Origin of the sequence: Pseudomonas sp. W5-01 (genome assembly GCF_046540435.1) — a bacterium.
Taxonomy (GTDB): domain Bacteria; phylum Pseudomonadota; class Gammaproteobacteria; order Pseudomonadales; family Pseudomonadaceae; genus Aquipseudomonas; species Aquipseudomonas graminis_B.
The window spans coordinates 114,052-228,088 of record NZ_JAXCIP010000008.1; the positions used below are offsets into that span (position 1 = coordinate 114,052).

The following is a 114,037-nucleotide window of genomic DNA, read 5'->3' on the forward strand; positions in this document are numbered from 1 at the left end:
TGTACTTCGAGCCTGAACGTATTGCCCATCCCCGGCCAAGATGAAAAACCGCTCCCATACAGCCCGCCGACAGCTCTGATCGAACACTGACGGGCTGACATTCGCGACATGCTGCGTATGATGAGCCCGACGTTTTTCGCAAAAAAGGCTCACCCCCATGATGAAATTTTTCGCCGCGCTGCTGTGCATGTTCACTGGCATGGCCCACGCAGAACCTGCGCTGCTCACCGATCTGGCGCTGCCGTACGTGGCAGCGGCGCCCGCTGAATCCAAAGACAAACCCCTGATCATTTTCCTGCACGGCTACGGCAGCGACGAGCGCGACTTGCTCGATATCAAAAACGATCTCTCCCCGAGCTACACCTACCTCTCCGTGCGTGCGCCGCAGGAAGTCGACGGCGGCGGCTACAAGTGGTTCACCCAGGACACCGATCAGGCCGAATACGAAGGCGTGACCAGCGACGTCGACAAAAGCACCGATCTGCTGCGGACCTTTATCGAACAGGCCACCGAGAAATACCAGACCCAGCCCGATAAAGTGATCCTGGTCGGCTTCAGCCAGGGCGCGATGATGAGCTACCAGATCGGCCTGCAATACCCGGAACTGGTGCACGGCATCGCGCCCTTGAGCGGCAAGATTCTCGCGTCCCTCCATTCACGTTTGAAACCTGATGAGCGCCTGAAATCGCTGAAAGTGTTTATCGGCCACGGCTCGGCCGACACCCGAGTGGCTTACTCTGGCGCGACGGATGCCAAGGCCGTGCTGGAGAATCTGCTGATCGTTCCGGAATTTCATTCCTACGCCGGGGCGGGGCATACGATTACAACGGCTGAGGTGGCGGACTTGAAACGCTGGCTGGAACGCGAGTTGAGGGTCAAGGGGGCTGATTAGCCGGGGAGCCAAGCGTGCAGAGAGCCGCGTTGCGGTTGATGTGTGATGTGGTCGCGAAAAATGCATTCGCTATAGATAAATAGTTACCGCACAGAGGCGCGGCGCTACCGCCATAATCTGCGCTATGGATGTATGGCGAGAGGGCACGTTATGAACATCAAAAAACGCAAGGCCAAGATTCGGGAAATGACGGAATTCAGTGCCAAATCGCACAGGCGCGCTGCGGAATATGCTCAGGCTCAATTGCACTTTCTGCGCTTAGCGCTGGAGATCGGCAGAGACCTTGAACCCACTGGCCCCATGGCTGGGTTCAGGGGCTGAACCTTCACAAGAAAACCGCCGAATCGGCGGTTTTTTCTTGGGCGGCGAGCAGCGCCTCACTCCTTTGGTCTAAGCATCCTCCGCGTGCCGTGCTCCGTTCTTCATGGCCGTGAGTTCCTCAAAAAACCCAACAACGCCAACACCGGAAACACGCTCCCCACGATCACAATCCAGACCCAGCCACCATGGTCATACAGCGCGCTCGCCACCACCGAACCAATCGCGCCGCCGATAAAGATGCTGGTCATATACAGCGCGTTGAGCCGGCTGCGGCTTTTGGCGTCGAGGGCGTAGACCGCACGCTGGCCGAGGACCATGTTCATCTGCACGCAGAAATCGAGGATGACCCCGGTCACTGCCATGCCAATCACGGCGTATGCCGGTTCGATCAGGCTCGGCAGAAAGCTCAATGCGGCGAATAGCATCGCGCACAGGCTGGCGACCCGGGTGTGTCCGGCATCGGCCAGGCGGCCGGCGATGGGGGCGGCGATAGCGCCAATGGCGCCGACCAGGGCGAAGAGGGCGATCTGGCTTTGCGACAGGCCGTGGTTGCCTGCCAGTTCCAGCGGCGCGGCGGTCCAGAACAGGCTGAAGGTGGCAAACATGCAGGCCTGATAGAACGCGCGCTGGCGCAGGACCGGCTGTTTGCGCAGCAGGGTCCATAATGATTTGAGCAACTGGCCATAGGTGGCCGTGTGCGTCGGCTGATGTTTGGGAATGGTGGTCGCCAGCACCACGCTGATCAGCAGCATCACCGCGGCCGCCGTGCCAAACACCGCGCGCCAGCCGAAGTGGTCGGCGATCAGACTGGCAGCGGGCCTGGCCAGCAGAATCCCCAGCAGCAGGCCGCCCATGATGCTGCCGACCACGCGCCCGCGTGTTTCTTCCGGCGCCAGGTTGGCGGCCAGTGGCACCAGAATCTGCACCGCCACCGAGCTGAAACCCACCAGCAGCGAGGCGATCAGGAACAGATTGGGCGTTTGCGCGAACGCGGCGCTGAGCAGACTGAGAATGGCGACGCCGGTGGTGACGATCATCAGGCGACGGTTTTCCAGCAAGTCGCCCAGCGGCACGAGGAAGAACAGGCCGAGGGCGTAGCCGATCTGGGTGAGCGACACGATGAAGCTGGCCAGGGTGCCGGACAGCCCGATGTCCGGCGCAATCAGGCCAATGATGGGCTGGGCGTAATACAGGTTGGCAACGATCGCGCCGCAGCAGAAGGCGAACAGCATCGCCAGGCCCTTGGTCATCGTGGCGCCGTGGATTGCGGGGGAACTGGAGGTCATGGGGATACCGGTGAGGTCGCAGGCCTGACAGAGACGGCTCTGGTACGGCGTGCAGAATAGAGTGGCGCGAGGTTAACGCTTTTTCATTGCGTTAAGAAGGGGCCGCTGGGCAATCGCGCAGCGTTGGTCAGCGCGGCTTGCGGCCCGAGATCATGACTGCCCATAAGCCGGGCACCCCCCTGATAAGAGTGACGCTCCGGTCGTTCGGCCGAAACTTTTCCGCGTGCGCTTCGGTCACTGCTTAAACATACCCCCTCACACCCCATCGGAAACACAAACTATGCCTCGGGCAATCTGGAAAGGCGCGATCAGTTTTGGGCTGGTGCATATTCCTGTGGCGCTGGTGTCGGCGACGTCCCGGCAAGGTGTCGATTTCGACTGGCTGGACAAGCGCAGCATGGATCCTGTCGGTTACAAGCGCATCAACAAGGTCTCCGGCAAGGAGATCAATAAAGAAAACATCGTCAAGGGCGTGCAGTACGAGAAGGGGCGCTACGTCGTCATCAGCGAGGACGAGATTCGCTCGGCGCACCCGAAATCGACCCAGACCATCGACATTTTCGGTTTCGTCGACAGCGATCAGATTCCGCTCCAGCACATCGACACGCCTTATTTCCTGGCCCCCGACAAGCGCGGCGAAAAGGTTTACGCGCTGTTGCGCCAGTCGCTGGTCGACACCGGCAAGGTGGCGCTGGCCCATGTGGTGATTCGCACCAGTCAGCACCTGGCGGCGGTGATGCCGCTGGAATCGGCAATCGTGCTCGTGCTGCTGCGCTGGCCTTCGGAAGTGCGCGGGCTGGACAGCCTCGAACTCCCCAAGGAGGCCACCGACGTCAAGCTCAGCAAGAGCGAACTGGACATGGCCAAGCGCCTGATCAAAGACATGAGCACCGAGTGGACGCCGGACGCCGACGAGTACCGCGACACCTTCCAGGATCAGATCATGTCGCTGGTGGAAACCAAGGCCCGCGAAGGCAAGATCGAGAACGTCGAGACTGACGCCGGCGACACCGAGCGCAAGTCGGCTGATGTCATCGACCTGACCGAGCTGCTCAAGCGCAGTCTGGGCGGTCGCAGCGGCGCAGCCAAGGCACCTGCAAAAGCCAAACCGGCCAGCAAAAGTAAAGCCGAGTCCAAGGACGATGCGCCGGCAAAGCGCCGTGCACCGCCCCGGAAGAAGACCACCAAGGCCTCTTGAACGCGAGTCGTGTTGTAGCGTTAAAAGATGCAGCGTTCCAATGCGCAGAGGTTCATCGTCATGGCAAAACCTGTGAGTGAATACACCCGCAAGCGCAACTTCGATGTCACGTCCGAGCCGGCCGAAGGCGAGGGCAAGGCAAGAAGCAAGAAAGGCAAGGCGCTGAGTTTCGTCATTCACAAGCACGATGCGCGCAATCTGCATTACGACTTTCGCCTTGAGCTGGAGGGCACGCTGAAAAGCTGGGCGGTGCCGAAGGGGCCGAGTCTGGACCCGAAAAACAAGCGCCTGGCGGTGCACGTTGAAGACCACCCGCTGGACTACGGCAGCTTTGAGGGCAGCATTCCCGAGGGCGAATACGGCGCCGGCGACGTGATCGTCTGGGATCGCGGCATCTGGCAGCCCCACGGCGACCCGCAGGAAACCTACAAGGCGGGCAAGCTCAAATTCACCCTGATCGGCGAAAAACTCACCGGTGACTGGGCGCTGGTACGGACCCGTTTGCCGGGCAACAGCGACAAGGAGCAGTGGCTGTTGATCAAGGAAAAGGACGACGCCGTGCGCGCGGGCGAAGACTACGACATCGTTGTCGACAAACCTGAGAGCGTGGTCAGTGGCGCAACGGTGGGCGAGGGACGTAACCCGGCCAAGAACGCCAAACGTCAATCGGCGGCGTCTGAACCCGCCAGTAAAACTTCGGCCAGTAAGAAGGCCGCAAAAAAACCAGTGGAAAAGAAAGCCAGAGCACCGTCGCCCAAACAGAACGGCGTGCCTGCCAAACTCTCGCCGCAGTTGGCGACGCTGATGGACGCGCCCCCCGAAGGCAAATGGTTCTACGAGATCAAGTACGACGGCTACCGGATCCTGACCCGCATCATCGATGGCGAGGTGAAGTTCTTTACCCGCAACGGCAACGACTGGACCGAGCGCCTGCCGCTGCAGGCCAAGGCCATTGGCGGTCTGAAGCTGGACAACACCTGGCTGGACGGCGAAGTCGTGGTCCTCAATGACGCCGGGTTACCGGATTTTCAGGCGTTGCAGAATGCGTTCGACATCGACCGCAGCATGGACATCATTTATTACCTGTTTGACGTGCCTTTCCTGAACGGGGAAGACCTGCGCGAGACACCCGTCGAAGACCGTCGCGCGGCGCTGAAGAAAGTCCTTGGGCGACAGAAAAAAGGCCTGCTGCGGTTCTCCGAAGCCTTCTCGGCAGGCCATCGCGATATCATCGAGAGCGCCAGTCTGATGTCCCTCGAAGGCGTCATTGGCAAGCGTGCCGGTAGCGTGTATCAGTCCAGTCGCAATGCCGACTGGATCAAGCTCAAGTGCAAGTTACGGCAGGAGTTCGTCATTGTCGGCTTCACTAAACCCCAGGGCGCGCGCAACGGTTTTGGCGCGCTGCTGTTGGCGGTGAACGAGGAGGGCGCCGGCCTGGTGTATGCCGGCCGGGTCGGCACCGGGTTCAACCAGCAGATGCTCGGCGACTTGCTCGAGCAGATGAAGCCGCTGGAACAGGACACATCGCCCCTGGAGAAAAAAGTGACGAGCGCCCAGGCCCGGGGCGTGCACTGGATAAAGCCGACCTTGGTGGCGGAAGTCGAGTTCGGCGAATGGACCCGCGACGGCATCATTCGTCATTCGGCGTTTGTCTCGTTGCGCAGCGACAAGCCGGCCAGCGAAGTGGTCCACGAGCACCCGATACCGCAGAAGGACATTAAAGCGCCGTTCAAGCCCCGTGCCGCCAAGGCCAAAGCGCCAAGCAATAAATCCGCCGCCAGCGACAGTGCTGAAGCCGAGAAATCCAAACCGGCCAGTAAACGCGCTGGCAAAGACCGCATGGAGGTGGCCGGCGTGGTGGTCAGCCATCCCGAACGGGTGATCGATGCGCAGAGCGGCTTGCACAAGATCGAGCTGGCGCAGTATTACGAGTCGGTGGCCGACTGGATTCTGCCGCACCTCGACCACCGTCCCGTGGCGCTGCTGCGTTGCCCCGAGGGCGTGGAAGGCGAGCAGTTTTTCCAGAAGCATTCCGAGCGCATGGCGATCCCCAATATCAAGCAGCTAGACCCCAAGCTCGACCCCGGCCACGCGCGGTTGATGGAGATCGACAGCGTCAAAGCACTTGTCGGCGCGGCGCAGATGGGCACCATCGAGCTGCACACCTGGGGCGCGACCTATGATCAGATCGAGCTGCCGGACCACTTCGTTCTCGACCTCGACCCGGACGACCAGTTGCCTTGGCGCAGCATGATCGAAGCCACGCAACTGACGCTGTCGACCCTTGATGAGCTGGGCCTGGACGCGTACGTCAAGACCAGTGGCGGCAAGGGTATGCACATCGTCGTGCCACTGGCGCGTCGGGCCGATTGGGAGTCGGTAAAAGCCTTCGCCAAGGCGCTGGCGCAATTCATGTCGCGGGAGTTGCCGGACCGATTTACCGCCACGTCCGGGCCGAAGAACCGGGTCGGCAAGATTTTTATCGATTACCTGCGTAACAGCCGGGGCGCCAGCACCGTGGTGGCCTATTCAGCGAGGGCGCGCCCGGGGTTGCCGGTGTCGGTGCCGATTAGCCGTGACGAGCTGACTGAGGTGAAGTCCTCGGCGCAGTGGAACATCGCCAATCTGCAGCAGCGGTTGCGCAAGCTGAAGGCGGATCCGTGGGCCGGTTACAAGCACACCCAGCGCCTGACCAAACCGATGTGGAAACGCCTGGGCGCAACGCCGCCAGCTTGAGGCATCGGATCAGGCGTCGATATGGTTGGTCACGCTGCGGCGCAAGTCACCACCGCGCCGTTAAATCACTTGACCCCGTCGATCCTTTCGCCCACTTCCGCTGGATAAAACTCTCCCTCAAGCCCGGCAGTCAGCAGGCGTTCACGCACTTGGGTTTCGACCTCCAGGACTTGGTCGGGGTTATCAATGTTGTCGACGACGAGCCAGACGGGCATCACGTTCTGGCCATGGGTGCCTTCGCTGAGCATGTCGTGGGAGAAGACTTGATTGGCGCGCCACAGGCACAGTTCGTCATCGGTGTGGTGGGGTTCGCGCACGGCGGTTGGCGAGGTGAGCCAGATTTCGGTGTAGGGGCGAAGGTCGGCGTTGGCGAGTTCGTTCAGGGTGATGACGGTTTTCATTTCGTGTGCTCCAGTGTTCAAGATGCAGTTGTGACGCATCAGGCCGAGCAGCGTTCCCGCTATTTGCTTCGATGGTCGCGGTATTCGGCGAGATCGAGCGCGTCTGCCTGACGGCAGACTGTGAAGACCAAAAGCGCTGCGCAGATCAAGAGCTTCCCGGCTGAAGCCGGTCCTACGCCGCCGGGGTGCCTCTGGATGCACGCGCTGCTTTTTAGTGGGACCGGCTTTAGCCGGGAAGAGGCCAGTGCAGGCGCTGATGGTCCTGCGGATTTGAACCGAGGCCGGCCGCGTGGGGTCGATCAATCACTGTGCGTTCACGTCAGCCCGACCCGGAGAGATGCCCGTGACCGACCCACACCCGCTCACCCGCAGAAGACTGCTCACCCTGGCAGCCGGTGCCTCGGCGGCGCTGGTGTTTGACGCCGTCAGTCGCCATGCGCAGGCATCCGAAGCCCCGCAACCCGGTCCTTCGCCCGGCCAACCTGGAGAACGGAACATGCTCACGCGAGACATTCCATCCAGCGGCGAAGCATTGCCGATGATCGGCCTCGGCACGTATCGCGGGTTCGATGCCGAGCCCGGCAGCGACGCGTACAAACTGCTGCCCGCCGTGGTGGACCAGCTGTTCCACGCCGGCGGCACGGTGATCGACAGTTCGCCGATGTACGGCCGCGCCGAGGAAACCACCGGCGAGTTGCTGGCGATCCATCAGCCGTCGTCGCCGGCTTTTCTGGCGACCAAGGTCTGGACCCGGGGACGCGACCAAGGCATCGCCCAGATGGAAGCCTCGTTCCGGCTGCTGCGGACTGAGCGCATCGACCTCATGCAGATCCACAACCTGCTGGACTGGAAAACCCACTTGCCGACGTTGCGCCAGTGGAAAGAACAAGGGCGCATTCGCTACATCGGCCTGACGCACTACACCCCGTCGGCCTACGCCGAGGTGGAAGCTGCGCTGAAGGCCGAGGCATTCGATTTCCTGCAGATCAATTACGCCCTGGACGATCGCGCCGTCGAAGCGCGGTTGTTGCCGCTGTGTCGTGAGCGCGGGGTGGCGGTGATCTGCAATCGGCCTTTTGGTGGCGGCAGTCTGCTCGGCCGCTTGCGCAACAAAACCCTGCCGGGCTGGGCGGGGGAAGTGCAGGCCAGGAGCTGGGCGCAGCTGGCGCTGAAGTTTTTGATCTCTCACCCGGCGGTGACGTGCGCGATTCCGGGTACGGGCAATCCGAAATACATGAAGGAAAACGCCGAGGCAGCCAGAGGGCCTTTGCTCACCGATGCCCAGCGCCAGCAGCTGATTGCCCTGATCGGCTGATTTTACCTACCGCCGGTTGGGCCGTTTCATATCATCGGCGCGAAATGAGGCGATCAGCGTTTGACCGGCGCAGGCAAAGTGACCAGATCTACGTAGGCGTCCCAGAACTTTTTCTGGTCCACGGCGTACACCACTTTCGCCTTCTGCGTGCCGACGGGCGCGCCCTTCTTGTAGCCCATGGAGCGGCCGTAATCCGGTCCGAAGTGGGCGTCGACGTCGACCCACAGGTCTTTCGACTCAGTGACCAGTTCCGGATGCACCAGGTACAGCGCGGGCAGGCTGTCCCAGGTGAAGCTGTGATGGTTCGGGTCCTTGTCGAACTCAGGCCCAAGCACCGTTTTGTACAGGTCCGGAATCACGCCTTTGCTGGCGACGATGCGTGTGTAGACCGAGGCGTCGAAGATGACCTTTTCGCAGACATCATTGGGGAAAATCACGTGCTCGATGGGCGAGCGCAGGACGATTTTTGCCGCCTCGGGGTCGAACCACCAGTTGAATTCCGCTGCTGGCGTCGTGTTGCCGGGGATCTCGATGGCGCCGCCCATGTACACGATGCGTTTGATCAGCGGCACGATTTCCGGCGCGCTGCGAATCGCCAGCGCGATGTTGGTCAATGGGCCAACGGCCAGGAGGGTCACTTCGTGAGGGTTTTCCTTCACGCTGTCGACGATGAACTGCGCGGCGGATTTACTGCGCAATGCAGTGTGCGTAGCCAGCCCGTCCGGCGGCGAAACCAATTGTGAGGCCGAGGTCGGGCGCGGGGTCTTGAACGCCCCCGGCCAGCCTGCGCCGAACAGGGCTTTTTCCTGTTCATAGGTGGCGAAGTCGTGCAGCAGCGGGTAGGCCGCGCCGGAGTACACGCCGATGTCCTTTTCCAGGCCCATGCGCTCGACCGCCTTCAGCGCATCGACCTGCTCCTGATCGACCCACGCGTTGCCACTGACAAGGGTCATGCCCAGCAGATCGATGCGCTGTTGCGCGTGCAGTTGCGCCAGCATGATGAAGGCCTGGCCGTCGTCGTTGAGCACGTTGAAATCGGTGTCGAAGATGACCTTTTCCGCGGCCTGCAAGGAGGTCGCGGACAGTCCCAGCGTCAGGGCCAGGGCACAGCTTTTCACAAACGCCTGCATGAGCGGTTTCCACCGTTGTTATTGGATGAATGCGATTAGCAGTGTAGGAGCGTGGCTTGTCCCGCGATCGGCTGCGCAGCAGTCGTAAAGTCAGACGCCCTTTGCACCTGATACACCGCATCTACCGGATACACGACGACTGCGTCGCCGATCGCGGGACAAGCCACGCGCCTACAGGATTTAGATCTGATTATCTGTTCACCAGCTTCGCCGGCAACGCCACCACCAGAAAACTGCTCAGAATCAGGCACCCGGCAAAGAACCACAACGCCCCGGCGCTGCTGCCGGTGACATCGATGGCGATGCCCATCATCGAGTTGCTCACCAATCCCGCAACGTTCGCCAGCGAGCAGGCCAACGCAAACCCTGTCGCTGCCGCCCGGCCTTTGAGGAATGTGGCCGGCAGGCTGAAGAACACCGGCACGGCGCCAATGATCGCGGCCGACGCCACGGCGAACAGCGCGACGGTCGCGACCAGGTTATGGGTGAAGAACGGGCTGGCGGCCATGGCCACGGCGCCGATCCAGAACGGCACGATGATGTGCCAGCGACGTTCACGACGACGGTCGGAGCTGGCGCCGATCATCAGCATGCCGATCAGCGCCGCCACGCTGGGCAATGCCGTCAACACACCGATGTGGAAGGTGTCGGTGACCCCGGCGTTCTTGATGAACGTCGGCATCCAGAAGCCCATGGCGTAGGCGCTGAGCAAGATCGAGAAATCGATGCCGCCCAGCATCCACACTTTCAGATTGAAAAACCCGTCGCGAAAGCTGTGCTTACTGTCCTTGCCCTCGGCATCGTCCAGGCGCAGTTCGCCTTCCAGCAAGGTTCGCTCGGCGCCGTTCAGCCATTTGGCTTCTTTCGGGTTATTCGGCAGCGCCCAGAACGTCATCACCCCCAGCAGCACGCTGGGAATGCCCTCGATCAAGAACAGCCACTGCCAGCCGCGCAGCCCGGCCGTCTGGTCGAAATGGCCCATGATCCAGCCCGACAGCGGGCCGCCGATGACGCTGGAAAGCGGCAGGCCGATCATGAACAGCGCGATGATGCGACCCCGGCGATAGGTCGGGAACCAGGTGGTCAGGTAAAACAGCACCCCCGGCAGAAAGCCCGCTTCAGCGGCGCCGAGCAAAAAGCGCAGCACGTAGAACTGCGTCGGCGTGCTGACGAACAGCGTGCAGGACGACAGCAAGCCCCAGGTGATCATGATCCGCGCGATCCAGATTTTCGCGCCGACCTTTTCCAGCACCAGGTTGCTCGGCACTTCGAACAGGATATAACCGACGAAAAACAGCCCGGCGCCGAGCCCGAACGCGGTCTCGCTGAAGTGCAACTGGTCGAGCATCTGCAGCTTGGCGAAGCCGATGTTGATGCGGTCCAGGTACGCGGCCAGGTAGCAGAAACACAGGAAGGGGATGAGCTTCCAGGTGATCTTGGTGTACAGCGCTTTGATCGGGTCCGCGGTTAAGTTCGCGGAGGTTTCTACATTCGCAGAGGGCATGGGTGTCTCCTGGCGGTTCTTCGACCGGTGAGCGCGGCGGCGGCTGATTTTGCCTGTGTTTGCGGTGTTCTGATATGGGTGAGGCAGGCTGCGAACTTCAGCGGCAAGCCACAAGCTTCAAGCTGCAAGAGGGGAACGCGTGCGCTTCACTTGCAGCTTGCAGCTTGCGGCTTAACGCTTGGAGCTCACGGCCCGCAACTGCTCTATGGCTGCCTGCTTACCAACCACATCCCCGTACTTGCTGTCGATGTCGAACAGGTTCGCTTCGTGGGGATCGGGGTGACGGTCGCCCACGCATTCGCGCACGACGATGGTCCGGAAACCGTGCTGCACGGCATCCACCGCAGTCGCCCGGATACAGCCGCTGGTGGAGCAACCGGCCAGCACGACGGTATCGATGCCTTGGGCGTGCAGCATTGATGCCAGTGAGGTGCCGAAGAACGAACTGGCGTACTGCTTACTGATGACGACCTCTTCGGCCAATGGCTGCACGGCCTCGCAGAACGCGGCCAGCGGATTGCCTTCGACCATGTCCTTCATCACCGGCGCTTTTCTCACCCACATGCCGCCGTCCGCGAAATGCGTGGGGTGGTAGCGGATATTGGTGTGCACCACCGGGATGCCGTGTTCCCGCGCGCAGGCCAGCAGCTCGACGCTTTCGGCCACGGCGCTGACCACGCCCGGCGCATATAAAGGTGCACCGGGTTGGGTGTATCCCTGCATGAAGTCGATCATCAGCAAGGCCGGTTTCGCACCAAAACCGATGCGATTGCCCCAGACGCCCTGATAGTTGGCGTCCGCGCTTTGTGAATCGGTCATTGGGTTCTCCTGTTCATCGTTATAAGCCAGGACCGTTAGTTAAGCGGCGTGCCCAGGAAATCGCCGAACGCGGCGAAAAATCCCGGCAGGTTGTCCCACGGGATCATGTGCCCGGCGTTTTCCACTCGCGCGATCAGAATGTTCGGCTGCAACTGTCGGATTTCGGCTTCGTCTTCCGCCTGAATCACACCCCCACGCTCAGCGACGATGAGCAGGGCAGGGACCGGAAGATTCGGCAGGTCCTGATGGAAGTCCACGTCATGGAAGTCGTTGAAGGCGCGGACGATGGCCGGTTCGTAGCAGGTGTGCAGCCACTCGGCACGCAACTGCAACTGCTCCTCGGTCCAGGTCGGGCAGAACGTGCGGATGTCCTCGGCGCTCATGCCCTGTTGCGACTGGCGGATGGAGTCGACGTACCACGGCAACTTCGCCGGGTATTCACGACGCCCCGGACCGGACACCGGTGGATCGATCAGCACCAGGCTTTTCAGTCCTTGGGAACAACGAATCGACGCCCGTACGGCGAAACGTGCGCCCATCGAGTGACCGGCCAGGTGGTAGCTGTGGATGCCCATGGCCGCGGCGAACGCACCGATGTCATCGGCGCAGGTGTCGACGCTGTAATCCAGATCCGGCCCCGTGGAAGAAAGCCCGCGACCCCTGGCGTCCAGCACGTAGGTGTCGAAGAACTGGCCCAGGTGCTCGGCAACGAACCCCCAGGTGATCGCCGGGCTGGTGATGCCCGGAATCAGAATCAACGCCGGTTTGCCCGAATGTGTGTCGCCGCCGTAGCGCAGGTAATGCTGACGGATACCGTTGGCCTGGACGTTGCCGCCATGAATGAATGTGCTCACGCCGCCACCCCCGATTTCAGTGCCTGGCCGTACAAGTCATAGCCGTAGACCCAGGCCGGATCTTCCTGGGTGCGCAGCCAGGTGTTGGCGTTGGAAACCGCTTGCACGCGAGAGGCGCGTTCTTTGCGATTGGCTTCGTACAGCTGGAACGCGGTGCGGTAGTCGCTGAGGCCGGTTTCCTGCAGGCAGCGGGTGAGCATCGCGGCGTCTTCGATGGCCATGCCGGCGCCCTGGGCCATGTGCGGCTTCATCGGGTGGCAGGCATCGCCGAGCAAAACGAGGCGGCCGCGACTCCACAGGGGCAGCGGGTTCCGGTTGAGCAGCGGCCACTTGGTCACGCTGTCGGTGGACTCGATCAGGGCCTGCACGATGGGGTGGTAGCCGGCGAAGGCTTCGTACATTTCGTCCCGGCTGCTGTCGACCCAGTTGCCCTCGAAATCCCACGCCGCATGGGGCACGCCGGTGACGTAGTAGTACTCATCGCGCTTGCCGGTGGTGTGATAAACCATCATGTGACGGTCCTCGCTCCACCATTTCACGCAGTTCTCGAACTCCAGGTTGTACTTGGTGAGTACCTCGCTGGGGATCAGCGCACGGTGGGCGACCCAGCCGCTGTACAGCGGTTTCTCATGCCCCAGCAGCTCTTCGCGGATCTTCGAATTGATGCCGTCGGCGCCGATCACGATGTCCGCATCGGCGTGGGTGCCGTCGGCAAAGTTCAGGCGCACGCCGTTGTCGCGTTCCTCCAGCGTGGTCAGGCATTTGCTGAAGTGCACGCTGCCGGGCGCCAGCGTCGACATTTGCAGCGCATGCAAGTCCCCGCGGTGCACGGTGATGTAGGCCGCGCCGTACTCTTTGAGGGAGAACTCGCCCAGGGCGATGCGCGACAGGTAGTTGCCGGTCGCACCGTCGCGGCTGAACCAGAAATCCGGGTGCGAACCCATGTCGCTCAGCTGTTGCTCGATGCCCATGCGCCGGAAGATTTTCATGATGTTCGGGCCCATGTGGATCCCGGCACCGATGCGTGAAAACGCGGGGGCCTGCTCGTAGATGTCGACGTGGAAACCGGCTTTCTGCAACAGCGTTGCAGCCGCAGCGCCCCCCAGACCGGATCCGACGATGGCGATTTTTTGCGTGGTTGGCATGGCGCGCATTCCTTTGTGTTTCATGAGCTCTGAATGACAGGAGCTCTGGATGACGGCGAGGCGAAGAAGGGCTGTCGCGTCGCTGGGTTTTTAAAGTGTATACGCTGATATTTTTAAAAGTGAACCGATATTTCCAGAAACGGCCGGAGGTGTCGCAAACAGACATGTCACTCGCTGTAACCCGTATATGCGGGTATCTGTGTGGTTAGGTAACAGAGTGGCGTGCCTATTGCAGCGGCGTCCGGATTGATGTCTTATCTCTTTAAACAAGTGTGTACGCTTTAAAAAATGCACTGGTCTGATGCGCGACGCCTTGCAATGGTGCATCCGACCGGTCATCCCCCGAGAGGAGAGAAGAGATGCCGGTTAGCGATTGCGAATTGACCCAGATGTTCGAACACGTGCTGAAGCTGTCGAAAGTGGACGCGACCCAGAGCGTGGCGGTGCTCAAGAGCCACTACTCCGAAGGGCGCACGGTGCGCGCGGCCATGGACGCCGCCCAACGCCTTGGCGCGAAGGTGTATGCGGTCGAGCTGCCGTCGTTTAATCACCCCAAAGCCATGGGCAATGACATGACCGCCTACTGCGGCGACACCGCGCTGACCGGCAACATCGCGGCGCAACGTGCCCTGGAGGCGGCTGACCTGATCGTCGACACGATGATGCTGCTGCACTCGCCGGAGCAGGAGCAGATCCTCAAGACCGGCACGCGGATTCTGCTGGCGGTGGAGCCCCCGGAAGTGCTGGCGCGCATGCTGCCGACAGTGGCCGACAAGGAGCGGGTGCTGGCCGCCGAACAGGTGCTGAAGGCGGCGCGGTCGATTCAGGTGAAGTCCCGCGCCGGCAGCGATTTCCGTGCGCAACTGGGGCAATACCCGTCCGTCACCGAATACGGTTTCGCCGACGAGCCAGGCCGTTGGGATCACTGGCCCAGCGGTTTTCTGTTCTCCTGGCCCAATGAAGAGACCGCCGAGGGCACGCTGGTCATTGATGTGGGCGACATTGTGCTGCCGTTCAAAACCTATTCCCGCGAGCAGATCACCCTCGAGATCGACAAGGGTTTTATCACCGGGATTCACGGTGGATTCGAGGCGGAGTACCTGCGCGAATACCTGAAGTACTTCAATGATCCGGAGGTCTACGGCATTTCCCACATCGGCTGGGGCCTGCAACCCCGCGCCCAATGGACGGCCATGGGCCTGCACGACAAGAACGACGGCATGTGCATGGACGCCCGAGCGTTCTACGGCAATTTCCTGTTTTCCACGGGGCCGAATACCGAGGTCGGCGGCACCCGCAAAACCCCGTGTCACCTGGATATCCCGCTGCGCCGTTGTGACATATATCTGGACGACCAGGCCGTGGTGCTGGCGGGGGAAGTGGTGGCCCCCGAGGCTTCAAGGGCCTGAGGCAGATATACATCCCACCGCGGACCTGTAGGAGCGTGGCTTGTCCCGCGATCGGCTGCGCAGCAGCCGTAAACCCGACAATCGCGCTCTTACTGACGCACCGCGTTGGCAATATCACTGCCGCTGCGCGCCAGATCGCGGGACAAGCCACGCTCCTACAGTCGATATCGCCTTATCCATACGCGCATCTCTGGCGCGATAAAACACGCTCATCCCGAAGATTCCCCTCAACCCCCGCAAACGTTACTGTAGCCACCATTTCTCCGATCCTGCCGAACGAGCCATCCGTGTCCACTGACAACCCTTCCAACAATAACTCGTCCTACACCTTCTCCGAGCAAGTGGGCCATCTGCTGCGCAAGGCCTATCAGCGGCATCTGGCGATCTTCCAGCAGAACGTCGGTGATTCTCAGCTCACGGCGGTGCAATTCGTGACGTTGTGCGCGCTGCGCGATCACGGCCCCAGCTCCCAGACCGAGCTGGTCAAGGCCACCGCCGTGGACCAGGCCACCATTCGCGGCATCGTCGATCGCCTGAAAGCCCGGGACCTGATTAGCCTTGAGCCGGACCCGCAGGATCGCCGCAAAGTCATCTGCAGCCTGACCGACAGTGGCCTGCATCTAGTGCAGGAAACCGTGCCCCGCGCCGCGCAGATCAGTGAGCTGACCCTGAGCAAACTCAATCCTGCCGAGCGTGTGGCTGTGCTGTTTCTGCTGCGCAAACTGATCGACCAGGGCGATGAGTAACACCGCCTGACCCCCATCATCAGGCGATATATCTACGTCGGAAACTCCAACGTCCTACAGCCTTTTCTTCGCTGGCATGCTTCCTGCTCTCGTTTCATGAAGTAATCACTTCATCAAATGCAAGCTACAGCGGGTAACACATGAAGGCTGACACGAGCGAGCTGCAGCGGGCGGCGGAGAAGACCGTGACCCTGAACGTCAACGGTCAGGCCACACGCGTCACGGCAATGCCTGACACGCCGCTGTTACTGATCCTGCGCAATGACCTGCACCTCAATGGGCCCAAATACGGCTGCGGCCTGGGCGAGTGCGGCGCCTGCACGGTGATCATCGACGGCGTCGCCGCACGTTCCTGTGTGTTTCCGCTGGCGGGCGCACAAGGGCGTGAGATCACCACGCTGGAAGGCATCGGCTCGCGAAACCGCCCCCACCCGGTGCAGCAAGCCTTCATCGACGAACAGGCCGCGCAATGCGGCTACTGCATGAACGGCATGATCATGACCGCCAAAGCCTTGCTCGACCGCAACCCGCACCCCACCGAAGCGCAGATCCGCAACGAACTGTCGGCCAACCTGTGCCGCTGCGGCACGCACCTGGAAATCCTCCGCGCGGTCATGCGTGCCGCGCGTCATCAGCCCAGCCCGGATCCCGTCCAATGACCCAGAATTTGCCCACGCGCGATGAATTGCTCGCCCAAAACGGCGTGCTGTTGATCGTCGACGACATCCTGCCGCCGTCCGGTCCGGTGGCCAAAGGCGGCATGCCCACGGTCCGGCCCATGGAGCTGGGGCTGTTCATCGCCATCGATCAGAACAGCCGCGTCTACGCTTTCAACGGCCACGTCGACCTCGGCACCGGCATCCGCACCTCGCTGACACAGATCGTCGCCGAAGAGCTGGACCTGCAGATGGATCAGGTGACGATGATTCTGGGGGACACCGAGCGTGCGCCGAATCAGGGCGCGACCATCGCCAGCGCCACGCTGCAGATATCGGCCATCCCCCTGCGCAATGCCGCCGCTGAGGCGCGGCGCTATCTGCTGCAACAGGCCGCGCAGCGCTGGGCGGTCGCTGTGGATTCGTTGGTGATTGAAAGCGGGGCGATCAAGTCGCAGGACGGGCGCGAGCTGACCTTTGGCCAACTGCTGGTCGATCAGCGTGTCGAACTGCGCATCTCCGGCAATGCGCCACTCAAGCGGCTGGAGGACTACAAGCTGGTGGGGCAGGGCGCCGCCCGTGTGGACATTCCGGGCAAGGCCACTGGCGAATTGACCTACGTGCACGACATGCGTTTGCCGGACATGCTCCATGGCCGCGTCGTACGTCCGCCCTACGCCGGTTACGACACCGGCGAATTCGTCGGCACCAGCCTGCTGGACGTCGACGAATCTTCGATCGCGCACATTCCCGGCATCGTCCGCGTGGTGGTCATTCGCGACTTCGTCGGCATCGTGGCGATGCGTGAAGAGCAGGCGGCCAAGGCGGCGCGCGAGCTCAAGGTCACCTGGAAGCCGTGGCAGCATCAGTCGCCGGACATGAGCAACATCGAGCAAGCGATTCGCGACAACCCGAGCATTGAGCGGGTGGTGCTCGATCAGGGCAATGTCGAAGAGGCGTTGGCTCAGGCCAGCGAGCGGATGACGCGAACCTATCTGTGGCCCTATCAGATTCACGGCTCCATCGGACCTTCGTGCGGGCTGGCGGACTACAGCGAAGATGGCATTCGGGTCTGGTCCGGCACGCAGAACCCTCACATGCTGCGCGCCGATCTGGCCTGGCTGCTGGAATACCCGGAAGAGCGCATCGACATCATCCGCATGGAAGCGGCGGGCTGTTACGGGCGCAACTGCGCTGACGACGTTTGCGCCGACGCGGTGCTGCTGTCCCGCGCCGTGGGCCGGCCGGTGCGCGTGCAACTGACCCGTGAGCAGGAACATGCCTGGGAGCCGAAAGGCACCGCTCAATTGATGGAAGTCGACGGCGGGCTGAACGCCGACGGCGGCATCGCCGGTTACGACTTCAGCACCCGCTACCCGTCGAACAACTCGCCGACTCTGGCCCTGCTGCTGACCGGGCGCGTGGAACCGGTGGCGACGATGTTCGAAATGGGCGATCGCACCTCGATCCCGCCCTACGACATCGAGCACATGCGCGTCACCATTCACGACATGGCGCCGATTATGCGGGCCTCGTGGATGCGCGGCGTGTCGGCGCTTCCCAATACCTTTGCACACGAGTCCTACATCGACGAGTTGGCGTTCGCCGCCGGCGTGGACCCCATCGAGTACCGGCTTCGTTATCTGCACGACGAGCGTGCCGCCGAACTGGTTCGTGCCACCGCCGCCCGGGCCGACTGGGCGCCGCGCACCCAACCGATGCAGATCCCGGAAGAAGACGGCGTCTTGCGCGGGCGCGGTTTTGCCTACGCGCGCTACATCCACAGCAAGTTTCCCGGCTTCGGCGCGGCCTGGGCGGCATGGGTCGCGGACGTGGCGATCGACAAGCACACCGGCGATGTGTCGGTGACCCGCGTGGTGCTCGGCCACGACGCCGGCATGATGGTCAACCCCGCGGGCGTGCAGCACCAGATTCACGGCAACGTCATTCAGTCCACCAGCCGCGTGCTCAAGGAACGGGTGACGTTCGAGGAGTCCACGGTGGCGAGCAAGGAGTGGGGCGGCTACCCGATTCTGACGTTCCCGGAAGTGCCGAAGGTCGACGTCATGATGATGCCGCGCCAGGCCGAGCCGCCCATGGGCGCCGGGGAGTCAGCGTCGGTGCCGAGCGCGGCGGCCATTGCCAATGCCGTGTATGACGCGACCGGGATTCGCTTTCGCGAGCTGCCGATCACGGCGGAACGCATTCTTTCCGCGCTGAACAGCGCAGGCACGCAGGCCAATAGCCAACCCCCGCAATCGCCGAAAGCCAAACGTTCGAAATGGCTGTTCGGTTCGTTGTTCGCAGCGTTCGGTGCGCTGCTGGGCATGGCCGCGACCGCATTACCCTGGCGTGGGGAAATCGCGCCGATCACGCCGCCTTCATCGGGCACCTGGTCGTCGGCGACCCTGGAGCGCGGGCGTTTGCTGGCAGCGGTCGGCGATTGCGCGGTCTGCCACACCGCCCCGAATGGCGCCAGCAATGCCGGCGGGCTGGCGATGCAGACGCCTTTCGGCACTTTATACAGCAGCAACATCACCCCGGACCCGGAGACCGGCATCGGCAACTGGTCCTATCCGGCGTTCGAAAGGGCGATGCGTGACGGCATTAGTCGCGGTGGCAAACACCTTTATCCGGCGTTTCCCTACACGGCTTTCAGAAATATCGAAGACGCCGACATGCAGGCGCTGTACGCGTACCTGATGTCGCAGACACCGGTGAAACAGGTACAGCCCGCCAATGACATGCGCTTCCCCTTCAATGTGCGACCGTTGATGGCCGGTTGGAATGCCTTGTACCTGCGCAAAGGCGAGGTGCAGACGCAGCCCCAGCAAAGCGCGCAGTGGAATCGCGGTCAGTATCTGGTCAATGGATTGGGCCATTGCGCAGCGTGTCATTCACCCCGGGATCTGCTGGGAGCGGAGAAGGGCGGCACGTCGTTTCTTGCGGGCGGCACGGTGGACGGCTGGGAAGCGCCGGCGCTCAACAGCCTGTCGAAAGCGCCGACGCCGTGGACCGAGGATCAGTTGTTCAACTACCTGAGCAGCGGGTATTCCGATGCCCACGGTGTGGCCGCTGGGCCGATGGGGCCGGTGGTCTCGGAACTGGCGAAACTGCCGAAGAGCGATGTGCGGGCGATTGCGGTGTATCTGGCGGCGTTGAATGAGCTGGCGTCCGGCAGCGCTGATGCCCGTCCGGCGACGGCGACTCGTCTGGCAGAGATGCCCGCCGCTTCGCCCCAGTCGTTGAGCAATGGCCAGCGGGTGTTCGAAGGCTCGTGCCAGGGGTGTCATGCCGACGGTCTGGGGCCGAAGCTGTTTGGCGTGAGCCCTTCGCTGGCAACCAACACCAACGTTCACAGCGCGCTGCCGGACAATCTGATCAAGGTGATTCAGCAGGGAATAGACAAACCGGCGACGGCAGATCTGGGCTACATGCCGGGCTTCAAGGACAGCCTGTCCGACACCCAGATCAGCGACCTGGCGGCGTACCTGCGCAGCCGATTTGCGCCGAATGAGCCGCAGTGGACGGGGTTGTCAGAGAAGGTGGCGCATTTGAAAGCCAATCCCGGAACGCACTGATTGGGTAAGCCTGAGGGATTTACTTACTCTTCAGGGACTGCGCTGGACCTGTGCTGAATAAAGTCCGTGTGGGAGTGAGCTTGCTCACGAAGACTGCATTTCGACCGCTAAATATCTGGCGGATGTACTGGCTTTTGTGGGAGTGAGCTTGCTCACGAAGACTGCATTTCGACCGCTAAATATCTGGCGGATGTACTGACCCCTGTGGGAGTGAGCTTGCTCACGAAGACTGCATTTCAATCGCTAAATATCTGGCGGATGTACTGGCCCCTGTGGGAGTGAGCTTGCTCACGAAAGCGGTATCTCAGCCACAGAATATTCAGCGGATGTACCGGCGCCTTCGCGAGCAAGCTCGCTCCCACAGACTGCATTTCAACCGCTAAATATCTGGCGGATGTACTGGCCCCTGTGGGAGTGAGCTTGCTCACGAAGACTGCATTTCAACCGCTAAATATCTGGCGGATGTACTGGCCCCTGTGGGAGTGAGCTTGCTCACGAAGACTGCATTTCGACCGCTAAATATCTGGCGGATGTACTGGCCTCTTCGCGAGCAAGCTCGCTCCCACAATTCAGATGTGTGGCGTCTGAGCGGCCTTTGCCACCCCGCGCATCACCAGGTCCTGAATAAACGCCAACCAGTCCGTGCGCTCTCCTTCCGCGGCCATGTCCTGACCCAGGAACGAGCTGAGGGTGTGCAGGTTGGAGTTATAGAAGTAGCACAGCGACGCGATCATCAAATACACGTGCTTGATGTCGAGGTCCTGCCGAAACAGCCCCTGCGCCTGACCGGCATCAATGATCGGTCTGAGCACGCCGACGGCTTCGCCTGACAGGCGTCGCAGCTCGCCGGACTGGCGCGCGTGCTTGCCTTTGTGCAGGTTCTCGATGCTGAGGATGGCAACGAATTCCGGGTGGCTGACGTAATAGTCCCAGACGAAGGCCACCAACTGGCGCAGCGTCTCCACCGGCGTCGACGGGTCCAGTGACAGCAGGCTTTCGGCGCGGTTGAACTGCTCGTAGGTGTGCTCAAGCACCTTGACGAACAGCTTCTCCTTGCTGCCGAAATAGTAATAAATCATCCGGTCGTTGGACTCGGCTTCGGCGGAGATCTTCTCGATGCGCCCGCCGGAATAGCCGTCGCGGGTGAACACCGTGATCGCCGCCTGGAGAATGCGCGCCCGGGTCTGATCGGCCTGTTGCGCACGCACGCCGGCGCTTTTGCCCATGGGCTTACAGAATCCGGTAGAGCAGGCGCTCGACGCGGACCCGGCTGACACGGCGCAGGAAGGTGCGCACGCCGACCGGGTATTCGCTCAGCGTATCGAGCTCGTCGAACTTGCCGACCCGATGGGTATCGCGCATCAGCAGCGCGATCTCTTGCGCGCGTGGCTTCAGCCATTCGCCCTTGGGGTCATCGATCAGCACGGCGTTTTCCAGGTCCAGCTGAAAGGCCCGCGGGTTCAGGTTATTCCCGGTCAGCAGGGTATAACGGTCGTCCGACCACAGACCCTTGAGGTGATAGGTGTTGTCGCCGTCTTTCCACAAATGAATATTCAACTGGTGCTTGGCGATCGCCGTCTGATGCTTCTGCATGAAGCGACGCAGGCTGATCTCGTACAGATACGGCAGCGCGGAGATCACCTTGAACGGCTCCTCCGGCGAAATGAAAAAGTCGTTGGCGGTCTTGTCGCCGATGATGATGTCGACCTTCACGCCTCGCTTCAGCGCGCGGTTGATCTCGCGCTTCACCACCAGCGGCATGTTGAAGTACGGCGTGCACAGCGTCAGTTGCTCGTTCGTCGCGGCGATCAGGTCGCAGAGGGTTTTGCTCAGCGGGTTCTTGTTGCCGATGCCCAGCAGCGGAATGACCCGGAACCCACCGTTGTCTCGCACGCCGTCGTTGACGTCATAGCTGGCGCGCTTGAGGTGCTGACGGAACTGACGAATCTCCCCGCGCAGGCTGCGTGAGCTGGGCGGCGAGGGCAGGTCGAGGCGATGCACCGCGTCAGACGGCAGAATATACTGCTGCACCAAGCGCTGGAACGAGTCCGCCAGGCCTTTGCTGTCGATCAGGTGATAGCGATCGAGCCGGTATTTGCCGAGCTTGTGCAGATAGACGTTATTGATGCTGGCGCCGCTGTAAATCACACAGTCGTCGATGACGCAGCCCTTGAGGTGCAGCACGCCGAACAGCTCGCGGGTTTGCACCGGCACGCCATACACCGGCACTTCCTGGTCGTGTTCCAGGTTCTGCGCCTGATACCACGCCGAGTTCCCGGCCTGTTTGCCGGCGCCGATCAGGCCGCGTTGTGCGCGGAACCAGTCGACCAGCACCACGACGTCCAGCGCCGGCCGCGCAGCCTTGGCGGCATACAACGCATCGAGAATTTCCTGGCCGGCTTCATCTTGCTGCAAGTACAGGGCAACGATGTAAATCCGCCGGGTGGCGGCGGCAATCTTTGCCAGCAGCGTCTGCCGGTAATCGGCGGCACTCGGCAGAATCGTGATCGCCGTGCCGGAGGATTCAAAACCGCACAGCGCTGCAAGGGTAGAACGTCGGAAGGGAGCCCGCATAAGCCTCTCGATGGGTCGGATCAACAGCGCACGAGCTTACACCAGAGTGCGCCCTCTGGTGGTTTTGGCAGCGTTATCCGTGAGTTGTTCAGCGGATTATCAGTGACGGCTCACCCCTTGAGGTCTCGCCTTAACCTCATACCTTCAAAACCAGCTTGCCACTGTTTTCGCCCTTGAACAGCATCTGCAGGGTTTCGGGGAAAGTTTCCAGGCCTTCGACGATGTGCTCTTTGCTCTTCAGCTTGCCCTGGGCCAGCCAGCCGGCCATTTCCATCCCGGCTTTGGCGAAGTGTTCCGCATGGTCCATGACCACGAAACCTTCCATGCGTGCGCGGTTGACCAGCAGCGACAGGTAGTTGGCCGGGCCTTTGACGGCTTCTTTGTTGTTGTACTGGCTGATGGCGCCGCAGATCACCACCCGCGCCTTCAACGCCAGGCGCGTCAGGACCGCATCGAGGATGTCGCCGCCGACGTTGTCGAAATACACGTCCACGCCCTTGGGGCATTCGCGTTTCAGGGCGGCGTGGATGTCCTCGTTCTTATAATCGATGGCGCCGTCGAAGCCGAACTCATCCATCAGCGTTTGGCACTTTTCCTTGCCGCCGGCGATGCCGATGACCCGGCAGCCTTTGATTTTGGCGATCTGACCGGCAATGCTGCCCACCGCACCGGCCGCGCCGGAAATCACCACGGTGTCACCGGCCTTGGGCTGGCCGACTTCGAGCAGGGCGAAATACGCCGACATGCCGGTCATGCCCAGCGCCGCCAGGTACACCGGCAACGGCACGAGCTTGGGATCGACCTTGTTGAAGCCCTTGGGCTCGCCGACGAAATAATCCTGCACCCCCAGCACGCCCTGAACGTAATCGCCCACCGCGAATTTCGGGTGCTGCGACTCGATCACCTTGCCCGCACCCAACGCGCGCATCACCGCTCCCAGCTCGACCGGTGCGATGTACGACTTGCCCTCGTTCATCCAGCCGCGCATGGCCGGGTCCAGGGACAGGTATTCACTTTTCACCATGATCTGTCCCGGGGCGAGCTCCGCAACGGGCACGGTCTGGAAGGTGAAATCCTCCCGGCTGGCAGCACCCACCGGGCGGCGTGCGAGGAGGAATTGGCGGTTGTTCAAGGCAGTCATGACAGGCTCTCGTTTGCGGTGGCTGAAGGTTTACGGATCGCAGCATTGATAGACCGTAACGGTCCGGACAGCAAGGAATGCCACTGTACCGAATGCCCGCCGATCCATGCTGCTGATGGCGCACTTCGCGGATCATCATCGCCACCAATGGCCCGGCAACCGGCCTCCTGATAGTGCTGACGCCGATTGTGTCGCGACCGCTAAGCTGCGGCTCACCACGGCATGTGCCGAGCCTCCTATTAATACGTACAAAAAAAGGACGATCCCATGAGCATGACGTTTTCCGGCCAGGTTGCGTTGGTCACCGGCGCCGCTGCAGGCATTGGCCGAGCGACCGCGCTGGCGTTCGCCGAACACGGCCTGAAAGTGCTGGTGGTGGATCTGGACAGCGCGGGCGGCGAGGGCACGGCCCAGTTGATTCGGCAGGCGGGAGGCGAAGCGCTGTTTCTGCCGTGTGACGTGACCAAGGACGCCCAGGTGCAGCAGATGATGGCCCAGGCCGTGGACGCTTACGGCCGTGTCGATTACGCCTTCAACAACGCCGGCATCGAAATCGAGAAGGGCCGCCTCGCCGAAGGCAGTGAAGCCGAGTTCGACGCGATCATGGGCGTCAACGTCAAAGGCGTCTGGCTGTGCATGAAACACCAGTTGCCGCTGATGCTGGCCCAGGGCGGCGGGGCAATCGTCAACACCGCATCGGTCGCCGGACTGGGCGCGGCGCCCAAGATGAGCATCTACAGCGCGTCCAAGCACGCGGTAATCGGCCTGACCAAGTCGGCCGCCATCGAGTACGCCAAGAAACACATCCGGGTCAACGCCGTGTGCCCGGCGGTGATCGACACCGACATGTTCCGCCGCGCCCACGAAGCCGACCCGCGCAAGGCCGAATTCGCCGCGACCATGCACCCGGTCGGCCGCATCGGCAAAGTCGAAGAAATCGCCGCCGCCGTGCTCTACCTGTGCAGCGACGGCGCCGCGTTCACCACCGGTCACTCGCTGGCAGTGGACGGGGGCGTCACGGCGTTCTGATCGATCAGACCCTTTCAGCAAAAAAGCACACTGGCGCTCCCTGCGAGGTATTCAGCTAAGCTCCACGGGCTGTCCACCCTCAGGGAACGTCGATGGATCATTTGTGGTTCGCCTATCCGCTGATCAGCGCTGCCGTGCTGCTGGTCATCGACCTCACGCTCTGGCAGTGGCTGCACCCGCGCTGGCTGCGGCGCAAGCTTGTGTGCCGCCTTGTGCTGTTCGTGCTGTTCAGCATGGCGCTGCTCGATGGCGGGCTCAGTCCGCTGTATCCGGTGCCCGCCGACTGGTCCGTTCCCCGCCATGTGCTGGCCACCATTCTGACCATCGCCTGGTGGCTGTTTGGCGCGCGGACCCTGACGGTGCTCGCGGTCGTGGTCATGGAGCCACGGATCGGCGGCAAGGGTCATCTGCTGCAAGACGTCATGGGCGCGATCATCTTCCTCGTCGCATCAGTGGCGGCGGCCGGCTACGTGCTCGACCTGCCGGTCAAAGGCCTGCTGGCCACCTCCGGCGCCGTGGCGATCATCTTCGGCCTCGCTGTGCAAAGCACCCTGGGTGATGTGTTCTCCGGCATCGTCCTCAACGCGACCAAGCCGTTTCGGGTGGACGACTGGATTCGCGTCGATGACATCGAAGGCAAGGTCATCGAAATCGATTGGCGCTCCACCCACCTGCTGACCGCCGAAGGCAGCATGGCCGTGATCCCCAACGCCATGGCCGCCAAGACCCGCATCGTCAACTTCAGCCGACCGGACCATTTCCACTCCGTCACCCTGTCCATCGAGCAGTCCATCCGTCTCCGCCCCAGCCTGGTGCTGGACTCCCTGGAGAAAGCGCTGCTCGGTTGCCGTGAATTACTCGCCCAGCCCGCGCCATCGGCAGTGGTGGTCAAATCCGGCCTGCGCATCGTCGAGTATGAAGTCACCGGCTACGTGAAGTCCCGGGACCGGCGTTCAGCAGTGCGCAATCAACTGTTCGACCTCATTCACCGGCAGCTCGCGTCCACCGAAACCCGCCAGGACCAGCAACGCCCCGCAACGCGACAGTCTGCCGTGCTCAACACCGTCAATGCGCTGCGCATGCTCAGCGACGCCGACCGTGCGCAGCTGGAACAGCACATGCGCCTCGGCGCTTATCCGGCGAAAGACATCGTGCCGGCCGAGGGCGTGGTGCCTGATGCGCTGTTCATTATTGAGTCCGGGGTAGTGTCGGCTTCGCTGCAACGGCCGGATGGCTGGCTGGAGGTAGGGCGCATGGGGCCGGGTGAGCTGCTGGGTGAGACGGGTTTCCTGGACGCGACCCCGACGGTGGCGCGTTTTTGCGCGTACACCGACTGCATGATTTACCGGATTGACAGAGCGGATCTGGAGCCGTGGTTGGCGGAGCATCCGGAATTGATTGGGGCGTTGGCGGGGTTGGCGAAGTTTCGGGCGAAGGCGCGGGCGGCGATGTTGGAGGCTAAGCCTGTGGTGGCTGATGCCAATGGGTTTCTGGGTTGGTTGCGTAAGAATGTCAGGCGGTTTGAGGTGACGCGGGGGCAGGGGGCTGATGATAGAAAAGCAGGGAAGAATGGCTGATAAGCCTGCTGGTTGCTGAGAAGTAACACTGTCGCGGTCAATCGGCGTTTGGCGAAAGCCACTCGATGAAGTCGCCAAACGAGGCTGACGGTGGATCTGGAATCACAAGACCTGCTACACGTTATCGATGCCCAAGGTGATTTCACCGAGTATTCGCACAAGGGGATAAGGGCTCTGGGCAAGCTGGCGTTTGCGCTCAAGTACCTTCATTGTCCGTAGCTGACTCTGTTGAGGGAACTGATGGTATCTGGGGTGGCGCAGGCCGTTAAATGGGTAAAACGAGGCACCTATATTGGGACAGCGCTTGATGTAGGCGCCACCGCACTGGCAATTCGAAATGCTTGCGCGGTGGGACGCGAGGAGCAGTGTACAAGAGCAAAATATGTTGAAAGCAGCTCTCTCCTTGGAAGTTTAGCAGGAGCTGGTTTCATGGGATATGTGGGCGGTTTTGCTGCAGGAGCTGCTTGCGTAATCATTGGTGTTCCCACTGGCGGAATGGGTACACTCGCGTGCGGAGTTGTCGGAGGGGCATTAGGAGGAATGGGCGGTGGAGCCTTAGGTGGAGCGGGCGGCGAAGCATTTGGTGATGTTTTATACGGTAAATTCGGAAAATGAATAGCATTCAGATTGGCTTGGCTAACGGGATCGTATTGTTGCTTTTGTCGTTAGTGTGTTTTTCAATAGCGTCTATTGCCCATAAGTATATTGACGCTATCGAGAGTCGTCTGACCAACTGCTCTTATGTGAGTGATACGCGAAAAGTGTGGGGTAATGCTGGTTTGATTGGAAAAGTCATGAGGGGTGGAGTTATTGCTGCCGTAGTAATGATGCCAAAGATCCATGCTAAACGAGGTTTGGTCGATGCTGGAGAGGTTGGACGCCTCCCTAGTTACTATAAAAAACTTCTGGTTGTTCCCATCGCTTTGGGTTCTGTATTGATTCTTTGTCTCATCGCTCTTAATCTAGCGTCGCGTCTGATCAGTCAATAATTATGCCTCCCCACTAGCCACATTTGCGCGCGCCGGGAACTGTCGCAGCGTGGAACCCCGCGTTGCGACCATTGGCCATTCGCGATGTTGTAAAGGGGAACGGATTTATTTGCTGGGTGAAGTAAATCCGTCTCATATTGAGGGATCGAAAGCGATCTCTCACCAGCAGTTGCTTCGATCCGATCACTGAGGCGAAACAAAGACCAATTTTGAGTCTCGCCAACCTAATGATGTCTTCGTGTGGCAGCCAGATCACTTTCGGGAACCTTCGATCCACCAGCTTTCGTCCTGGCTACAGGCAGCTTCGGATCGAAATCTACCAGCGGCGAATGACGCCCGCCGCCGCAGCGCTTAGGCACTCTGCGTAGGACTCGCCCACTGCCCAATAAAGTCGCCAATTCTCCGCTCGATGTCACTCTCAACTGTCCGCAGCCGAAGAATCGGAATACCAATTCTGGCCAAAATCTCATTTTTCATGGCGTCCCGAGCTGCCTGGACGGGTTGGTCGTGGTAACCCCCATCAACCTCAATTACTCCTATCGGTTTCTTGCCTACTTTGAAATAGATCACGAAATCGCAACTGGCGCGCCTCATGAACGCCCGCTGGCGCTCCGTCCAGTCGAGGCTACCCGGCGATGCAAGCTGATCCAGCTGGATCTGGGTGTGATATTTCAGTGCCTGATAGGGCGGGGCTGACAGCGCCTCGCGCAGTAACTGAGCAATGATCTGCTCGGACTTGTAGCGCGAATCCTCAGCCCTAAGGCGGGCGTCCAGGCGGGCGAGCGACTGGTCGTACTCGCGGTACAGCAAGTCGAATGCCGATACCACGGGCGCGCGCACGATATGCTCGCCTTGCGCGTAATAGCTGATGTAGCGGATCAGCGCAGCGATGTGGCCATTGTTGTCAGTAAATACCTCATCGCCGGTCACCAGGGTGAAGCGATGTTTGGCCCGCGAAACTGCCACGTTGATCATGCGTGGATCGTCGACGAAATCCAGGCGTTTTTGCATTTGGTTGTAGCGCTTCTTGTCTAGGACGGTAGAGAAGACAATTTCGTCGCATTCGCGGCCCTGAAACTTGTGCACGGTGTCCTTCACGAAATCCGTCGGTAAGTGCGTGCCGGAAAGGCTGACCTGCGCCCGAAACGGAGCGATGTACCCGCGGCCTTCGCTGTCCACTCCGACGGGCTCCCCCTCGTCCTCAAGCACCTTCAGCAGAGAGTCCAATTCCCGAAGGTTGGTGTTAGTCCTGGCGTGGTTACCCTTGGCTGTAACTACCAGGCGCAGGGGATCTTCGCCCTTGTCTTGTGTCATTGGCACTAGCGCGTTGTCGTAGAACTGCTGGTTGCAGAACTGAATGATCCTGGGGTGGCAGCGGTAATGTTCTTTCAGCAGAGTTCTGGGCAGCGCGTCCTGGAACACGGCAATGCACGAATCCAGCAAGCTGTAGCGCTCGCAATCGTAGACATCGGCGGGCGCTTGAAGCCCGAGTGACACAGGTATATGCGGCAACTGTCGGTTGTCTCCAACAACGATCAGATTCTTTGCGCAGCCTAGCGGCAGGATGCCTGGCACGATGTCTTGCAAAGAAGCTTCGTCAATGATCACGTAGTCGAGAACTGCTCCCGGCGCGATGGAGTTCACGATCGAGTGCGTGCCGCTGCCAAGGATAGGGAAGCGCTTCACAAAGACGTCGAAATGCTTGCAGTAAGTTTTGGCATCAAAGCTATCCGACGGCGGCACCTGAAGTTGCAGATGCTGCTTCAGATGGTGCATGGACGCTGATGTAAGTTCGTTCAGCAAGGCTGTGAAGTTCGCACGTGCCAACGATTCACGGCACGCCCGGAGCTCCGCTTCCTTGTGCCGAAGCGACTCATCGTAGTAATGCATCTGCAATGCTTGGAAAACAGCCATGCGCGCTTCGCTATTGGCGAATGGCTTGGTGCGAAAGATTCTAAATTTGAACAGCAGCTCGACTCGGTCTTTGAGATGAATGCGCTGTTCGCCGAGGTAAGCCAGGTAGGCCATGAGGTCAGTAGTCTTGCGCGGTGTCAGGCCGTACTTGTCGAGAGAGCCTGTGAGCCGCACATCGCTTTCTGCTTGCCACTGCTGCAAGTGGCGTCGCTCAATGACCAGCTCGTCCAGCTCAATTTGCAGTTGTGCCGCCCTGTTGTGCTCTTGCAGGTGCTGCTTCAAGCGGGTCAGCAACGCTTGGATATCCTCCAGGGACGGCGCAGGCTCGTGCGCGCATGTTGGCCAAGCAGGCAGGTCAGCGAAGAAGGCCTCACGTTTTTTCTGGTTCCCGAGTTGGGCGACCAAGTGGCCCAGGCCGTACTTCTCCAGCTTTTCATAGACGTTTTCTACGGCAGCATTGTTGTTCGACAGCACTGCTACCGTCTGCCCACGTAACAAAATATTGGCCAGGATATTGAGGATTGTCTGGGTCTTGCCGGTCCCTGGCGGGCCCTCGATCACGCTCACTTGCGCGCTGAACGCTCGCTCGACCGCCTGAAGCTGACTCTCGTTAAGCCCGAACGGGTAAATAAGCCCTTGACCCGGCGTCAGCGTGCCGTTGCGGCCCGTACAATAGGCATCCAACGCCGTACCGGCGATGGCGGGAAGTTTGTTTAGCTGGCGCACCACATTGTCGGCAATGTCGCGATCAGTCTTGGACTCAGCCTGATCCCGCCGGGCATTCGCAACGACGGTGATATAGCGGAAGACCGGCGTTTCCTTCATCGCTGTCGGCGCGGTCAAACCGATGCTGTCCATCTTGTAGACATAAGGCTTTTTGACGCCCGGGTAGTGCACTACGGCGTATCGCTCGTCGTAAATCGTAGCCTTGGCAATGGGCGTAGCTATCATGCTGCCGGGCTTTTGCAGCAATACGTTGGTCAAGTCGCGGCTGGGCGAAACTTGGCAATTACTGAGCGGGCGGGTGTATTTTTTTTTGGAAGGAAAGTGACAGGTCAGTTCCAGGGCTTCGTACTGGTCGCTCCAGCGAATCGTCCAATCGCTGATCTTTCCGGTCTTGTCCTCACCATCCATCTTTATCGAAGCCATCTTCCCTGTCCCTATGCGCATGACGTCCGGCTTGCTTTGCGCCGAACGTTACCTTTCTCCTAAGGGGGTCATAGTGCCATCGTTGCATCCAAGGTCGATAGCCGGTTCATGCGTTTATTCATCTTGCGTATTCCGACCTGGCTAGAAACCTATTGCCTGCGACAGCTGTCGACCTACAGCTGCCTGTTGCGAAGTGCGGGAACCAGCCAGAAGCGATCTGTCGCGAATACTCGGTCTTTGGGATGGTGGGCGATGCGAGCAGCAGTTGCGGTTCGCCGCTGATACCAAACATTGTGGTGCTGGATGGCTGCGGTAGGCCGCCGTGAATTTGCCACAGCAACGGCGCGGCGACGGCGAGTCAGGACAAACCGAAATCAATGCTCACCGATAAGGTTAAGCGATATACCCGCTGAGGGACGGAACATGACCCTGATTACTAAACTTCAATCAATGTTGGCGAGTGCTGTAGGTCTCAGCACTTGGGTATCGTGGCCGGCTACAGCATTGTATGGGAGCTGTTTGCACTGCTGCGGCAGCTTCGAGGTTAATCATCGCCTGCCCATAGGCGTACTTGCCTTAGACTGAGTCCGCTGCTCCTTACACTGCCGTTTGCCCCAGATTCATTCGTTTACTGTTCTTCCTGTTTTCACAATCACGTGAAAAACTACGCGCTGTTTGCGCTCATTTTTGATTGAACCACGGATGGATATCATGGATACCCAGCAAGAAAACACCCTCGAACAATCACTCAGGATGGCGGCGGATGAACCGGCCCATCGACCTGACTTTTTCACGACGCTGTTGAATTCCACCGTCTACGTGCTTGGCACTGCCGGGACCGGCAAAGGTCATGTCACGCTCGAAGCGGGTAGCGACATCAGCATCGCGAATTGGCACAAAGCTGACGGCTCCCCGGTCATCCCGTTTTTCTCTTCATTGCAAACACTCCAGGCATCCATAGAGAGCGAAGAGTCCTACGTAGAGATCCCGGCAAGATCGCTGTTTGAAATCACACTGGGCGCGCCGCTTTTCCTCAATCCAAAGTCTCCTTACGGTAAAGAGTTCTTGCCGGAGGAAGTGCGCCATTTGCTCTCCGACGGGATCGGCCAGAAGCCGGCGCAGCGCACGGTCGAAAAAAACACGAACGTACTGCTCGGACAGCCGTCGCAATACCCGTCAAGGATGGTCAATTCGCTCACGCAGTTACTCGCCAAACATCGCAACGTAAAACGTGCATTTCTGGCGTTGATGCATGACGCATCGGTTGATCAAAAGCCTCATCTGATCATTGGTATTGAAGCGGACGGAGACATTGAACGAGTCATGCGCGAAGCCGGTAGTGTTGCCGGAGATACCGCTCCGGATGGCGAACCCGTTGACCTCTATCGCGTGACCAAGGGGGGGAAGGCCTTAGCGACTACTTCCTCAAGGAAACCACGCCTTTCTATGAAAGGAAGTCGGCAGGGTGGCTGCGATCATTGCTTGGCTTTGTTAAAGCGTGAAAGAGATCGAACCAAGACAATGTCACAGTCTTTCTACCAGATGTGAGATCCGAATCAGTTCGCCAAATCGAATGTAGCGGCCTGTCGTTTTCGACCACACAAATTTACCAGCGCGTTCTTGCTACAAAGCGCTCAACTTGAGGTTTAACCTTGGGACTGTTCTCCAAAATATTCGGAAAGCCATCCGGACCTGTTCTCTACACTCTGTTTTCGGTTCGCCCCTCAAGCGATCTGGGCGCGTGGGCCGCCAGCTTCCCGAACCACACAGAGGTTGTGGGTTACTCAAGCCTCGGCCATTTCTTTCTTCGCAACCCTCACGACTCAGAGTACCTCGTGCTGCACCCTTTCAAGTGCGCGGCAAAGTCGTACGGAAGCCACCCGTCAGTCGAAGACTTTGAAGCGGAGGTACTAAAAGAGCCGGGGTTCGAGCTGTATGTGTTGGATTCGGACCACGTTGCCGATCTATTCCGACATCTGGGCCCCCTTGCCGAAGATCAGGTCTACATCCCGCAGCCGTACCCGTTTCTCGGCGGTAGCGAAGCACTGGAGACGTACGACAAGGGGGATGCCTGGGTCTTTATGAACATAGTGGCCCAAATGCACGACCTCGACGGCGGCGCCTGAAAGGCCGCCCAATGACGCCGAACGACGGTGGAATCACGTACGGCAGGGCATCCCATCCTGTGTGACTGGTCGGACGACGCCTTGTGAGCTAGATAGGTCTGCACTCTATCAAGGAAGACACATGAGCCAAGTCGACATTCAACTGGTCACCCATCTGCCCACACAGATTCGGGCGCTGGAGAAAGAGGCGGTGCGCGAGGGCTTCAGGTTCCTTACCCGCCTGATTGACGAATGGAACTCAGGAGCAAACCGCTTCGATGCCCCCGGCGAGTGTCTGATGGCTGCGTATCGAAACCAGCAGCTGATAGGCATCGGAGGCCTTTCAGTTGATCCCTATGCCAAAGAGAACATGGCCAGGCTGAGACGGGTCTATGTCAGCGCTTCATCAAGAGGGCATCACGTTGGAAGAATGCTGGTAACGGAGCTTGTTGCACATGCCGCTCTGCGCTTTCAGAGCGTGTGCCTTTTCACGGATACCGCTGAAGGCGACGCGTTTTATCTGAAGTGTGGCTTCACGCGAACAGATCATGACCATGCGACCCACGTAATGTGCTTAAGCAACAGCTAACTCAGACCAGCAAAAAGGGGACGGGTTGATTTTCAAGCGAAATAAATCAGTCCCCTTATCTCCGATAATAGTTCGGCCTGAGCTGGCCTTTTCATGAAGTATTACGGCTTCGAGTCCCAGTTTTTCAATAAATCTTGCAGCCTTATTCTGGGCTGTTTCATCATGACCATGAACAATGAAAACCTTCGCGGACGCAGTGACGCTCTTCGCTGCTTTCTGGGTTTTTAGCGTTTGTTTAGATTTCTTATATCCGACTGGACCTTCAATGTAATCATCTGTCACGTCTTTTGCGCGACCTATTGCAAGGTAAGAGTAAGAGGGGCCGCCTATGAATGCTACAGATGATCGATCATGTTCGTATTTTATCTGCGCTACAAAGGATTCAATTGTCTTTTCACTTTCGGAGATTTTAATTCTGTCGAGATCCTCGGGTTGTACTGTCTTGCCATTAATTATAATTGGCAGACCTTGCTCGTATGGCTCCACGAATCTCGATATCAACTGCTCTCTAGTTAGATCGGTTTTATACTCGCCATAGCCTTTGTCGGATTTTGGCTGGATAATCACGTGATAATACATTCTATTGATTTCCTCATAATGGAACGCTGGCGAAAATTGTCGTGATTAAAGCTTGTTTAGGTCTACACCGAGCCCTGCGCCTTTAAGCTCTTTGGCAAGCGAATAGCGCCAGGCTCCGCCATTGTCTAGCTCAATGTAAGCGACCCCGTAGTAGTCCGAAGGTAACTCAACTCCTCTTTCGTAGATCACGCAGACGCGTCTGCGGTTGATTTTACCCATGAAGTATCCTAGTTCTAGGACAACATTCTGTCTCGCACGATCTCGAAGCGTTCGATCTGCTGCATTTTTTTGGCCCCCTACGTCATCAGCCGTCATGAGCACTACAGCAAAGTGAACATTGGCGTATCGCTCTAACTTTTCTATGAGAGTGTCGCTAGCGCCAGCTTGCTCATTCAAAATTATGACGGTCAGGCCGAGCTTTTCGAGCAACCTGGCCGACATCTCGCGGATAGCCTCGTTGTGTCCGTGAACCAAGAACACTGTGTTCGGACCGCCCACTTGCGTTGATGGCTGCCCTATGGACAGGTCGTCGCGAACGACATTTTTCAAAACCTCGATTTCTATAATTGGCGAGTTTTGTGTGACCTCGTCGCCAATTTTTGCGTACATCCGCACAACTCGGCCTGAGACAGGTGACGGCAAATCTATCGACGCCTTGTCGCACTCCAGTGTAATGTAAGTATCTCCGTGCACAAGAAAATCCCCATTAATGACGGGAGTTTCGATCACTATGAGATTACCTAGGCTAAAACTTTCTCCGGGCGCACAGTTTGGCTCAAAGTTAGGGCATAAAATGATCTGGGTGTTATTGTTCACCGCTAGCCCTCGTTGATTTAAAATATTTTGCGCATGAACCCAATGGTTTTAGCCGTTTTGAATAGGCCTAATAAGTTGGTATAAGGTGTCACCAGAATATTTGATCTTCATCATATGATTTAATAGTGTCTGGTGATTGAGGGAGCCAACCAAACTCTTCCAGCACCTCGGAGCGAAGACCTTTGTACCATTCAGTAGCAACTAGATGTGGAACTAGACCTTCATTCTCCTTTAGGACGCTGATCACGCTGCGGACGATAAAGATCGAGTTCATCTTGGTGCCTAAGACATGGGTCATGTCAAGCAGTTCTCCTACCCTCGGAACATAGTCGGTGTTGAATGAATATGGATCGCCAATATGTGAATAATTCTTAGTCTTAAGCTGGATTTTTATTGTTGGCATGAATAGCTCCTAATTGAATCCGTGATTAAAATACCAGTGAGGTGGAACTTACCTTATTAGTCTGGTGAATCTCGTTAATCTGCTGAGTACGGTATGCTAGAGACCATTTTGGGATTGCAATCAACGCCGTAGCTTCAGACGGCGTTGCGGGGTGCGAATCGGTCAGGTCGCTCATATCACTGACTCCGTTCAATGGTAATGAAGACTGCTCCATCACGACCACCGATGCTGGATGCAGGGCCGAGATAGCGGCATCTTGAAAGCATTTCGGGAAGTGGTTAAGACGCGTCACTTTATTCGGACTGAACGTTATCTCGAGTTCAACGGCACTGGGGCGTATTCGGCGTTTCACGGCAATAGCTCTTGGCTAGTAGTGGTCTGTCCAGTGGCAACTACAGGCAGGGAGCTGCCACTCACATGATCACGAAGCTGCCACGCCCATGCGTCAGCTAGCATTCATAAGGCACCGTTGTACGTTAGTCGTCTGACAGGCAGACGCGTTTGAAGAAATCCGTCACTCCACCGCATATCCCGCGATAGAGCGCTGCCGTGAATCTTCATTTCACGCTGCGAAGGCTTTGATTATCAAAATCCATCACAATTCACACGCCAATTTACGATTACTTCTTCCGCGGATCTCGCACAATACGCTCAATCCCCCACTGGATTCACTCCCCCCACTGCTCTACATTGCACCCATCACCAAACACCCGCCGAGCCTCCAAAAATGCCTGCCTCCCGCCCAACCCTCCACCCCCAAGTCCTTTGCGCTGGCGACGCCGTAGCGCTGGTATCCCCAGCCGGCCCGGTCGCCGAAGCCCGGGTGGAAGCAGCCGTGCGTGAACTCACGGCCTGGGGATTACGCCCCCGCGTCTACCCCCACGCTCTGGACAACATCGGGTTCCTGGCAGGCACCGACGCCAATCGCATTTCCGATCTAAACGACGCCCTGGCCGACCCTGAAATCCGCGCTGTCCTGTGCAACCGTGGCGGCTACGGCGTTCAACGCATCCTCGGGCAACTCGACTACGACGCCGTGCTCCGCGACCCGAAACTGGTAGTCGGTTTCTCGGACATCACCGCCTTGCACGCCGCACTCTGGACCCACACAGGCCTCGCCACAGTTCACGGCCCAATCGCCGCGCAGCTGGAAAAAGGCGGCATCTTTGCCAGCACGCTCAAGCACGCATTGATGAGCACCGAGCCTTCCATCATTCATGCCGACCCGGCCGAACCCACTTTCACCGTGCGTACGTCGGGGACGGTGGAGGGCGTCTTGCTTGGCGGTAACTTGAGCATGCTGAGCACCTGCATCGGCACGCCGTTCATGCCCGACTTGGAGGGCGCGATCCTGCTGCTCGAAGACGTTGGCGAGCTGGCGTATCGGGTTGACCGCAATATCACTCACCTGCTCAATTGCGGGATTCTGCAACGGCTCGGCGGTATCGCGTTGGGTCAGTTCAGCGAGCCGGGTCACGGCAATAACCCGATCCGGCCGCCCGATGTCTTGATCGAGCGTCTGGGTGATCTGGGCATTCCGGTGCTCGGCGGTCTGTCCATCGGCCATGGCGACCCCAATCTGGCGGTGGCGTTGGGCAGTCGTGCGGTGCTGGACACCGAGGCGGGCACGCTGACGGTGGCTCCGGCCACGCGCTAGTACGACGATCACCGTTCTGGAAGCGACTTCGATCTAGCTTTTTGCCATCATTCTGCCGTCAAGACCTTGTTTTGCCCCGTGGGCATTGCGAATCTTCACGGATATTGATTGGCCGTGCGCGGGTGGCCTTGCCATGTGCGCCCTCAAGCTGTGGAGCGGAAACTGATGATGTCGGCCGTGAAGACGCGTTTCGCCAATCTGGGGATGGCCAAGAAGCTGGGCATCGGGTTCGTGCTGGTGCTGCTGTTGACGGCGCTGGTCGCGGCCATCGGGGTCTGGTCGTTGCGGTCCATCAGCGCGCATTTCGACAGCCTGAAGGCGATGACGGCACTCAACGGCGACGCGAATCGCGTGCGGTTGCTGGAGCAGGATTACGCCTTGCACGGCGATCCGAAGGTGGTCGATCAGGTTCACACCGGGCTCGATGGCTTGAATGCCCAAGCGGAGCAGCTCAAGGCGGGCGCGCCGATCAACGCGCAGGTGATGGGCGAGGTGCAGCAAGCGCTGGCGGCCTATCGTGCGTCGTTCGACGAGTTCGTCAGTATCAGTCAGAGCAAGGACCTGGCGCTGGAAATGGCCAGTTGGTCGGTGTCCAGCGTCGCCAATAACCTGGACGTGTTGCAGGCGGGGCTGGCCGACGACGGTGCCTACACGCTGAAGGATTCCCAGGGCCAGCAGGGCGCGGAATTCATTGAGCAGGCCGGTCAGGTCAGCCAGGTGTCGAAACTGATGATGCAGGCCATGGATGAAGCCCGGGTGCGCCTCGACAAGAGCCGCAAGACGGGCTCGGGCGAGGAGGTCAAGACCGGCAAGATCGAGCAGGCGGTGCAGGCCCAGGGACTGGCCGAGCAGCTCAAGGGCGTGATCAAGGACGCCGGTTACCTCACGGTGCTGACCGAAGTGGGCGGGCACATCAGCAATTTCAGCGACAAGCTCAACGAATACACCGGGCTGCTGGAGTCGGAAGCGAAGGTCTCGCAACAACTGGCGAGCAACGCCAAAGCCGTGGTGCAGCAGGTCAATCAGGCCTATGACGCGGAAGGCCAGTCGATGCAGAGGGAGTTGCAGGCCAACGCGATGATGATCATCGGCTCGTCCTTGTTGGCGCTGCTGGTCGGGCTGATCGCGGCGTTGGTGATAACGCGCCTGATCGTCGCGCCGTTGCGCAGCGTGATTGCCACGGCCCAGCGGATTGCGGCCGGGGACCTGAGCCGCACCGTGAACGTCACCCGCAAAGATGAAATCGGCCAGTTGATGCAAGCGATGCAGCAGATGGGCGCGGGCTTGAGCACCATCGTCAGCGGCCTGCAGGCGGGCATCGAGCAGTTGGCGACGTCCGCCCATTCCCTGTCGGCCGTGACCGAGCAGACCAATCTGGAAGTCAGCAGCCAGAAGGAGGAAACCGAGCAGGTGGCGACGGCGATGAACCAGATGACCGCTACCGTTCACGACGTCGCACGCAACGCGGAGGAAGCGGCGCTCGCGGCGCAGACTGCCGACACCAAGGTCGATTCCGGCCAGGCCGTGGTGCGCCAGAGCATGCAGCGGATTGAACAGTTGGCGTCGTCGTCCCGTTCCGCCAGCGATTCGATCGAGAACCTCAGCGCGGAAATCCACAACATCGGCACAGTGCTCGGCGTGATCAAAAGCGTCGCCGAGCAGACTAACCTGCTGGCACTGAACGCGGCCATCGAAGCGGCGCGGGCGGGGGAGCAGGGCAGGGGCTTTGCGGTGGTGGCCGATGAAGTTCGCGCGTTGGCCAAGCGCACGCAACAATCCACCGAAGAAATCGAGCGGCTGGTTACCCGCCTGCAAAGCGGCGCCCAGGCGTCAGTGGCGCAGATTCAGAGCAGTGGCGAGCTGGTCAAACTGGCGGTGAGCGACGCCCTCCAAACCGAGAGCGCGCTGGGCAGCATTGCCGCGGCCGTGTCGATGATCCAACAGATGAACCAGCAGATTGCTGCGGCGGCGGAAGAGCAGAGTTCGGTGGCGGAAGAGATCAACCGCAGCGTCACCAGCATCCGTGCCAGTGCCGATCACTCCGCGCTGGCGATGCAGGGCAACGCGGCGTCAAGCATCGAACTGGCATCACTGGGGTTGGAGCTGAAAGGCATGGTCGGGCACTTCAAGCTGTGAATTCGGCGGCCCGTTTCTTGGGCCGCTCTAAATAAGACTCAGGCCTTGCGGCCGTTCAATATCACCAGCGTCAACACCCCCGCGACAATCCCCCAGAACGCCGAACCGATGGAAAACAGCGTCAGCCCCGACGCGGTGACCATGAAGGTGATCAGCGCGGCTTCGCGTTCCTTGGGCTCGTTCATGGCCACGGTCAGACCGTTGATGATCGAGCCGAACAGGGCCAATGCGGCAATCGACAACACCAGTTCCTTGGGAAATGCCGCGAACAATGCCGCCAGCGTCGCGCCGAATACCCCCGCGATGGCGTAGAAAATCCCGCACCAGATCGCCGCCGTGTAGCGTTTGTCACGGTCTTCGTGGGCGTGGGGGCCGGTGCAGATGGCGGCGCTGATGGCCGCGAGGTTGATGCCGTGGGCGCCAAACGGAGCAGTGATCAGCGAGAGTATGCCGGTGGCCGTGATCAGGGGCGAGGCGGGGACCTGATAACCGTCTGCGCGCAGCACTGCGACGCCCGGCATGTTCTGCGAGGTCATGGCGACGACGAACAGCGGGATGCCGATGCTGACGGTCGCAGCGATGGAGAATGAAGGCGTGGTCCACACCGGCATCGCCACTTCGAGGGCGAAGCCGCTGAAGTTCAGCAGACCCAGCATGCCGGACAACGCCACACCGACCAGCAAGGTGACCAACACGGCGTAGCGTGGCGAATAGCGTTTGACGATGAGATAGGTGAAGAACATGCCCAGCACCAGGCCGGTGCGGTGTTGCGCGGCGACGAAGATTTCGCTGCCGATCTTGAACAGAATGCCCGCCAGCAGGGCCGCCGCCAGTGACGTCGGCAGACGCTTGACCAGCCGTTCGAAGCTGCCGGTGATGCCGCAGATGATCACCAATACCGCGCAGGTGATGAACGCGCCGATCGCTTCAGGGTAGGCGACGCCGCCCAGGCTGGTGATCAGCAATGCCGCGCCCGGCGTCGACCATGCCACGGTAATCGGCGAGCGATAGCGCAGCGACAGGCCGATGCTGCACACCGCCATGCCCATGAACAGCGCCCAGATCCACGAGGAAATCTGCGCCGAGGTCAGCCCGGCAGCCTGACCGGCCTGAAACATCAGCACCAGCGAACTGGTGACACCGGTCATCATGGCGATGAAGCCGGCGACGATGGCGGAGGGCGAAGAGTCGGTCAGCGGTCGCAATGGCGCGAGGGGCTCGTCAGTCATGCGGGTCTATCCTTGGCGCGGCGGTTGAACAGAGCAGCCAGCCTATACGCAGTGGTCATGCCCCGTTGCAATACAGCCATCGGCGCAATGGTCGGCACAGTTTCGGCAGTGCCCTGTAACGCGGCCGATCAGCCGCGGGTCATCGTGTTGCCCAGCGCCTGATTCACCGCCATCCAGCCATCCACCGCTTCACGCCCGGCTTCGGCGAACACCCGTTGCAACAGCTTGACCTGCTCGCGGCGCAACGACTCTTCAAACGTGCGGCCCTCGGCGGTCAGCTCCAGCAGGCGCTTACGTTTGTCGTCCTCGGGTGCGACGCTGAGCACCAGTTCCATCTCGATCAACTGCCGCAGCGGTGTGTTCAGCGCCTGCTTGCTCACCCCCAGTTTGCCGAGCAGTTCCTTGACGCTCAGGCCCGGATAGCGGGCGATGAAAAACACAATGCGCTGGTGCACCCGACTCAGGCCACGGCGGTCGAGCATTTCATCGGCTTTGGCAGTGAACGCCTGGTAGCCGAAGAAAAACGCTTCCATGGCAATTTGCTGGGTCGATGAATTTTTAAGGTCAAGCATATTGACGTATCCGTGCGCGGCATCGTAATTTCGGTCAAGCAGTTTGACGTATTCCCCTTTCTTTCCGCCAGCGGTGATCCGATGCCATTTTCCGAACGCGTTACCCGTTTGAAGAGTTCACTGATTCGCGAAATCCTCGCCGCCGCCCAGCGCCCGGAGATGATGTCGTTCGCGGGCGGATTGCCGGCCGAAGCCATGTTGCCGAACAGTGAATGGTCTGACATGCCGCGCAGCGTCGGCCAGTACGGCATGAGCGAAGGCGAGCCGCAGTTGCGTGAAGCGCTGGCCGCCCAGGCGCGGGCGTTGGGCATCGACTGCGACGCGAGTCAGGTGATGATCGTCAGCGGTTCCCAGCAGACGCTGGACCTGGCCGCCAAGCTGTACATCGACAAGGGCACCGAAATCCTCCTCGAAGCGCCGACCTATCTGGCCGCGCTGCAGATCTTCCAGCTGTTCGGCGCCGACTGCCTGACCGTCCCGTTGCTCGCCGAAGGCCCGGACCTTGCAGCGCTGCGTCAGCGACTGGAGCAGCACTCGCCGTCGTTCGCGTACCTGATTCCCACATTCCAGAATCCGTCGGCGGTGCGTTACAGCGAAACCGCGCGGGATGCGGTGGCGGCGTTGCTCGACGAATTCGGCGTCACCCTGATCGAAGACGAGCCTTACCGCGAGCTGACGTTCGACGGCGGCAGCGCGCGGCCCATCGCCAGCCGCCTGAAAACAGCCAGCTGGATCTACACCGGCACCGTGTCGAAAACCCTGATGCCGGGCTTGCGCGTCGGCTACCTGATCGCCACGCCTGACCTGTTTCCGCATCTGCTCAAGCTCAAGCAATCGGCGGATCTGCACACCAATCGCGTGGGGCAATGGCAGGCGTTGCAGTGGATCGGCAGCGAGCACTACGAGCAGCATCTGCTGGAGCTGCGCAGCTTCTATCGGACCCGTCGCGATGCCTTCGAAGCCGCGCTGCAGCGGCACTTCGCGGATCTCGCTGAGTGGAACAGCCCTCAAGGTGGACTGTTCTTCTGGCTGACCCTCAAGCACAAGCTCGACACCCGCACCTTGCTCGACAGCGCGCTGGCGCAGAATGTGGCGTTCATGCCGGGCGAGCCGTTCTTTGCCGACCCGGACGCCAACCCGGGGTATCTGCGGCTGAACTTCAGTCACATCGACCCCGAGCGCCTGGACGAAGGTTTGAAGCGGCTGGCCGACGTCATTCGGCAAACACAGCTTTCACAGGCGGCCTGATACATTACGCACACGCACGACCGGCAAGACTGACGGCACACGATTGAGGGGAGAGGGTTGATGTACAAGGTTTACGGCGATTACAACTCGGGCAACTGCTACAAGATCAAGCTGATGCTCAACCTGCTCGGCGCGGAATACGAGTGGGTGCCGGTGGACATTCTCAAGGGCGAGACCGAAACCGAGGCGTTTCTGGCGAAGAACCCGAACGGCAAGATTCCGGTCCTTGAGCTTGAAGACGGCACCTGCCTGTGGGAGTCCAACGCGATTCTCAACTTCCTCGCCGAAGGCACGCCTTACCTGCTCACCGAACCGCGGCTGCGCACGCAAATGCTGCAGTGGCAATTCTTCGAGCAGTACAGCCACGAGCCAACCCTGGCGGTGGCGCGTTTCATTCAGTTTTATCTGGGGATGCCAGAGGAGCGGATGGAGGAATACCACTCGCTGCACCGGCGCGGTAACAAGGCCCTGAAAGTCATGGAGCAGCAGTTGCTGCGCACGCCGTTTCTGGTGGGCGACAGTTTCTCCATCGCCGACATCGCGCTGTACGCTTACACCCACGTCGCCGACCAGGGCGGCTTCGATCTGGTGCAGTTCCCGGCGATTCAAGGGTGGCTCGCCCGGGTCAAGCAGCAACCGGGTTATGTCGGCATGCTGGACTGATGGGTGGCGCTGTTCACTAAAAGGAGATGAGACATGCAGTATAGGATGATTGCGGTGGGAATGATGATGGCGTTGGGCATCGGCTGCTCGGCCCAGGCTCAGGACTGCGACGCCAATCAGGCGTCGATGAATCAGTGTGCGAGCCAGGAGTACAAGGCGCTGGACGCGGAATTGAACACCCAATACAACGCGCAGATGGGCTACCTGAAGACGCCGGCGCGCAAGAAGGCGCTGCAGGATGCGCAGAAGAAGTGGATCGCGTTTCGTGACGCCGATTGCCAGTATCAGGCCGGCAAGCGGGAAGACGGCGGGAGCATGTGGCCGCTGGTTCAGGCGCAATGCCTGTCAGCGCAGACCGAAGTGCGGGTTGAGCAATTGAAGGCGTATACGGCGTGTCGCCAGGAAGGTTGCCCGAAGTAAAGGCGTAAGAGGCCAAGACATTCGCTAAATCTCCAGCGGTTGAAACGGCCCCTTCCCGGCTAAAGCCGGTCCTACTCAGCGCATGGGGTGTGTCAGTGGGACCGGCTTTAGCCGGGAAGAGGCCAGTCATTACACTGGATCTCCACCGGCAGGCACGCCGCCTTCGCGAGCAAGCTCGCTCCCACAGGTTTTGCGGAATGGCTGAGAGGGTGAGCTGACCCTGTCTCCCACAGGTTTTGCGGAATGGCTGAGAGGGTGAGTCGAACGCCGATCACGTTGGAGCGGCGTTGACGCATCGGCTATGCAAGCAGCATCGTCAAACTGCGGAGAATCGCTTCTCCAGGTAATCAACGATCACCTTTGATTCATACATCCACACCGTCTGACCTTCTTCCTCGATCCGCAGGCAAGGCACTTTGATCCGGCCGCCGCCGCTGAGCAGTGCCTGACGATCCGGCTCGTTGTTCTTCGCGTCACGAAGGGCCACGGGCACGTTCAAACGGCGCAGCGCCCGGCGGGTTTTCACGCAGAACGGGCAGGCGTGGAACTGATACAGCGTCAACGCTTTCGCCGACGTCTCGACGGCAGCCTGCGCTTCGGGAGAACGCTTCTTTTTGCTCGGCCGGGTCAGAAAATCGCCCGCGATCACGAGCTGTCCGAGACCGACTCTCACTGCTTTCATCAACACGCTAAAACCTCACTCGGCGGCACAAACCGCCAGACAGCCGCAGCCTGATGCCGCGGCCTTCAGGACGCCGGGATCATTTGATCAGGCTGAGAAACTCGGTGCGGGTCGCGGCGTTTTCGCGGAATTCACCCAGCATCACCGACGTGATCATCGACGAATTCTGCTTTTCGACGCCGCGCATCATCATGCACATGTGCTTGGCTTCAATGACCACCGCCACACCCAGAGCGCCGGTGACCTGCTGAATGGCTTCGGCGATCTGGCGGCTGAGGTTTTCCTGGATCTGCAGACGACGGGCGTACATGTCGACGATGCGCGCGACCTTCGACAGGCCCAGCACTTTGCCGCTCGGGATATAGGCGACGTGGGCCTTGCCGATGAAGGGCAGAAGATGGTGTTCGCAGAGCGAATACAGCTCGATGTCCTTGACGACCACCATTTCGCTGTTGTCGGAGCTGAACAGCGCACCGTTGGTGACTTCTTCGAGGGTTTGCTCATAGCCGCGGCAAAGGTACTGCATGGCTTTGGCTGCGCGTTTCGGGGTGTCGCGCAGGCCTTCGCGGGAGACGTCTTCGCCGAGTTGACCGAGGATGGCGGTGTAGTTCTGTTCCAGAGTCACAGGGGTGTGTTCCGTGTGGGTTCAAAAAACGCAGGGTTGCAGGCCTGCAAAGGCGCACATAGTAGCGTAGCTGGACGCGCAGGGGTACGACAGGCGGCCCGGACCCCTGCGGCATGGCGCCGCCGGGGCAGTGTCAGCTGACCTTTACCCAACCTTTACCGAGGGGATATGTCGGAATGTGTCGGCGTGATGTCTGACGTAACGGGTGACAGATGCCCGGATGAAGAGAGTGCTCATGATGGTTAGCCGAATCGCGAAAATCGCACTGGTGATTGCCCTGGCGTCGTCGGTTTCGGGGTGTTTTTTCGGACCGGGTTGGGGCCGCCACGGCGGTGGCTGGCACGAACACCGTTATTACGACGGCGGCCCCTACGATGGCGGGCGGGGCGGTTATGGGCCCGGACCTGGACCTGGGCCGGGTTACTACCGCCGCTGATTGTCACTGATCATTTGAACGCGTAAAGCAAAGGCTGCGACGGCATTACCTGTCCCTCGCGGCCTTTTTTGTCGGCAGCTGCTTCGTACCTGTTTCGATACCTGATCGCTACCAAACCACGACGCGGATTCACGGGCGTGCGCTGTCAGAAGCAGCAGGTGATGAATGCCTGAGATCAAGCCCGTTTTGAGAGAGAAAACGAAATGTTGAGTCGTATAGCGAAAGTCGCGATGGTCATCGCGGTGATGTCAGCCATGTCCGGATGCTGGCCATTCTGGGGCCCGGGCGGGGGAGGCCACGGTGGTCACGGAGGCGGTGGCGGCGGCGGTCACTATGAAGGTGGCGGCCCGGGTGGTGGCGGCGGTGGCGGCGGTCCTGGTCCAGGTCCGCGCTGATCGGATAAACGCCCAATGAGCGGTGGGAGCGGGCGGGTTGGCGCTCCCACAGGGACTGGTCAGCAAGTCCCCGCGTTACTCGTCACGCCCTTCCATCATGGTCCGCTTGAGGATCACGTACACCGCACCGGCGCCGCCATGCTTGGCGATGCACGATGCGAATCCCAATACCTGCTGATGCTGGCGCAACCACGTGTTGACGTGGCTCTTGATCATCGGCCGCTTGCCGTCCAGCCGCACGGCCTTGCCGTGGGTAATGCGCACGCAACGCACTTCAAGCTTGGCCGCCTCGGCCAGGAATTCCCACATCGTCTCGCGCGCCATTTCGACGCTCATGCCGTGCAGGTCCAGGCTGCCTTCGAAGCTGATCTGCCCAAGCTTGAGCTTGCGCATCTGGCCTTCCTGCACCCCGTCACGGGCCCAGTACAACGTGTCTTCAGGGCCGACATCGATCACGAACTGGTCTGACAGGCCATCAACGGTAATCGTCGCATCGGAACGCACGGTGGCCGCCTGACGAAGCTTGGCCAGGTTCTTACGGTCGGTTTTGGGTTTTCCTACGTCCGCATGTTCAGTCTTGATGGGCTTTACGCCGCGAATCTCACTTCTGAACAGGGAAAAATCGTCGTCTTGCATGGTGGTCTCCGCGAAGGGGGCCAGTTTAACCGCGTCACGCCATAATCGGCGCGACTATCGATGATTTAGACTCTCGATGATTAAACGGCAGCGGATGACGCGAAGGTCAGTCGTGTTTCTTCATCAGATGGGGAGACATGTTGAGTTCACCGGCACGACGACGGCGGCGGCGACTGCGGCGCCAGAACCAGATACCGACGTACAGCATCAGCAAACCGACAATCACCGTCACCACGGCGCCCGCGGGACTGGCGTTGAGTTCGCCCAGCGCAACAGGGTTGCCGATCAGACTGGCAATGCCGGCCATGGCCAACAGCACGCCAGCGGTGGCCAGAACGGCCGAAATCGCAGCGATTATGCGCATCCGCCAGCTGCCCTGGCCCTTGGGGCGCAGGCGACGGGCATCAAAACCATCGGATATTTTCATTCCGATTTCCTCTATGGGTATCGGCGCTCTGACCAGCGCAGTGTGGGGGTGGTTCCCGCCTGGCCAGGTTTCAGGGGCATCGCGCATTGATTACGGATAGGCGGTCAGGTGAACAGGATTACCCTGCCTGACGACTGCATTTGTACGCCTTTTCTTCAGGAACTGCCGGAAAATGATCCGCGCGAGGGGCCTGCGCAGTCAGCTCGGTTGCAACAGCTCCTGCCGAGGGAGGAATCAGATCAGGTCTTTGGTCAGCGCCAGTTTGGCGAAGTTGTCGTTCATGATTGCCATCTCCGCCTGCTGCACCAGCTCGGCTTTGATGACACCGCTCGGGGTCGGCAGGTCGCGGGTGGCGCAGGCGTCTTCAACCAGCGTGCAGCGAAACCCGTAATCCTTGGCCGCGCGCACGGTGGTGCTGACGCTGGAGTGGCTCATGAAACCGCAGACCACCAGGTCCAGACGGCCACGGCTTTCCAGCAGGCTGTGCAGGGTGGTGCGGTCGTCGGTGGAGACCGTGCCATTCAGCGCGTTGGGCAGGCGTTTTTCGATGATGACTTCATCACCCTGTGGCTGCAGTTCGGGGACAAATTGCCCGCGCTCGCCCTGGGGATCGAACATGCCGCCGACGGTGCCGAGATGGCGCACGTGAATGATCGGCGACTTCGCAGCACGGGCTGCGGCGACCAGTTTGACGATGTTGTTGATGGCGTCCTGAACGCCGGTCAGGGCCAGGGGGCCGCTGAGGTATTCCTTCTGCGCATCGATGATGATCAGCGTGGCATTACTCAATGTCGCCGCTGCGTATTCACGGCCACTGAGTTGAAACATGGTCTTTGGACCAGTGTTTGAAACAGACATCGGGGGGCTCCTTCGAGTGGGGCTTTTGCCACATTGTCCACTGGCAGAGCGATTCTGTGAATCGCCGTGCGCACAGACCTCGCTATTTTGCCGGGCTTCAAGCCGTCGAGCAGGTCACGGTTGCTGTCATAGTGCCTGCAAAACGAGGCAAAGACTGCGGAAAATTTTGCGCGGGGCCGCCGCGGCCGGTGCGGGATCGTTTGTTGCGTGGATGGCTGATAGAATCGCCCGTCGTTTTTTCAAGGAGTCTGCCGTGATCACTTCCCGCCTGCGCACCCTGCGCGATCATATCCGTTGGGCTGTCAGCCGATTCCACGGGGAAGACCTGTTTTTCGGTCATGGCACCGACAACGCGTGGGACGAAGCTCGCCAGCTGGTGCTCGGCGCCCTGCACCTGCCGTGGGAAATTGCCGACAGTTACCTGGATTGCAACCTGGAAGACGAAGAGCTGGTGGCGGTTCAACACCTGATCAAGCGACGCATCGAAGAGCGCGTGCCCACGGCGTATCTGCTGGGTGAAGCGTGGTTCTGCGGGATGTCATTTATCGTGGATGAGCGCGTGCTGATTCCGCGCTCGCCCATCGGTGAACTGATCGAGCAGCGGTTCGCACCCTGGCTGGCCAGCGATCCGGCCCGCATTCTCGACCTTTGCACCGGCTCCGGCTGCATCGGCATCGCCTGCGCTGACGTGTTCCCCGACGCTGAAGTGGTGTTGGCGGATCTGTCGTTCGAGGCGCTGGAAGTGGCGAATCAGAACATCGAGCGCCATGGCGTGGATCAGCGCGTGTACACCGTGCAGGGCGATGGTTTCGACGGCCTGCCGGGCCAGCGTTTTGACCTGATCGTGTCCAACCCGCCGTACGTCGATGCCGAAGATTTCGCCGACATGCCCGACGAATACCAGCACGAACCCGAGCTGGCGCTGGCCTGCGGTGACGACGGCTTGAACCTGGTGCGGCGCATGCTGGCCCAGGCAGCGGACCATCTGGAGGAAAAGGGCTTGTTGATCGTGGAAGTCGGCAACAGTCAGGTTCACGTCGAAGCGCTGTACCCGGAAGTGGATTTCGCCTGGCTGGAATTCGAGCGCGGCGGCCACGGCGTGTTCATGCTGACGGCCGAGCAGTGCCGCAATCATCAAGACCTCTTCGCGGCGCGGATCTAGTCAGGCCATCCGCGGGCCTCTTCCCGGCTAAAGCCGGTCCCACCAGGGCACCGCATCCATCCAGATTCACCGCGTATGCTGGATGTAGGACCGGCTTCAGCCGGGAAGGCGTCGGTTGTCACGCCACACAGCTGATGGCGAGCACACGGGCCTGGCTTAACGCCGGGTCACCGGTGCGTTGCAATCCAGATCAGCAGGCCGGCCTGAAACACGGCAAAGGTCACCAGGCAGGCGATGGTGAAGCGCAAGCCGGCGTCGTCCCGGCGGTATTTGTTGACCTTGTCTTCGGTCTTCTTGATCGTAACGTCCTGTTCCTGAATCCTCTGTTCGGCCTGTTGCAGCATCTGCGCGGCGTCGAGGATCTGCACGATCTGGATTTTGTCGGCGTTCCAGGTGTTATTCAGGTTGCCGACCTTGGCGTCCTTGATGGTGCCTTTCAGGTGCTGCGCATCGGCGTAGACGACTTCGAAACCCTGGGTCTTAAGGAAGTGATCACGACGCAGGCGCGTGTCCTCGTTGAGCGCATCCTTGTTGGCCAGCGCAACGCCTTCGATCTTGTACGCGGCGCAACGTTTCTGTGCCCAGGTGATGCCCTGAGCCAGCATGAAGCGCCCCAGACCGCGGTTCCACGGGTCGATCTGCAAACCGGATTCCGGGCCGACGCGGACGCTGCGATTGGCGTGGTCCACCCAGATATCCAGTCGATTCTGCTCTTTACGGACCTTCTGCCCCGGCAACTGATAGCTCATGCGCAGCAGGCTGAATTCTTTGTTGTGGCGCTCGGCCTTGCCGAACTCGACGAAGCGCAGCGGGCGTGCGCCGGTGGCGCGGTCGGTGGGCAGAGGCGCCAGACGCAGCATCGAGAAATGCTCGGCGTGGACTTCTTCCCACAGCACAGGCGCGGCGACTTCGCCTTCTTTGGCATCGGTCGGATCGACCGCGTCGGTTTGCATGGTTGCTTCTGTCATCACGGCGATCCTGTTATCGACATTGCCTGGCACATGGCACCGGCACACGATGCCAGCAGACAGCTATCGGCCGTTTCTGACGAAGCTGAAGGGATCCTGCGTCGAGCTCGAATCGAAGAGCGCCGGCCTCAGGCGGCCGGTATCGAGTCGAGGAATTTCAGGATGCGATCGGTGACTTCGCTGGCCAGCGGCAGCTGTGGATCCTTGTAGGACGCCAACTGCCGCTTGATGTCCATCGGCACGATTCGCAGCACGTGGTTCATGCCGTCGATGATCGCCAGTTGCGAGTCGGGTTTGGCCTTGTGCAGCAGCTCGGCATCGCCCACGCCCACTTGCATGTCGTTGCGCCCCTGAATGATCAGCGTCGGGATCTTCAACTGCCCGAACGCCGCCGTCGGGTTCTGCCGGAACAATGAAATCAGATAAGGCTGCACGCTCGGGCGGAACACCACCTGAAGGGGCTCGGGCACGTCGTTGTCGGTCTTGCCGGCTTTGATCTCTTCGATCAGTTGCTCACTGCGCGCCAGCAGCGGAGGAGGGAGGCGATCCTGCAATTGCTCGCGGACCACTTGATCCACCGGGCGACCGGTGCCGGCTACCGAGATCAACGCCACGGCGCCCGCACGTTCTGCCGCCAGGGTGGCGACCAGCGCGCCCTCGCTGTGGCCCATCAGAATCAGAGGGCCCAGGCGCGAGTCGGTCTTGAGCTTGGCGGCCCAGGCGACCGCGTCGTCGACGTACTTTTCGATGCTCAGATCGCGCTCGTCCGGGGTGGCAGGGCGACTGGCCGCGACGCCGCGCTTGTCGTAACGCACGCTGGCGATGTTGTGCTTGGCGAGGATCAGCGCGAGACGCTTCATGCTGTCGTTGCGCCCACCGTCGGAGTTGTTGCCGTCACGGTCGGTCGGCCCCGAACCGGCGATGATCAACACCACTGGCACGGGTTTGGTCGATTTGGGCAGCAGCAGCGTGCCGAACAGCTCGCCGGTCCCGGTGTCCAGGCTGATGGGGCGCTGCAGCACGACGGGCGTTCCGGCGTGGGCGATGGACGACAGCAGGGTCAGGCTCAAGATGATCGCTCGCAGCGGCCAGAAGCCGCGAATCAGGGGTAAGGCGCTTAGCATTGCAGGACCGTCATCAATAAAGTGTCAATTGGACGCGGGCAAATGAATAAGGTTCGAGGATGAACTGCGCCATAAGCCTGCGTATACTGGCGCGCTTGAGTTTTTGAACGTCCTCGGAGCCTCCCGCATGTCCGGCAATACCTACGGCAAGCTGTTCACTGTCACCACTGCCGGCGAAAGCCACGGTCCGGCACTGGTTGCCATCGTTGACGGCTGCCCGCCGGGCATCGAGCTGTCGCTGGAAGACCTGCAGCGTGACCTCGACCGCCGCAAGCCGGGGACCAGCCGCCACACCACCCAGCGTCAGGAGCCCGACGAGGTCGAAATCCTCTCCGGCGTCTTCGAAGGCAAGACCACCGGCGCGTCCATCGGCCTGCTGATCCGCAACACCGATCAGAAGTCCAAGGACTATTCGGCGATCAAGGACCTGTTCCGGCCCGCCCACGCCGATTACACCTACCACCATAAATATGGCCTCCGCGACTACCGTGGCGGCGGTCGCAGCTCGGCGCGGGAGACCGCCATGCGCGTCGCCGCCGGGGCCATCGCCAAGAAGTTTCTTGCCACCCAAGGCATTACCGTTCGCGGCTACATGAGCCAGCTCGGCCCGATCGAAATCCCGTTCAAGACCTGGGATTCGGTGGAAGACAACGCGTTCTTCAGCCCCGACCCGAGCAAGGTGCCGGAACTGGAAGCCTACATGGACCAGCTGCGTCGCGATCAGGATTCGGTGGGCGCGAAGATCACGGTTGTGGCCGAAGGCGTGATGCCCGGCCTGGGCGAGCCGATTTTCGACCGTCTCGACGCTGAACTGGCCCACGCGCTGATGAGCATCAACGCGGTCAAGGGCGTCGAGATCGGCGCCGGCTTTGCCTGCGTTGCCCAGCGCGGCACCGAGCACCGCGATGAGATGAGCCCCGAGGGTTTTCTGTCGAACAACGCCGGCGGCATCCTCGGCGGGATTTCGTCCGGCCAGCCGATCATTGCGCACCTGGCACTGAAGGCGACGTCCAGCATCACCACGCCGGGGCACTCGATCGACGTCGATGGCAACTCCGTTGAAGTCATCACCAAAGGCCGCCACGACCCGTGCGTCGGCATCCGCGCCACGCCCATTGCCGAAGCGATGATGGCCATCGTGCTGGTCGACCACCTGCTGCGCCATCGCGGCCAAAACGCTGACGTGCGTGTCACGACGCCGATTCTGGGTCAGCTGTAATGCCTGAGCCGCGCGTTGCCGCCGCGGTCATCTGAGCGTGGCGGCGCTTCCTTACTGGCGCCTCGCCAGCTTCTATCTCTTCTACTTCGCCCTGCTTGGGGCCACGGCGCCTTACATGGCGCTGTATTTCAGCCACCTGGGTTTTTCCGCTGCGCGCATCGGCGAGTTGGTAGCGATCCCGATGCTGATGCGCTGTGTCGCGCCCAATGTCTGGGGCTGGCTCGGCGATCACACCGGGCGACGTCTGGCCATCGTGCGCTTTGGCGCTCTCTGCGGGCTGGCCTGTTTCAGCCTGATTCTCGTCGACACGTCCTACGCCTGGCTGGCAATGGTCATGGCGCTCTATGCGTTTTTCTGGCACGCGGTGCTGCCGCAGTTCGAAGTCATCACGCTGACGCATTTGCAGGGCCAGACTTCCCGCTACAGCCAGATCCGGCTGTGGGGATCGATCGGCTTCATCCTCTCGGTGGTCGTGCTGGGCCGGATGCTCGAGTGGTTCAGCCTGGATTACTACCCGCAACTCTTGCTGCTCATTCTGATCGGCATTGTCGCCAGCAGTTGGTGGGTGCCGAATGCACAACCGGTGGTCTCGGGCGCGCGGGTCGCAGGCGAGGGGTTTCTCAGGCAGTTGATGAGGCCGGGCGTGCTGGCGTTTTACGTCAGCGTCGCCCTGATACAACTCAGCCACGGGCCGTATAACACTTTTCTTACGCTGCACCTGGAACACCTCGGTTACACCCGCGGCATCATTGGCCTGCTCTGGGCGCTGGGGGTGATTGCCGAAGTGTTGATGTTCATGCTGATGAGCCGTGTGCTGCAGCGATTCAGTGTCCGCCAGGTGCTGATGACCAGCTTCGTGATCGCCGCCTTGCGCTGGCTTTTACTGGGTAATCTGGCCGATCATCTGGCGATTCTGATCGTCGCCCAACTGATGCACGCGGCCACCTTCGGCAGTTTTCATGCCTCGGCAGTGCACTACGTGCAACGCAGCTTCGGCCCGCGCCAGCAGGGTCAGGGTCAGGCGCTGTACGCCGCCCTTTCCGGCACCGGCGGGGCGATGGGCGCTTTGTATGCCGGGTACAGCTGGAATGCGCTGGGCGCCAGTTGGACCTTTGCCATTGCGAGTCTGGCGGCCGTGGCCGCTGCTGTTCTGACCGCCACATGTATGAAAGAGGAGCGCGTATGAGTCGCGAAGCACTGGCGCGGGAAATCATCGAAGCGGGGCAGTTTTTGTACGCCCGGGGCTGGTCGCCCGCCACCAGCAGCAATTATTCCGTGCGCCTGTCGCCGACCGAAGCGCTGCTGACCGTCTCCGGCAAGCACAAGGGCCAGTTGGGCATGGACGACGTGCTGGCCACCGACCTTGCCGGCAACAGCCTGGAGCCCGGCAAAAAGCCGTCGGCTGAAACCCTGCTGCACACGCAGCTTTATACCTGCAAGCCGGCGGTGGGCGCGGTACTGCACACCCATTCGGTCAACGCCACCGTGCTGTCCCGGCTCACGGCCGGTGATCATCTGGTGTTCGAGGACTACGAGCTGCAAAAGGCCTTCAGCGGCGTTTCCACCCACGAATCAAAAGTGCTGGTACCGATTTTCGACAACGATCAGGACATCGCCCGGCTCGCCGACAAGGTCCGGCCCTGGCTGGATCAACACCCTGACTGCGCCGGTTACCTGATTCGCGGTCATGGTTTGTACACCTGGGGCGCGAAAATGAGCGATGCCTTGCGCCAGATCGAAGCCTTCGAATTCTTGTTCGAATGCGAGCTCAAGACGCTGTCCGTGCTCAACCGCTGATCCCTGACGTACGCAACGATCAACGCACCGCAGCGTTCCCACTGCCTGAATCAACGTGTCGGATCGGCCCCAGAGCCGACCGATGCGGACCGAACCGAGGAAGCCCCGAAATGAGCAGTCTGTCCGTTTATCACGTGTCATCCCCCGAGCTGCCCAACAAGGTCCTGACGCACCTGGAAGACATTGCCTCGACCCTGGCCGAGCACGGTGTGGCGTTCGACCGCTGGCAGGCGGCAGCGCCCATCACCCCGGGCGCCAGCCAGGAGGAGGTCGTCGCGGCCTACCGCACCCAGATTGACAGGCTGATGACCGAGCGCGGTTACGTGACCGTCGACGTGATCAGCCTCAACAGCGATCACCCGCAGAAGGCCGAACTGCGCGCCAAGTTCCTCGAGGAGCACCAGCATGGCGAAGATGAGGTGCGTTTCTTCGTTGCCGGCCGTGGGCTGTTTACCCTGCACATCGACGACTTTGTCTACGCCGTGCTGTGCGAAAAAAACGACCTGATCTCGGTGCCGGCCGGCACCCGCCATTGGTTCGACATGGGCGAGAATCCGCATTTCGTCGCCATCCGCCTGTTCAATAACCCGGAGGGCTGGGTGGCCAAATTCACCGGCGAAAGCATCGCCGGCCAGTTCCCGCGTCTGGAAGACTGATTACCCATGACCATTAAAGCGATCCTGACCGACATCGAAGGCACCACCAGCGCGGTGAGCTTCGTCTTCGACGTGCTCTTTCCGTATGCCAAACAGCATCTGCCCGCGTTCGTTCGCGAGCATGCCGCCGACCCCGAGGTGGCCGCGCAGTTGCAGGCCGTGCGCAACGACAGTGCCGAACCCGATGCGAGCGTCGATCGGGTGATCGAGATCCTGCTGCAATGGATCGCCGAAGATCGCAAAGCCACGCCGCTGAAAGCCTTGCAAGGCATGGTCTGGCAGCAGGGTTATCAGGCCGGCCAGCTCAAGGGGCATGTCTACCCGGACGCCGTGGAGGCGCTGAAACGCTGGCATCGGGCGGGGTACGCGCTTTACGTCTACTCCTCGGGCTCGATCCAGGCGCAGAAGCTGATCTTTGGTTGCTCCGAGGCGGGCGATCTGTCCGGACTGTTCAGCGGCTACTTTGACACCACCTCCGGGCCCAAGCGGGAGGAGGCGTCCTATCGATCGATTGCGTCGAGCATCGGTCAGCCAGCGGACGCCATTCTGTTTCTGTCTGACATCGTGGAAGAGCTCGATGCGGCGCAACGGGCCGGCATGGTCACCTGCGCACTGGTGCGCGATGGCGGAGAACTGGATGGGCACATCAACGTCAGCCGTTTTACGGGGATAGAGCCCTGCGCTTTCTGACGATTCAAGCGTGCTGAAAACCGACGGCCGATGTCTTTGACATTGGCCGTTTTTGTATCCAAATGCGGAAAAATGTAAGTTGGTTTTTGTTCGTTTGTGGGAAGTTGCTTGTTTTACGGTCAGGCATGCCTGTTTGTTTTTGACGCTGTGTTTAACCCTCCTCGACTGTGTAACCCTTCGCCTGCCGGACCCTGACAGCTTTTGAGTGCGCCTCGTGCGGTCGTGTTGACGACAGCACCTGACGCCGTTTTCAGCTGCCATGCATAAAAAATCCAAGGGGCATCAGGGCCGCGCATTTGATGGTTTTAAACGGGAGGGGAACATGAAAAACGCGCAGACAGGGACGCTGAGTCCGTTGATACAACAAATGGTCACCAGCATCACTGAACAGGATGGCGATGCGGCCATCGCCAACGCACTTGACTGGCTGAGAGCTGAATGTCGCAGCGAACGGGCCATGCTCTATCAGTACCGAAACGGCGTGCTCCTCAGTTGCATCACGTCGAACGTCGACAGCTACTGGAAGGACCTTTATTGCCAGGGACGCCTGATGATCGAGGACCCGGTTATCCGCTGCTACCGACACACCATGGGCTTTCTGAATTGGGAAGAGGCCTTCAAGACCTACCCGCCATCACCCGCCTACATGGCGGCGGTGGAGGATTGCGACCTGCTGCCGGCCTTCTCCTACGGCTACAGCAGCCAGACGCGGGCCAATCAGGGTGTCATCACCATTTGCACGCTCAACGGCATGGAGCGCCCGCTGACCCACAACGATCGTTATCTGCTGACGAGTCTGGTGCCGATGCTTCATGTGGCGGGGAAGGGGCGTCAACTGCAAACCCGGGCGCTGTCGCCCAAAGAGCTGGAAATTCTCAAGTGGGCGCGGGAAGGCAAGACGGCGTGGGAGATTGGGCTGATAAAGGAAGTCTCGGAAGCAACCGTCAAACATCACTTCAAGAGCATCTACGCCAAGCTCGGGGTGACCAATCGCGCGCAGGCGGTGGGCGAGGCGTTGTGCCGAGGGATTATTCAATAGGCCCGCTCTGAGAGACAGCGCCGCAATGACTGTCATTGCGTGAAGGGAGTGACTCGAAAAAAGCTCAAAAAAAACCGCGATAGCATCAACTATCGCGGGAATCTACAAGGGATGCTTCGATGAGAGTGAAACGTGCTGCTGCCGGAACGCAATGTTCCGGCCTGATACCTATCGGGTGTGATAAGTAGGCAAATCAAAACGGTGCTGGCTTTGCAACATCGAGATGGCGGGCAACTCGCTGGCTTGTGCGGCCAGGTCGCGACGAATCGCGCTGATCACCCATTCCAGTTGCACTGGGGTGTGCAGTTGAGCGTAGGACACGCAGCGACGGATGTTGGTGCCTTGATCGTTACGCAGAGTCAACAGAACCCCACCGTCCGGACGCGGTTGAGTGGTGACTTCGAAATCGGAAAATACGGATGCGAATTTTTCTTGGATGAAAGTCATGTCTAGAGGCTCCATTGCTCATGGGATAACAAGCTTGGAATGACTAGTGCAGTGACTGTGCCAGTTTTTGAGGTTAAATAAATATCAATGAAATCAGCGGGTTACGGTTTTTTAAAAAATGCTGCCTCGTGCAATTTGCATGAATGCCTCTCGTGCATCCTGCAATTTACCGGAGTTGGGAGTGAGTAGTGAGTGACGTGGGGAGGGGTGCACGCATTGCGTGACATGACTGAGACAGCGGTATAGGGGATTTATTTCACGTTGTTGCGAAATTTTCTCGGTGAGCATTCAAGCGCCACTATCACTCCCATTGAAACCGATGGTTGGGCGCCGATCATTGGCGCTAGCAGGATTGGCGTCATGTGTGACGGCGCTCTCTGCGCAGCGCGCCTGGAGTTGTTGCTGTAAGTGGAACTACACGCTTTGTCCATGGCTCATAGATTGCCTGGCCCGTAGATCGCCGCATCCCTTGATTCATACCGCGCAATGCATTGCGCTACTGGAGTTACCTATGTCCGAAGCCCCCAACACGACCGGTTCTGCCACGCGCATGACAGACGAAGAAGCACTGGAATTTGCCGAGCAGGTATTCGACCGGGCCCGTGCTGGCGACGCCCCGATGCTCGACCGGCTGCTGGAAAACGGCTTGACCCCCAATCTTCGCAACCACAAAGGCGACACGCTGTTGATGCTGGCCAGCTATCACGGTCATCAAAACGCCGTGCGGGTGCTGCTCAAGCACAAGGCTGACCCTGAACTGCGCAACGACAACGGCCAGAGCCCCATCGCCGGCGCTGCTTTCAAGGGCGATCTGGAAACCGTGAAGATCCTCGTGGAAGCCGGCGCAGAGGTTGAAGGCGCTTCCGCCGACGGCCGCACGGCATTGATGATGGCGGCGATGTTCAACCGTACGGCGATCGTCGATTACCTGATCTCCAAGGGTGCCAACCCTCATATCCAGGATGCCAAGGGCGTCACTCCGCTGATGGCCGCGCAGACCATGGGGGCGACCGAGACCGCCGAGCAGCTCACCCGTCTGGGGGCGTAAGCGATAGAGGCGCGCCGCATTTCCAGCTATTCTGCGCGCCTGTTTTCCAGCCCTCGGACGATCTGCCATGAAAGCTTCACTCATCGAATTCATCAGCAAGATCAGCTCCGGCTGCATGAGCGATGAAGAAATCGAAAAAATCGCCGATGAGGCCACCCAGGCCTACGGCGATCCCGATGCGTTCCTGACCGCCAACCCTGACATCAATTTCGACGACACCTTCCCGATCCCGCTGGGGGAGTGGGTGGTGATCGGCAGCCTTCCCGACACCGTGTTGTTTCAGGCCGATACCTATCCCGACCTGCTCACCGAGATCATGGCGTCGTTCGGCCCGAACGTGATGTTCAACATCAAGCCCAAACAGCTGACCAAGTCCGAACCCCTGGCCGCGCTTAACCGTATCCAGATTCAGCTGTCCAGCATGAACAAGGACATGGGCGGGTACGTGTTGATGGACGTCAGCGAGCCGCTGGACCACGTGCTGCAAACGGTGCTGGTCTACGGCGCCGACGTTGAGAGAGTCATGGCACTCGGCGTTGAACTCGGCCTGTTGATCGAGCCCGCGCTGGAGGCGCTCAAGGCGCAGATTTGATCGCCGTCGACGCGTTTTGCTGCGCAGACAAATATCCCTGCCGACCAACGGAACCCTCGTTGCAGGCCACCACTCTCAAGTGGGCAAGCCTTCAATAAGGAGCAACACCATGGGTTCTACTTTCAACGGTCTGATCGGCCTGATCATTCTGGCGCTGGATATCTGGGCCATCATCAACGTGCTGAAAAGCGGCGCGGAAACCGGGAAGAAAATTCTCTGGATTTTGTTGATTGTCATCCTGCCGGTGCTGGGCCTGATCATCTGGGCAATCGCTGGCCCTCGTGGCAACGTGCGTATCTAGTAGCGTGCATCTCTAGAAGCGCAGCAAGGCTTCAGAACACATCACGCCCGACTGGCCTGGCCACTCGGGCGTTTTTGTTGGGGGCGGATCACCCTTGCGCCGCCGCGACATTCGACCTGTCATGCGCCGCGACGTAGAATGCGCGCCTTCTTGTGGGCGGCGTGCCGTCCTGTCATCAGTAGTTATCGGGGACTCCATCCATGAGCGATTATCAAGAAACGTTGTACGAAGGCTATGGCCAGCGCTTTCGCATGGAAAAAATGCTGCATGAAGTGCGCACCGAGCATCAGCATCTGGTGATCTTCCAGAACCCGCGCATGGGTCGCGTCATGGCGCTGGACGGCGTGATTCAGACCACTGAAGCCGACGAGTTCATTTATCACGAGATGCTCACCCACGTGCCGATTCTGGCCCACGGCCGCGCCAAACGCGTCCTGATCATCGGCGGTGGCGACGGCGGCATGCTGCGCGAAGTCGCCAAGCACGCGACGGTCGAGCACATCACCATGGTCGAGATCGACGGCACCGTGGTCGGGATGTGCAAGGAATACCTGCCGAATCACTCCAAAGGCGCTTTCGATGATTCGCGTCTGAACCTGGTCATCGATGACGGCATGCGCTTCGTTGCCAACACCGAGGAAAAATTCGACGTCATCATTTCCGATTCCACCGACCCGATCGGGCCGGGCGAAGTGCTGTTCTCGGAGAACTTCTATCAGGCCTGCCATCGCTGCCTCAACGAAGGCGGCATTCTGGTCACGCAGAACGGCACGCCATTCATGCAGCTGAGCGAAGTGCAAACCACGGCAGGGCGCATGAATGGACTGTTCGCCGACTGGCATTTCTATCAGGCAGCGGTGCCTACCTACATTGGCGGCGCGATGACCTTTGCCTGGGGCTCTACGGATTCCCAGCACCGCAAGATTTCGCTGGACACTTTGCATCAGCGGTTCGCCGGCAGCGGCATCGTCACCCGTTACTACAACCCTGAGGTCCACATCGGCGCCTTCGCATTGCCGCAGTACGTGCTTCAGGCGATCAGCAAGCCAAGCAACGCCTGACCCCGCTGCAAGGTTACGTAAACCTGACATCCATGGGCTGATGTCAGGTAAACGTAACTTCTCCTTGATCGCCCTGCATGTCACGTATACATTCCATTCATCGTTGAATGTTATGCAGGCGTGACAAATGGACGCGACATTGTTGCTTGAGCGGCTGGGCAGCCAGATCGAAGAAATGCGTAGGTCCCGCGGGCTGACTCAGGTTCAGTTGGCCTACCAGTCGGGCATGACACGGCAAAAGCTCGCCGAAGTCGAAAAGGGCAGCCCGACCGTGGCGGTGAATTTCTACGCCAAGGTCCTGGCCGCGTTGAATGCCGAGATAAAAGTCGTCTCCGCCCGACGCCCGACGTTTGAAGAGCTGCGCGAGGTGTTCCAGTGAAACCCCTGGATCGTGTACGCATTTTTACCCCGGAGGGTGAGAGTGGTGAGCTGTCGGCATCGGCGTCCGGCGACTACCTGTTTCGCTACGGCCTGGACGCCAGCCCGGCGTCGCAGATCAGCCTGACCATGGGGGTTCGCGATGCGGCCTACGTATCGCGCAGCCTGCACCCGGTCTTCCAGATGAACCTCCCCGAAGGCTTCGTGCTGGAACAGCTGCGCAATCGCCTCGCTAAAACCACACCCATCAACCCGATGCTGCTCATGGCATTGACCGGCAGCGGTTCGCCGGTCGGCCGCGTGGCGGTGGCGTCTCCCATGATCGACGAGTTGCTGGGTGGCGCGGGCCCCGTCCCAGGCAGAAGCCTGGGGCAGATACTCAGTTGGGACGGGACGCAGGATCTGTTTGCCGAACTGGTCGATCAGTACATTTTGCGAACCGGGATTTCAGGTGTTCAGCCCAAAGTCATCGTGCCCGACTCGGATTTCGTGACGGACCCGAAAGCCACGCTGTTGATGCCGGAGCTGATCGTCAAGTCGGGGAGGGCGGATTTCCCCGGGCTGGCCGTCAACGAATTCGTGTGCATGGACGCTGCGCGCAGGGCCGGCATGCCGGTACCGGAATTTTATCTGTCGGATAACCGCCAGCTGTTCGTCATGCGCCGTTTTGATCGTGATGCTGAGCAGCGGGCCATCGGCTTCGAGGACATGGCTGTGCTGATGGGCCGGGGCACCGAGCAGAAATACGACTCCAGCTACGAAAACATCGCCAAGGCCATTCGCCTGTTTTGCGCGCCTGAGCATGTGCGTGAATCGCTGGATCAATTCTTCGACATCGTCGCGCTCAGCTGCATGGTCGGCAACGGCGACGCCCATCTGAAGAACTTCGGGGTGTTGTATCGCGACCCGCTGGGAGCGGACGCACAACTGGCGCCGGCCTACGACATCGTCAACACCACCGCGTACATAAAGGACGACGCGCTCGCCCTGCGTCTGGATGGCTCAAAGAGCCTGTTCGGATCGCGGCTCGGCATTCTGAGCCTGGCGTCGACCTGTGACATCCGCAAACCGAACGTGCGCATTGCGCGACTGATCGCGGCCGTGCAGGCGTCCCTGCAGGAAAACGCCTCGCTCCGCCCCCAAGCGCCCCTTGTCTTTGAAGCCATCGAGCACGCCGTCGAGCGCTATGCCCAGACGTTCAAGGTTTAATCCTGATTCGAGGCTTTGTAAGAAAATATGTGAGGGGGAACTAATCAACGGAATTTTCACCGTTTCTCCGGGAAGATTCGCGCCGTTCCGAGACTGCTCCCTGATTGTGATAACCGTTTGTGCCGATCCGTCATGAAGAATGCGCGGCATCGGTGGTAAACCGCGGAGGTTCACGTAATATTTGGCCCCCGCAGCCCGGACCGGCATTTCGATGGGGTCGGGCGCACAGCTTTTTGAACTTAAACCTGAATCCAACGGATCCCACAACCCATGGCCAAAACGGACGCCCCGGCGCGCGCGCCGCAACCTACCGTCAAATCGCACCTGGCCTATACGCTCCTGAGCGGCCTGGTGCTGATGGTTCTGTACACCCTTCTGCGCGTAGCGCTGCTGGTCTATAACCGCGAAGGCATCGGTGCGACGCCAGCTTCGACCTTCGTCGAGGCGTTCGCCAATGGCCTGCGGTTCGATTTGCGTCTGGTCGTGTACATCCTGATTCCCCTTCTGCTGTCCCTGTTCAGCGCGCGCATGATGGCGGCCCGTGGGGTCTTCCGCTTCTGGCTGACGCTGGTCGCGAGCCTGACCGCGTTCTTCGGCCTGATGGAGATGGATTTCTACCGTGAATTCCACCAGCGCCTGAATGGCCTGGTGTTCCAGTACGTCAAAGAAGACCCGAAAACCGTCCTGAGCATGATCTGGTACGGCTATCCGGTGGTTCGTTATCTGCTGGCGTGGGCGCTGGTCACCTGGCTGCTGAGCCTGGTCTTCAAAGGCGTCGATCGCCTGACACGGCCCCGTGGCGGGTTCAACGTTGCCAGCGCTGACAACCGTGCGGTGGCGCCGCTGTACAAGCGCGCCGTGGTGTTCCTGCTGTGCCTGGTGGTGGCCGTCATCGCCGCTCGCGGCACCCTGCGCCAGGGCCCGCCACTGCGTTGGGGCGATGCGTACACGACTGACTCCAACTTCGCCAACACCCTCGGGCTAAACGGCACGCTGACGCTGATCGCGGCGGCCAAGAGCCGGATGTCCGAAGACCGCGACAACATCTGGAAGGCGACCCTGCCTCAGGCCGAAGCCCAGCAGGTCGTTCGTGACATGCTGCTGACCGCCAACGACAAGCTGATCGATCCAGAAAAAGCCGCTGTGCGTCGCGATTTCACGCCGCCGCCGGCCAACACGCTGCCGATCAAGAACGTCGTCGTGATCCTGATGGAAAGCTTCGCCGGCCATTCGGTGGGTGCGCTGGGCGACGAGTCGAACATCACGCCTTACTTCGACAAACTGTCCCAGGAAGGTCTGCTGTTTGATCGCTTCTTCTCCAACGGCACACACACCCACCAGGGCATGTTTGCGACCATGGCCTGCTTCCCGAACCTGCCGGGCTTCGAGTACCTGATGCAGACGCCGGAAGGCAGCCACAAGCTGTCCGGTCTGCCGCAGCTGCTTAGCGCGCGCAAGTACGACGACGTGTATGTCTACAACGGTGACTTCGCCTGGGATAACCAGTCGGGCTTCTTCAGCAACCAGGGCATGACCAACTTCATTGGCCGCAATGACTTCGTCAACCCGGTGTTCTCGGACCCGACCTGGGGCGTCTCCGACCAGGACATGTTCGACCGTGGCGCCGAGGAACTCAAAGCCCGCGAAGCCAAGGGCAAGCCGTTCTATGCGTTGCTGCAGACCCTGTCCAACCACACGCCGTACGCACTGCCGGCAAACCTGCCGGTCGAGCGCGTGACCGGCCATGGCACGCTGGATGAACACCTCACCGCCATGCGTTATTCGGATTGGGCGCTGGGTCAGTTCTTCGAGAAGGCCAAGAAAGAGCCTTACTACAAGGACACGCTGTTTGTGGTAGTCGGTGACCACGGCTTCGGCAACAACGAGCAGATCACCGAAATGGACCTCGGCCGCTTCAACGTGCCGATGCTGATGATCGCCCCGGGCCTTCAGGACAAGTTCGGCAAGCGCAGCAGCATCGTCGGCACGCAGATCGACATCGTCCCGACCATCATGGGCCGCCTGGGTGGCGACACCGTGCACCAGTGCTGGGGCCGCGACCTGCTCAATCTGCCGGCAGGCGACGAAGGCTTCGGTGTGATCAAGCCATCGGGCAGCGAGCAGACCGTGGCGCTGGTCACCGGCAACCGGATCCTGATCGAACCCAAGGAAATGGAGCCGAAGGTGTACAGCTACGAGTTGGGCACCAAGCCCCACGCCGAGCTGATGCCGAACGCGCCGGACGTCACCGAGTTGCGCAAGAAGCTCGACAGCTTCCTGCAGACCGCGACCAAGAGCCTGCTGGACAACACGGCAGGGGTCAAAGACGCCAAGCCGCAATGACCGCAGCCTGATGAAAAACGCCCCGAGACCGGGGCGTTTTTTTGCCTGCGGATCCTTGGCATCAGACTGCTAACGTCAAGCCGGGCGCTGACGATTCGGGTTGAACGTCGTTGCGCTGCAAGGGTCAAGATCACTAGGCCGTTGTCCGGCCCTTACTGAGGAGACATTGATGAAAGTGTGGACTATTTCGTTTCTGGACAAAGACGGTGTGCAGCAAACCCTCGATCTTGAATCCGATCACCGTCCCAGTGATGAAGAGGCTGCGCAGCGAATCCGTCCGATCCTGTTTCCGGTCGCGAGTGATCTTGATCTGATCGACCTCGACGGTCGCACCGCCGAGCCCACCGTGAAGACACTCAAAGAGCAGAACGCGGTACAGATCATCTCCATCGTCGAAGCCCCCTAAAAAGCCTGGATTTCCCGCCAACCTGCCAATTGGCAACGCACTATCAATGCGCGTACTCTGCCAGTGAGGTCGGTGAAGCATCTACCCGAGTCAGCTCGCGTACGTATGCCCGTTTTGTAAAACGCACCGGCCTTGTCAGCGACATGCTTGAGTCCCGGGCGGCAGATGACCTGCCGCTACACGCCTCGCCACCGGGGAGTGTTTCGGGATAGTTGAAACTCTATCTATCGTTGCATAGGAGGACGTTTCATGAGCACAGCCTATCAAGAAGACGTCAGCAGCCATGTTCTGCGCTGCATGAAAGAAGGCGGTTTCGACTTCGCACGCATTCACCCCATCGAGTTCTATGCCACGTTTCCGGATGAGGACCGGGCGCGTCAGGCAGCGGAAAAATTTCGCGGCGAGTCAGTCAATGTTCAGCTCAATGCTCTGGAAGACGGTGCGTGGCACCTGGAACTGAGCAAGTTGATGTACGCGACCTACGACGGGATAGGCGACTTCGAGCAGGATTTCCAGACCGCGATTTTCGGTCTGGACGGGGAGGTTGAAGGCTGGGGCGTCAAGCAGGAGCTCAAGCGCCTTCATTGATCGGGCTTCATTGACAGTCAGGCCCGAAAACAGGGCATTTACGGTTGAACGCCCTCTCTCGGCTCCACGGCAAATCAGTGGGGCGGGAGAGGCACCGAGCCGAATCGCAGGCAAAAAAAAGCCGCTCTCATCGGAGCGGCGGAAAGGGAATATCGGGTGGCGTTGCCAATCAGGTTTTGAGCCAATCGCCTTGTGGAATCCGGCGGGTTGGTCTGCGGTATGGGGCGATAATGCTCAGGGCGCGTAACGCGCGGAAATGAACTGTAGCTATGCCTGCGATAGATTTTCAAATGGAACGACGCTTCGCCATGAAGCGCCGGGGAACGGGTTAGGGCGCATCGTGCACAGGAATGGTGCGGACGCTCCGGCTGTTTAATTCAACCCATTGATATTAAAGCGTTTATGCCGATGGCACGGGCCTTGCGAAGGCTCTGGTGTCCATGGTGACAAGGAGTACGGCATGATCCGCACCTTTTATGACGAGATGTACGATGCGGGCGGCATAGTTCGTCCGCATTATCGGGAATTCGCCCGCTGGTTGGGCGAAGCGCCGCCTGAGTTGCTCGCTCAGCGCCGGCGTGAGGCCGATCTTTTGTTTCATCGCGCCGGGATCACGTTCACGCTGTACGGCGACGAGCAGGGCACCGAGCGGCTCATCCCTTTCGACACGATTCCGCGCAGCATTCCGGCCAGCGAATGGCGGGTGGTCGAGCGCGGCTGCATACAGCGCGTCAAGGCGCTGAACATGTTTCTCGCTGACCTCTATCACGATCAGCGCATCATCAAGGCCGGGATCATTCCCGCCGAACAGGTCCTCGCCAACGAGCAATATCAGTTGGCGATGCAGGGCCTGAATCTTCATCGTGACCTGTATTCGCACATCTCAGGCGTCGATCTGGTGCGTGATGGCGACGGCACGTATTACGTGCTCGAAGACAACCTGCGCACGCCTAGCGGTGTGAGTTACATGCTCGAAGACCGCAAGATGATGATGCGGCTGTTCCCCGAGCTGTTCGCCGCGCAACGCATCGCGCCGATCGATCACTACCCGAACCTGCTGCTGGACACCCTGAAAAGCTCCAGCCCGCTGGATAATCCGAGCGTCGTGGTGCTGACGCCCGGGCGTTTTAACAGCGCGTTTTTCGAGCACGCGTTTCTGGCCCGGGAAATGGGCGTCGAACTGGTGGAGGGCGCTGACCTTTTCGTGCGCGATGACCGCGTATTCATGCGAACCACCGACGGCCCGAAAGCGGTCGACGTGATTTACCGCAGGCTCGACGACGCGTTCCTCGATCCGCTGGCGTTCAACCCGGATTCGATGCTCGGGGTGCCGGGCCTGCTGGCCGCCTACCGCTCCGGCAATGTTGTGCTGGCCAATGCCATCGGCACCGGCGTGGCGGACGATAAGTCGGTCTACCCCTTCGTGACCGACATGATCCGTTTCTACCTCGACGAAGAGCCGATCCTGAAGAACGTGCCGACCTGGCAGTGCCGCAAGCCCGAAGAGCTGTCCCACGTGCTCGCCAACCTGGGCGATCTGGTGGTCAAGGAAACCCAGGGCTCCGGCGGTTACGGCATGCTCGTGGGCCCCGCCGCCACCGCCGCGGAAATCGAGTCGTTCCGGGCGCGGCTCAAAGCCAAGCCCCACGCGTATATCGCGCAACCGACCTTGTGTTTGTCGACCTGTCCGACCTTCGTCGAGAACGGCATCGCCCCGCGCCACATCGACCTTCGCCCGTTCGTCCTGGCTGGCCGTGAAACCCGTGTAGTGCCCGGTGGTCTCACGCGCGTTGCCTTGCGCGAAGGGTCGCTGGTGGTGAACTCGTCGCAGGGTGGCGGAACCAAGGACACCTGGGTGGTCGAGGATTAAGGATGCCTGCCAATGCTAAGTAGAACTGCCTCGGATTTATATTGGATGTCGCGGTACCTGGAGCGCGCCGAAAACCTCGCGCGGATGCTCGACGTCAGTTACTCGCTGTCGCTGATGCCACAGGACGGACGCGGGGATGGCCTCAATGAAATCGCCATGCCACTGCTGATCACCGGAACCCTGGACGATTACCTGGAGCGCCACGGCGACCTGCACGCCGAGCGCTTGCTGCACTTTTTCGCGCTGGACGCCGAAAACCCCGCCAGCATCTTCAGCTGCCTGGGCGCGGCGCGGGCCAGTGCCCATGCGGTACGCGGGCGTATTACTGCGGACATGTGGGAAAACATCAACGCGACGTACCTGGAAATTCGCGGCATCGCCGAGCAGGGTTTGAGCCGCTACGGCATGAGCCGTTTCTGCGAGTGGGTCAAGGAGCGTTCGCACCTGTTCCGCGGCGCGACCTACGGCACCATCATGCGCAACGACGCCTTCCGGTTCATCCGTCTGGGGACGTTCATCGAGCGCGCCGACAACACCCTGCGCATGCTCGATGCGCGTTATGAAATGCTCGAATTGCGCGGCCCGTCCGCCAACGCGGCGGCAGACAGTTCCGCCGCCGGCTACTACCAATGGAGTGCGCTGTTGCGCGCCTTGTCGTCATTCGAGGCGTACACGGAAGTCTATCGCGACGCACCGGGTGCTCGTCAGGTCGCTGAATTGCTGCTGTTGCGTGCGGATATTCCGCGCTCATTGCGTGCGTGTCTGGAGGAGCTGGACATCATTCTCGCCAGTCTGCCCGGGGCCAATGGCCGTCCCGCCCAGCGTCTGGCCGCCGAGCTGGACGCTCGCCTTCGCTACACCGGCATCGACGAGATTCTCGATGAAGGCCTGCATGAGTGGTTGAACGAATTCATTCCACTTCTGGCCCAACTGGGTAGCGTCATTCACACTTCTTACCTGGAGGCTGCATGAGACTCTCAATTAGCCACGAGACCACTTATCACTACGACGATCAGGTCCGCGCCAGCATCCAGTATTTGCGTCTGACCCCCCACGACAGCGAGCGTCAGCAAGTGCTGAGCTGGCAGTTGGCGTTGCCCCGTCCGGTGCGCGCGCAGATCGATCCTTTCGGCAATATTCTCCACGTGCTGACCCTGGACGAGCCCCACGAAGCGATCGTGATTGGCGCACGTGGCCAGGTCGAGATCGACGAGAAGCGCGAGTCGGAACATGAGAGCCAGTCGTCGCTGCCGTTCCTGCGTTTCACCCGCCTGACCGAAGCTGACGAAGCGATTCGCGCCTTCGCCGTCGCGCAGACCCAGAAGCGCACCGACCGCACTGCGCTGATCGATATGATGCACGCGCTCAACGAACACATCACTTACACGCCGTGCGCGACAGCGGTGGATACCTGCGCCGCCCAGGCATTCGCCAACCGCGCGGGCGTCTGTCAGGATCACACCCACGCATTTCTGGCCTGTGCCCGCAGTCTGGGGGTGCCGGCGCGCTATGTGTCGGGTTATCTCTACAGTGACAGCAGCGAACATCTGTCCAGCCATGCGTGGGCTGAGGCCTGGATCGACGACGTCTGGTACAGCTTCGACGTGACCAATCAGTTGGCGATCCCGGAGCGGCATCTGAAGCTGGCGGTGGGCCTGGATTATCTGGATGCCTGTCCGGTACGTGGCATGCGCCGCGGCGGCGGTTGTGAGCAGATGCACGCCAAGGTCGTGGTGTCGCCCTCAGCGCCGATTGCGGTCCCGGCGGCGAAGAAAAAGCCTGTTCCCGCGCCGATGATCCAGGTGCAACGCCAGGGCTGATCAGCCCGTCGCGGTCGAGCGCTCAGCTCGGCCGCGCTCCTACGGTCTGCGCGCCACTCAGTGCGACAGACAGCCCTGCGTTCATTTCGCCCAACGCGCTGACCTCATACAATCAGCCCCCTTACGATCCGCTGCCAGACCATCCGCCGCCACGCCATCCAAGACGCAACCACGCGATACCCGCACGGCCAACGGCCGCCTGTTTGAAACAGGCAGCCCGCCGGGTGCGTGTGGGGGTCTGCAGGTAGCAGAGCGAAGCATGCTCAGCCGAACAGTCGCGTCATGTTCGGCAGGATCAGCAGCAGTGTGGTCGCGAAAACGATTAATCCGGCCTGACGTATTTTCGAGCGTTTGAACCTGAACTTGAACATGGTAAATGCCTTTTCTTGTTATTCCTGAGCAACAGAAACCCATGGACCTTGGGCGTGACCAAGGCGAGGGTTGGCAAAGGTGAGGCAAAAGAGCAGGTGCCCCGATCAGCAAATCGCGGGCGGCAGGCGCTGGGTGAAACGATTTTGTTATGGCGCCACTGCTACTGACTAAACCTTAGAAGCCACGTGCCGTGCGGTTTAGATCATTGAGGATTAACCAGTTGCGCCTTTATAACTTGAGCACTTTAGGCGAATGGCCATCGCTCAAATATTCGCCTGCTAGACGCCTGCGTCCAAAACGGTCCACGCTCAATAGCTCGCTACCGTTCGTCCGAGTCCGAAACTTCGCACAACCCGCTACCCTGTCACTTGATCCGGCGAAACAGCGCGCCCTGTGTGTCGCTTCGTGATAGACAGTGCCCCCATGACAGTTCGACTGTCGATCGCACAGATAAAAAGACAGTTCATCGGGTTAGCGAGGACAGGATGACCGAAGCGTTTATTTACGATGCCTTGCGCACGCCGCGGGGCAGGGGCAAGTCGGACGGCGCGTTGTACAGCGTCAAACCGGTGGAGCTGGTGGCAGGGCTGTTGAAAGAACTGCAAGTGCGCAATCACCTCGACACCCACCACGTCGATGACATTGTGCTGGGCTGCGTCACGCCCATTGGCGATCAAGGCGCCGACATCGCCAAAACCGCAGCGCTGGTCGCCAATTGGGCCGTGAGCGTGGGCGGGGTTCAGGTCAACCGGTTCTGCGCATCGGGGCTTGAAGCGGTGAATCTGGGGGCGATGAAGATCCGCTCCGGGTTCGAGGACTTGGTGGTGGTGGGCGGCGTGGAGTCGATGTCGCGCGTGCCGATGGGCACTGACGGCGGCGCCTGGATGCTGGACCCGCACACCAATCTGCACACCCACTTTACGCCCCAGGGAATCGGCGCCGATCTGATCGCCACCCTCGAAGGCTTCAGCCGCGACGACGTCGACCTGTTCGCCGTGCAGTCCCAGCACAAGGCGTCACTGGCGCGCGAGCGGGGTGCGTTTCGCCGTTCGCTGGTGCCGGTTAAAGACCAGAACGGCCTGCTCTTGCTCGACCATGACGAGTTCATTCGTCCCGACACCACGTCCGAGGCCCTGGGCAACCTGCGCCCGAGTTTCGAAGCAATCGGCAAAATAGGCTATGACGCCACGGCGCTGCGGGTCTACAGCCACGTTGAACGGATCGAACACGTGCACACGCCGGGCAACAGCTCCGGCATCGTCGATGGCGCCGCCTTGATGCTGCTCGGCACCGCGCAAAAAGGCCAGGCGCTGGGGCTGCGACCACGGGCCCGCATTGTGGTGACGGCGGTGACCAGCACCGATCCGACTATTATGCTCACCGGTCCTGCGCCCGCGACGCGCAAGGCTCTGGCGCGGGCGGGGCTGACCATTGATGACATCGACCTGTTCGAGGTCAACGAAGCCTTCGCCTCGGTGGTGCTCAAGTTCATCAAGGACATGGGCGTCGACCCCGACAAGGTCAACGTCAACGGCGGCTCGATTGCCCTCGGCCACCCACTGGGTGCCACGGGTTGCATCATTCTCGGCACGCTGCTCGACGAGCTGGAAGCCCGGCAGTTGCGTTACGGCCTGGCGACCCTGTGCGTCGGCGGCGGTATGGGCATCGCGACGATCATCGAACGGGTATGAACGTGGAGCACGATAAGCGCTTCGCCCACCGCCTTTATCCGATAACTGTTTCAGGAAGAAAGACCGCATGAGCGATGCCATCCGCTACGAAACCGGGCCGGATCAGATCATCACGCTGACCATCGACATGCCCGGCCAGCAGGCCAATACCATGAATGCGGCGTATCGCCAGGCCATGGCGGAGACCCTTGAACGCCTGCTGGCGGACAAAGAGGCCATCGCCGGTGTGATCATCCGCTCGGCGAAGAAGACGTTCTTTGCCGGCGGAGACCTCAACGAGCTGAGTCAGATTGACGCCGCCCGCGCTGCCGCTTTCTACCAGATGACCATGGACGTCAAGGCCCAGCTTCGCGCGCTGGAAACATTCGGCAAACCGGTGGTGGCCGCCATCGAGGGTTCTGCATTGGGCGGTGGCCTGGAGCTGTGCCTGGCCTGTCACCATCGCATCGCAATCAATGGCGGCCAGGTCAGATTGGGCTTGCCGGAAGTCACCCTCGGTTTGCTTCCGGGTGGCGGCGGCACCGTGCGGCTGGTGCGCATGTTGGGGCTGGAGAAGGCCCTGCCATTGCTGATGGAAGGCCGGACCCTGGGCGTCGATCACGGGTTGAAACTCGGTGTGATCGATCAGTTGGCCAGCGACGCCGATGACCTGATGGCCAAGGCGCGTGAATGGATTATGGCCAATCCGGCGCCGATCAAAGCCTGGGATCAACCGGGGTTTGAATTGCCCGGCGGCACGCCTGCGCACCCGAAAGTGGCGCAGATGCTGGCCGTCGCGCCGTCGATCCTGCGCAGCAAAACCTGGGGTTGCTACCCGGCGCCGGAGAAGATCCTGGCCGCCGCCGTGGAAGGCGCGCAGGTGGATTTCCATACGGCGGAGAAAATCGAGGCGCGTTACTTCACCGAGCTCGCCACCGGCCCCATCGCCAAGAACATGATCGGCAGCTGGTTTCAGCTCAACCGGGTCAAGGCGGCTGAGGCGCGGCCCAAGGCGCCGCCGGTGTTCAACATGCGCAAGGTCGGCATTCTCGGGGCGGGTTTAATGGGTGGCGGCATTGCCTATGTCACGGCGGTGGCGGGCGTCAGCGTGATCCTCAAGGACGTCAACCTCGCGGCGGCGCAGAAGGGCAAGGATTACTCGGCGCGGTTGCTGAACAAGCAGGTTGCCAACGGTCGCCTCACCGAGGCTCAGCGCGACGCCGTGCTGAGCCGAATCAAGCCGACAGGGCGCGACAGCGATCTCGAAGGTTGCGACCTGATCATCGAGGCGGTGTTCGAGAATCGCGAGCTGAAAGCGCAGGTCAGCGCCGCCGCCGAGCAGGTGGTGGTGCCCAATGCGGTGATTGCGTCCAACACCTCGACGCTGCCCATTACCGGGCTGGCCAGCGCCATCAGCCGGCAGGAGCGCTTCATCGGCCTGCATTTTTTCAGCCCGGTGGAGAAGATGCGCCTGGTGGAAATCATCAAGGGCGCACGCACCAACGACATGACCCTGGCGCGGGCCTTCGATTTCGTTCAGCAGATCGGCAAGACCGCGATTCTGGTCAACGACACACGTGGCTTCTTCACCTCACGGGTGTTCGCCACCTATGCCGATGAAGGCATTGCCATGCTCGGCGAGGGCGTCAGTGCGCCGATGATCGAGACCGAGGCGCGCAAGGCCGGGATGCCCGTGGGGCCGCTGGCGGTGTCCGACGAGGTGTCGTTGAGGCTGATGAGTCAGATTCGCCAGCAGGCGCGCAAGGACCTGGCCGAGCAGGGCGTTGAGCTGGCCGGGCATCCGGCCGACGCGGTGATCGAGCAGCTGCTGCATGAATTCGATCGCGCAGGGAAAGCCTCCGGCGGCGGTTTTTACGACTACCCCGACGGTGCGCCCAAGCACTTGTGGCCAGAGCTGAAAATCCGGTTCGAGAAGCCCGACGCACAGATCAGTGGTCAGGATATTCACGACCGCTTGCTGTTCATCCAGGCCCTCGAAACGGTGCGCTGCATGGAGGAGGGCGTGCTGCGGTCAACAGCGGACGCCAACGTTGGTTCGATGCTCGGGATCGGCTTTCCGGCCTGGACCGGCGGGTCGTTGCAGTTCATCAATCAATACGGGCTGAAGCCGTTCATTAACCGCGCCCGCGCCTTGGCTGAGCGCTACGGCGAGCGCTTTCAACCGCCTGCGCTGCTGTTGCAGAAAGCCGAGGAAGGGACGCTGTTCTAGCTAAGACTCCTCGCTGTGCCGTATCAAGGGTTGGGACAGCGTGGGTTCAACTGAACACGGCGCACTGCCTCAACTGGGCCTTGCCTTGCCCTGGCCTTCAAGGCAGGCTTGGTCCACGCATTTTCGCTTTTGTGGCTTCAGGGATTTTTATGTCGTTACGCATCTGCATTCTGGAAACCGACGTACTTCGCCCGGAACTGGTCGATCAATACCAGGGTTACGGGCGGATGTTCGAGAAACTCTTCGCGCGCCAGCCGGTGCCAGCGGAATTTGTCGTCTACAACGTCATGCAGGGCGATTACCCGCCAGATGACGAGCCGTTCGACGCGTATCTGATCACCGGCTCCAAGGCTGATTCCTTCGGCACCGATCCGTGGATCGAAACCCTGAAGACGTATCTGCTCGACCGCTACAAGCGCGGCGACAAGTTGCTGGGTGTGTGTTTCGGTCATCAGTTGCTGGCACTGCTACTGGGCGGCAAGACCGACCGCGCGCCACAGGGGTGGGGTGTCGGGATTCATCATTACAACCTCGCACCCACCCAACCGTGGATGACGCCGGCGCTGGACAAGCTCACGCTGCTGATCAGCCATCAGGATCAGGTCACTGCGCTGCCCGAAGGCGCGACGGTCATTGCCACCAGCGAGTTCTGCCCGTTTGCTGCTTATCACATCAACGACCAGGTGCTGTGCTTCCAGGGGCATCCGGAATTCATCCACGACTACTCGCGCACGCTGCTCGACATCCGCCAGGACGCCCTGGGCGAACAGGTCTACGGCAAAGGCATCGCCAGCCTGGAAGAAGACCACCACGGCACGGCGGTGGCGGAATGGATGATGCGGTTTGTGGCGAACAAGCGGCCGGTGAGCTAAACGCGATTGGCCGGGTGCAATAACCAGGCAGGACCGGCTTCAGCTGGATCGCGCGTAGGACCGGCTTCAGCCGGGAAGGGGTCAGTTGCCACGCTGCAAAATGGATGGCGCTCACACCGGCCTCTTCCCGGCTAAAGCCGGTCCCACAGTCGTAGGCGTATTCGAAGCCGGTGCCACAGCCGTAAGCACATTCAAAAGCCTCAAAGCCAACCCGACCGCTTGAAGCTGGCAAACAAGATCCCGCACCCGCCGACGATCACCCCCAACACCATGTAATACCCGTAGTGCCAGGTCAGCTCGGGCATGTTCTCGAAGTTCATCCCGTAGATCCCGGCGATGGCGGTGGGGAAGGCCAGGATCGCGGCCCAGGCGGCAAATTTGCGCTGGGTCAGGCTCTGTCGCGAAGACTCCAGCAGCAGGCTGATTTCGATGGTTTGGCTGGCGATGTCGCGCAGGTTGGAAAGGTCTTCCATCTGCCGCTTGACGTGGATTTCCACGTCGCGGAAGTAAGGGCGCATGTTCTTGTCGATGAAGGGGAAGCTGAGCTTCTGCAGCTCCTCGCCAATCTCGACCATGGGCGCCACGTAACGGCGCAGGCGCAGCAGGTCACGACGCAGCGAATGGATCCGGTGGATGTCGGCTTCGTTGAGGTCCTTGCGCAGCACGTTGTGCTCAAGCTCTTCAAGCTCGCAGTGGATCGACTCGGTGACCGGCTGGTAGTTCTCGGTAACGAAATCCAGCAGAGCATACAGGACGAAGTCCTCCCCGTGCTCCAGCAGCAACGGCCGGGCTTCGCAGCGCTGACGCACCAGGCCATAGGATTTCGAGTCACCGTTGCGCGAGGTGATCACATAGCCCTTGCCGGCGAAAATATGGGTTTCGATGAAGATCAGCTTGCCGTTCTCGCGAATCGGCGCGTAGGTCACGATGAACAGCGCGTCACCAAAAGTCTCCAGCTTCGGCCGGCTGTGGACTTCCAGTGCGTCTTCGATGGCCAGCTCGTGCAGATTGAACTGCCGTTGCAGCGTGGTCAGTTCTTCGAGGCCCGGATGCTCCAGGCCGATCCAGACGAAATGCCCGGGTTTCGCCGCCCAGGCTGCGCCTTCGTCGAGGGCAATATTGGTGACTTTCTTTCCCGCACTGTAAACCGCAGCGGCAACCACTCGACCCATAATGTCTGCTTCTTCTTTTAGGGAAAACTCACGCGCAGCTTAGCGCGCTCCCTGATCAGAGTCGGCGGATTTAAACGAGTTCGCAGGTTTTTTCAGTGCCGTTCAGCGTCTGTTGGGAGGGTAGCCGCGCAGCCTCGGACTGGCGCGTCCATGCTGGCGATGCAGGCTTGCATCTGGCCGTGGCACAGCGCGATGAGTTGAGGGATATCGTCGCCGGTGAGGTTTGCGGTCGGGATCGCGGGCAGCGTGCGGATGATCACCTCGCCGCTGTTCCATCGGTTCAACTCCATGCTGCGCACGTAGGTGCTCACGCACACAGGCACAATGGGCACACCGGCTTCGATCGCCATCTGAAACGCCCCGCGCTTGAACGGCATCAGCCCTTCGCCCTTGTTGCGCGTGCCTTCAGGGAACACCCAGATGGACGTGTCCTTGTGCTGCAGGGTATCGGTGGTCTGGAGAATGGCGCGGCGTGCCTTCTGCGGATTGCCTCGGTCGATCAGCACGTTGCCCGCCAGCCAGAACAGCTGACCAAAAAACGGCACCCACTTGAGACTTTTCTTGCCGATGCAGACCGTGCGCGGCGGCACGATGTTGCCGAGGACAAACAAATCGTAGTTGGACTGATGGTTACAGATGATCACGCAGGGCCTGGTCTCCTCGAACTGCGGGCTGAGCTGGGCGTTCAGGCGCAGCCCGAGAATGCCCATGGCGGGGAGGGCGTAGAGGCGAGCACACAGACGGCTGTTGTCAGGGTTGAACGGGCGGCACAGGCCAAGTAAAAGCCCCAGTGCGCCTGCGACGAGAAAGTGCAGGCCCATCAACAACATACGCAGTACGAACAGCATGCAAACCACCCGGTAGGCGAAAAGCCGCGCAGTGTACGGATGTGCACTGGAATCGGCAATCGCCCACAGGCCGGGGGGAGGATCAGGAATTTAACGGGATGTTTCACGGGCAACGCGCTGCCGGGAATGCAGCGCGTTGTCAGGGCTACCTCAGAGCGGGATCTGACGATCCAGCTCGATAGCCCGGTCGAGGGTCTCGAGAAATGCCTTGCGCACTTTCAGTTTGGTCTGCTTGTGGGCGCGCATGTTGATCTTCTTCATCTGCAGCGCCACGGCGCGCGCGGCCTCGGTGAGTTGTTCCGATGCGACCACCTTGTCGAAGAACCCGGCTTGCAGCGCGCCCTGGGGATCGAACATCTCGCCGCAGATCACCGAGCGACCGAAGGCACTTTTGCGCAGGCGATCACGGGCCAGTTCGATGCCGGCATGGTGCATGGTCATGCCGATCTGCACCTCGTTCAGACCGATGCTGAACGGGCCTTCGACGCCAATACGGTAATCCGCCGACAGCAGCAGAAACGCGCCTTTCGCTACAGCATGACCGCCGCACGCGACCACGACCGGGAACGGGAACGACAGCATTCGCCGCGCCAGGGTTGAGCCTTCGGCGACCAAGGCCATGGCGGCTTCCGGCGACGAGGTCATGATTTTCAGGTCATACCCGCCGGAGAGAATCCCCGGCTGACCGGTGATGATCACCACGGCACGGTCCTGCTCGGCGCGGTCCAGTGCGGCATTGAACGCGGCGACCACGTCGTTGCTGATGGCGTTGACCTTGCCGTTGGTCAGGGTCAGCGTCGCAACGCCGTCATCCAGTTGATAGGCGACCAAATCACTCATGGCGCGAGTCCTTTTTTGTTTTGAAGTGGCGCAGACGTTACTCACCCGGCAGGGCAAGGTAAAGCGTAAAGGATGACTGGCAAGTCAGGGGGCGGGCCGCCAGGTCTGGCGACCCTGAGAGGGAACGGGGCGGTTAAACCTCGACTTCATTCAGTTCGCAGTACTCATCCCAGTCCATGTCCAGTGCCTCGGCCGCTTCCTTGTGCGTAGCCAGACGCAGTTCCTTCAATTGCTCGGGGGTTTCGGCAATGAAGGTCAGCGCCAGCTCCCAGGTCGGGATGCCCTGGGCTTCGGCTTCGTCTTCGAAAGCCCAGAGGGTTTGCTGCTGCTGTTCTTTCGGGCTCAAATCCTGGATTTCAGCCTGCAACATCGGATTGGTCACGATGTACTTCGCCAAGGCAGCTTCGGTCCAGTCGTTTGCGTTCATGCGGGGGTGATCTCCTGTGGGTCGAGCTGACGTGTTGCTGTGGGTGGGATGCTGCTGAGGTCATGAGCCAAGCGGCGATTGTGCGTGATGTGCATCACTGGCGCCAGTCACAGGCGACCCGTCGGTCGGTGTAGCCCCGGGGCTTGGATCGCTGAACGAATAGCGCCGCCGCGGACACATAAAAATGGCCCGCCTTGCAGCGAGCCCGCGGGCGACAGCGTCGGGCTGTCAACCGATCGCCATCGGCTTCTTTACGTTGCGATGTGCGTTATTGCCGAGTAACGGGTGCGGCCCCATGGCGCCGTACACGCCGACCGGTTCCGGGAAGGTGCGCAACAGGGTGATGTACAACAGCGTCGCCAGGCCAAGGGTGATCGGCAGGCTGATGTCGATACCGCCCGCCAGATTGCCCAGTGGACCGACAAACTGCCCCGGCAAGTTGACGAAGCACAGGCCCACCGCCGCGCTTGGCAGCCACGCGCCCAGCCCGCGCCAGTTCCAGCCATGCTCGAACCAGTAGTGTCCACCGCTCTGGCCACGGGTGAACACTTGCAGGTCCGCCGGATGATAGAAGCCACGGCGTACGATCAGGCCCAGGACCATGATGACGATCCACGGCGAGGTGCATGTCACGATCAGCACCGCGAAGGTCGACACGCTTTGCACCAGATTGAAGGCGAAACGGCCGATGAAGATGAAGGCAATCGCAGCGATGCCGATCAGAATCGTCGCCTGGGCGCGGTTGAGCAGGCGCGGAAACATGCTCGACATGTCCAGCCCGGTGCCATAAAGCGACGTCGTGCCGGTCGACATCCCGCCGATGATCGCAATCAGGCACACCGGCAGAAAGAACCAACTGGGCGAGACCGCCAGCAGGCCGCCAACGTAGTTGTTGTCCGTGATGTATTGCGGCGCCTGGGTGGCCACGATGGTCGCCGTGCACAGCCCGAACAGGAACGGAATCAGCGTGCAGATCTGCGCCAGGAACACCGACGCCATGATGCGTTTTTTCGACGTCTGGCGTGGGATATAGCGAGACCAGTCACCGAGAAATGCACCGAACGACACCGGATTGCTCATCGCCAGAAGCGCAGCCCCGATGAACGCTGCCCAGAACCCTTCGCTGCCCCGATTGACCGTGCCGGCGAAGCCCGCATCGAAGCTGCCGCCGAAGGCAAAGAGGCCGAGCAGGAACAACAGGCTGGAAGCGAAGACCGCGATCTTGTTGACCCACAGCATGAAGCGGAAACCGTAAATGCACACCGCCAACACCAGTACGGCAAACACGCCGTAGGCCAACGCCAGGGTGACGTCGTTTTCCGGCAGGCCGACCATGCGTTTGGCGCCGCCGATAAACGCATCCCCCGAGCTCCAGACCGACAGCGAGAAGAACGCGACCGCCGTGAGCAGCGACAGGAACGAGCCGACGATGCGTCCGTGAACGCCAAAATGCGCGCCGGATGAAACCGCGTTGTTGGTGCCGTTGAGGGCGCCAAACACACCCATCGGCGCAAGGATGATCGACCCGAGCACGACGCCCAACAGGATGGCCCAGACGCCGGCCTGGAACGACAGGCCGAACAGCACCGGAAAGCTGCCCAACACTGCGGTGGCGAACGTGTTGGCGCCGCCGAAGGTCAGACGAAACAGGTCGAGGGGCGCAGCGTCGCGCTGATGATCGGGGATCTGTTCGACCCCGAAGGTTTCGATCGTGGTGGTGGGGTGAGCCATGGGAGGTTCCTGCGCGCTGTCGTGTTGTTATGGGGCCAACGAAAAGCGCTGGCCCGTTATCTCGACCGGTGAACCCGATCGTGGCATTGGCAGTGGTCGGCATTGCGACCCTGAATCAGGTGAAGCAGTGGGTGGTGCGTACGGCAGCCTCTGAGGGCCACTCGCCATTGATTGCGCGTCGCGCTAGTGGGTTTTCACGGACAGGTGTTCGTGGCACGCCAGCCAGCGCGCGCCATATTGCCGAAAGACAATGGTTTCACGTTCGCTGGAATGGCTTTCCTGATCGCCGAAGCGGACGTGGGTGTCGACGTCGTGCATGAAAATCGCGGTCTCACCCTGCAGGCAGATGTGCGCGTTGCGCGATTGGCAACCCAGCACCGCAAAGCCGTCGGCCTGCCAGCCGGCCCACACATCGCGGTAAGCGGCGCGTGACAGCAGGGGCGCAGGGAGGGTGTGAAAGAGGAAAGTGGCGTCTTCGGCGAATGCGGCGAAGTAGGCGTCCGTGTTGTTGCTGGCGAACGCGTCGATGAGCGCTTGTGCCGCGTGTTGAACGGCGTCGTGGCGGGTGTCGTGGCGGGTGTCGGTGGAGGTCATGGCCGGCTCGTTTTTGTGATTCTGGCGATGGGGCCCGACTGTAAGCAGCTGTCACGGGGCGTCACATCGGCGCCGGTAAAAACTTAGTTCAGAAAATCGAGAAGTAACGGTGAGCGGCAAGCCTTAAGCGGCAAGCCGTAACTAAGCAATAAGCAGGCAACGCTGTCAGTTTCCTGAGGATTTCATCAGGCCGCTTTTGACCGGCTGACGAACCCGGCCGCCGGAGGGGTCGAAGCAGGCACTGTCGTAACGAGGGGCGACGCAGGTCGAAGGGAGGCCGGGGGGAGGGGGGCGAATGCTTTGCAGGCGATCGGCGATCTCCCGCTCGTTGGTGATGATGAGCTTCCGGCGTCGGCTGACTTGCAGAATTTCAGTGGCGTTCTTGTTCAGGCGATAGGGAAAGTCAGTCTCTTCCCACTCGCTGGAAAGCCGGGACGGAGGCGGGCGCTGTACCGTGGATTCGCCCACGTAAGTCGGGCAAGGGCTTTGGGCGAAACTGATGGCGCCGTTGGCGGCGACGCATTTGAACACGTCGGCGTTTGCCAGACCGGACAAGGGCAACATTATGGCCGTCAGGCACAGCGCTGGAAATCTGATCATCGAAACCTCCCTAGATGGCGCAAGGCTACCATCTGAGAGGTTCGGCTGTCAGTCACGATGATCGGGATCAGTGGGTTTCGTGGGCGGCTTTCTGGACTTTCGCCAGGGCGAGTGCCGCGAACATGTCGGCGTCGCTTTGCAACACCCTCAGGTGGTCTTCGACATGATCAGCGCTTGCGGGCGGTTCTTCGGAATTCACCAGACGGGTCACTTCGCACAATGCATTGGCCGTGATCCACAGGCTCTGGCGCAGCTGGCTGATGATTTTCACCATGCTCTCCGAGCTGTCGAGATCGGCTGCACCCTCCATGTCCTGGTCTGTCTGCACCGTCGAAAAGGTGGGCATTTCAGCGCGGGCCGAGGGGTCGACCCCAGTGACAACGCGGTTAATGTCCACTCCGGCGGCGGCGATCTTGAACAGATAATCCGCCCTGGGCAATCGCTGCCCGCTCTCGTAATGCCCCTGAGCGTTGGCTTCCACACCACCGATAGCGCCCAGCGCGCTTTGTGTCAATTTCAGACGTTTTCGTTCTTGGCGCAAACGTTTGCCGATGCCATTCATCTACCTTCTCCTGCGAATTCGCACCCTGCAGATGTCTCTTGCGGGTGCGCAATGGGGGCCGGAATACGGACTGTTTTCTGTTGGTGTAGCGCTAGCCGTTAACGGGAATTGGAGTCATTCCCACGTACAACGGGTAGACCTTAGCTGCTAAGACACCCAAATGGCGATTTTTCCGACGCTTTGCGTGGAAAAATAAACGCGGTGCGATTCTAGTTATTCTATTGGGTCGGGTCACGTGGTCATTTGCAGGGTGGGATGACGGATGGAATAGAGCGGATGCGGGGGCGACGCACGGCGCGGCCTTTGTCGGTCCCCTGGATAGATTCCGAGGGTGTGGCCGACTCTTCTCTTAGTACAACAAACGCAGCTAGCGTCGACTTCGACAGTGAATAGGCCAGGGCGCTGATCTAAGGGATCCAGAAAACACTCCGGGGGTTAAGCTCGAAGTCTGTGATGGAGTAGCGGCGAGCCAAATTAGATCCCTGGACAATTACCCAAGCTGGTGCGCCACCCAGCAAATGCGCTCACCCTGACCAAGGCAAGTAGGGATATTAAATAACGATGCTCATATTGAGGGCAACTTCATAAACGCAACGTTTATGAGTTGTTTAATATTTTGGCTCGCTAGTCGGTAATGGCCGGCATGCATCGGTATCTTTTCTGAAAATGCAGCGGCTCACTTCACTGGCGCTCATATCTATGTTTTCCTCCACCCATCAACAGGGTGTTAATAAGGAGCTGTAAGTGTCACTTGAGGCCTATCTACAAATCGAAGGTGTTGGCGGGGAAACACTTTCAGAAGGTTACGAAGATTGGATTGAGTTGCTGGACTTCGATGTGTCTGCCAATCAAACAGCTTCTGCAACAGCCACTTCGGCGGGAGGCGCCACTTCGGGGCGCGCTTATATGGGTGATTTTATGGTGCGTAAAGCTGTAGATAACGCCACTGCAAAACTTCATGAAGCCTGCTGCAGCGGTAAGCATTTCAAGCAGGTCTCAGTGCATGTATTTCGTGCCGGTGATCCGAAGATGAAATATCTGGAGGTGGTGCTCGAGGAAGTCATTATTAGCGCATTCACCCTTACCGGCAATGGAGGGAGGCGTGATGCATTTCCAGCCGAGTTGATTGCTTTGAACTATGGCCGAATCAAGTTGATTTACTCCAGGCAGAGCCGGGCCACCGGGCAGGGTGCGGGACAGGTTGCAGGGGGCTGGGACGCTATCAGTAACAAAGTCTACTGCTGACTTAGGTAGTCGCTGATCAGGTGAAAGTATGAGTTTTGAACTTCCGCAAGCAATGCCGCGTCACGTCAATGTCGATGTGAATATAAAGCTGGCAAACGAGCAGTGGAGAAAGGATCCGGCCATTGGCGCATTCATGAGTTGGTTTTACTACAAGGTTCGCAATGGCGGACCCTGGGATTTCAAACAGAAACACCCAGAATGGGAAAATTTTGGTAATTTCCACTATGGCGCCGTTGGCAGAGGTGGGCAGTTGCCTGATCAAATTCTGTTGAGAGCGGCAGGGTTCGCTCAGCAAGATGCGGGCACCCAAAGCACTGAGGAGGATTGGGGCGTATGGTATTGGCGAGCTCCCTATGGGGATGATCCCAAGGATCAATATTGGATCATGCAAGGTATTGAGTATGCGAAATCAAAGGGGTACTGAAACCTGTGTTCCCTACAAGTTTCTTTTCTGGGCATTACTGAGCGCGCTGCTTATCTATTACCTGCTCGAACACATGTTGAGTGGGATTGCTGATGCAGATGAACTGGTGCTCAAACGTCAGCTAAAGCGCGGCGCATGGGTGTACGTCACATACTACGGTGCACCTGCTACTGACCTGGACACCTTGCGGTTTTACCTCAGCAGCCCGATCCCGGGTTCTGACGAGGAGATACTCAAGGAACTGAACAAGCGCAATTCATTCATGATCACCGATAGCGCCCTTGAGGACGTGGTGGTTAGTGATACGCCTAACGGCGTCGGTATCACTGTGAAGGGCGCGGTTTATCGCTTCTTCAGCAAGCAGTACACACAGACTGACGGGCTTCAGTCTTATCGGGTGAGCTTGAGCCAGCAGGATGAGCGCGGCTGAGTGATGTGGGCGGGCAGATTAATGGATGCTACATGCTGCCAGTCCGGTCAGCCGCGCCGCCGCGTATACGCCCAGACACAACATCCGAAAACGAAAATCCCCGCCCGCCATAAGCGGTGCGGATACTTTTTTAAAATGGCGGTGGGATTTGAACAAAGCCACCCTCCAGCCTTTGAATTGCCAGACATGTCCCGCACCCAGCTCTATGCACGAGTCTCTACGTCTAACCAGTTCACTGAGAACCAGTTACAGGAAGTTAGAGCAGAAGGGTTTGACGTACAGGCAGGTCGGGTAGTGGAAGAAACGATTTCAGGCATTATCGCCTCCAGCGAGCGCCCCGGCTTTCAGAAGCTGACCGACCGCATGGAATCAGGAGACATGCTGATCGTTGCCAAGCCCGATCGCTTGGGCCGTAATGCCATGGACGTGGGTCAGACTGTCGCGCGTCTTGTTGAGGGTGGCATTCGCGTTCATTGCCTCGCCCTTGGTGGTGTAGACCTAACAGTGCAGCAGGCAAGATGACCATGCAAGTACTGGGGGCTGTAGCTGAATTAGAACGTGACTTGTTGATAGAGCGTACACAACAGGGGCTCACCCGTGCGAAGGCTGAGGGCAAGAAGCTAGGACAGCCTGAAGCAACTGATACCGCAGCATCGTTGCAGCGCCTCAAGGCAAGGGACATGACACAGGCTCAGGTCGCTGCTGAGCTTGGTATTGGCATCGCTACGGTCAAGCTTCACTGGAACAAGGTCTGATCGTACTCGCTGTACATAAGCCTACCTCGCTGGTGGGCTTTGTCGTCTCTCCTCCTGGGACAACGTGTGACTGACACTCAGCAATCACCACGCCGCCAGCAAGCCCAGCAGAGCCTTCGGGTGTTACTTTAGGATTTTGGCGAAGTAGCCTTCGAGCTGGTGCGCTGTGTTTCACACCTATCGTGAGAATCCGTCGCCAGCATTCAAAGCCGCCTGTCTTACTTCCAGCCAGCGCTTCAGTCTCGTTTTCGAATGCGCATCCCTTTCTGACGGCGGAATGTGGAAATCGGCAGAAATCACTGGCAGGGGAATGCATCAGTGAGAGCTAGGAGGATAAGCATTGATGCGTCATCGTTTAACAGCTTGGGATTTGCTTCGAGAAACTTGACTGTGACTCTTATCGCCTGCTGACCCTTCACCCCGGATTTCGGCAGACAAACTCGCATATTTTTTGGGGCTGTATCGCCCATCATGGAAGCCGTGCCAAGCACTCCCTGAATAATGCCAAGGCAATGACCCACGTCATAGTCCACTTGCGCTTTTTTATCCATCGCCCTAATGGCGGTATTGCACTCGGACAAAAGGTCATTACCGTCAGTTGCGCAAGCAGCAGCACTCACCATCATCGTGCCCAGTGCAACCGCTACTATCCATTGCTTACTCATATGGTGATCCTTTTACAGGCAGCTGGTGTAGACGGTCTGCCCAACGCCATTGGAAATGCAGTTTGTCTGTTGTTTGACTCGAACAGGCTGCAACATGTAGGGCTGCTGGGGGTGCTGTCCCTGCTGGTTCATGAGCATTTGTAGTGCTCGCTGTCGCCGTGCCTCGTTCGCTTGTCCCTGCTGGTTAGCAAGAGCAACCCGGCACTGTACGTATGCATCTGACCCGGGCTTGGCACCGTACGATTGGCACTGTGCATCGTCCCTAATCGCCACTTGGGCAGGGTCTGCTTCGTGATTGGCACAGCCCGCCAGAGCAGCGAGGAAAACAGTTGCAGCGATTGCCTTCATGGTCGTCGTCCGTGGTTAATGCCGTGAGAGTATCCGCCGTCATCACACAGCGCCATGAATCAAGTTTGGCGTACGTCAAGTGAAACGCCAGGGGCGCTGGCTGATCCTCCTCCTGGCCGTCAGGTGCTACAGCGTCTCGCTCTTGACTCTCATGCACCACTACTTTCAGCGCGTCCTTGGCCTGACGCAGCCCTGCTTCAGCCTTGGCGAGTTCACTACTGACACCACTCCACATCAAAACCAGCGTGGCGATCTTGGAAATCGCCAGAAAACCGCGTCACTTGAAGAATACGTTGAACACGGCTGTCCCAATCGAAACGATAAGCGCACAAGACGATATCAGGGTAGCTGTCCAGAACTTGCTAGCGTCTTCTTGAAGACCCGCCAGTATGGATGACATGAGCGGGAAATTAACGGAGAAGTCTTCCCCGTTGATTCTGCCGAAGAATGCCACTTTGGAGCCGTCTTCATTCGTATAGCCATGCTTTTTTTGAAGGTGGTAGTAGAGACGCCCGAAAATGAGATCGGTATCCACGTCGAAGCGCTTTGCGATCACTTCACAGTCAATCGGCACGTAGATTTTGCTACGCCTCCCGCTCTCCACTTCGCGGGAGTGGTTTTGAAACTCCTCGAAGTAGAGCTTGTAGATGAGTTCTAACATTGTTCGATCAGAAGGCAACTTCATCCGTGCTTCTCCTTGCGGATTCATCCGTTCGGCCTTGATGACCATCAAGGCTGTAATGCGATACCACTTCTAATCGCTGATCCGGGCTACCTTCGTTGACCGACTTGCCAGCTAATCGCTAGGGTGACAAGCGAAGGTTCGCGGCTGCGTCTTCGAAGAAAAGCCCCGTCTCCGGGGCCTCCTCACATCAGTGCAGCGTGCGTCCGTTAAGGCTCATCTCAAGCCAGTCATTCACGTCTGAATCGCCATGACCAACCGTGTAGTGAATCTCGGAGACGTAGAGGCTTTCTTCGTACTCAATGAACGGCTTTAACCGCTTGAAAATCTCTTTCGCAGTGCAGTCCGTCCGAATGGCATACACAGACGGGGTCAGTCGAGTCGCCGAGTACTTGTAGATTTCAGCGATCAAGCGTTGGCGTTTGACGCCCAGTTTACCTGCGTTGCAGGTGATCAGCAGTGTCGGCATGGCCGATTACTCCCATTGAACAGCATAAGGGTTGCCAGTCCAGTGGGAGCCTCCGATAGTTATTATCGGTTGCCAAACACTAGCGTATTTGGCTCAATGGCATCCCGTCAGGACTGACGATTCGATATCGGGTTCGGTTCTGAACTGGTGCAAATGGGTACGTTTCGGTCCGTCAACTTCGGCGTGCCCATTTGCAGACTTCCTTTCCTCCGCCTCGCCCGAGGCTCAGTAACAGATCGCTCCCAAACCCCACATGTAGGGTTTTCATCAGCGAGCACCTACAAGATAATGCGTTTGCGACACTAACCGCAACGCATGACCTGTGGATAAAGCTGTGTGTAATTTGCGTGTGAGCTGCGGATTTTTGCGTGTAGCCCACGCGGCGAGTGGGGTAGGCCATTTGTCGATGTTTTTGCGATGAAGAAACGTGCGGTGGTTAACCGCTAGCCGGTCTTCGCCGTAAAGGCATTCCGTTGCGGTATACCTGCGAAAATCCAGAACTAGCATGTCCAGTCTGCGGTACAAGTCCTGCGTCATTGGAGGCGGGAAAATCGGATGTACCAGTAGCTTGACTGCATCCAATAGGTGTTGTTTCCAGTGGCGATGCTTGCACCCCCTTCAGGTGACGAGCCCTCGGCATCGATCTTGTAGCGTCCATTACAAGCGGTGAACATCTGCTTGTAGGCGTCCTCACGGCGTTGCTTCCTGACAAACCCAGCCCCGTCATTCAGGTATTTCACGGGCGCATCCGTGCATACGGCGCTTTTCGATAGTCAGGTATCCATGCTCACGCAATTTTTTGATGAACTCTTTCGCCGTTGTGAGGCTACAGCCAGAAGCGCTGGCGATCTAGTTCTGATTGTCGAACCACAGCTTGCCTTCGCCGGTGAAGTAGTCGTGCCGATCTTTCATGAGCACCCACAGAATCTTGTCCTGTGCAGAAAATGACGGGCTGGCGAGTGGTCAGACTTAAGAAATGGTGGGCTTGCAGAAGGGAACGCGGGGCTTTGCAGAATATATCGGACATGGCCGGTGCGTCTCCTTGTGGTTAGCTCGTTATGTGGGTCACATCCTTCGGCGTAGTCGCCGCGTTGGGTGGTTCGCCTGTAGTGGCGGATATCCGCTCGTTTGGGGCAAAAAGTCAAACGAAAGTTCTTGCAATATCTGGCGGGTGTGGTGGGGGTGATGATGGCCCTCAGGAGGGCGGATGAGAGCCCGCAGGAGGCACGATGTAGTAAAGGCAATTCAAGGGTAGTGGGTAGACTTATGCTGTCGCCTGAAGGGGGTTTTAGGTGAATAAACAGCATGGTAGAGGTGAGGTTTAGCGGGGCAGGGCGCCGGGTAAAACGAGGGATTAGCGCAGGAATTTTACGTACAATTGCTACGTACAATCCAGAATGCAAAACGCCCGTAACTCGTTAAAGTTACAGGCGTTTTTAATGTGGCGGTGAAGGAGAGATTCGAACTCTCGATACAATTTCTTGTATACACACTTTCCAGGCGTGCTCCTTAAGCCACTCGGACACTTCACCGTATCTCTTCAGACGTTCAGTCTGTCGAGGCGCGCTAATGTAGTCGAAAGCTTTGGCGAAGGCAAAACTTTTTTTCAGAATTTTCATGCGCTTAAGCAAAAAAGTCCGAGGCCCCGGCTCCTGAACGAGGTCCGAGGCTTCGTGTCGGTGGCGAGTGCGCGGGGATCAGGCGCCGAAGCCGCCGTCGATGGTCAGGCTGGCGCCGGTGACATAGCCCGCTTCGGGGCCGGCGAGGTAGGCAACCATCGCGGCGATTTCTTCGGACTTGCCGTAGCGCGGGATGGCCATCAGGCCCATCAGTGTTTCGGCGAACTCGCCGTCGGCCGGGTTCATGTCGGTGTCGACCGGGCCGGGCTGGACGTTGTTGATGGTGATGCCGCGCGGACCGAGGTCGCGGGCCAGGCCCTTGGTCAGGCCGACCAGCGCCGATTTGCTCATGGCGTAGACGCCGCCTCCGGCGAAGGGCATGCGGTCGGCGTTGGTGCTGCCGATGTTGATGATGCGGCCGCCTTCTTTCATGTGACGCGCCGCTTCCTGACTGGCGATGAACACGCTGCGTACATTGATCGCCAGGGTTCGGTCGAAGTCTTCGAGGGTGAATTCGTCCAGCGGGGCGATGGCCAGCACACCGGCGTTATTGACGAGGATGTCGAGGCCGCCGAAGGTCTTCACGGTCTCGGCGACGGCGTCGCGGATGTCTTCGGCGTTGGCGCTGTCGGCCTGGATCGCCAGAGCTTTGCCGCCGGCTGCGGTGATGCTGTCTTGCAGTTCCCGGGCTTTGGGTTCGGAGCTGACGAAGGTGAACGCCACCGCTGCGCCTTGTTCGACGAGACGCTTGACGATCGCAGCGCCGATACCGCGTGAGCCGCCTTGTACCAGTGCTGTTTTACCAATCAGATTGGTGGGATGAGTCATGTCGATCTCCTTTAGGCCTGAGTGCTCAGTCGTGGGTGGATGAGCAACAGTATCTGCCCTCCATGGCTCGCGCGGTAACCGGTGGTCGAGATAGTCTGGGTAAACCGGAGGTCGTGAGTGAAGGCGATGAAATACTTCCAACGCGCCTTGGTCATCACGGCACTGACGTCATCAAAAGGAACAACATGCACATCCAACCGAAAGCCGCCCTGGTCCTCATCGACATGCAGCAGGGCATCAACCACCCGAAATTGGGCCAGCGCAACAACCCGGACGCCGAGCAGCGGATGCTTGAGCTGCTGAGCGCGTGGCGCGACAGCGGGCGCACGGTGATTCACGTGCGGCATTTCTCCCGCTCACCGGACTCGGTGTTCTGGCCGCAGCAGTCCGGTGTCGAGTTTCAACCGGCGTTTATGCCGTGGGATGACGAAGGCGAGCTGCACAAAGAGGTGCCCGACGCGTTCTGCCATTCGGCGCTGGAGGGTTGGTTGCGGGCGGACGGGATCAATCAGGTGGTGATCGTTGGTGTGGTGACCAACAATTCCGTGGAGTCCACCGCGCGCACTGGCGGCAATCTCGGCTTCGAGGTCATCGTGCCCCACGACGCCTGCTTCACCTTCGACGGCGTGGATTTCTTCGGGCAATCGCGCAGTGCCGAAGACATCCACGCCATGTCGCTGGCCAACCTGCACGGTGAGTACGCGCAGGTGATGGCGACCGAGGCGGTTCTGCGAGCGCTCAATTAACCCGCATGTCGAGGCTCAACGCGCGGCTCAGGCGTGCTGTACACCCGCGCGCTTGAGCAGCTTTTTGCAGCGTTCCGACAGGTGCACCACGCGCAGGTGTTTCCCTGCCTTCTGGTAGCGCTCGCGCAGGGTTTTCAGTGCCGCGATGGCGGAATAGTCCACGAAGATAAGATGACGGCAATCCAGCGTGACCTGTTGCGGATCGTTGACGTGATCGAACTGATCCAGGAAGGGCGTGGTGGAGGCGAAGAACAGCGTGCCGTGCAGGTGATACATCTTGCTGCCGTCCGGCTCGGTGTGGCTGTCGGCGTACAGCTCGCGCGCCTGTTGCCAGGCGAAATTCAGCGCCGCCACCAGGATGCCGAACAGCACGGCGGTGGCCAGGTCGGTGAGGACGGTGACGATGGTCACGGCAATGATTGCGAAGACATCGTTCAGCGGGACTTTGCGCAGCACGCGCAAGGACGCCCAGGCGAACGTCTGCTGGGCCACCACGAACATCACGCCGACCAGCGCCGCCAGGGGAATGCGCTCGATGAGGGGTGACAGGAACAGCACGAACATCAGAATCATTACACCGGCGACGATGCCGGACAGACGACCGCGGCCGCCGGAACTCAGGTTGATGACAGTCTGGCCGATCATCGCGCAGCCGCCCATGCCGCCGCACAGGCCCGAAGCCAGATTGGCGACGCCGAGGGCAACGCACTCGCGGTCGGGGTAGCCGCGGCTCTCGGTGATTTCGTCGGTGAGGTTCAGGGTCAGGAGGGTTTCCAGCAGACCGACCAGCGCCATGAGAATCGCGTAGGGCGCGATGATCTGCAGGGTCTCCAGATCCCACGGCACGTCCGGCAGCGACAGGCTCGGCAGACCGCCGGCTATGTGCGCCATGTCGCCGAGGGTGCGCGTCGGCAGGTCGAACAGGTACACCAGCAGGCCGACGCCGAGGATGGCGACCAGCGCCGGCGGCACCGAGCGGGTCAGGCGAGGCAGCAGGTACACCACCGCCATGGTCAGCGCCACCAGGCCGATCATCAGGTACAGCGGCGTGCCGCTGAGCCAGGATTCGCCGCTTTTGAAATGCTCCAGCTGCGCCATGGCGATAACGATCGCGAGGCCGTTGACGAACCCGAGCATGACCGGATACGGCACCATCCGCACCAGTTTGCCCAGGCGCAGCAGTCCGAACGCGATCATCACCAACCCGCCCAGCAACACCGTCGCCAGCAGGTACTGCACGCCGTGTTGCACCACCAGCGCCACGATGACCACGGCCATCGAACCCGCCGCGCCGGAGACCATGCCGGGACGCCCGCCGAACAGCGCGGTCAGCGTACAGATGATAAAGGCCCCATACAGGCCCATCAGCGGGTTGAGGTGCGCGACCAGCGCGAAGGCGATGCACTCGGGCACCAGGGCAAAAGAGGTGGTGAGTCCGGCGAGGACATCGGCGCGAAGACGGGCGGGTTTCATGACATTCCTGAAGGACGGTGGGCAAAAGGAGGGGATGTTACGGAATGTAAGCGGAGACGGCCAGTCGCAGGAATGCCGCACCCTGCTGCCTTTCACTCATTCTTCATGTGTCCTGTCGCGGCCGATTATGTAACGATGTTTGACTCAAACAGCTCGCCGATTCCTGTCGCCCAGGCTCGGCACGTCATCAAGGACAGAACACGGATGCTCGCTGCGCTCAGACACTACCCGGCTTCGGTCAATCTCCTGCTTTCGTCGTCGTTGTTTCTGACGCTGGGCAGGGCGATCACCCTGCCGTACCTGGTGATTTACCTTTCTTCGAATTTCGTCCTGGGCATGAGCGACATCGGCATGGTCGTCGGCGGAGCGCTGATTGCCGGCTCATTGCTGAGTCTGTACGGCGGCTACCTCACCGACAAACTGTCCAGCTACCGGCTGATTCTGTGCTTCACCGGGTTCTTCGTCGCCGGCTTCATCGGCATGTGCGTGACCAGCAAGCTGTGGCTGTTCTTCCTGTTTCTGGTGTCGTTCAATTTCGCGTATTCGGTCATTGATATCGTGGTCAAGGCGGCATTCGGCAAGCTGCTGCCGGTGGCCGAGCAGAGCAAGGTATTCTCGGTGCGCTATACGCTGATCAACATCGGCTATGCGGTCGGGCCGTTCATTGGCGCAGGGCTGGCCCACTGGAACATGAAGCTCCCGTTCGTGATGTCGGCCGTGCTGGGCCTGGGCTTCCTGGTGGTGTACGCGATGTACGGGGACCGCAGGCTGAGCTCGGCGGACCCGGCCAATGCGCCGATTTCCTTCATCGCCGTCGGACGCATCCTGCTCAAGGACTACCGACTGGTGTGCTTCACCGTCGGCGGCGTGCTCAGCGCGGTGGTGTTCGGGCAGTTCACGGCGTACCTCTCGCAATACCTGGTGACCACCAGTACGCCGGAATTCACCTATCAGGTGATCAGCTCGGTGGTCGCGGTGAACGCCGCCGTCGTGATCTGCTTGCAGTACCTGGTCGGCAAACGCATCAGCCATGAGTACCTGAATCAGTGGCTGACCGCGGGTTTCAGCCTGTTCCTGATGGGCGTGGTGGGGTTCGCCCTGTCGACGACGGTGTTGCACTGGTCGCTGGCGGTGGCGGTGTTTACCCTCGGCGAGATCATCGTGTTTCCCGCCGAGTACATGTTCATCGACCGCATCGCGCCCACTCATTTGCGCGGCATGTATTACGGCGCGCAAAACCTCTCCAACCTCGGCGGCGCGCTGGGGCCGGTGCTGTGCGGCTTCGCACTGGCGACCCAGTCGGCGCATTTCATGTTCTACATGCTGGCGGCGTTTATCATTGCCGGCGGCTGCTTCTATCTGTTGGGCGCCTCGTATTCCAGACGCCACGACCAAAATTCCACTGCGCAGTGAAGCGTTTCGATGACCGTTCTGTCTCCACTTGAGGCCTGGCAGCAGGCCGTTGATGCCCAGGATTTTCAGCCGGACGAGGCCCAGCGCACTGCCGCGTTGCACTTGCAGGCGTGCTGGCAGGGGCTGAACGATGGCAAGCGCGGTCGCGCGGTCAAGGGCGTTTATCTGTGGGGCCCGGTGGGGCGTGGCAAGACCTGGCTCATGGACCGTTTTTATGAAGGCCTGCAGGTCCCGGCCCGGCGCCAGCATTTTCATCACTTCATGCGGTGGGTGCATCAGCGGCTGTTCCAGCTGACTGGCGTGGCCAAACCCCTTCAGGTGCTGGCCCGGGAGCTGGCCCAGGACGTGCGCGTGCTGTGTTTCGACGAGTTGTTCGTCAATGACATCGGCGACGCGGTGATTCTCGGCGGCCTGTTGCGCGCGATGTTCGACGAGGGCGTGGTGCTGGTCTGCACCTCAAATCAGTTGCCCGAGCAGCTGTACGCCACGGGGCATAACCGCGAGCGTTTCGTGCCCGCTATTACAGCGATCAACCACTTCATGGAAGTGGTGTCGGTTGACGGCGGCGAGGACCACCGGTTGCACCCCGGTCAGGCTCAGCAGCGTTACTGGATGAAGGCGGAGCGGGGGCCGAGCGCGTTGGTGGAGGTATTCGAAGCGTTGAGCAGCGGTGAGTCGGTGTCGACTCAACCGGTGCCGTTAGGCCGTCGCCATGTGCCGGGGGTGCGCAGCAGTCGAACGGTGATCTGGTGCCGGTATGCCGACTTGTGCGAGCAACCGCTGGCGGCGATGGATTTCATCGAGCTGTGCGATCGCTATAAAGCGGTCTTGTTGAGTGAAGTGCCGGCGTTGAGCGCGCCCCAGCGCGAAGGGCGCATTGCCCGTGGTACCGAGGATGGCGTTGAACAGGTGACGGCGGGGGACCGCGAGCTGCCCCAGCTGTCGCCTTACGACGATGGCGTGCGGCGCTTCATCGCCCTGGTCGACGAGTGCTACGACCGCAAGGTGCCGCTGTACATAGAAGCCGCGATGCCGATGGCCGAGCTGTACACCGAAGGCTACCTGGCGTTCGCGTTCCGGCGCACGCTGAGCCGGTTGCAGGAAATGCAGCTGGCGCGCTTCGGTCATTAACGCTGCCAACGAGCAAACGTCAATTCACACGCTGTTGCGTCGCCGCTGGGCCAACACATGTTTGGCGCCTTCTCCCACCAGGACCATGACCGCCAGCCAGATGGGCAGGTAGGTCATCCATTCATCGCGGCCGATGGATTCGCCCAGCAGCAGGGCGACGCCGACCAGCAGCACCGGCTCGACGTAGCTCAGCAGGCCGAACACGCTGAACGCCAGCAGGCGGCTGGCGCGAATGTAGCTGACCAGCGCCGACGCACTGATCGCCCCCAATACCGGAATCAGCACATAGAACCGCGGGAATTGTTCCACCACCGACGGGTTGCCTTGGCAGATGAACAGCACCGCGACAGGCAGGATCAGCAGCATGTCCCACCACAGGCCGCCGAGGTTGTCGGTCTTGAGCTTGCGCCGCAGCACAAAGTACAGCGGATAACCCAGGCAGACGAGCAGGGTTTCCCAGGAAAAACTGCCCAGGCGCAGCAGTTCGTTGCCGACGCCGACGAGGGCGCAGCAGGCGGCGATTTTTTGCAGGTGGGACAGGTGTTCACCGTACACCACGCGTCCGGTGAGGATCATCGTCAGCGGCAGCAGAAAATAACCCAGTGATACTTCCAGGCTGCGGCCGTGCAGCGGCGCCCACATGAACAGCCACAATTGCGCGCCCATCAAGGTCGCTGACAACGCCATCGCCGCCAGCAGGGCAGGCGTCTGATGCACACGGGCGGCGAGGGCGCGGGCGAGTTTCCAGTCTCCGGTGGAGAGCATGAACACCGTCACGCAGGGCAGGGTCAGCAGCATGCGCCAACCGAAGATTTCTTCACCGCTCAATGGCGTGAGCAGTGAGGTGTAGTAGTACATGACCGCGAACAGGCAGGAGGCCATGACCGATAACGCAACGCCCTTGTACACAGGGGCTCCTTGTTTTCGATGCTTCAGGATTGGGGTGCAGGGATGCTTTTATCGGCGGGCTCTGATGGCGCGCTTTGATGGCACTTGTTGAGGCGCTTTTTGAGGCATAGCGCACTGCAACGGCGCAGAGTTTATCTGAGGTCGTGCCGTCGGTCCGCAGCAATCTGGTAAACCGCAGGTGGGCTGGCAGTAAACGATGCTCGTTCGGGATCAAGATCAAGATCAAGATCAAGATCGAGATCAAGATCGAGATCTACAGCGGTCGGCCTAGGGGCCTCGGGTTTCGCCTTCGGCGAGTTACTTGGAAAAGCACCCCAAGTAACCAAGGGTGCTTGCTCTCGGTTGGGCCCTTCCTTCGTCAGGGTTCCTTCACTCCGGTCCCGCTCCGTGGGCCCGCCGCCATCCGCCATCCATGGCGGGGGGCGGCTCTCGCGGCATCCATGCCGCTCGGCCCACTCCGCGAGACCTGCGTTCAGCCTGCACCAAAGTCGCGATTGGCGGTGTTTGAACTACCGCGTAGAAGATCAACAGCAACAGCAACAGCAACAGCAACAGCAACGGCTTCCCGGCTTTAGCCGGGAAGGCGTCGAGTGCCGCGCCGCAAAATGAATGGTGTACGCACAGGCCTCTTTCCGGCTGAAGCAATTGATCGTTCCCACGCTCCGCGTCCGTGTCGTCGAGATCGATTGAGGCGTTCTTGAGGCCACTCCCTTCAACATCCCTTCTTCGGCATTGTTTCAAGCTTTGTTAGGCTGGTCCCAATTCGAGGGGACTATTTCGAGGGGACTGATTTATTTACAGCGCTTCACCGTAAATGAATCTGTCCCCGTCCAAGAGTCCCCGTCCAAGCATTTCAAGGGAGCGGCAATGACTTCCATCAGCACCGCAGCGCCCGTAGTACCGGGGCGGTTGGAGCAGTTTTCGACGCGGATCGCGTTTTTTGTCACCGGGTTCAGTATGTCGGCCTGGGCGCCGCTGGTGCCTTATGCGAAAAGCCGTCTGGGCCTGGATGACGCCGGCCTCGGGTTGTTGCTGTTGTGCCTGGGCATTGGCTCGATTGTGTCGATGCCCCTGGCCGGGGCGATGACGGTGCGTTATGGCTGTCGGCGGTTGATCGTGATAACGGGCGGCATCGCCTGTGTGTGCCTGCCTTTATTGGCCACCCTGAGCTCGGTGCCGCTGATGGTCGCCACGCTGTTTGTCTATGGCGCGAGCATGGGCGCGCTGGGTTGCGTCACCAATATCCAGGCGATCATCGTCGAACGGGCGAGCGGCAAGACCATGATGTCCGGGTTTCACGGGCTGTTCAGCTGCGGCGGGATTCTGGGGGCGGCGGGGGTGTCGGCGTTGTTGAGCGTTGGGGTCTGGCCATGGCTGGCGATGGCCTTCGTCGCGTTGTTCATTGCCCTCGCGCTGTATAAAGCCGCGCCGCACTTGTTGCCCTATGGCAGCGAACCGGGCGGGCCGGCGTTTGCGATCCCGCGGGGCGTGGTGCTGTTCATCGGGTTGATGTGCTTCACGGTGTTCCTCACCGAAGGCGCGATGCTCGACTGGAGCGCGGTGTTCCTCAGCGCCCAGCGCGGGGTCGAGCCGTCTTACGCAGGGTTCGGTTATGCGGTGTTCGCGCTGTTCATGGCAATCGGTCGCCTGTGCGGCGATCCGATCGTCCGGCGCCTCGGTGTGCACAAGATCATCCTGTTTGGCGGGCTGTGCGCGGCCGCCGGGATGATCGTCGCGACCCTTATTCCGGTTTGGCAGGCGGCGCTGTGCGGGTACGCGCTGGTGGGCATCGGCTGTTCCAACATCGTGCCGGTGTTTTACAGCGCGGTCGGCCGGCAGAAAACCATGCCGGAGAACGTGGCAGTGCCGGCGATCACCACATTGGGCTACATCGGCATTTTGATGGGGCCGGCCGGCATCGGTTTTGTCGCTCACCTCAGCAGCCTCGGCGCGGCGTTCATGATCATCGCCGTGATGCTGCTGGGTGTGGCGATCAGCGGTCGGTTCTTGCGGGTCTGAAGCCAATAACGGGAATCAGCTCGGCATCATCGCAAAGCCCACGCCGAAGCGGTTCCAGGCGTTGATGGTGGCGACGGCGAGGGTGATGTTGACCATTTCGGCGTCGCTGTAGTGCTTGAGCAGCGCCTCGTACTGATGCTGCGGCGCGCGGTGCACGGGCAGCAGCGTCAGGCTTTCCACCCAGGCAAGTACGACCTTTTCCTTCTCGGTGAAGAATTCGGTGTCTTCCCACACGCTAAGGGTCTGCAGACGGGCCTCGGTTTCGCCGGCCTTGCGTGCGTCATTGGCGTGCAGGTTGACGCAGTACGCACAGCCGTTGAGCTGCGAAGCACGCAGACGGATCAGCTCCAAGAGCGAATGATCCAGCCCCGATTTGCTCAGCGCCGTCTCCAGCCCGGCCATGGCTTTGTAGGCCTCCGGCGATTTCTGGGCCCAGGCGATTCGGTTGTTCATGTCAGTGCTCTCTTCAAAGGTTGCCGGCGATAGCCGCTGGACGTGGCGAAAGCTTACGTCGGCGCTGGGGCATGCCGAATAGCCAATGAAGGAGGTTTAGGGGAGACCAATTACACGGTTATCAATCAGCAGCGCATGACTGGGGCCGGGCGATCAGTCGCTCGCGAATCCCGTCGTAGGCCAGGTTGAACAGCATTGTGTACGGGAGATACAAAAGCACCAGGCCGATGTCCAGCAGGAAGGCTTCCAGCAATGTGACCGACAACCACCACGCCACCATCGGCACCACCATGAAAATCAGTCCCGCTTCAAAGCCGATGGCATGCAGCGCACGCGCCTTGAGATTCAGGGCGAAACCCAACCGCGCCCGCAGGCGGTCGAACCCGGCGTTAAAGACCATGTTCCAGAGCATGGCGATGGTGGAGATCATCACCGTCATCGCGCCCATCTTGCCAATGGACTGGCCGAGCACCCAAGCCAGCCCTGGCGCAAACATCAGCACGCCGATCAGTTCGAACAGCAGCGCATGCAGGACGCGCTCTTTGAGGGACTTTCGCGAAACGACCGGCTTCGCCGTCGTGTGGGAGGTCAGGGTATGCAGAGGCATGGGGGCGATCACTTTTTCGGGGCAGGTGTGCATTGTCGTGGTGCGATGGGCTAGAGTGAAAATCGGTCCCATCGGAAAAACCGATGGGGAATTGAGCGCTGTGCAGAGGTGCCACCCGTGAGTTATTCCCCCGAAGCCCTTGAAGCGTTCGCGCAGACCATCGCGCTGGGCTCGTTCAGTGCCGCTGCGCGACGGCTGGGCAAGAGTCAATCGACCATCAGCGAGGCCATTTCGCGGCTGGAGATTGATCTGGGGGTCGAACTGTTTGATCGGTCAACCCGCCATCCGGCGCTTACCGAAGCGGGCAGGGCGCTGGAAGGGCGCATCGAAGATGTGCTCGCAGCGTCCGACACCTTGCGCCGCGCGGCAGGGCGTCTGGTTGAAGGGATGGAGCCGCGCCTGACGCTGGTGCTGTCCGACGCCAACCAGTTCGCTGAATTTCAGGCACGCATGACCGAACTCGATCAGCGCTTTCCGGAGCTGGAACTGGAGTGTGTGTTTGCCGAGCACGGCGACGCGATCAACCTGATCCAGACAGGTCGTGCGTCCCTGGGTTTGCTGTCGGCCCAGGCCTCGTATCCGCCGGAAGTGGGCTACGCGACCATCGTCGAGCGCGCCGACTTCGGCATCTTCGTTTCCCACAACCACCCGCTGGCCACTGAAAAGCCCGTCGATTATCGCCATCTCGCGCAGCATCGTGCGTTGCGCCTGAACACCATCGTCGACGAAAGCGTGCCCACCGACGACCTGCCCAGTGGCGCACGGCGCAGCTGGTCAGCGCCCAATTACCTGCTGCTGATGGATATGGCGATCTTCGGCTTCGGCTGGTCGGCACTGCCGCGCTGGCTGGTCAGCACCTGCGGTCAGGGCCGGTTGAAGGAACTCACCGTGCCGGGTTGGCCGCGCAGCTCGGCGGTCGACGTGATCTGGTCCCGGCAAAAAAGCCTGGGGCCGGCGGGGACGTGGCTGCTGGACACGCTGCTGGAGGGGCGGGGGGGCTATTGATCGGGCTCACTCGGGTCCGCCCTCCAGCACAAACCCTTCCGGCATCTCCTGAGCGAACGCGTTTACCACCTCGCGGGTCAGGCCGACGATGTCTTCCACCAACTCCATGCCCGCGCCGGTGCGCCAGCTGGCGACGATGTCCATCAGCGGCGGCAGCGGGACGTTCTCGATCAGCGTCAACGCGCCCTGGGCCAGTTCGCCGTGGACCAGCGTCACCGGCAGCGCGCCGATGCCGAAGCCGTCGCGCACCAGGCGGGTGATCGCCGACGCCGAGTTCACGCAGTTGATCCGTGGCGTGACGATGTTGGCGGTGTGCAGCATGTTGAGGATGTCCTGGTGCGGCCGCGAGTTGCGCGAGAACGTGACGATGCGCGCTTCGGCGATCTCTTCGAGGGTCACGTCCGGGCGGTCGAACGCCGAGCCGGTCGGCACTACCCAGCGCAGGGGATAGCGCGCCAGCACCGCATTGCGCACGCTGTCAAAACGCAGCACGTCGGTCTGGAAAATGATGTCCTGATACCCCTTTTCCAGCTGCGAGCAGAGGTTGCTGGCGGTCTCGGCGGTGAGCTCGATCTCCAGGTTCGGGTAACACTTCATCAGGCGTGTTACCAGGGGGCTGAGCCAGGTGTGTATCACCGTATCCATGGCGCCGATGCGGATGCGGCCGCGCACCTGGCTCGGGTCCTTGATCGCCGCCTTCATGCTTTGCATCGTGTCCATGATGTGCTCGGCGTATTCGAGCACGCGCACGCCCTCTTGGGTCAGCGACACGCCCCTGGAATCCCGGACGAACAGCCGCACGCCCATTTCGTCCTCCAGCGCGGCGATGCGGCTGGAGATAGAGGCCTGCGTGCTGAACAGTTTTTCCGCCGTCAGACGAAAGCTTTTCAGCCGCGCGACCCAGACGAAGGTTTCCAGAAACTTGAGATTCACCGAGGGATTTCCTTGAGCAATTGAGCGCCGGCTGACATTCAGCATGACCTGCGATCGACACATCGTGGCCGGCACGGCCTGTGCAAACCGAGCACTGGAACAGCAGGTTGCATGCCATCACGGCAACAGAAAATCTTATGGACCATAGCGGGTTTTTCCCGTTGGACGCCCGGGCGGGACTGCGGTGCCATGGGGCAGCGGCGCTGTGAATCCGTTAAGCCTGGGCTTAGCCTGTTCTGAGCATAAGTGCTGCCATCGCTCGTTTCTCGACCCTGTTCCTCATTCGTGCCCCAGCAAGGTACCGCCACTGCCAACGAGAACCCCATCATGCAAACCGCTATCAACCTCTGGCCGCTGCTTGGCGTGCTGGTCATCGTTCTGGGCTTCGTCCTGCGTTTCAACCCGATGCTGGTCGTGGCGCTTGCCGCTCTGGCCACCGGCCTTGCCGCCAGCATGCCGCTGGAAACCATTCTGGCGACCATCGGCACGGGCTTCATCAAAACCCGCACGCTGCCGCTGATCATCCTCTTGCCCCTGGCGGTGATCGGTTTGCTGGAACGCCACGGCCTGCGTCTGCACGCGCAGAACTGGATCGCCCGGTTCACCGGCGCCACGGCCGGACGCCTGCTGATCGCCTACCTGTTCGTGCGGGAAACCACTGCCGCCCTGGGGCTGACCAGCCTCGGCGGCCACCCGCAGATGGTGCGGCCGTTGCTCGCGCCCATGGCCGAGGGCGCCGCTGAATCCCGCTTCGGCAAGCTGCCCGAGGGGTTGCGCATCAAGCTGCTGGCGTTGTGCGCAGCGACCGACAATGTCGGGCTGTTCTTTGGTGAAGACATCTTCGTCGCGTTTGGTGCGATTGCGCTGATGCACACCTTCCTGCTCGGCTCCGGCATTGATGTCGACCCGATGCACATCGCTTTCTGGGGGATTCCGACAGCGATCTGCGCGTTCGTCATCCACGCCATCCGCCTGCACCGTTTCGATCAGCACCTGAACCGTGAGCTCAAGGTGCTGCCGCCGGCCGCCGCGGTCGACAAGGAGCTGGCGCGATGATCATTTCCATTCAATACCTGTACTGGCTGGCGGGCGTGATTCTGGCGATCACGGCGTTCATGACCGCGACTGATCGGAGCAACCCCAAGCGCTGGACCACGGGGCTGTTCTGGGGTCTGTTCGCCATCGCGTTTCTGGTCGGCGAGAAGCTGCCACCGGTGTGGGTGGGCGTCGGGGTGATCGTTATGGCGGTGATCGCAGGCTTCGGCGGCGTCGGTTTCGGCCAGCATGAGAACCTCAACGACCGGGCGCGACGGAAGAGTGCAGGGCGCTTGAAGAATAAGCTGTTCATTCCGGCGCTGGCGATTCCGCTGGTCACCGTGATTGGCGCGGTGCTGCTGAAGAACATCAAGTTTGGTGACGTCTTTCTGCTGGACCCGGCCAACAGCACGTTTGTGTCGCTGGGCATCGGCAGTCTGGTAGCGCTGGGACTGGCCTGCTGGCTGACCCGCGACACGCCGGTGCAGGCCATGCGCGAATCGCGGCGCCTGACCGAAGCGCTGGGTTGGGCATTGGTGCTGCCACAGATGCTGGCGATGCTCGGCCTGGTGTTCAACGACGCGGGCGTCGGCAAAGCGGTGGCTCACCTGGCCACGGCCTACATCAACCTGGATTTTCGTCTCGTCGCGGTGATGGTGTATGTGCTGGGCATGGCGCTGTTCACCATCGTCATGGGCAACGGCTTTGCCGCGTTTCCGGTGATGACCGGCGGCATCGGCGTGCCGGTGCTGGTAGGCATGTACGGCGCCAACCCGGCGGTGATGGCCGCCATCGGCATGTTCTCGGGCTACTGCGGCACGCTGATGACGCCGATGGCGGCCAACTACAACCTGATACCTGCGGCGTTGCTGGAACTGCCTGACAAATATGCCGTGATCAAAGCGCAAATCCCCACCGCGCTGGCGATGCTGGTGGCGAATATCCTCCTGCTGTATTTCCTGATGTAGTCATTTCCTGATCTGATTTCAGCGCCCGGCCCGCAGGCTTTTGCGGGCAGACCTCCTCCCTCGGCTCGCTTACACCATTCAAATTCGGCGTTGTCAGCCCCTCACCGCAAACGTTTGCGCGAATTCGTGGTCTGTACGACCAGTGGCTGCAAACCCTCTGCCTCAGGGCTTACAGCCCGCTTCCCATGAACACCGTGTGCACCCGATACCAGGCCACATGTCTCCCCGGGAAAAAATAGGTTGAATAGTCACACAAAATGTTATTTAAATAACAAAAATAAAACCGCGACGGTGGCTCATTCTTCGGGCCCAGCGCGTGAACAAGGTACTCACACACATGAATAAGATCGCGGTCATCGGCAGCAATATGGTGGATTTGATCACCTACATCGACCGGATGCCGGCGCAGGGTGAGACCCTCGAAGCACCGAATTTCGCCATGGGCTGCGGCGGCAAGGGCGCCAATCAGGCCGTTGCGGCGGCGAAGCTGGGCGCTGACGTGCTGATGCTGAGCAAGGTCGGCGACGACATGTTTGCCGACAACACCCTGGCCAATTTCAAGCGCTACGGCATCGATACCCAATTCGTCCAGCGCGTTCCCGGCGTATCCAGCGGCGTCGCGCCGATTTTCGTGCAGAGCGATTCCCACAACAGCATCCTCATCGTCAAAGGCGCCAATGCGCACCTGAAACCTGCGGACATCGACGTTGCCCAGGCCGCGTTGCGCGACTGCACGCTCATCGTGCTGCAACTGGAAATCGAGCTGGAAACCGTCTACTACGCCATCGAGTTCGCCAAGGCCAACGGCATTCCGGTGCTGCTCAATCCTGCGCCTGCCGTGAAGGGCTTGAGCCGCGAGCACCTGTCGCAGCTGGACTTTTTCATTCCCAACGAAACCGAACTGGCGCTGGTCACCGGGCGTGTCATCGACTCGGTGGAATCGGCCCGCGCGGCCGCCCGGCAACTGGTGCAGGACGGCATTCGTCACGTCATCGTCACCCTCGGTGAGAAGGGTGCGCTGTACGTCGGCGAACAAGGCGAATTTCGCGTCGAAGGCATCAAGGTCGATGCCCGCGACACCACCGGCGCCGGCGACGCGTTCATCGGTTGCTTCGCCCGCCACTGGAGCGAAGACGGCGACATGCGCAACGCCATGACCCGCGCGGTGGCCTATTCCGCCTGCTCGGTCACCGGCCTCGGCACCCAGAGTTCCTACCCGGACGCTGCCGCGTTCGGCCACTTTCTCGACACTCTTTGAGCCGCCGCGCCCTGCCGATCGCCTGATCGGTGGGGCGGGTATTTCCTGCACTTCCCGGAGAACAACAATGACAAAGCCCGCGCTCCAACAATCACCGGACGGGTTCTACCTGAACCGCACGCCGTGGTTCGCCTTCCTTCTGCTGTGCTGCTGCTTCGCGCTGTGGGCGGCGGCCGCGAGCATGAACGACGTGCTCATCGCGCACTTCAAGAAAGCCTTCCTGCTCAGCGATGTGCAGACCTCTTTCGTGCAATCGGCGTTCTACCTCGGTTACTTCTTCGTGGCGATTCCAGCGGCGATGGTCGTCAGACGTTTCAGCTACAAGACCACCATCCTCATCGGCCTGGTGCTGTACATGGCGGGCTGCTCGCTGTTCTTTCCGGCAGCGTCGATGGCCAAATACGGCATGTTCCTGATGGCGCTGTTCGTCATCGCGGCCGGCCTGGCTTTCCTTGAAACCGCCTGCAACACCTACTCGACGCTGATGGGGCCGCGTGAGACCGGCACCCGTCGCCTGAACATCTCCCAGACCTTCCACCCGTTCGGCGCGATGACCGGCGTGTACGTGGGCAGTTTCGTGATGTTCAAGGACACCGACGCCACCCGCGAGCAGTTGACGCAAATGAGCGCCTCGGAAGCCGCCGTCCAGCAACTGCAGATGATTCAGTCCACGCTGCTGCCGTATAAATGGATGATCGCGGTGCTGGTCCTGATGTTCGTGCTGATCGCGTTCACCAAGTTTCCGGCGTGCAAGGGCATCGTCAAGGCCAACGTCAAATCCAGCAGCATCGGCCAGAGCCTGTCGCGTCTGTGGCGCAACCCGCGCTTTACCTTCGGCGTGCTGGCGCAGTTTCTGTATGTCGGCGCCCAAGTCGGCGTGTGGAGTTTCACCATTCGCCTGGCGATGCAGATGGGCGGAATGAACGAGCGCAGCGCCTCGTGGTTCCTGCTGACCACTTTCGCGGCGTACTTCGTCGGCAAGATGGTCGCCAACCTGCTGATGCGCAAAATGTCCCCGGCCAAGGTGCTGGCAATCTACGGCGTGCTGGCCATCGTACTGCTGGCCTACACGATTCTGGTGCCGAACATCAGCGCGGTGTATGCGGCGGTGGGTGTGAGTATTTTCCTGGGCCCGTGCTGGCCGACCATTTATGGCCTGACCATCGACGGTCTGGGTGAGGACACCGGCGTCGGCGGTTCGCTGCTGGTGATGAGTATTGTCGGCGGCGGCGTGATGCCGATCTTCCAGGGCCTGCTCTCCGACGCCACCGGCGGCAACATGCAGATCGCCTACACCGTGCCACTGCTGTGCTTTGTGGCGATCGTCGCTTATGCCATCAAGTGCATGCGTGATCCGCTGCCGGCCCAGGCGCCGGCTGGCGCGGTGACGGCATCATGAGGGGCACCGAAACGCGCACCACGATTTCGCTGTACCCGGAGCTGTTCAGTGGCGATGAAAAGACGCTGCTGGAATCCGCTGACTTTCGTGTGCTGGCCTGGACCTATCCCAGCGGCGTGAAAGCCCTGGCGCTGGAGAATGACCGCGGCCGGGTCGTGGTGCTGCCGTATCAGGGGCAGATGGTCTGGTCGGCGGTGTTCGATGGATGCGACCTGACCATGCGCAACATGTTCGAGCAGCCGCGCCCGAGCCCAACGGTGATCGGCACCTACGGCTGCTTCATGTTCCACAGCGGGATCTTGCGCAACGGCTGCCCGACCCCGGAAGACGATCATCCGTTGCACGGCGAAATGCCCTGCGCGCCGATGGACAGCGCCTGGCTGGAGATCGGCGAGGATGCTGGCGGCGGGTTTTTGCGCATCGGCGGCGAGTATGAATACGTGATGGGCTTTGGCGACCACTACCGCGCCAGGCCCAGCGTGACCTTGCGCCCGGGTTCGGCGCTGTTCGACATCGGCATGGACGTGCGCAACCTGGCCGGCAAGCCGATGGAGCTGATGTACATGGCGCACATGAACTATGCCTACGTCGACGGCGGACGTTTCGTCGAGCCATTGGGCATGGCGCGTACACGGGTTCGCAGCAGCGTGCCGGCCCACGTCAAGCCGACGCCGGCATGGTCGGCGTACATGGCCGAACTGAGCGAAGACCCTTCGCGGCTGGAAAGCCTGAGCACGCCTGATTTGTACGACCCGGAGATCGTTTGCTTCTTCGACGGCGTCCACGCGGACGCCCAGGGCAATGCGCATTTCCTGCTCAAGCACCCTGAAGGCCCGGCGTTTTACACGCGTTATCAACCGGCGCAGTTCGACCATGCGGCGCGGTGGATCCTGCACAACGCTGATCAGCAGGTGGCCGCATTTGTCCTGCCCGCGACCTGCGAGCCCGAGGGGTATCTGGCGGAAAAGGCCAAAGGGAATGTGCGTTTGTTGGGTGCGGGGGAGAGCGCGTCTTTTAGCGTGATAACGGGGTATCTGGGGGCTGAAGAGGTGCGGCAGCTGGAAAGCGATCTGAAACGCTGAAGGCGCCTTCGCGATCAAGGTGGAGCGCCACCCCGGTCGCTCCCACGGTGACCGGTTTCCGTCAACAGATGTCCGGTGACTTCTGATTCGCTGAGAGTGAGCTTGCTTACTCTCACAGTGATCAGTTTCCATCCTCGGATCTTGAAACCAGATCGTACTTGTGGGAGTGAGCTTGCTCGCGAATGAGGTGGCGCAGGCAACACAAATTCAGGGCTGATCACACCACCCAACGCGCCCCATACCCCTCAATCAAATCCCGATAAACCTTCGGCAGCTTCTTGTCGCTCACCACCACATGAAAGTCCTGCAATGTCGCGAAATGCGCCGTGCGCACGGCATCGAACTTGGAATGATCGGCCAGCAACATGCAGTGCCGGGCCTGGCGCAGGACCTTTTGCTTGACCTCCACTTCATTGAAATTGAAGCAGGTCACGCCCAGCTCGTCGCTGACCCCGGCTGCTGAAACGAAGGCCCAGGTCAGGCGGATGCCATCCAGAATCGTCGCTTCGCTGTGGTGCTCGAACACCTGATTCTTGCGATGAAAGGTCCCCCCGCACAACACGATGGAGCAGCTGGGCTTCTGCTGCAGCTTGAGCAGGACGTTGAGGGAGTTGCACACGGCGGTGAATTCCAGCTCGTCCGGAATGAAGTCGATGACGAAAGGGATCGTGGTGCCGCAATCGAAAAACACCGTATCGCCGGGTTGGATGAACGCTGCCGCGAGCTTGCCGACCCGGCGCTTTTCCTCGACGTGACGGGTGCCTTGCTCAGTGACCTTGTAATCACTGGCCTCGGACGGATCAAACGCCAGGGTGATGTGCCCGCCCAACAAGTGGAATTTGTCGGGGTGGCGGGTCAGGTCACGACGCAGGGTCATCTCCGAAACGTCCAGCAGGGCGGCCATTTCCTTCAGGTGAATAGCCTTCTGATCGTGCAGGGCTTGCTGGATCAGCTTGATACGGTCGGATTTTTTACTGTCCACGGGCATTCCGATTGTCGAATGGATATGGTAAAAAAATAACATTCATTGTTATATTTACAACATAAAATGATGCGCTCAGGCATGAAGCTTAAAGCGTGTCGCTGGTTACCGCCTCACTATCAGGAAACGATTGGCCATGAAGATCGAACCCGCAGCACTCGCCCAGTACATCGACCACACCTTGCTGGCCGCCGACGCCAGTCGCGAGCAGATCGCCACCCTGTGCCGCGAAGCCCAGGCGCACGGATTCTATTCGGTGTGCGTGAATTCTGGCCAGGTGCCTTACGCCGCCTCGTTGCTGGAAGGTCAGGCCGTCAAAGTCTGCGCCGTGGTCGGGTTCCCGCTGGGTGCCGGGCTGAGCGACACCAAGGCTTTCGAGGCGAAGCAGGCCATCGCGGCCGGCGCGGGCGAGATCGACATGGTCCTGAACATCGGCTGGCTGAAGGACGGTCTGTTTGATGAAGTGCGCGACGACATCGCTGCCGTGAAAGATGCCTGTGGTGCGGTCCCGCTGAAGGTCATCTTCGAAACCTGCCTGCTGGATGACGCGCAGAAAACCCGCGCCGCCGAGATCTGCCGTGACCTCAACGTCGCCTTCGTCAAAACCTCCACCGGCTTCAGCCGCAGCGGCGCGACCCTGGAAGACGTCACCCTGATGCGCAAGGTCGTGGGGCAGGGCGTTGGCGTGAAAGCGTCCGGCGGCGTGCGTGACTATGCAACAGCGGTGGCGATGATCGAAGCGGGCGCGACGCGGCTGGGCACCAGTTCCGGGATCGCGATCGTCAGTGGGGCGGCGGCGTCGGGCTCGGGTTACTGATTCTGCCGGAAGGTGTCTGGCGCTGACCCTCGCAGGGCACCGTCCCTGGTGTGGGCTGGCCTTTCGACAGAAGGCCTTTCGACAGAAGCCTTTCGCCGAAAAGAGCAGGACCCACCCCGCCAATGAGTGGCAAACTGCCGGTGCACTCACTTCTGCACCGGACACCTTTCTCAATGCGAACATTCTCCCTGGCGCGGCTCAAGGCTCGCTGGTTCTTCTGGCTGTGCATGCTGCTGATCGTAGTCGGTCTGCCGGTCGGTTGCGCAGCGCTGCAGCACAAGGAGCGTGAACTGGTCTTCATGATCGAGCCCGGCACGGCGAGCTGGTACCGCGGCCTGCCGTCCGATGTGCAAGAGCTGGAACTCAAGGGGCCATCGTTTGGCCTCGGGCAGAACATCCATGCCTGGTGGTGGGCTTCGGACAAAAAAGACGCTCCCGCCATTCTGTATCTGCACGGCTCGCGCTGGAACCTCACCGGTCAGCTGTTCCGCATCGAACAACTGCGCGCCTTGGGCTTCTCCATCCTCGCCATCGACTACCGCGGTTTCGGTCAGAGCAAGGGCCAGTTGCCGTCGGAAGCGTCGGTCTATGAAGACGCGCGCATCGCCTGGGAACGTCTCAAGCAGATTCAACCCGACCCGCAAAAACGCCTCATCTACGGTCATTCGCTGGGTGGCGCCGTGGCCGTTGACCTCGCCGCCGAACTGGGCCGGGACGCGCAGAAAGGCGACGGGCCAATTCAGGCGCGGGGCCTGATCATCGAATCGACCTTCACCAACCTCGCCGACGTCGCGTCCTCCGTCGCCAGCAAACGCACCTCGTTGCCGGTGCGCTGGCTGGTCTCGCAGAAATTCGACTCCATCGACAAGATCGCCGACGTGCACATGCCGGTGCTGATCGTCCATGGCACGGCGGACCCGTTCGTCGCGCCGCATTTCAGTGAAGCGTTGTTCGAGGCGGCGCAGGAGCCAAAGAACCTGCTGATGGTGCCGGGCGGTAACCACAACAACAGCATGAATCTGGGGCGCGAGGCTTACAGTCAGGCGATCCAGAACCTGCTCAGCGAGAAGCCACCGGCGGTGCATGCGTCCAACGCATCGGCGGCTTTGCTCAAGCAACCCGGTTAGCCCCTTTTCATGAACGCGGCCGGTGTCCTCTCAAAGCACCTGCCGTCCGCTGCCGCGAGCGCTGCCAATGGACTCACATGCAGACGAAGACGCTCACCTGATCCACTCCGCGCGGGACTGGGTGCTGCGTGCTGCGCCACTGCCGCAGATCGAGCGGATCGAGGCGTATTTTCACGGCCACGGTTTCGAGATGCACCGCCACGACACCTACGCCATCGGCCATACGATGTCGGGGGTGCAGAGCTTTCAGTACGGCAAGGAGTTGGTCAACAACCTGCCGGGGCAGACGATGGTGCTGCACCCCGACGAAGCCCACGACGGCCACGCCGGGACCGAAGACGGCTTTCGCTACCGGATGTTCTACCTGGAACCGGCGATGATTCAGCAGGTGCTCGGTGGCAAGCCGCTGCCGTTCATCAAGGGCGGGGCGTCGAATGATCCGCGCTTGTTCAGGGCGACGCAGGCGCTTTTGTCCGATCTGAACAACGCGCTGGATCCTCTGGAACTGGACGACGCGATCTACGACCTGGCCATCGCCCTGCAAGCGGCCGCCGGTGTGCGCAAGGGCCGCCAGACCGTCAACTACGCTGGCGCGCAACGTGCGCGGGAAATGCTCATGGCCAGTCTGGAGCAAGGTGTCAGCCTCACCGATCTGGAACAGGCCAGCGACACCGATCGCTGGCGCCTGTCGCGGGATTTCCGCGTGCTGTTCGGCACCACGCCCTACCGCTACCTGACCCTGCGCCGGCTGGATTTGGTGCGCCATTCGATAGCGTTGGGCGTGTCGTTGAGCGATGCGTCGGTGATGGCGGGATTCTCCGACCAGAGCCACATGACGCGGCATTTCGTGAAGACCTTCGGCTATCCGCCGGGGCGGTGGTTGAAGATGTTGAGGGCAGGCGCATAGCGGATCGAACGCCCTTGGTGGGACTGGCCTTGGCTGGGAAGGCTGTACACCTTGTGGGACCGGCTTTAGCCGGGAATGCACCATGCGCCACACCGCAGAGTGGATGGCGTACCCACCGGCCTCTTCCCCGGCTGAAGCCGGTCCTACTATTTGGACGCGGTCATCCTGTAGGACTGGCTTTAGCCGGGGATGCATCATGCGTCACACCGCAAAATGGATGGCGTACGCACTGGCCTCTTCCCGGCTGAAGCCGGTCCTACTATTTGGACGCGGTCATCCTGTGGGACTGGCTTTAGCCGGGAAAGCGTCAGGCGTCACACCGCAAAATGGATGGCGTACCCACCGGCCTCTTCCCGGCTGAAGCCGGTCCCACTATTTGAACGCGGTCATCCTGTGGGACTGGCTTTAGCCGGGAATGCATCATGCGTCACACCGCAAAACTGATGGTGTACGCAAGGGCCTCTTCCCGGCTAAAGCCGGTCCTACGAATACACCGCATACCCCCCTGAAACACTGCCCGCTTTTGTAGGACTGGCTTTAGCCGGGAAAGCGTCAGTCGCAACACCGCAAAACCGGCTGCACCCACCACCGTGCAATAACGTACAAGACCCCACCCACCCCGCGCCTTAGATTGGCTCCACATCAAACCTTGTCGGAGCCGCCCACATGTCTACTCCCGATACTCAATACACCCCCATCAACTTCGCCCAGAAATACAGCCTGTTCACCGAGCAGTGGCAGCCAAAAGTCATCGCGCAGATGAACGACTACCAGTTCAAGCTGGCACGACTGGAAGGAGAGTTTCTCTGGCACAGCCACGCTGACACCGACGAAACCTTCATCGTGCTCGAAGGCTGTTTGCGCATCGACTTTCGTGACGGTTTCGTCGAGCTCAACGCGGGTGAGCTGTATGTCGTGCCCAAGGGCGTCGAGCACAAGCCGTCCGCTGCCCAAGAGGTGAAGCTGATGCTGATCGAGCCAAGCGGGGTGATCAACACCGGCGACGATACCAACGAGCGCACGGCGCCGAATGATAGGTGGATTTGAACAATGTGGTTCAACCTTCCGCCGATTATTGCCCGAGGCGCCCAGGGTTTTAGGTGTGGTCGATACCTGGCGCCTTTTGCAGGACTCACCACTCATCCCCTTGGACCTCCCACCTGCACGTGATTGTCGTGGAAAGCGTAGGGCCTCAGACCGTTTCGAAATAGTGGTTATTTCGAAAGCGCCTGTTGTGGATTAACCCCCTGATTATTCGGTTCATTCGCAATCGCTCGGGCTTGGCAATTCTGTGGCTGCTGTCATATTTGACAGTAGCCACACCTAGCTTATGAAATTACCTTGGACGGAAAGGTCGTAGCAGATGTGTCGATATCGGTTTTCGGAAGTGTGGGTCAACGCGTTGAGCTGTCTGATTCTGGAGAAAACAGATGGCTGACAATGTGGATGGTCCCTGAGGATTGAGTTCTACAAAGATCGGGCCAGTGAAAGCTGGCTTCATTCCAGCGGGTGATTTTTTCACGAATACTTCGGTGGTAATTGCCCGCATAACATCTCCATCAACTTGACCGGCGCCAACAGGATATCCGTGCTTTGAGTCGTCCGTACGCAGCTGCCTGATATGACAGGGTTAACTTTCAATAACAGCAATCATCCAAACGTTTAGGTGAATACGATGACAGACGAAAACACTCTATGCGAGGTTGTCAGAAATCCGGCAGCAGGCTTGGCCTCTCGCACCGCCGGGATGGCTTCAACAACAGTGGATATATATGACGGTGATGTAAAAGTGGGAACAGCGCCGGTCGTCGATGGAGCATGGCAATATACCGCCTCCTCCCTCGCCAAAGGCGATCATCATTTTACGGCGAGGCTCGATGCCCTGCGCAGTAATTCGTGGGACCTGACGATACGCGACGCGCTGCAACTGACTGCGCCGGGTGTCGTTGAGGTTTTCATGGACAGTGGGACTGGCTTTGGCAACTCGTTAAATCTCTTGAAAAGCATCAATTCTGCGACTGTGATTGTTAAATATCCCGGGATGGAAACGGGAGACCAGGTGACAATGAGCTGGAATGGAGCAGGAGGCTCCACCTCTGAAACCAAGCTGGCTGGAAGTTCAGGGGATGTAAGCTTTATCGTTCCGAAAACATATATAACTAGCAACATTAATCAGCGTGTTCGGGTGTCGTATACGGTCGTGCCAGTGGGTGCGACGAACACGGTGAATTCGCCCGAGATGGTTTTTGAAATTACTAATGATTCGTTAGTTGGAAACCCCTATTTTGTTGAAGGATTTAGAACATCGTGGTACCGGTGCACTTTTAGTTCGGGTGAAATAGTAGTGAGTAACAGTACGAGTCCAGGTACCCGTTTAGGCTCGACTCCTGATGGAGATCCGAGCGCGGAAACGCGATTCAGAGCCACCGAGACAACCTCCACTTTTATGGAGAATAAAATCGGCGCTCAGCCGTGGCGCTATTCAGCAATATATCCAACTAATGTACCCGGTATCGGTTTCAAGCTAATTGATGAGGGTGGCACAATTTGTGAGGCTGGACCTGGTAATAGAAATGGGGCTGGCCTCTACGGTAATCCCGGTACTACGATGAGGGTTGAGTTTTTTAAGACAGGGTTCGTGGAACCCGGCACGATACCCGCAGGTGACGTAGTGGACTGGAGATTTGGCGCTAATCGGCTTCATTACATGTCAGTTTACTTAGCTAACGCTATAAAAATTGTCGTGACTTGAATCGTACTCATCGGCGAGATATCCACGGCATACCGCAATTACGTAGCGCGTCGCGTTGCAGTCGTCCGGCTTGCCGGCGCCGGTGTCGTCAAGGCCGCCGCCGACAAGCCGTGCGGCTACAGGATCGGTGTTTGCGGGGCTATGTTGTCGGGCAGCAGCACCGCAATCAACGCCCTGACCACCCCCGGCAGGGCGTCCAGTTCGCGGACCAGAATGCTCCGTTCGCGCACCGCCCAGGGCTCGTCCAGCTCGATGGTCACCAGCTTCATAGTCCGGCTGTGCCGCGACGCCGCCGACTCCGGGATCACGCCGATGCCCACCCCGGCTTCGACCATCCGGCAGATGGCCTCGAAGCTCGACACTTGAATCCGCAACGACAAATTCTGCCCCAGCCGCTCCACGTGATCGCGCAGAAAAGTCAGCAATGTGCTGCCTTCGTGCAGCCCGATGTGCTGAAACGCCAGGGTTTGCTTGAACGTGATCTTTTTCTCGGCCGCCAGCTCATGGCCCACCGGCACGGTCAGCACCAGGCGGTCGGTGCTGAAGTGGATGACCTGCAAACCCGCCGCTTCCACCGGCCCGGCGATGATGCCCATGTCGGTGCTGCCATCGAGCACGCCGCGCACGATGTCCCGGGACAGGCGCTCCTGCAGGTCCACCGTGACGCCGGGCCGTTTCGCCAGAAACCCTGCCAGCACTTCGGGCAGAAACTCGGTGACGGCAGTGGTGTTGGCGAAGATGCGAATGTGTCCGGCTGAATCGGTGCCGTAACTGGTGAACTCACTCTTCAGGTAGTCCACCTGGCTCATGATCAGCCGCGCATGTTTGAGCAGGCGCTGACCGGCAGGGGTCAGTTCCACGCCGCGGCTGTCGCGGTAAAACAGGCGTGTGCCGAGTTGACCTTCCAGCGCCTTGATCCGTGCGCTGGCGGCGGCAGGGGAGAGAAACGCCCGGCGCGCGCCCTGGGTCAGGCTCGGTGATTCGCCGATATGAATGAAGAGGCGCAAGTCAGCCAGGTCGAAATGCATGGGCGTGTCCGGACGTTGCAGAAGGCGTTCAGCATACCCGAACGCCGCTATACGCAAATGCAAATTCACAGAATGCCGGCGCACTTCCATGATCGGGCCATAACAACACAACAAACCCAGAGGGTTCCCGCCCATGAGCGCTGCAGCGTCACCCGTGGATTTCACGGCCTGGATCGGCCGCACTGAAGAAGCCCAGGATCATCTGAGCGTCAACCTGATCAAGCGCATCGCCGCCACCTTTGGCGAGCCCACGCCCGCTGCCGGCGATCCATTGCCGCCGCTGTGGCAATGGTGTTTTTTCCAGGAGCCGCTGTTCGAAGCGCAACTCGGCGGTGACGGCCACCCGGCCCGTGGCGGCTTTCTGCCCCCGGCGGACAATCGCAACCGCATGTGGGCCGGTGGCCGCGTCGAGTTCATTCAGCCGCTGAAGGTGGGTGCTGACGCCCATCGCCTGTCGACCATTTTGCACATTGAGGAAAAGCACGGCCGCACCGGGTCGCTGCTGTTCGTGACCGTGCGCCACGACTACTCGCAAGACGGCGAGTTGTGCGTGCGTGAGGAGCAGGACATCGTTTACCGCGAGCCCAATCCGCCAAAGCTCAACAGCGGTGACGCGCCAGATCAGGGCGAGTGGAGCGAGGTCATCGAGCCTACGCCAACGCTGTTGTTCCGCTATTCGGCCGTGACCTTCAACGGCCACCGCATTCACTACGACTATCCCTACGTCACCGACACCGAGGGCTATTCCGGTCTGGTCGTGCACGGGCCGATGATCGCCACGTTCAACCTGCGCGCCTTCATTCGCGCCCATCCCGACAAGCGCGTGCGGCATTTCGCCTATCGCGGCGTGCGCCCGCTCAACGTCCCTGCTGCATTCCGCGTCGGCGGACGAATCGTCGAGCCGGGCAAGGCTCAGCTGTGGGCCGGCAATGACGCCGGCGTCGCCCAGAGCGCCGAAGTCGTTTTTGACTGAACCCTTCTTTCTATACAGCCAGGCGCGCCGATTCCGTGGCCGCCGGCCGATGCGAGTGGACACCATGAACCCTTACGAAAACGAAGACCTCAATGCCATCCGTGACGGCGTGCGCGCGCTGTGTGCCCAGTTTCCGGCCGAATACTGGCGCAAGATCGATGAACAGAAAGGCTTCCCGGACACCTTCGTCAAGGCGCTGACCGACGAAGGCTGGCTGTCGGCGATGATTCCCGAAGAGTACGGCGGCTCCGGGCTGGGCCTGGCGGAAGCTTCGGTGATCCTTGAAGAGGTGAACGCCTGCGGCGGCAATTCCGGCACCGTGCACGGCCAGATGTACAACATGTTCACCCTGTTGCGTCACGGCAGCGACGCACAGAAAAGCTACTACCTGCCCAAGCTCGCCAGCGGCGAACTGCGCCTGCAATCCATGGGCGTGACCGAACCGAGCACCGGCACCGACACCACCAAGATCAAGACCACGGCGGTGAAGCAGGGCGACAAGTACGTGATCAACGGCCAGAAGGTCTGGATCTCCCGCGTGCAGCATTCCGACCTGATGATCCTGCTGGCGCGCACCACGCCCCTGGCCGAGGTGACGAAAAAGTCCGAAGGCATGTCGATCTTCATCGTTGACCTGCGCGACGCCATCGGCAACGGCCTGACCGTTCAGCCTATCGCCAACATGGTCAACCACGAGACCAACGAGCTGTTCTTCGACAATCTCGAACTCCCCGCCGAGAGCCTGATCGGCGAGGAAGGCAAGGGCTTCCGCTACATCCTCGACGGCCTGAATGCCGAACGCACGCTGATCGCCGCCGAGTGTATTGGCGACGGCCGTTGGTTTATCGAGAAGTCCGCCGCCTACGCCCGTGATCGCGTGGTGTTTGGCCGCCCGATCGGGCAGAACCAGGGCGTGCAGTTTCCCATCGCCGAAGCGCACATCGAAATCGAAGCGGCGGACCTGATGCGCTGGCGTGCCTGCGAGGAATACGACAACGGCAAGAACGCCGGTGCCAGCGCCAACATGGCCAAATACCTCGCGGCAAAAGCGTCGTGGGAAGCGGCCAATGCGTGCCTGCAAACCCATGGCGGATTCGGGTTCGCCTGCGAGTACGACGTGGAGCGCAAATTCCGCGAAACCCGTCTGTATCAGGTCGCGCCGATCTCCACCAACCTGATTCTTTCCTACGTTGCCGAGCACCTGCTCGACCTGCCGCGCAGCTTTTGAGGACGCCGAAATGAGCCATACCCAGGCATTGGCGGGTTTCCTCGCCGAGCTGACCTACGAGCAAATTCCCGGCGTCGTGCTGGACCGAACCGAAGACCTGTTCCTCGACTGGATCGGCTCGGCGCTGGCCAGCCAGGGCGCACGGCCGATTCCGTTGTTCGAGCGCTACGCTGAACGCATGGGCCCGCAACAGGGCAAGGCGAAGATTCTGGTGAGCGGTCGCGGCACTTCGGCGTACTTCGCCGCGCTGGTCAACGGTGCGTCTTCGCACCTGGTCGAGCAGGACGATCTGCACAACAGCTCGGTGCTGCACCCGGCGACGGTGGTGTTTTCCGCCGTACTGGCAGCGGCCCAGGACCTCGACAAAACCGGCCAGGATTTACTGCTGGCGTCGGTTGCCGGTTATGAAGCCGGCATCCGCATCGGCGAATTCATGGGCCGCTCCCACTACCGCATCTTCCACACCACCGCGACGGTCGGCACCCTCGCCGCTGCGGTGGGCGTCGGCAAGCTGCTGAATTTCGACAAAGAGCAGTTCATCAACCTGCTGGGCACGGCGGGCACCCAGGCCGCCGGGCTGTGGGAATTTCTCCGTGACGCAGCCGATTCCAAGCAGCTGCACACCGCCAAGGCGGCGGCCGATGGCCTGCTGGCGGCGTACCTCACCGAAGACGGCCTGACTGGCGCACGGAATATTCTGGAAGGCGATCAGGGCATGGCGGCGGGGATGTCCAGCGACAGCGATCCCGCCAAGCTGTCCGACCGCCTCGGCAGCCGATGGGCGCTGGTGGAGACCTCATTCAAGTTTCACGCCTCGTGCCGCCACACCCATCCGGCGGCCGATGCCCT

At 60.3% G+C, this 114,037-nt stretch carries 109 protein-coding genes, 1 tRNA gene and 2 pseudogenes (1 of these 112 cut by a window edge); 67 read left to right on the forward strand and 45 right to left on the reverse strand.

The features are described from left to right. The first annotated feature begins 157 nt into the window (after positions 1–157). Positions 158–892: an alpha/beta hydrolase gene (locus SLW75_RS22760; RefSeq protein ID WP_065989274.1), complete on the forward strand. Its 735-nt coding sequence runs from the start codon at positions 158–160 to the stop codon at positions 890–892. 150 nt (positions 893–1,042) lie between these two features. Continuing rightward, positions 1,043–1,213 (forward strand): hypothetical protein, encoded by a 171-nt coding sequence (locus SLW75_RS22765; RefSeq protein ID WP_410935511.1) that lies wholly within the window; start codon positions 1,043–1,045, stop codon positions 1,211–1,213. Positions 1,214–1,314: 101 nt separating this feature from the next. Here SLW75_RS22765 and SLW75_RS22770 read toward each other — a convergent pair whose 3' ends face one another. Then, a complete protein-coding gene (locus SLW75_RS22770; RefSeq protein ID WP_410929476.1) occupies positions 1,315–2,499 on the reverse strand; it encodes an MFS transporter in 1,185 nt (394 codons plus the stop codon). 280 nt (positions 2,500–2,779) lie between these two features. On the opposite strand from SLW75_RS22770, the gene SLW75_RS22775 reads away from it, so the two are divergent. After that, on the forward strand, positions 2,780–3,697 hold the full coding sequence (locus tag SLW75_RS22775; RefSeq protein ID WP_065989284.1) for a Ku protein: 918 nt from the start codon (positions 2,780–2,782) through the stop codon (positions 3,695–3,697). Positions 3,698–3,757: 60 nt separating this feature from the next. Beyond that, a complete protein-coding gene (gene ligD / locus SLW75_RS22780; RefSeq protein ID WP_410935512.1) occupies positions 3,758–6,433 on the forward strand; it encodes a DNA ligase D in 2,676 nt (891 codons plus the stop codon). A gap of 65 nt (positions 6,434–6,498) precedes the next feature. On the opposite strand, the gene SLW75_RS22785 is transcribed toward ligD, so the two are convergent. Then, positions 6,499–6,834, reverse strand: coding sequence for a hypothetical protein (locus SLW75_RS22785; RefSeq protein ID WP_065989285.1), 336 nt, complete (start codon positions 6,832–6,834; stop codon positions 6,499–6,501). 337 nt (positions 6,835–7,171) lie between these two features. On the opposite strand from SLW75_RS22785, the gene SLW75_RS22790 reads away from it, so the two are divergent. Then, positions 7,172–8,149 (forward strand): aldo/keto reductase, encoded by a 978-nt coding sequence (locus tag SLW75_RS22790; RefSeq protein WP_410935513.1) that lies wholly within the window; start codon positions 7,172–7,174, stop codon positions 8,147–8,149. Positions 8,150–8,202: 53 nt separating this feature from the next. On the opposite strand, the gene SLW75_RS22795 is transcribed toward SLW75_RS22790, so the two are convergent. From SLW75_RS22795 to SLW75_RS22815, 5 genes are all read right to left on the reverse strand, one after another. Beyond that, positions 8,203–9,279 carry a nucleoside hydrolase gene (locus SLW75_RS22795; protein ID WP_410935514.1) on the reverse strand — a complete coding sequence of 359 codons (1,077 nt, stop codon included), beginning with the start codon at positions 9,277–9,279 and terminating at the stop codon, positions 8,203–8,205. 190 nt (positions 9,280–9,469) lie between these two features. Beyond that, positions 9,470–10,783, reverse strand: a complete 1,314-nt coding sequence (locus SLW75_RS22800; RefSeq protein ID WP_192134466.1) for an MFS transporter — start codon at positions 10,781–10,783, stop codon at positions 9,470–9,472. A gap of 171 nt (positions 10,784–10,954) precedes the next feature. Further along, positions 10,955–11,602: an N-carbamoylsarcosine amidohydrolase gene (locus tag SLW75_RS22805; protein WP_410935515.1), complete on the reverse strand. Its 648-nt coding sequence runs from the start codon at positions 11,600–11,602 to the stop codon at positions 10,955–10,957. Between the two features lie 35 nt (positions 11,603–11,637). After that, a complete protein-coding gene (locus SLW75_RS22810) occupies positions 11,638–12,456 on the reverse strand; it encodes an alpha/beta fold hydrolase (protein WP_410935516.1) in 819 nt (272 codons plus the stop codon). After that, positions 12,453–13,601, reverse strand: coding sequence for an FAD-dependent monooxygenase (locus SLW75_RS22815; protein ID WP_410935517.1), 1,149 nt, complete (start codon positions 13,599–13,601; stop codon positions 12,453–12,455). The genes SLW75_RS22810 and SLW75_RS22815 overlap by 4 nt, the downstream gene beginning before the upstream one ends. Before the next feature lie 359 nt (positions 13,602–13,960). Between SLW75_RS22815 and SLW75_RS22820 the strand changes: the two genes are divergently transcribed. The 4 genes from SLW75_RS22820 to SLW75_RS22835 all read left to right on the forward strand — a co-directional run bounded on the left by SLW75_RS22820 (position 13,961) and on the right by SLW75_RS22835 (position 19,993). Continuing rightward, entirely contained in the window at positions 13,961–15,010 is a 1,050-nt protein-coding gene (locus SLW75_RS22820; RefSeq protein ID WP_410935518.1) for a 2,5-dihydroxypyridine 5,6-dioxygenase, read from the forward strand. A 287-nt stretch (positions 15,011–15,297) separates the two neighbouring features. After that, entirely contained in the window at positions 15,298–15,756 is a 459-nt protein-coding gene (locus SLW75_RS22825) for a MarR family winged helix-turn-helix transcriptional regulator (protein WP_410935519.1), read from the forward strand. 140 nt (positions 15,757–15,896) lie between these two features. Next, complete coding sequence (locus tag SLW75_RS22830) at positions 15,897–16,415, forward strand: (2Fe-2S)-binding protein (protein ID WP_369319426.1); 519 nt, start codon at positions 15,897–15,899, stop codon at positions 16,413–16,415. Then, positions 16,412–19,993, forward strand: a complete 3,582-nt coding sequence (locus SLW75_RS22835) for a molybdopterin cofactor-binding domain-containing protein (protein WP_410935520.1) — start codon at positions 16,412–16,414, stop codon at positions 19,991–19,993. The genes SLW75_RS22830 and SLW75_RS22835 overlap by 4 nt, the downstream gene beginning before the upstream one ends. 569 nt (positions 19,994–20,562) lie before the next feature. Here SLW75_RS22835 and SLW75_RS22840 read toward each other — a convergent pair. From SLW75_RS22840 to SLW75_RS22850, 3 genes are all read right to left on the reverse strand, one after another. Continuing rightward, positions 20,563–21,219, reverse strand: a complete 657-nt coding sequence (locus tag SLW75_RS22840) for a TetR family transcriptional regulator (RefSeq protein ID WP_410935521.1) — start codon at positions 21,217–21,219, stop codon at positions 20,563–20,565. A 4-nt stretch (positions 21,220–21,223) separates the two neighbouring features. Next, positions 21,224–22,567, reverse strand: a complete 1,344-nt coding sequence (gene pssA, locus SLW75_RS22845; RefSeq protein WP_410935522.1) for a CDP-diacylglycerol--serine O-phosphatidyltransferase — start codon at positions 22,565–22,567, stop codon at positions 21,224–21,226. A gap of 136 nt (positions 22,568–22,703) precedes the next feature. Then, positions 22,704–23,708, reverse strand: a complete 1,005-nt coding sequence (locus SLW75_RS22850; RefSeq protein WP_410935523.1) for an NADP-dependent oxidoreductase — start codon at positions 23,706–23,708, stop codon at positions 22,704–22,706. A 267-nt stretch (positions 23,709–23,975) separates the two neighbouring features. Here SLW75_RS22850 and SLW75_RS22855 point away from each other — a divergent pair, with 267 nt between their 5' ends. The 4 genes from SLW75_RS22855 (at position 23,976) to SLW75_RS22870 (ending at position 27,303) form a co-directional block, all read left to right on the forward strand. Next, the gene (locus SLW75_RS22855) at positions 23,976–24,737 is read left to right on the forward strand and encodes an SDR family oxidoreductase (RefSeq protein WP_065989312.1); all 762 of its coding nucleotides are present in this window, start codon (positions 23,976–23,978) and stop codon (positions 24,735–24,737) included. 92 nt (positions 24,738–24,829) lie between these two features. Further along, positions 24,830–26,314, forward strand: a complete 1,485-nt coding sequence (locus tag SLW75_RS22860) for a mechanosensitive ion channel domain-containing protein (protein ID WP_410935524.1) — start codon at positions 24,830–24,832, stop codon at positions 26,312–26,314. 228 nt (positions 26,315–26,542) lie between these two features. Continuing rightward, a complete protein-coding gene (locus SLW75_RS22865) occupies positions 26,543–26,929 on the forward strand; it encodes a hypothetical protein (protein ID WP_410935525.1) in 387 nt (128 codons plus the stop codon). After that, complete coding sequence (locus SLW75_RS22870) at positions 26,926–27,303, forward strand: hypothetical protein (RefSeq protein WP_410935526.1); 378 nt, start codon at positions 26,926–26,928, stop codon at positions 27,301–27,303. Before SLW75_RS22865 ends, SLW75_RS22870 begins: the two co-directional genes overlap by 4 nt. Before the next feature lie 351 nt (positions 27,304–27,654). On the opposite strand, the gene SLW75_RS22875 is transcribed toward SLW75_RS22870, so the two are convergent. Then, on the reverse strand, positions 27,655–30,366 hold the full coding sequence (locus tag SLW75_RS22875) for an AAA domain-containing protein (RefSeq protein ID WP_410935527.1): 2,712 nt from the start codon (positions 30,364–30,366) through the stop codon (positions 27,655–27,657). 711 nt (positions 30,367–31,077) lie between these two features. Here SLW75_RS22875 and SLW75_RS22880 point away from each other — a divergent pair. The 3 genes from SLW75_RS22880 (at position 31,078) to SLW75_RS22890 (ending at position 33,060) form a co-directional block, all read left to right on the forward strand. Continuing rightward, the gene (locus tag SLW75_RS22880) at positions 31,078–31,914 is read left to right on the forward strand and encodes an enhanced serine sensitivity protein SseB C-terminal domain-containing protein (protein WP_410935528.1); all 837 of its coding nucleotides are present in this window, start codon (positions 31,078–31,080) and stop codon (positions 31,912–31,914) included. Positions 31,915–32,018: 104 nt separating this feature from the next. Next, positions 32,019–32,492, forward strand: a complete 474-nt coding sequence (locus tag SLW75_RS22885; protein WP_410935529.1) for a T6SS immunity protein Tdi1 domain-containing protein — start codon at positions 32,019–32,021, stop codon at positions 32,490–32,492. A 121-nt stretch (positions 32,493–32,613) separates the two neighbouring features. Further along, positions 32,614–33,060 carry a GNAT family N-acetyltransferase gene (locus SLW75_RS22890; RefSeq protein WP_410935530.1) on the forward strand — a complete coding sequence of 149 codons (447 nt, stop codon included), beginning with the start codon at positions 32,614–32,616 and terminating at the stop codon, positions 33,058–33,060. Here SLW75_RS22890 and SLW75_RS22895 read toward each other — a convergent pair. From SLW75_RS22895 to SLW75_RS22905, 3 genes are all read right to left on the reverse strand, one after another. Continuing rightward, positions 33,046–33,639 carry a TIR domain-containing protein gene (locus SLW75_RS22895; RefSeq protein WP_410935531.1) on the reverse strand — a complete coding sequence of 198 codons (594 nt, stop codon included), beginning with the start codon at positions 33,637–33,639 and terminating at the stop codon, positions 33,046–33,048. The genes SLW75_RS22890 and SLW75_RS22895 overlap by 15 nt on opposite strands. A 45-nt stretch (positions 33,640–33,684) precedes the next feature. Continuing rightward, positions 33,685–34,455, reverse strand: coding sequence for a TIR domain-containing protein (locus tag SLW75_RS22900; RefSeq protein ID WP_410935532.1), 771 nt, complete (start codon positions 34,453–34,455; stop codon positions 33,685–33,687). 88 nt (positions 34,456–34,543) lie between these two features. Beyond that, positions 34,544–34,858: a hypothetical protein gene (locus SLW75_RS22905; protein ID WP_192134437.1), complete on the reverse strand. Its 315-nt coding sequence runs from the start codon at positions 34,856–34,858 to the stop codon at positions 34,544–34,546. Between the two features lie 727 nt (positions 34,859–35,585). Here SLW75_RS22905 and SLW75_RS22910 point away from each other — a divergent pair. The 3 genes and pseudogenes from SLW75_RS22910 to SLW75_RS22920 all read left to right on the forward strand — a co-directional run bounded on the left by SLW75_RS22910 (position 35,586) and on the right by SLW75_RS22920 (position 38,651). Then, positions 35,586–36,515, forward strand: coding sequence for an LD-carboxypeptidase (locus SLW75_RS22910; RefSeq protein ID WP_410935533.1), 930 nt, complete (start codon positions 35,586–35,588; stop codon positions 36,513–36,515). A gap of 1,080 nt (positions 36,516–37,595) precedes the next feature. Beyond that, positions 37,596–37,790 (forward strand): annotated as a pseudogene (locus SLW75_RS22915) (HAMP domain-containing protein); the annotation flags it as partial. Continuing rightward, positions 37,788–38,651 carry a methyl-accepting chemotaxis protein gene (locus SLW75_RS22920; protein ID WP_410929563.1) on the forward strand — a complete coding sequence of 288 codons (864 nt, stop codon included), beginning with the start codon at positions 37,788–37,790 and terminating at the stop codon, positions 38,649–38,651. The pseudogene SLW75_RS22915 and the gene SLW75_RS22920, both read left to right, overlap by 3 nt. A 38-nt stretch (positions 38,652–38,689) precedes the next feature. Here SLW75_RS22920 and SLW75_RS22925 read toward each other — a convergent pair whose 3' ends face one another. Both SLW75_RS22925 and SLW75_RS22930 read right to left on the reverse strand, forming a co-directional pair. Further along, positions 38,690–39,880, reverse strand: a complete 1,191-nt coding sequence (locus SLW75_RS22925; RefSeq protein WP_410935534.1) for a benzoate/H(+) symporter BenE family transporter — start codon at positions 39,878–39,880, stop codon at positions 38,690–38,692. Between the two features lie 128 nt (positions 39,881–40,008). Beyond that, positions 40,009–40,452: a MarR family winged helix-turn-helix transcriptional regulator gene (locus SLW75_RS22930; RefSeq protein ID WP_065989338.1), complete on the reverse strand. Its 444-nt coding sequence runs from the start codon at positions 40,450–40,452 to the stop codon at positions 40,009–40,011. 81 nt (positions 40,453–40,533) lie between these two features. Between SLW75_RS22930 and SLW75_RS22935 the strand changes: the two genes are divergently transcribed. Genes SLW75_RS22935 through SLW75_RS22945 form a run of 3 tightly spaced genes read left to right on the forward strand, consistent with a single transcriptional unit; the run spans position 40,534 to position 42,783 of the window. Then, positions 40,534–41,700 (forward strand): PLP-dependent aminotransferase family protein, encoded by a 1,167-nt coding sequence (locus SLW75_RS22935; protein ID WP_410929509.1) that lies wholly within the window; start codon positions 40,534–40,536, stop codon positions 41,698–41,700. A 60-nt stretch (positions 41,701–41,760) separates the two neighbouring features. After that, on the forward strand, positions 41,761–42,363 hold the full coding sequence (locus SLW75_RS22940; RefSeq protein ID WP_410935535.1) for a glutathione S-transferase family protein: 603 nt from the start codon (positions 41,761–41,763) through the stop codon (positions 42,361–42,363). A 33-nt stretch (positions 42,364–42,396) separates the two neighbouring features. Next, a complete protein-coding gene (locus SLW75_RS22945; protein WP_410935536.1) occupies positions 42,397–42,783 on the forward strand; it encodes a lysozyme inhibitor LprI family protein in 387 nt (128 codons plus the stop codon). Between the two features lie 316 nt (positions 42,784–43,099). On the opposite strand, the gene SLW75_RS22950 is transcribed toward SLW75_RS22945, so the two are convergent. Both SLW75_RS22950 and folE read right to left on the reverse strand, forming a co-directional pair. Then, positions 43,100–43,465, reverse strand: coding sequence for a glutathione S-transferase N-terminal domain-containing protein (locus SLW75_RS22950; protein ID WP_410935537.1), 366 nt, complete (start codon positions 43,463–43,465; stop codon positions 43,100–43,102). 79 nt (positions 43,466–43,544) lie between these two features. Then, positions 43,545–44,090, reverse strand: a complete 546-nt coding sequence (gene folE / locus SLW75_RS22955; protein ID WP_065989346.1) for a GTP cyclohydrolase I FolE — start codon at positions 44,088–44,090, stop codon at positions 43,545–43,547. Positions 44,091–44,325: 235 nt separating this feature from the next. On the opposite strand from folE, the gene SLW75_RS22960 reads away from it, so the two are divergent. Next, entirely contained in the window at positions 44,326–44,526 is a 201-nt protein-coding gene (locus SLW75_RS22960; RefSeq protein WP_244160372.1) for a hypothetical protein, read from the forward strand. A 470-nt stretch (positions 44,527–44,996) separates the two neighbouring features. Here SLW75_RS22960 and SLW75_RS22965 read toward each other — a convergent pair whose 3' ends face one another. From SLW75_RS22965 to SLW75_RS22975, 3 genes are all read right to left on the reverse strand, one after another. After that, complete coding sequence (locus tag SLW75_RS22965; protein ID WP_065989376.1) at positions 44,997–45,557, reverse strand: Smr/MutS family protein; 561 nt, start codon at positions 45,555–45,557, stop codon at positions 44,997–44,999. A gap of 106 nt (positions 45,558–45,663) precedes the next feature. Continuing rightward, complete coding sequence (locus SLW75_RS22970) at positions 45,664–45,984, reverse strand: hypothetical protein (protein WP_065989377.1); 321 nt, start codon at positions 45,982–45,984, stop codon at positions 45,664–45,666. A gap of 234 nt (positions 45,985–46,218) precedes the next feature. Continuing rightward, positions 46,219–46,842, reverse strand: coding sequence for a cysteine hydrolase family protein (locus tag SLW75_RS22975; RefSeq protein ID WP_065989378.1), 624 nt, complete (start codon positions 46,840–46,842; stop codon positions 46,219–46,221). 253 nt (positions 46,843–47,095) lie between these two features. Here SLW75_RS22975 and prmB point away from each other — a divergent pair, with 253 nt between their 5' ends. Further along, positions 47,096–48,004 carry a 50S ribosomal protein L3 N(5)-glutamine methyltransferase gene (prmB, locus tag SLW75_RS22980; RefSeq protein ID WP_065989379.1) on the forward strand — a complete coding sequence of 303 codons (909 nt, stop codon included), beginning with the start codon at positions 47,096–47,098 and terminating at the stop codon, positions 48,002–48,004. Positions 48,005–48,171: 167 nt separating this feature from the next. Here the strand turns inward: prmB and SLW75_RS22985 are convergent, their stop codons facing one another. Then, on the reverse strand, positions 48,172–48,972 hold the full coding sequence (locus tag SLW75_RS22985; RefSeq protein ID WP_065989380.1) for a hypothetical protein: 801 nt from the start codon (positions 48,970–48,972) through the stop codon (positions 48,172–48,174). 128 nt (positions 48,973–49,100) lie between these two features. Then, a complete protein-coding gene (locus SLW75_RS22990) occupies positions 49,101–50,096 on the reverse strand; it encodes an alpha/beta hydrolase (RefSeq protein WP_065989381.1) in 996 nt (331 codons plus the stop codon). 127 nt (positions 50,097–50,223) lie between these two features. Here SLW75_RS22990 and aroC point away from each other — a divergent pair, with 127 nt between their 5' ends. From aroC to SLW75_RS23020, 6 genes are all read left to right on the forward strand, one after another. Beyond that, positions 50,224–51,315 (forward strand): chorismate synthase, encoded by a 1,092-nt coding sequence (gene aroC / locus SLW75_RS22995; RefSeq protein ID WP_065989382.1) that lies wholly within the window; start codon positions 50,224–50,226, stop codon positions 51,313–51,315. Between the two features lie 31 nt (positions 51,316–51,346). Then, positions 51,347–52,501, forward strand: coding sequence for an MFS transporter (locus SLW75_RS23000; protein WP_296310881.1), 1,155 nt, complete (start codon positions 51,347–51,349; stop codon positions 52,499–52,501). Next, positions 52,498–53,112, forward strand: a complete 615-nt coding sequence (locus SLW75_RS23005) for a methylthioribulose 1-phosphate dehydratase (RefSeq protein WP_410935538.1) — start codon at positions 52,498–52,500, stop codon at positions 53,110–53,112. The genes SLW75_RS23000 and SLW75_RS23005 overlap by 4 nt, the downstream gene beginning before the upstream one ends. Before the next feature lie 110 nt (positions 53,113–53,222). Then, positions 53,223–53,768 (forward strand): 1,2-dihydroxy-3-keto-5-methylthiopentene dioxygenase, encoded by a 546-nt coding sequence (locus tag SLW75_RS23010; RefSeq protein ID WP_065989385.1) that lies wholly within the window; start codon positions 53,223–53,225, stop codon positions 53,766–53,768. A 6-nt stretch (positions 53,769–53,774) separates the two neighbouring features. Then, positions 53,775–54,458: an acireductone synthase gene (gene mtnC / locus SLW75_RS23015; protein ID WP_410935539.1), complete on the forward strand. Its 684-nt coding sequence runs from the start codon at positions 53,775–53,777 to the stop codon at positions 54,456–54,458. A 322-nt stretch (positions 54,459–54,780) separates the two neighbouring features. Then, on the forward strand, positions 54,781–55,497 hold the full coding sequence (locus SLW75_RS23020) for a helix-turn-helix transcriptional regulator (protein ID WP_065989388.1): 717 nt from the start codon (positions 54,781–54,783) through the stop codon (positions 55,495–55,497). Positions 55,498–55,665: 168 nt separating this feature from the next. Here the strand turns inward: SLW75_RS23020 and SLW75_RS23025 are convergent, their stop codons facing one another. Continuing rightward, positions 55,666–55,944: a DUF3509 domain-containing protein gene (locus SLW75_RS23025; protein WP_065989389.1), complete on the reverse strand. Its 279-nt coding sequence runs from the start codon at positions 55,942–55,944 to the stop codon at positions 55,666–55,668. 511 nt (positions 55,945–56,455) lie between these two features. On the opposite strand from SLW75_RS23025, the gene SLW75_RS23030 reads away from it, so the two are divergent. The 15 genes from SLW75_RS23030 to SLW75_RS23100 all read left to right on the forward strand — a co-directional run bounded on the left by SLW75_RS23030 (position 56,456) and on the right by SLW75_RS23100 (position 72,704). Next, the gene (locus SLW75_RS23030) at positions 56,456–56,992 is read left to right on the forward strand and encodes an ankyrin repeat domain-containing protein (RefSeq protein WP_410935540.1); all 537 of its coding nucleotides are present in this window, start codon (positions 56,456–56,458) and stop codon (positions 56,990–56,992) included. Positions 56,993–57,059: 67 nt separating this feature from the next. After that, complete coding sequence (locus SLW75_RS23035) at positions 57,060–57,584, forward strand: hypothetical protein (protein ID WP_369319452.1); 525 nt, start codon at positions 57,060–57,062, stop codon at positions 57,582–57,584. A gap of 109 nt (positions 57,585–57,693) precedes the next feature. Beyond that, positions 57,694–57,885 (forward strand): PLDc N-terminal domain-containing protein, encoded by a 192-nt coding sequence (locus SLW75_RS23040; protein WP_037009073.1) that lies wholly within the window; start codon positions 57,694–57,696, stop codon positions 57,883–57,885. Between the two features lie 200 nt (positions 57,886–58,085). Beyond that, positions 58,086–58,946 (forward strand): polyamine aminopropyltransferase, encoded by an 861-nt coding sequence (gene speE / locus SLW75_RS23045; RefSeq protein ID WP_410935541.1) that lies wholly within the window; start codon positions 58,086–58,088, stop codon positions 58,944–58,946. Between the two features lie 127 nt (positions 58,947–59,073). Further along, the gene (locus SLW75_RS23050; RefSeq protein ID WP_192134406.1) at positions 59,074–59,325 is read left to right on the forward strand and encodes a helix-turn-helix domain-containing protein; all 252 of its coding nucleotides are present in this window, start codon (positions 59,074–59,076) and stop codon (positions 59,323–59,325) included. Further along, on the forward strand, positions 59,322–60,533 hold the full coding sequence (locus SLW75_RS23055) for a type II toxin-antitoxin system HipA family toxin (RefSeq protein WP_410935542.1): 1,212 nt from the start codon (positions 59,322–59,324) through the stop codon (positions 60,531–60,533). The genes SLW75_RS23050 and SLW75_RS23055 overlap by 4 nt, the downstream gene beginning before the upstream one ends. Before the next feature lie 270 nt (positions 60,534–60,803). Next, positions 60,804–62,876 carry an LTA synthase family protein gene (locus tag SLW75_RS23060; RefSeq protein ID WP_369319458.1) on the forward strand — a complete coding sequence of 691 codons (2,073 nt, stop codon included), beginning with the start codon at positions 60,804–60,806 and terminating at the stop codon, positions 62,874–62,876. 169 nt (positions 62,877–63,045) lie between these two features. Next, complete coding sequence (locus SLW75_RS23065; protein WP_065989399.1) at positions 63,046–63,282, forward strand: hypothetical protein; 237 nt, start codon at positions 63,046–63,048, stop codon at positions 63,280–63,282. A 249-nt stretch (positions 63,283–63,531) separates the two neighbouring features. Next, positions 63,532–63,870, forward strand: coding sequence for a ribonuclease E inhibitor RraB (locus SLW75_RS23070; protein ID WP_065989401.1), 339 nt, complete (start codon positions 63,532–63,534; stop codon positions 63,868–63,870). A gap of 460 nt (positions 63,871–64,330) precedes the next feature. After that, positions 64,331–65,740, forward strand: coding sequence for a circularly permuted type 2 ATP-grasp protein (locus SLW75_RS23075; protein WP_074891898.1), 1,410 nt, complete (start codon positions 64,331–64,333; stop codon positions 65,738–65,740). Between the two features lie 12 nt (positions 65,741–65,752). Beyond that, on the forward strand, positions 65,753–66,712 hold the full coding sequence (locus SLW75_RS23080; RefSeq protein WP_065989404.1) for an alpha-E domain-containing protein: 960 nt from the start codon (positions 65,753–65,755) through the stop codon (positions 66,710–66,712). Further along, positions 66,709–67,560 carry a transglutaminase family protein gene (locus tag SLW75_RS23085; RefSeq protein ID WP_410935543.1) on the forward strand — a complete coding sequence of 284 codons (852 nt, stop codon included), beginning with the start codon at positions 66,709–66,711 and terminating at the stop codon, positions 67,558–67,560. The genes SLW75_RS23080 and SLW75_RS23085 overlap by 4 nt, the downstream gene beginning before the upstream one ends. 857 nt (positions 67,561–68,417) lie before the next feature. Beyond that, entirely contained in the window at positions 68,418–69,623 is a 1,206-nt protein-coding gene (locus tag SLW75_RS23090; protein WP_410935544.1) for an acetyl-CoA C-acetyltransferase, read from the forward strand. A gap of 67 nt (positions 69,624–69,690) precedes the next feature. Continuing rightward, a complete protein-coding gene (locus SLW75_RS23095) occupies positions 69,691–71,832 on the forward strand; it encodes a 3-hydroxyacyl-CoA dehydrogenase NAD-binding domain-containing protein (RefSeq protein ID WP_410935545.1) in 2,142 nt (713 codons plus the stop codon). Between the two features lie 149 nt (positions 71,833–71,981). Then, positions 71,982–72,704, forward strand: a complete 723-nt coding sequence (locus SLW75_RS23100) for an amidotransferase (protein ID WP_410935546.1) — start codon at positions 71,982–71,984, stop codon at positions 72,702–72,704. Between the two features lie 200 nt (positions 72,705–72,904). On the opposite strand, the gene SLW75_RS23105 is transcribed toward SLW75_RS23100, so the two are convergent. The 8 genes from SLW75_RS23105 to SLW75_RS23140 form a co-directional block, all read right to left on the reverse strand. Next, positions 72,905–73,876 (reverse strand): magnesium and cobalt transport protein CorA, encoded by a 972-nt coding sequence (locus tag SLW75_RS23105; RefSeq protein WP_065989417.1) that lies wholly within the window; start codon positions 73,874–73,876, stop codon positions 72,905–72,907. Between the two features lie 92 nt (positions 73,877–73,968). Beyond that, complete coding sequence (locus tag SLW75_RS23110) at positions 73,969–74,724, reverse strand: lysophospholipid acyltransferase family protein (RefSeq protein ID WP_410935547.1); 756 nt, start codon at positions 74,722–74,724, stop codon at positions 73,969–73,971. Between the two features lie 150 nt (positions 74,725–74,874). After that, the gene (locus SLW75_RS23115) at positions 74,875–75,564 is read right to left on the reverse strand and encodes a crotonase/enoyl-CoA hydratase family protein (RefSeq protein WP_410935548.1); all 690 of its coding nucleotides are present in this window, start codon (positions 75,562–75,564) and stop codon (positions 74,875–74,877) included. Positions 75,565–75,697: 133 nt separating this feature from the next. Beyond that, positions 75,698–75,991, reverse strand: coding sequence for a DUF6388 family protein (locus tag SLW75_RS23120; protein WP_065989420.1), 294 nt, complete (start codon positions 75,989–75,991; stop codon positions 75,698–75,700). A gap of 228 nt (positions 75,992–76,219) precedes the next feature. Then, on the reverse strand, positions 76,220–77,722 hold the full coding sequence (locus SLW75_RS23125; protein WP_410935549.1) for a purine-cytosine permease family protein: 1,503 nt from the start codon (positions 77,720–77,722) through the stop codon (positions 76,220–76,222). 183 nt (positions 77,723–77,905) lie between these two features. Beyond that, on the reverse strand, positions 77,906–78,316 hold the full coding sequence (locus SLW75_RS23130) for a YybH family protein (RefSeq protein ID WP_410935550.1): 411 nt from the start codon (positions 78,314–78,316) through the stop codon (positions 77,906–77,908). A 165-nt stretch (positions 78,317–78,481) separates the two neighbouring features. After that, the gene (locus tag SLW75_RS23135) at positions 78,482–78,916 is read right to left on the reverse strand and encodes a DUF4124 domain-containing protein (RefSeq protein ID WP_410935551.1); all 435 of its coding nucleotides are present in this window, start codon (positions 78,914–78,916) and stop codon (positions 78,482–78,484) included. A 67-nt stretch (positions 78,917–78,983) separates the two neighbouring features. Then, on the reverse strand, positions 78,984–79,478 hold the full coding sequence (locus SLW75_RS23140) for a helix-turn-helix domain-containing protein (RefSeq protein ID WP_410935552.1): 495 nt from the start codon (positions 79,476–79,478) through the stop codon (positions 78,984–78,986). Between the two features lie 744 nt (positions 79,479–80,222). On the opposite strand from SLW75_RS23140, the gene SLW75_RS23145 reads away from it, so the two are divergent. The 4 genes and pseudogenes from SLW75_RS23145 (at position 80,223) to SLW75_RS23160 (ending at position 82,332) form a co-directional block, all read left to right on the forward strand. Next, positions 80,223–80,723 carry an Hcp family type VI secretion system effector gene (locus SLW75_RS23145; protein WP_410935553.1) on the forward strand — a complete coding sequence of 167 codons (501 nt, stop codon included), beginning with the start codon at positions 80,223–80,225 and terminating at the stop codon, positions 80,721–80,723. A 28-nt stretch (positions 80,724–80,751) separates the two neighbouring features. Next, positions 80,752–81,147, forward strand: coding sequence for a polymorphic toxin type 44 domain-containing protein (locus tag SLW75_RS23150; RefSeq protein WP_369319467.1), 396 nt, complete (start codon positions 80,752–80,754; stop codon positions 81,145–81,147). Then, complete coding sequence (locus tag SLW75_RS23155; RefSeq protein ID WP_410935554.1) at positions 81,125–81,577, forward strand: hypothetical protein; 453 nt, start codon at positions 81,125–81,127, stop codon at positions 81,575–81,577. The genes SLW75_RS23150 and SLW75_RS23155 overlap by 23 nt, the downstream gene beginning before the upstream one ends. Positions 81,578–81,763: 186 nt before the next feature. After that, positions 81,764–82,332: pseudogene (locus SLW75_RS23160) on the forward strand (recombinase family protein). Positions 82,333–82,628: 296 nt separating this feature from the next. On the opposite strand, the gene SLW75_RS23165 reads toward SLW75_RS23160, so the two are convergent. From SLW75_RS23165 to SLW75_RS23190, 6 genes are all read right to left on the reverse strand, one after another. Further along, positions 82,629–82,997 (reverse strand): Rap1a/Tai family immunity protein, encoded by a 369-nt coding sequence (locus SLW75_RS23165; RefSeq protein WP_410935555.1) that lies wholly within the window; start codon positions 82,995–82,997, stop codon positions 82,629–82,631. A 625-nt stretch (positions 82,998–83,622) separates the two neighbouring features. Then, positions 83,623–84,030, reverse strand: coding sequence for a hypothetical protein (locus tag SLW75_RS23170; protein ID WP_410935556.1), 408 nt, complete (start codon positions 84,028–84,030; stop codon positions 83,623–83,625). A gap of 187 nt (positions 84,031–84,217) precedes the next feature. Beyond that, positions 84,218–84,496 carry a hypothetical protein gene (locus SLW75_RS23175; RefSeq protein ID WP_369319473.1) on the reverse strand — a complete coding sequence of 93 codons (279 nt, stop codon included), beginning with the start codon at positions 84,494–84,496 and terminating at the stop codon, positions 84,218–84,220. 533 nt (positions 84,497–85,029) lie between these two features. Continuing rightward, complete coding sequence (locus SLW75_RS23180; RefSeq protein WP_410935557.1) at positions 85,030–85,236, reverse strand: hypothetical protein; 207 nt, start codon at positions 85,234–85,236, stop codon at positions 85,030–85,032. A gap of 702 nt (positions 85,237–85,938) precedes the next feature. Then, positions 85,939–86,028, reverse strand: a tRNA-Ser gene (locus SLW75_RS23185). Positions 86,029–86,193: 165 nt separating this feature from the next. Continuing rightward, positions 86,194–86,943, reverse strand: a complete 750-nt coding sequence (locus tag SLW75_RS23190; RefSeq protein ID WP_410935558.1) for a 3-oxoacyl-ACP reductase family protein — start codon at positions 86,941–86,943, stop codon at positions 86,194–86,196. A gap of 185 nt (positions 86,944–87,128) precedes the next feature. Between SLW75_RS23190 and SLW75_RS23195 the strand changes: the two genes are divergently transcribed. Then, complete coding sequence (locus tag SLW75_RS23195) at positions 87,129–87,689, forward strand: cysteine hydrolase family protein (RefSeq protein ID WP_410935559.1); 561 nt, start codon at positions 87,129–87,131, stop codon at positions 87,687–87,689. 27 nt (positions 87,690–87,716) lie between these two features. Here the strand turns inward: SLW75_RS23195 and SLW75_RS23200 are convergent, their stop codons facing one another. Beyond that, the gene (locus SLW75_RS23200; RefSeq protein ID WP_410935560.1) at positions 87,717–89,162 is read right to left on the reverse strand and encodes a SulP family inorganic anion transporter; all 1,446 of its coding nucleotides are present in this window, start codon (positions 89,160–89,162) and stop codon (positions 87,717–87,719) included. Between the two features lie 204 nt (positions 89,163–89,366). Between SLW75_RS23200 and SLW75_RS23205 the strand changes: the two genes are divergently transcribed. After that, on the forward strand, positions 89,367–90,575 hold the full coding sequence (locus SLW75_RS23205; RefSeq protein ID WP_410935561.1) for an MFS transporter: 1,209 nt from the start codon (positions 89,367–89,369) through the stop codon (positions 90,573–90,575). A gap of 9 nt (positions 90,576–90,584) precedes the next feature. Continuing rightward, positions 90,585–91,706, forward strand: a complete 1,122-nt coding sequence (gene zapE, locus SLW75_RS23210) for a cell division protein ZapE (RefSeq protein ID WP_410935562.1) — start codon at positions 90,585–90,587, stop codon at positions 91,704–91,706. A 24-nt stretch (positions 91,707–91,730) separates the two neighbouring features. On the opposite strand, the gene rarD is transcribed toward zapE, so the two are convergent. After that, positions 91,731–92,615, reverse strand: a complete 885-nt coding sequence (rarD, locus tag SLW75_RS23215; RefSeq protein WP_410935563.1) for an EamA family transporter RarD — start codon at positions 92,613–92,615, stop codon at positions 91,731–91,733. Between the two features lie 867 nt (positions 92,616–93,482). On the opposite strand from rarD, the gene SLW75_RS23220 reads away from it, so the two are divergent. Then, positions 93,483–94,634: an MFS transporter gene (locus SLW75_RS23220; protein ID WP_410935564.1), complete on the forward strand. Its 1,152-nt coding sequence runs from the start codon at positions 93,483–93,485 to the stop codon at positions 94,632–94,634. Between the two features lie 15 nt (positions 94,635–94,649). Here SLW75_RS23220 and SLW75_RS23225 read toward each other — a convergent pair whose 3' ends face one another. Both SLW75_RS23225 and SLW75_RS23230 read right to left on the reverse strand, forming a co-directional pair. Next, positions 94,650–95,087, reverse strand: coding sequence for a carboxymuconolactone decarboxylase family protein (locus tag SLW75_RS23225; protein WP_065989439.1), 438 nt, complete (start codon positions 95,085–95,087; stop codon positions 94,650–94,652). Between the two features lie 121 nt (positions 95,088–95,208). Continuing rightward, a complete protein-coding gene (locus SLW75_RS23230; RefSeq protein ID WP_065989700.1) occupies positions 95,209–95,694 on the reverse strand; it encodes a multidrug/biocide efflux PACE transporter in 486 nt (161 codons plus the stop codon). A gap of 117 nt (positions 95,695–95,811) precedes the next feature. Between SLW75_RS23230 and SLW75_RS23235 the strand changes: the two genes are divergently transcribed. After that, the gene (locus SLW75_RS23235) at positions 95,812–96,699 is read left to right on the forward strand and encodes a LysR family transcriptional regulator (RefSeq protein WP_410935565.1); all 888 of its coding nucleotides are present in this window, start codon (positions 95,812–95,814) and stop codon (positions 96,697–96,699) included. Between the two features lie 6 nt (positions 96,700–96,705). On the opposite strand, the gene SLW75_RS23240 is transcribed toward SLW75_RS23235, so the two are convergent. After that, positions 96,706–97,632 (reverse strand): LysR family transcriptional regulator, encoded by a 927-nt coding sequence (locus SLW75_RS23240; RefSeq protein ID WP_410935566.1) that lies wholly within the window; start codon positions 97,630–97,632, stop codon positions 96,706–96,708. 327 nt (positions 97,633–97,959) lie between these two features. Here SLW75_RS23240 and SLW75_RS23245 point away from each other — a divergent pair, with 327 nt between their 5' ends. The 5 genes from SLW75_RS23245 to SLW75_RS23265 all read left to right on the forward strand — a co-directional run bounded on the left by SLW75_RS23245 (position 97,960) and on the right by SLW75_RS23265 (position 103,374). Continuing rightward, the gene (locus SLW75_RS23245; RefSeq protein ID WP_065989448.1) at positions 97,960–98,688 is read left to right on the forward strand and encodes a DUF969 domain-containing protein; all 729 of its coding nucleotides are present in this window, start codon (positions 97,960–97,962) and stop codon (positions 98,686–98,688) included. Continuing rightward, positions 98,685–99,635: a DUF979 domain-containing protein gene (locus SLW75_RS23250; protein WP_065989450.1), complete on the forward strand. Its 951-nt coding sequence runs from the start codon at positions 98,685–98,687 to the stop codon at positions 99,633–99,635. The genes SLW75_RS23245 and SLW75_RS23250 overlap by 4 nt, the downstream gene beginning before the upstream one ends. Positions 99,636–99,972: 337 nt before the next feature. Next, positions 99,973–100,893, forward strand: a complete 921-nt coding sequence (gene rbsK, locus SLW75_RS23255; protein ID WP_410935567.1) for a ribokinase — start codon at positions 99,973–99,975, stop codon at positions 100,891–100,893. Between the two features lie 67 nt (positions 100,894–100,960). Then, a complete protein-coding gene (gene fucP / locus SLW75_RS23260; protein WP_065989457.1) occupies positions 100,961–102,292 on the forward strand; it encodes an L-fucose:H+ symporter permease in 1,332 nt (443 codons plus the stop codon). After that, complete coding sequence (locus SLW75_RS23265) at positions 102,289–103,374, forward strand: aldose 1-epimerase family protein (RefSeq protein ID WP_410935568.1); 1,086 nt, start codon at positions 102,289–102,291, stop codon at positions 103,372–103,374. The genes fucP and SLW75_RS23265 overlap by 4 nt, the downstream gene beginning before the upstream one ends. Before the next feature lie 217 nt (positions 103,375–103,591). Here the strand turns inward: SLW75_RS23265 and deoR are convergent, their stop codons facing one another. Next, complete coding sequence (deoR, locus tag SLW75_RS23270) at positions 103,592–104,362, reverse strand: DNA-binding transcriptional repressor DeoR (RefSeq protein ID WP_410935569.1); 771 nt, start codon at positions 104,360–104,362, stop codon at positions 103,592–103,594. A gap of 130 nt (positions 104,363–104,492) precedes the next feature. On the opposite strand from deoR, the gene deoC reads away from it, so the two are divergent. The 5 genes from deoC to SLW75_RS23295 all read left to right on the forward strand — a co-directional run bounded on the left by deoC (position 104,493) and on the right by SLW75_RS23295 (position 109,959). Continuing rightward, positions 104,493–105,173 carry a deoxyribose-phosphate aldolase gene (deoC, locus tag SLW75_RS23275; RefSeq protein WP_410929533.1) on the forward strand — a complete coding sequence of 227 codons (681 nt, stop codon included), beginning with the start codon at positions 104,493–104,495 and terminating at the stop codon, positions 105,171–105,173. Between the two features lie 173 nt (positions 105,174–105,346). Further along, the gene (locus SLW75_RS23280) at positions 105,347–106,300 is read left to right on the forward strand and encodes an alpha/beta hydrolase (protein ID WP_410935570.1); all 954 of its coding nucleotides are present in this window, start codon (positions 105,347–105,349) and stop codon (positions 106,298–106,300) included. Positions 106,301–106,367: 67 nt separating this feature from the next. Then, on the forward strand, positions 106,368–107,207 hold the full coding sequence (locus tag SLW75_RS23285) for an AraC family transcriptional regulator (protein WP_410935571.1): 840 nt from the start codon (positions 106,368–106,370) through the stop codon (positions 107,205–107,207). 666 nt (positions 107,208–107,873) lie between these two features. Then, positions 107,874–108,254, forward strand: coding sequence for a cupin domain-containing protein (locus SLW75_RS23290; RefSeq protein ID WP_410935572.1), 381 nt, complete (start codon positions 107,874–107,876; stop codon positions 108,252–108,254). A 628-nt stretch (positions 108,255–108,882) separates the two neighbouring features. After that, complete coding sequence (locus tag SLW75_RS23295) at positions 108,883–109,959, forward strand: hypothetical protein (RefSeq protein ID WP_410935573.1); 1,077 nt, start codon at positions 108,883–108,885, stop codon at positions 109,957–109,959. A gap of 116 nt (positions 109,960–110,075) precedes the next feature. On the opposite strand, the gene SLW75_RS23300 is transcribed toward SLW75_RS23295, so the two are convergent. Beyond that, positions 110,076–110,987, reverse strand: coding sequence for a LysR family transcriptional regulator (locus tag SLW75_RS23300; protein WP_410935574.1), 912 nt, complete (start codon positions 110,985–110,987; stop codon positions 110,076–110,078). A 133-nt stretch (positions 110,988–111,120) separates the two neighbouring features. Here SLW75_RS23300 and SLW75_RS23305 point away from each other — a divergent pair, with 133 nt between their 5' ends. From SLW75_RS23305 to SLW75_RS23315, 3 genes are all read left to right on the forward strand, one after another. Continuing rightward, on the forward strand, positions 111,121–111,960 hold the full coding sequence (locus SLW75_RS23305; protein WP_410935575.1) for a MaoC family dehydratase N-terminal domain-containing protein: 840 nt from the start codon (positions 111,121–111,123) through the stop codon (positions 111,958–111,960). 64 nt (positions 111,961–112,024) lie between these two features. Further along, positions 112,025–113,188: an acyl-CoA dehydrogenase family protein gene (locus SLW75_RS23310; RefSeq protein ID WP_192134348.1), complete on the forward strand. Its 1,164-nt coding sequence runs from the start codon at positions 112,025–112,027 to the stop codon at positions 113,186–113,188. A gap of 10 nt (positions 113,189–113,198) precedes the next feature. After that, on the forward strand, positions 113,199–114,037 hold the 5' portion of the coding sequence (locus SLW75_RS23315) for an MmgE/PrpD family protein (protein WP_410935576.1). Its footprint extends 511 nt past the window's final position; the window shows 839 of its 1,350 coding nt (coding positions 1–839); its start codon is at positions 113,199–113,201; the stop codon falls past the right edge of the window.

Coding starts and splice junctions, on each gene's coding strand:
- SLW75_RS22805 (WP_410935515.1), bottom strand. CDS start 11,602: ATGACCGATTCACAAAGCGCGGACGCCAACTATCAGGGCGTCTGGGGC.
- SLW75_RS22985 (WP_065989380.1), bottom strand. CDS start 48,972: ATGACAGAAGCAACCATGCAAACCGACGCGGTCGATCCGACCGATGCC.
- SLW75_RS23005 (WP_410935538.1), top strand. CDS start 52,498: ATGAGTCGCGAAGCACTGGCGCGGGAAATCATCGAAGCGGGGCAGTTT.
- SLW75_RS23030 (WP_410935540.1), top strand. CDS start 56,456: ATGTCCGAAGCCCCCAACACGACCGGTTCTGCCACGCGCATGACAGAC.
- SLW75_RS22830 (WP_369319426.1), top strand. CDS start 15,897: ATGAAGGCTGACACGAGCGAGCTGCAGCGGGCGGCGGAGAAGACCGTG.
- SLW75_RS23080 (WP_065989404.1), top strand. CDS start 65,753: ATGCTAAGTAGAACTGCCTCGGATTTATATTGGATGTCGCGGTACCTG.
- SLW75_RS23075 (WP_074891898.1), top strand. CDS start 64,331: ATGATCCGCACCTTTTATGACGAGATGTACGATGCGGGCGGCATAGTT.
- deoR (WP_410935569.1), bottom strand. CDS start 104,362: ATGCCCGTGGACAGTAAAAAATCCGACCGTATCAAGCTGATCCAGCAA.
- SLW75_RS23165 (WP_410935555.1), bottom strand. CDS start 82,997: ATGAGTAAGCAATGGATAGTAGCGGTTGCACTGGGCACGATGATGGTG.
- SLW75_RS23150 (WP_369319467.1), top strand. CDS start 80,752: ATGAGTTTTGAACTTCCGCAAGCAATGCCGCGTCACGTCAATGTCGAT.
- SLW75_RS22770 (WP_410929476.1), bottom strand. CDS start 2,499: ATGACCTCCAGTTCCCCCGCAATCCACGGCGCCACGATGACCAAGGGC.
- SLW75_RS22945 (WP_410935536.1), top strand. CDS start 42,397: ATGCAGTATAGGATGATTGCGGTGGGAATGATGATGGCGTTGGGCATC.
- SLW75_RS23020 (WP_065989388.1), top strand. CDS start 54,781: ATGAAAAACGCGCAGACAGGGACGCTGAGTCCGTTGATACAACAAATG.
- SLW75_RS22815 (WP_410935517.1), bottom strand. CDS start 13,601: ATGCCAACCACGCAAAAAATCGCCATCGTCGGATCCGGTCTGGGGGGC.
- SLW75_RS23040 (WP_037009073.1), top strand. CDS start 57,694: ATGGGTTCTACTTTCAACGGTCTGATCGGCCTGATCATTCTGGCGCTG.
- SLW75_RS23010 (WP_065989385.1), top strand. CDS start 53,223: ATGAGCAGTCTGTCCGTTTATCACGTGTCATCCCCCGAGCTGCCCAAC.
- SLW75_RS23265 (WP_410935568.1), top strand. CDS start 102,289: ATGAGGGGCACCGAAACGCGCACCACGATTTCGCTGTACCCGGAGCTG.
- SLW75_RS23305 (WP_410935575.1), top strand. CDS start 111,121: ATGAGCGCTGCAGCGTCACCCGTGGATTTCACGGCCTGGATCGGCCGC.
- SLW75_RS23065 (WP_065989399.1), top strand. CDS start 63,046: ATGAAAGTGTGGACTATTTCGTTTCTGGACAAAGACGGTGTGCAGCAA.
- SLW75_RS22925 (WP_410935534.1), bottom strand. CDS start 39,880: ATGACTGACGAGCCCCTCGCGCCATTGCGACCGCTGACCGACTCTTCG.
- SLW75_RS22840 (WP_410935521.1), bottom strand. CDS start 21,219: ATGGGCAAAAGCGCCGGCGTGCGTGCGCAACAGGCCGATCAGACCCGG.
- SLW75_RS23300 (WP_410935574.1), bottom strand. CDS start 110,987: ATGCATTTCGACCTGGCTGACTTGCGCCTCTTCATTCATATCGGCGAA.
- SLW75_RS23050 (WP_192134406.1), top strand. CDS start 59,074: ATGGACGCGACATTGTTGCTTGAGCGGCTGGGCAGCCAGATCGAAGAA.
- SLW75_RS23195 (WP_410935559.1), top strand. CDS start 87,129: ATGCACATCCAACCGAAAGCCGCCCTGGTCCTCATCGACATGCAGCAG.
- SLW75_RS23170 (WP_410935556.1), bottom strand. CDS start 84,030: ATGAAGTTGCCTTCTGATCGAACAATGTTAGAACTCATCTACAAGCTC.
- SLW75_RS22990 (WP_065989381.1), bottom strand. CDS start 50,096: ATGCTAAGCGCCTTACCCCTGATTCGCGGCTTCTGGCCGCTGCGAGCG.
- mtnC (WP_410935539.1), top strand. CDS start 53,775: ATGACCATTAAAGCGATCCTGACCGACATCGAAGGCACCACCAGCGCG.
- SLW75_RS23110 (WP_410935547.1), bottom strand. CDS start 74,724: ATGCTGTTCGTACTGCGTATGTTGTTGATGGGCCTGCACTTTCTCGTC.
- SLW75_RS22765 (WP_410935511.1), top strand. CDS start 1,043: ATGAACATCAAAAAACGCAAGGCCAAGATTCGGGAAATGACGGAATTC.
- SLW75_RS23140 (WP_410935552.1), bottom strand. CDS start 79,478: ATGAATGGCATCGGCAAACGTTTGCGCCAAGAACGAAAACGTCTGAAA.
- SLW75_RS23205 (WP_410935561.1), top strand. CDS start 89,367: ATGCTCGCTGCGCTCAGACACTACCCGGCTTCGGTCAATCTCCTGCTT.
- SLW75_RS22760 (WP_065989274.1), top strand. CDS start 158: ATGATGAAATTTTTCGCCGCGCTGCTGTGCATGTTCACTGGCATGGCC.
- SLW75_RS23280 (WP_410935570.1), top strand. CDS start 105,347: ATGCGAACATTCTCCCTGGCGCGGCTCAAGGCTCGCTGGTTCTTCTGG.
- SLW75_RS22870 (WP_410935526.1), top strand. CDS start 26,926: ATGAATAGCATTCAGATTGGCTTGGCTAACGGGATCGTATTGTTGCTT.
- SLW75_RS23035 (WP_369319452.1), top strand. CDS start 57,060: ATGAAAGCTTCACTCATCGAATTCATCAGCAAGATCAGCTCCGGCTGC.
- SLW75_RS23285 (WP_410935571.1), top strand. CDS start 106,368: ATGGACTCACATGCAGACGAAGACGCTCACCTGATCCACTCCGCGCGG.
- SLW75_RS22935 (WP_410929509.1), top strand. CDS start 40,534: ATGCCATTTTCCGAACGCGTTACCCGTTTGAAGAGTTCACTGATTCGC.
- SLW75_RS22855 (WP_065989312.1), top strand. CDS start 23,976: ATGAGCATGACGTTTTCCGGCCAGGTTGCGTTGGTCACCGGCGCCGCT.
- SLW75_RS22860 (WP_410935524.1), top strand. CDS start 24,830: ATGGATCATTTGTGGTTCGCCTATCCGCTGATCAGCGCTGCCGTGCTG.
- SLW75_RS22920 (WP_410929563.1), top strand. CDS start 37,788: ATGGGCGCGGGCTTGAGCACCATCGTCAGCGGCCTGCAGGCGGGCATC.
- SLW75_RS22965 (WP_065989376.1), bottom strand. CDS start 45,557: ATGCAAGACGACGATTTTTCCCTGTTCAGAAGTGAGATTCGCGGCGTA.
- SLW75_RS22905 (WP_192134437.1), bottom strand. CDS start 34,858: ATGCCAACAATAAAAATCCAGCTTAAGACTAAGAATTATTCACATATT.
- SLW75_RS22940 (WP_410935535.1), top strand. CDS start 41,761: ATGTACAAGGTTTACGGCGATTACAACTCGGGCAACTGCTACAAGATC.
- SLW75_RS22800 (WP_192134466.1), bottom strand. CDS start 10,783: ATGCCCTCTGCGAATGTAGAAACCTCCGCGAACTTAACCGCGGACCCG.
- SLW75_RS23095 (WP_410935545.1), top strand. CDS start 69,691: ATGAGCGATGCCATCCGCTACGAAACCGGGCCGGATCAGATCATCACG.
- SLW75_RS23190 (WP_410935558.1), bottom strand. CDS start 86,943: ATGACTCATCCCACCAATCTGATTGGTAAAACAGCACTGGTACAAGGC.
- SLW75_RS23060 (WP_369319458.1), top strand. CDS start 60,804: ATGGCCAAAACGGACGCCCCGGCGCGCGCGCCGCAACCTACCGTCAAA.
- SLW75_RS22950 (WP_410935537.1), bottom strand. CDS start 43,465: ATGAAAGCAGTGAGAGTCGGTCTCGGACAGCTCGTGATCGCGGGCGAT.
- SLW75_RS22970 (WP_065989377.1), bottom strand. CDS start 45,984: ATGAAAATATCCGATGGTTTTGATGCCCGTCGCCTGCGCCCCAAGGGC.
- SLW75_RS23025 (WP_065989389.1), bottom strand. CDS start 55,944: ATGACTTTCATCCAAGAAAAATTCGCATCCGTATTTTCCGATTTCGAA.
- SLW75_RS22775 (WP_065989284.1), top strand. CDS start 2,780: ATGCCTCGGGCAATCTGGAAAGGCGCGATCAGTTTTGGGCTGGTGCAT.
- SLW75_RS23130 (WP_410935550.1), bottom strand. CDS start 78,316: ATGACCTCCACCGACACCCGCCACGACACCCGCCACGACGCCGTTCAA.
- SLW75_RS22880 (WP_410935528.1), top strand. CDS start 31,078: ATGGATACCCAGCAAGAAAACACCCTCGAACAATCACTCAGGATGGCG.
- SLW75_RS23200 (WP_410935560.1), bottom strand. CDS start 89,162: ATGAAACCCGCCCGTCTTCGCGCCGATGTCCTCGCCGGACTCACCACC.
- SLW75_RS23105 (WP_065989417.1), bottom strand. CDS start 73,876: ATGGGTCGAGTGGTTGCCGCTGCGGTTTACAGTGCGGGAAAGAAAGTC.
- SLW75_RS23290 (WP_410935572.1), top strand. CDS start 107,874: ATGTCTACTCCCGATACTCAATACACCCCCATCAACTTCGCCCAGAAA.
- SLW75_RS23175 (WP_369319473.1), bottom strand. CDS start 84,496: ATGCCGACACTGCTGATCACCTGCAACGCAGGTAAACTGGGCGTCAAA.
- SLW75_RS22790 (WP_410935513.1), top strand. CDS start 7,172: ATGCCCGTGACCGACCCACACCCGCTCACCCGCAGAAGACTGCTCACC.
- zapE (WP_410935562.1), top strand. CDS start 90,585: ATGACCGTTCTGTCTCCACTTGAGGCCTGGCAGCAGGCCGTTGATGCC.
- SLW75_RS23070 (WP_065989401.1), top strand. CDS start 63,532: ATGAGCACAGCCTATCAAGAAGACGTCAGCAGCCATGTTCTGCGCTGC.
- deoC (WP_410929533.1), top strand. CDS start 104,493: ATGAAGATCGAACCCGCAGCACTCGCCCAGTACATCGACCACACCTTG.
- SLW75_RS22930 (WP_065989338.1), bottom strand. CDS start 40,452: ATGCTTGACCTTAAAAATTCATCGACCCAGCAAATTGCCATGGAAGCG.
- SLW75_RS23120 (WP_065989420.1), bottom strand. CDS start 75,991: ATGAACGCAAACGACTGGACCGAAGCTGCCTTGGCGAAGTACATCGTG.
- SLW75_RS23085 (WP_410935543.1), top strand. CDS start 66,709: ATGAGACTCTCAATTAGCCACGAGACCACTTATCACTACGACGATCAG.
- rbsK (WP_410935567.1), top strand. CDS start 99,973: ATGAATAAGATCGCGGTCATCGGCAGCAATATGGTGGATTTGATCACC.
- speE (WP_410935541.1), top strand. CDS start 58,086: ATGAGCGATTATCAAGAAACGTTGTACGAAGGCTATGGCCAGCGCTTT.
- SLW75_RS22910 (WP_410935533.1), top strand. CDS start 35,586: ATGCCTGCCTCCCGCCCAACCCTCCACCCCCAAGTCCTTTGCGCTGGC.
- aroC (WP_065989382.1), top strand. CDS start 50,224: ATGTCCGGCAATACCTACGGCAAGCTGTTCACTGTCACCACTGCCGGC.
- SLW75_RS22785 (WP_065989285.1), bottom strand. CDS start 6,834: ATGAAAACCGTCATCACCCTGAACGAACTCGCCAACGCCGACCTTCGC.
- SLW75_RS22895 (WP_410935531.1), bottom strand. CDS start 33,639: ATGTATTATCACGTGATTATCCAGCCAAAATCCGACAAAGGCTATGGC.
- ligD (WP_410935512.1), top strand. CDS start 3,758: ATGGCAAAACCTGTGAGTGAATACACCCGCAAGCGCAACTTCGATGTC.
- SLW75_RS23245 (WP_065989448.1), top strand. CDS start 97,960: ATGCAAACCGCTATCAACCTCTGGCCGCTGCTTGGCGTGCTGGTCATC.
- SLW75_RS23225 (WP_065989439.1), bottom strand. CDS start 95,087: ATGAACAACCGAATCGCCTGGGCCCAGAAATCGCCGGAGGCCTACAAA.
- SLW75_RS22975 (WP_065989378.1), bottom strand. CDS start 46,842: ATGTCTGTTTCAAACACTGGTCCAAAGACCATGTTTCAACTCAGTGGC.
- fucP (WP_065989457.1), top strand. CDS start 100,961: ATGACAAAGCCCGCGCTCCAACAATCACCGGACGGGTTCTACCTGAAC.
- SLW75_RS23295 (WP_410935573.1), top strand. CDS start 108,883: ATGACAGACGAAAACACTCTATGCGAGGTTGTCAGAAATCCGGCAGCA.
- SLW75_RS22960 (WP_244160372.1), top strand. CDS start 44,326: ATGATGGTTAGCCGAATCGCGAAAATCGCACTGGTGATTGCCCTGGCG.
- SLW75_RS23310 (WP_192134348.1), top strand. CDS start 112,025: ATGAACCCTTACGAAAACGAAGACCTCAATGCCATCCGTGACGGCGTG.
- SLW75_RS23115 (WP_410935548.1), bottom strand. CDS start 75,564: ATGAGTGATTTGGTCGCCTATCAACTGGATGACGGCGTTGCGACGCTG.
- SLW75_RS23125 (WP_410935549.1), bottom strand. CDS start 77,722: ATGGCTCACCCCACCACCACGATCGAAACCTTCGGGGTCGAACAGATC.
- SLW75_RS22890 (WP_410935530.1), top strand. CDS start 32,614: ATGAGCCAAGTCGACATTCAACTGGTCACCCATCTGCCCACACAGATT.
- SLW75_RS22835 (WP_410935520.1), top strand. CDS start 16,412: ATGACCCAGAATTTGCCCACGCGCGATGAATTGCTCGCCCAAAACGGC.
- SLW75_RS23230 (WP_065989700.1), bottom strand. CDS start 95,694: ATGCCTCTGCATACCCTGACCTCCCACACGACGGCGAAGCCGGTCGTT.
- SLW75_RS23155 (WP_410935554.1), top strand. CDS start 81,125: ATGCGAAATCAAAGGGGTACTGAAACCTGTGTTCCCTACAAGTTTCTT.
- SLW75_RS23135 (WP_410935551.1), bottom strand. CDS start 78,916: ATGATCAGATTTCCAGCGCTGTGCCTGACGGCCATAATGTTGCCCTTG.
- SLW75_RS23100 (WP_410935546.1), top strand. CDS start 71,982: ATGTCGTTACGCATCTGCATTCTGGAAACCGACGTACTTCGCCCGGAA.
- pssA (WP_410935522.1), bottom strand. CDS start 22,567: ATGCGGGCTCCCTTCCGACGTTCTACCCTTGCAGCGCTGTGCGGTTTT.
- SLW75_RS22820 (WP_410935518.1), top strand. CDS start 13,961: ATGCCGGTTAGCGATTGCGAATTGACCCAGATGTTCGAACACGTGCTG.
- SLW75_RS22850 (WP_410935523.1), bottom strand. CDS start 23,708: ATGACTGCCTTGAACAACCGCCAATTCCTCCTCGCACGCCGCCCGGTG.
- SLW75_RS22875 (WP_410935527.1), bottom strand. CDS start 30,366: ATGGCTTCGATAAAGATGGATGGTGAGGACAAGACCGGAAAGATCAGC.
- SLW75_RS23250 (WP_065989450.1), top strand. CDS start 98,685: ATGATCATTTCCATTCAATACCTGTACTGGCTGGCGGGCGTGATTCTG.
- SLW75_RS23220 (WP_410935564.1), top strand. CDS start 93,483: ATGACTTCCATCAGCACCGCAGCGCCCGTAGTACCGGGGCGGTTGGAG.
- SLW75_RS23090 (WP_410935544.1), top strand. CDS start 68,418: ATGACCGAAGCGTTTATTTACGATGCCTTGCGCACGCCGCGGGGCAGG.
- SLW75_RS22795 (WP_410935514.1), bottom strand. CDS start 9,279: ATGCAGGCGTTTGTGAAAAGCTGTGCCCTGGCCCTGACGCTGGGACTG.